This is a genomic window from Actinomyces sp. B33, assembly GCF_028437565.1.
GTDB lineage: Bacteria > Actinomycetota > Actinomycetes > Actinomycetales > Actinomycetaceae > Pauljensenia.
Window position 1 is genome coordinate 114,385 of sequence record NZ_JAMRYR010000005.1, and the last position, 115,212, is coordinate 229,596.

The 115,212-nt window shown below is 69.5% G+C and carries 96 protein-coding genes, 1 tRNA gene, 1 other RNA gene and 2 pseudogenes (1 of these 100 only partly in view); 72 read left to right on the forward strand and 28 right to left on the reverse strand.

Annotated features, from left to right (window positions below; genetic code table 11):
* The 7 genes from M3T53_RS08765 to M3T53_RS08795 form a co-directional block, all read left to right on the forward strand.
* Window positions 1-467, forward strand: partial view of a hypothetical protein gene (locus tag M3T53_RS08765; RefSeq protein ID WP_272434144.1) — the 3' portion only. It extends 13 nt beyond the left edge of the window; 467 of the gene's 480 nt are visible here — the last part of the coding sequence; its start codon lies beyond the left edge, outside the window; it ends in the stop codon at window positions 465-467.
* 131 nt (window positions 468-598) lie between these two features.
* The gene (gene gdhA, locus M3T53_RS08770; RefSeq protein ID WP_272434145.1) at window positions 599-1,960 is read left to right on the forward strand and encodes an NADP-specific glutamate dehydrogenase; all 1,362 of its coding nucleotides are present in this window, start codon (window positions 599-601) and stop codon (window positions 1,958-1,960) included.
* Between the two features lie 139 nt (window positions 1,961-2,099).
* The gene (locus M3T53_RS08775) at window positions 2,100-2,921 is read left to right on the forward strand and encodes a sensor histidine kinase (protein WP_272434146.1); all 822 of its coding nucleotides are present in this window, start codon (window positions 2,100-2,102) and stop codon (window positions 2,919-2,921) included.
* Window positions 2,918-3,628, forward strand: a complete 711-nt coding sequence (locus tag M3T53_RS08780; RefSeq protein WP_272434147.1) for a response regulator transcription factor — start codon at window positions 2,918-2,920, stop codon at window positions 3,626-3,628. Before M3T53_RS08775 ends, M3T53_RS08780 begins: the two co-directional genes overlap by 4 nt.
* A gap of 120 nt (window positions 3,629-3,748) precedes the next feature.
* A complete protein-coding gene (locus M3T53_RS08785) occupies window positions 3,749-4,804 on the forward strand; it encodes an ABC transporter substrate-binding protein (protein ID WP_272434148.1) in 1,056 nt (351 codons plus the stop codon).
* Window positions 4,805-4,919: 115 nt separating this feature from the next.
* A complete protein-coding gene (locus M3T53_RS08790; protein ID WP_272434149.1) occupies window positions 4,920-6,665 on the forward strand; it encodes an ABC transporter permease in 1,746 nt (581 codons plus the stop codon).
* 26 nt (window positions 6,666-6,691) lie between these two features.
* Complete coding sequence (locus M3T53_RS08795) at window positions 6,692-7,867, forward strand: ABC transporter ATP-binding protein (protein WP_272434150.1); 1,176 nt, start codon at window positions 6,692-6,694, stop codon at window positions 7,865-7,867.
* 59 nt (window positions 7,868-7,926) lie between these two features.
* On the opposite strand, the gene M3T53_RS08800 is transcribed toward M3T53_RS08795, so the two are convergent.
* The gene (locus tag M3T53_RS08800) at window positions 7,927-9,417 is read right to left on the reverse strand and encodes an endonuclease/exonuclease/phosphatase family protein (RefSeq protein WP_272434152.1); all 1,491 of its coding nucleotides are present in this window, start codon (window positions 9,415-9,417) and stop codon (window positions 7,927-7,929) included.
* A 272-nt stretch (window positions 9,418-9,689) separates the two neighbouring features.
* On the opposite strand from M3T53_RS08800, the gene prfB reads away from it, so the two are divergent.
* The 5 genes from prfB to smpB all read left to right on the forward strand — a co-directional run bounded on the left by prfB (window position 9,690) and on the right by smpB (window position 14,446).
* Window positions 9,690-10,814, forward strand: coding sequence for a peptide chain release factor 2 (gene prfB, locus M3T53_RS08805; protein ID WP_272434153.1), 1,125 nt, complete (start codon window positions 9,690-9,692; stop codon window positions 10,812-10,814).
* Window positions 10,815-10,931: 117 nt separating this feature from the next.
* Entirely contained in the window at window positions 10,932-11,621 is a 690-nt protein-coding gene (gene ftsE, locus M3T53_RS08810; protein WP_272434154.1) for a cell division ATP-binding protein FtsE, read from the forward strand.
* A gap of 4 nt (window positions 11,622-11,625) precedes the next feature.
* Window positions 11,626-12,540, forward strand: coding sequence for a permease-like cell division protein FtsX (gene ftsX, locus M3T53_RS08815; RefSeq protein WP_272434155.1), 915 nt, complete (start codon window positions 11,626-11,628; stop codon window positions 12,538-12,540).
* A gap of 13 nt (window positions 12,541-12,553) precedes the next feature.
* Entirely contained in the window at window positions 12,554-13,831 is a 1,278-nt protein-coding gene (locus M3T53_RS08820) for a M23 family metallopeptidase (RefSeq protein ID WP_272434156.1), read from the forward strand.
* 84 nt (window positions 13,832-13,915) lie between these two features.
* Window positions 13,916-14,446, forward strand: coding sequence for an SsrA-binding protein SmpB (smpB, locus tag M3T53_RS08825; protein ID WP_272434157.1), 531 nt, complete (start codon window positions 13,916-13,918; stop codon window positions 14,444-14,446).
* Between the two features lie 71 nt (window positions 14,447-14,517).
* Here smpB and M3T53_RS08830 read toward each other — a convergent pair whose 3' ends face one another.
* Complete coding sequence (locus M3T53_RS08830) at window positions 14,518-14,826, reverse strand: hypothetical protein (protein WP_272434158.1); 309 nt, start codon at window positions 14,824-14,826, stop codon at window positions 14,518-14,520.
* Window positions 14,827-14,998: 172 nt separating this feature from the next.
* Here M3T53_RS08830 and M3T53_RS08835 point away from each other — a divergent pair, with 172 nt between their 5' ends.
* The 6 genes and pseudogenes from M3T53_RS08835 to M3T53_RS08860 all read left to right on the forward strand — a co-directional run.
* Complete coding sequence (locus M3T53_RS08835) at window positions 14,999-16,795, forward strand: cytochrome c biogenesis protein CcdA (protein WP_272434159.1); 1,797 nt, start codon at window positions 14,999-15,001, stop codon at window positions 16,793-16,795.
* Window positions 16,796-16,910: 115 nt separating this feature from the next.
* Window positions 16,911-17,462 (forward strand): sigma-70 family RNA polymerase sigma factor, encoded by a 552-nt coding sequence (locus M3T53_RS08840; protein ID WP_272434160.1) that lies wholly within the window; start codon window positions 16,911-16,913, stop codon window positions 17,460-17,462.
* Window positions 17,463-17,476: 14 nt separating this feature from the next.
* Window positions 17,477-18,295, forward strand: coding sequence for an anti-sigma factor (locus M3T53_RS08845; RefSeq protein WP_272434161.1), 819 nt, complete (start codon window positions 17,477-17,479; stop codon window positions 18,293-18,295).
* A gap of 347 nt (window positions 18,296-18,642) precedes the next feature.
* Window positions 18,643-28,140: an immunoglobulin-like domain-containing protein gene (locus M3T53_RS08850; RefSeq protein WP_272434162.1), complete on the forward strand. Its 9,498-nt coding sequence runs from the start codon at window positions 18,643-18,645 to the stop codon at window positions 28,138-28,140.
* 177 nt (window positions 28,141-28,317) lie between these two features.
* Window positions 28,318-28,693: a transfer-messenger RNA gene (gene ssrA / locus M3T53_RS08855) on the forward strand.
* 853 nt (window positions 28,694-29,546) lie between these two features.
* Window positions 29,547-29,720 (forward strand): annotated as a pseudogene (locus M3T53_RS08860) (HNH endonuclease); the annotation flags it as partial.
* On the opposite strand, the gene M3T53_RS08865 reads toward M3T53_RS08860, so the two are convergent.
* The 3 genes from M3T53_RS08865 to M3T53_RS08875 all read right to left on the reverse strand — a co-directional run bounded on the left by M3T53_RS08865 (window position 29,717) and on the right by M3T53_RS08875 (window position 31,181).
* The gene (locus tag M3T53_RS08865; RefSeq protein ID WP_442866946.1) at window positions 29,717-29,977 is read right to left on the reverse strand and encodes a 50S ribosomal protein L7/L12; all 261 of its coding nucleotides are present in this window, start codon (window positions 29,975-29,977) and stop codon (window positions 29,717-29,719) included. The pseudogene M3T53_RS08860 and the gene M3T53_RS08865 sit on opposite strands and share 4 nt — an antisense overlap.
* 219 nt (window positions 29,978-30,196) lie before the next feature.
* A complete protein-coding gene (locus M3T53_RS08870) occupies window positions 30,197-30,529 on the reverse strand; it encodes a ClbS/DfsB family four-helix bundle protein (protein WP_334540619.1) in 333 nt (110 codons plus the stop codon).
* Window positions 30,530-30,764: 235 nt separating this feature from the next.
* The gene (locus M3T53_RS08875) at window positions 30,765-31,181 is read right to left on the reverse strand and encodes an SRPBCC family protein (protein WP_272434163.1); all 417 of its coding nucleotides are present in this window, start codon (window positions 31,179-31,181) and stop codon (window positions 30,765-30,767) included.
* 46 nt (window positions 31,182-31,227) lie between these two features.
* Between M3T53_RS08875 and M3T53_RS08880 the strand changes: the two genes are divergently transcribed.
* From M3T53_RS08880 to M3T53_RS08900, 5 genes and pseudogenes are all read left to right on the forward strand, one after another.
* Complete coding sequence (locus M3T53_RS08880; RefSeq protein ID WP_272434164.1) at window positions 31,228-31,800, forward strand: P27 family phage terminase small subunit; 573 nt, start codon at window positions 31,228-31,230, stop codon at window positions 31,798-31,800.
* Window positions 31,801-31,869: 69 nt separating this feature from the next.
* Window positions 31,870-32,415: pseudogene (locus M3T53_RS08885) on the forward strand (S-adenosylmethionine synthetase N-terminal domain-containing protein); the annotation flags it as partial.
* 35 nt (window positions 32,416-32,450) lie between these two features.
* Window positions 32,451-32,885, forward strand: a complete 435-nt coding sequence (locus M3T53_RS08890; protein WP_272434165.1) for an ACT domain-containing protein — start codon at window positions 32,451-32,453, stop codon at window positions 32,883-32,885.
* 37 nt (window positions 32,886-32,922) lie between these two features.
* Window positions 32,923-33,111 carry a hypothetical protein gene (locus tag M3T53_RS08895; RefSeq protein WP_272434166.1) on the forward strand — a complete coding sequence of 63 codons (189 nt, stop codon included), beginning with the start codon at window positions 32,923-32,925 and terminating at the stop codon, window positions 33,109-33,111.
* Window positions 33,112-33,166: 55 nt separating this feature from the next.
* A complete protein-coding gene (locus tag M3T53_RS08900; RefSeq protein ID WP_272434167.1) occupies window positions 33,167-33,289 on the forward strand; it encodes a hypothetical protein in 123 nt (40 codons plus the stop codon).
* A gap of 277 nt (window positions 33,290-33,566) precedes the next feature.
* Here M3T53_RS08900 and M3T53_RS08905 read toward each other — a convergent pair whose 3' ends face one another.
* Window positions 33,567-35,519: a solute carrier family 23 protein gene (locus tag M3T53_RS08905; protein ID WP_272434241.1), complete on the reverse strand. Its 1,953-nt coding sequence runs from the start codon at window positions 35,517-35,519 to the stop codon at window positions 33,567-33,569.
* A 274-nt stretch (window positions 35,520-35,793) separates the two neighbouring features.
* Between M3T53_RS08905 and M3T53_RS08910 the strand changes: the two genes are divergently transcribed.
* The 12 genes from M3T53_RS08910 (at window position 35,794) to M3T53_RS08965 (ending at window position 50,150) form a co-directional block, all read left to right on the forward strand.
* Window positions 35,794-36,801, forward strand: coding sequence for a LacI family DNA-binding transcriptional regulator (locus tag M3T53_RS08910; protein WP_272434168.1), 1,008 nt, complete (start codon window positions 35,794-35,796; stop codon window positions 36,799-36,801).
* A gap of 212 nt (window positions 36,802-37,013) precedes the next feature.
* A complete protein-coding gene (gene chvE / locus M3T53_RS08915) occupies window positions 37,014-38,198 on the forward strand; it encodes a multiple monosaccharide ABC transporter substrate-binding protein (protein WP_272434169.1) in 1,185 nt (394 codons plus the stop codon).
* Between the two features lie 79 nt (window positions 38,199-38,277).
* Entirely contained in the window at window positions 38,278-39,825 is a 1,548-nt protein-coding gene (locus M3T53_RS08920) for a sugar ABC transporter ATP-binding protein (RefSeq protein ID WP_272434170.1), read from the forward strand.
* Window positions 39,822-40,991 carry a multiple monosaccharide ABC transporter permease gene (gene mmsB, locus M3T53_RS08925; protein WP_272434171.1) on the forward strand — a complete coding sequence of 390 codons (1,170 nt, stop codon included), beginning with the start codon at window positions 39,822-39,824 and terminating at the stop codon, window positions 40,989-40,991. The genes M3T53_RS08920 and mmsB overlap by 4 nt, the downstream gene beginning before the upstream one ends.
* Before the next feature lie 160 nt (window positions 40,992-41,151).
* Window positions 41,152-42,180 carry a LacI family DNA-binding transcriptional regulator gene (locus M3T53_RS08930; RefSeq protein ID WP_272434172.1) on the forward strand — a complete coding sequence of 343 codons (1,029 nt, stop codon included), beginning with the start codon at window positions 41,152-41,154 and terminating at the stop codon, window positions 42,178-42,180.
* 194 nt (window positions 42,181-42,374) lie between these two features.
* Window positions 42,375-43,115 carry an L-ribulose-5-phosphate 4-epimerase gene (locus M3T53_RS08935; protein ID WP_272434173.1) on the forward strand — a complete coding sequence of 247 codons (741 nt, stop codon included), beginning with the start codon at window positions 42,375-42,377 and terminating at the stop codon, window positions 43,113-43,115.
* On the forward strand, window positions 43,112-44,620 hold the full coding sequence (gene araA, locus M3T53_RS08940; RefSeq protein ID WP_272434174.1) for an L-arabinose isomerase: 1,509 nt from the start codon (window positions 43,112-43,114) through the stop codon (window positions 44,618-44,620). Before M3T53_RS08935 ends, araA begins: the two co-directional genes overlap by 4 nt.
* 170 nt (window positions 44,621-44,790) lie before the next feature.
* Window positions 44,791-45,828 carry an ABC transporter substrate-binding protein gene (locus M3T53_RS08945; RefSeq protein ID WP_272434175.1) on the forward strand — a complete coding sequence of 346 codons (1,038 nt, stop codon included), beginning with the start codon at window positions 44,791-44,793 and terminating at the stop codon, window positions 45,826-45,828.
* Window positions 45,829-45,982: 154 nt separating this feature from the next.
* Window positions 45,983-47,524 carry a sugar ABC transporter ATP-binding protein gene (locus M3T53_RS08950; RefSeq protein WP_272434177.1) on the forward strand — a complete coding sequence of 514 codons (1,542 nt, stop codon included), beginning with the start codon at window positions 45,983-45,985 and terminating at the stop codon, window positions 47,522-47,524.
* A complete protein-coding gene (locus M3T53_RS08955) occupies window positions 47,521-48,591 on the forward strand; it encodes an ABC transporter permease (RefSeq protein WP_272434178.1) in 1,071 nt (356 codons plus the stop codon). Before M3T53_RS08950 ends, M3T53_RS08955 begins: the two co-directional genes overlap by 4 nt.
* Window positions 48,592-48,593: 2 nt before the next feature.
* A complete protein-coding gene (locus tag M3T53_RS08960; RefSeq protein WP_272434179.1) occupies window positions 48,594-49,679 on the forward strand; it encodes an ABC transporter permease in 1,086 nt (361 codons plus the stop codon).
* 189 nt (window positions 49,680-49,868) lie between these two features.
* Window positions 49,869-50,150: an HU family DNA-binding protein gene (locus M3T53_RS08965; RefSeq protein WP_272434180.1), complete on the forward strand. Its 282-nt coding sequence runs from the start codon at window positions 49,869-49,871 to the stop codon at window positions 50,148-50,150.
* Between the two features lie 53 nt (window positions 50,151-50,203).
* Here the strand turns inward: M3T53_RS08965 and M3T53_RS08970 are convergent, their stop codons facing one another.
* The gene (locus M3T53_RS08970; RefSeq protein WP_272434181.1) at window positions 50,204-51,343 is read right to left on the reverse strand and encodes an ROK family transcriptional regulator; all 1,140 of its coding nucleotides are present in this window, start codon (window positions 51,341-51,343) and stop codon (window positions 50,204-50,206) included.
* A 191-nt stretch (window positions 51,344-51,534) separates the two neighbouring features.
* On the opposite strand from M3T53_RS08970, the gene M3T53_RS08975 reads away from it, so the two are divergent.
* From M3T53_RS08975 to M3T53_RS09015, 9 genes are all read left to right on the forward strand, one after another.
* Window positions 51,535-52,839: an alpha-L-fucosidase gene (locus M3T53_RS08975; protein WP_272434182.1), complete on the forward strand. Its 1,305-nt coding sequence runs from the start codon at window positions 51,535-51,537 to the stop codon at window positions 52,837-52,839.
* A 50-nt stretch (window positions 52,840-52,889) separates the two neighbouring features.
* Window positions 52,890-54,173 carry an ABC transporter substrate-binding protein gene (locus M3T53_RS08980; RefSeq protein ID WP_272434183.1) on the forward strand — a complete coding sequence of 428 codons (1,284 nt, stop codon included), beginning with the start codon at window positions 52,890-52,892 and terminating at the stop codon, window positions 54,171-54,173.
* 25 nt (window positions 54,174-54,198) lie between these two features.
* On the forward strand, window positions 54,199-55,113 hold the full coding sequence (locus M3T53_RS08985) for a carbohydrate ABC transporter permease (RefSeq protein WP_272434184.1): 915 nt from the start codon (window positions 54,199-54,201) through the stop codon (window positions 55,111-55,113).
* Window positions 55,103-55,993, forward strand: a complete 891-nt coding sequence (locus M3T53_RS08990; protein WP_272434185.1) for a carbohydrate ABC transporter permease — start codon at window positions 55,103-55,105, stop codon at window positions 55,991-55,993. Before M3T53_RS08985 ends, M3T53_RS08990 begins: the two co-directional genes overlap by 11 nt.
* 89 nt (window positions 55,994-56,082) lie before the next feature.
* Complete coding sequence (locus M3T53_RS08995; RefSeq protein WP_442866947.1) at window positions 56,083-57,543, forward strand: M81 family metallopeptidase; 1,461 nt, start codon at window positions 56,083-56,085, stop codon at window positions 57,541-57,543.
* Window positions 57,540-58,460, forward strand: coding sequence for an ROK family protein (locus M3T53_RS09000; RefSeq protein ID WP_272434186.1), 921 nt, complete (start codon window positions 57,540-57,542; stop codon window positions 58,458-58,460). The genes M3T53_RS08995 and M3T53_RS09000 overlap by 4 nt, the downstream gene beginning before the upstream one ends.
* Window positions 58,457-59,182 (forward strand): copper homeostasis protein CutC, encoded by a 726-nt coding sequence (locus M3T53_RS09005; RefSeq protein WP_272434187.1) that lies wholly within the window; start codon window positions 58,457-58,459, stop codon window positions 59,180-59,182. Before M3T53_RS09000 ends, M3T53_RS09005 begins: the two co-directional genes overlap by 4 nt.
* Window positions 59,183-59,192: 10 nt before the next feature.
* On the forward strand, window positions 59,193-59,525 hold the full coding sequence (locus M3T53_RS09010; RefSeq protein ID WP_272434188.1) for a DUF3039 domain-containing protein: 333 nt from the start codon (window positions 59,193-59,195) through the stop codon (window positions 59,523-59,525).
* A 53-nt stretch (window positions 59,526-59,578) separates the two neighbouring features.
* On the forward strand, window positions 59,579-61,333 hold the full coding sequence (locus M3T53_RS09015) for a DEAD/DEAH box helicase (protein WP_272434243.1): 1,755 nt from the start codon (window positions 59,579-59,581) through the stop codon (window positions 61,331-61,333).
* A gap of 45 nt (window positions 61,334-61,378) precedes the next feature.
* On the opposite strand, the gene M3T53_RS09020 is transcribed toward M3T53_RS09015, so the two are convergent.
* Together M3T53_RS09020 and M3T53_RS09025 are read right to left on the reverse strand one after the other, a co-directional pair.
* Window positions 61,379-61,696 carry a DMT family transporter gene (locus tag M3T53_RS09020; RefSeq protein ID WP_272434189.1) on the reverse strand — a complete coding sequence of 106 codons (318 nt, stop codon included), beginning with the start codon at window positions 61,694-61,696 and terminating at the stop codon, window positions 61,379-61,381.
* Window positions 61,697-61,721: 25 nt separating this feature from the next.
* Window positions 61,722-63,065, reverse strand: coding sequence for a nicotinate phosphoribosyltransferase (locus M3T53_RS09025; RefSeq protein WP_272434190.1), 1,344 nt, complete (start codon window positions 63,063-63,065; stop codon window positions 61,722-61,724).
* Window positions 63,066-63,145: 80 nt separating this feature from the next.
* Between M3T53_RS09025 and clpS the strand changes: the two genes are divergently transcribed.
* The 4 genes from clpS to M3T53_RS09045 are packed head-to-tail and all read left to right on the forward strand — an operon-like array spanning window position 63,146 to window position 65,664.
* Window positions 63,146-63,442, forward strand: a complete 297-nt coding sequence (clpS, locus tag M3T53_RS09030; RefSeq protein WP_272434191.1) for an ATP-dependent Clp protease adapter ClpS — start codon at window positions 63,146-63,148, stop codon at window positions 63,440-63,442.
* Window positions 63,439-64,008, forward strand: coding sequence for a DUF2017 family protein (locus tag M3T53_RS09035; protein ID WP_334540628.1), 570 nt, complete (start codon window positions 63,439-63,441; stop codon window positions 64,006-64,008). The genes clpS and M3T53_RS09035 overlap by 4 nt, the downstream gene beginning before the upstream one ends.
* A gap of 10 nt (window positions 64,009-64,018) precedes the next feature.
* The gene (gene murI / locus M3T53_RS09040; protein ID WP_272434192.1) at window positions 64,019-64,855 is read left to right on the forward strand and encodes a glutamate racemase; all 837 of its coding nucleotides are present in this window, start codon (window positions 64,019-64,021) and stop codon (window positions 64,853-64,855) included.
* Window positions 64,852-65,664 (forward strand): MBL fold metallo-hydrolase, encoded by an 813-nt coding sequence (locus M3T53_RS09045; protein ID WP_272434193.1) that lies wholly within the window; start codon window positions 64,852-64,854, stop codon window positions 65,662-65,664. Before murI ends, M3T53_RS09045 begins: the two co-directional genes overlap by 4 nt.
* A 38-nt stretch (window positions 65,665-65,702) precedes the next feature.
* Here the strand turns inward: M3T53_RS09045 and M3T53_RS09050 are convergent, their stop codons facing one another.
* Window positions 65,703-66,623 carry a LysR family transcriptional regulator gene (locus M3T53_RS09050; RefSeq protein ID WP_272434194.1) on the reverse strand — a complete coding sequence of 307 codons (921 nt, stop codon included), beginning with the start codon at window positions 66,621-66,623 and terminating at the stop codon, window positions 65,703-65,705.
* Window positions 66,624-66,709: 86 nt separating this feature from the next.
* On the opposite strand from M3T53_RS09050, the gene M3T53_RS09055 reads away from it, so the two are divergent.
* Both M3T53_RS09055 and M3T53_RS09060 read left to right on the forward strand, forming a co-directional pair.
* Entirely contained in the window at window positions 66,710-67,036 is a 327-nt protein-coding gene (locus M3T53_RS09055; protein WP_272434195.1) for a CBU_0592 family membrane protein, read from the forward strand.
* A 91-nt stretch (window positions 67,037-67,127) separates the two neighbouring features.
* Window positions 67,128-67,262 (forward strand): hypothetical protein, encoded by a 135-nt coding sequence (locus tag M3T53_RS09060; RefSeq protein WP_272434196.1) that lies wholly within the window; start codon window positions 67,128-67,130, stop codon window positions 67,260-67,262.
* 101 nt (window positions 67,263-67,363) lie between these two features.
* On the opposite strand, the gene rdgB is transcribed toward M3T53_RS09060, so the two are convergent.
* Window positions 67,364-67,990 carry an RdgB/HAM1 family non-canonical purine NTP pyrophosphatase gene (rdgB, locus tag M3T53_RS09065; RefSeq protein ID WP_272434197.1) on the reverse strand — a complete coding sequence of 209 codons (627 nt, stop codon included), beginning with the start codon at window positions 67,988-67,990 and terminating at the stop codon, window positions 67,364-67,366.
* Complete coding sequence (rph, locus tag M3T53_RS09070) at window positions 67,990-68,760, reverse strand: ribonuclease PH (protein ID WP_272434198.1); 771 nt, start codon at window positions 68,758-68,760, stop codon at window positions 67,990-67,992. Before rph ends, rdgB begins: the two co-directional genes overlap by 1 nt.
* Window positions 68,761-68,796: 36 nt before the next feature.
* On the opposite strand from rph, the gene nudC reads away from it, so the two are divergent.
* Both nudC and M3T53_RS09080 read left to right on the forward strand, forming a co-directional pair.
* Window positions 68,797-69,780 (forward strand): NAD(+) diphosphatase, encoded by a 984-nt coding sequence (gene nudC / locus M3T53_RS09075; protein WP_272434199.1) that lies wholly within the window; start codon window positions 68,797-68,799, stop codon window positions 69,778-69,780.
* Window positions 69,781-69,829: 49 nt separating this feature from the next.
* Entirely contained in the window at window positions 69,830-71,866 is a 2,037-nt protein-coding gene (locus M3T53_RS09080) for an ATP-dependent DNA helicase UvrD2 (protein WP_272434200.1), read from the forward strand.
* Between the two features lie 77 nt (window positions 71,867-71,943).
* Here the strand turns inward: M3T53_RS09080 and M3T53_RS09085 are convergent, their stop codons facing one another.
* Window positions 71,944-72,873, reverse strand: a complete 930-nt coding sequence (locus M3T53_RS09085; protein WP_272434201.1) for a hypothetical protein — start codon at window positions 72,871-72,873, stop codon at window positions 71,944-71,946.
* 93 nt (window positions 72,874-72,966) lie between these two features.
* Window positions 72,967-74,493, reverse strand: coding sequence for a zinc-dependent metalloprotease (locus tag M3T53_RS09090; protein WP_272434202.1), 1,527 nt, complete (start codon window positions 74,491-74,493; stop codon window positions 72,967-72,969).
* Window positions 74,494-74,625: 132 nt separating this feature from the next.
* Between M3T53_RS09090 and M3T53_RS09095 the strand changes: the two genes are divergently transcribed.
* On the forward strand, window positions 74,626-75,843 hold the full coding sequence (locus M3T53_RS09095) for a YlbL family protein (protein WP_272434203.1): 1,218 nt from the start codon (window positions 74,626-74,628) through the stop codon (window positions 75,841-75,843).
* A 220-nt stretch (window positions 75,844-76,063) separates the two neighbouring features.
* Here the strand turns inward: M3T53_RS09095 and M3T53_RS09100 are convergent, their stop codons facing one another.
* Window positions 76,064-76,636: a PPA1309 family protein gene (locus tag M3T53_RS09100; protein ID WP_272434204.1), complete on the reverse strand. Its 573-nt coding sequence runs from the start codon at window positions 76,634-76,636 to the stop codon at window positions 76,064-76,066.
* A 241-nt stretch (window positions 76,637-76,877) separates the two neighbouring features.
* Between M3T53_RS09100 and M3T53_RS09105 the strand changes: the two genes are divergently transcribed.
* The 6 genes from M3T53_RS09105 (at window position 76,878) to M3T53_RS09130 (ending at window position 84,120) form a co-directional block, all read left to right on the forward strand.
* Window positions 76,878-79,880, forward strand: coding sequence for a UPF0182 family membrane protein (locus tag M3T53_RS09105; protein WP_272434205.1), 3,003 nt, complete (start codon window positions 76,878-76,880; stop codon window positions 79,878-79,880).
* Between the two features lie 124 nt (window positions 79,881-80,004).
* Window positions 80,005-80,078: transfer RNA gene (locus M3T53_RS09110), tRNA-Met, on the forward strand.
* A 444-nt stretch (window positions 80,079-80,522) separates the two neighbouring features.
* On the forward strand, window positions 80,523-81,392 hold the full coding sequence (locus tag M3T53_RS09115; protein ID WP_272434206.1) for a sulfite exporter TauE/SafE family protein: 870 nt from the start codon (window positions 80,523-80,525) through the stop codon (window positions 81,390-81,392).
* A 163-nt stretch (window positions 81,393-81,555) separates the two neighbouring features.
* A complete protein-coding gene (locus M3T53_RS09120; RefSeq protein WP_272434207.1) occupies window positions 81,556-81,735 on the forward strand; it encodes a hypothetical protein in 180 nt (59 codons plus the stop codon).
* A 92-nt stretch (window positions 81,736-81,827) separates the two neighbouring features.
* On the forward strand, window positions 81,828-83,417 hold the full coding sequence (locus M3T53_RS09125; RefSeq protein WP_272434245.1) for an MBL fold metallo-hydrolase: 1,590 nt from the start codon (window positions 81,828-81,830) through the stop codon (window positions 83,415-83,417).
* Between the two features lie 73 nt (window positions 83,418-83,490).
* On the forward strand, window positions 83,491-84,120 hold the full coding sequence (locus M3T53_RS09130; RefSeq protein WP_272434208.1) for a cation transporter: 630 nt from the start codon (window positions 83,491-83,493) through the stop codon (window positions 84,118-84,120).
* A gap of 132 nt (window positions 84,121-84,252) precedes the next feature.
* Here the strand turns inward: M3T53_RS09130 and M3T53_RS09135 are convergent, their stop codons facing one another.
* From M3T53_RS09135 to M3T53_RS09145, 3 genes are all read right to left on the reverse strand, one after another.
* Window positions 84,253-84,681 (reverse strand): rhodanese-like domain-containing protein, encoded by a 429-nt coding sequence (locus tag M3T53_RS09135; protein WP_272434209.1) that lies wholly within the window; start codon window positions 84,679-84,681, stop codon window positions 84,253-84,255.
* Window positions 84,682-85,217: 536 nt separating this feature from the next.
* A complete protein-coding gene (gene fumC / locus M3T53_RS09140) occupies window positions 85,218-86,624 on the reverse strand; it encodes a class II fumarate hydratase (RefSeq protein WP_272434210.1) in 1,407 nt (468 codons plus the stop codon).
* A 76-nt stretch (window positions 86,625-86,700) separates the two neighbouring features.
* Window positions 86,701-87,972, reverse strand: a complete 1,272-nt coding sequence (locus M3T53_RS09145; RefSeq protein ID WP_272434212.1) for an MFS transporter — start codon at window positions 87,970-87,972, stop codon at window positions 86,701-86,703.
* Between the two features lie 75 nt (window positions 87,973-88,047).
* Here M3T53_RS09145 and M3T53_RS09150 point away from each other — a divergent pair, with 75 nt between their 5' ends.
* The gene (locus M3T53_RS09150; RefSeq protein ID WP_272434213.1) at window positions 88,048-88,449 is read left to right on the forward strand and encodes an MmcQ/YjbR family DNA-binding protein; all 402 of its coding nucleotides are present in this window, start codon (window positions 88,048-88,050) and stop codon (window positions 88,447-88,449) included.
* 216 nt (window positions 88,450-88,665) lie between these two features.
* Window positions 88,666-89,196, forward strand: a complete 531-nt coding sequence (locus tag M3T53_RS09155; RefSeq protein ID WP_272434214.1) for a flavodoxin domain-containing protein — start codon at window positions 88,666-88,668, stop codon at window positions 89,194-89,196.
* 42 nt (window positions 89,197-89,238) lie between these two features.
* Here the strand turns inward: M3T53_RS09155 and M3T53_RS09160 are convergent, their stop codons facing one another.
* The 5 genes from M3T53_RS09160 to M3T53_RS09180 form a co-directional block, all read right to left on the reverse strand.
* Window positions 89,239-89,784: a dihydrofolate reductase gene (locus tag M3T53_RS09160; RefSeq protein ID WP_272434215.1), complete on the reverse strand. Its 546-nt coding sequence runs from the start codon at window positions 89,782-89,784 to the stop codon at window positions 89,239-89,241.
* Complete coding sequence (locus M3T53_RS09165) at window positions 89,781-90,587, reverse strand: thymidylate synthase (protein WP_272434216.1); 807 nt, start codon at window positions 90,585-90,587, stop codon at window positions 89,781-89,783. Before M3T53_RS09165 ends, M3T53_RS09160 begins: the two co-directional genes overlap by 4 nt.
* 77 nt (window positions 90,588-90,664) lie before the next feature.
* Window positions 90,665-91,420 (reverse strand): VPDSG-CTERM exosortase interaction domain protein, encoded by a 756-nt coding sequence (locus M3T53_RS09170; protein WP_272434217.1) that lies wholly within the window; start codon window positions 91,418-91,420, stop codon window positions 90,665-90,667.
* A 1-nt stretch (window position 91,421) separates the two neighbouring features.
* Window positions 91,422-91,862 (reverse strand): OsmC family protein, encoded by a 441-nt coding sequence (locus tag M3T53_RS09175; protein ID WP_272434218.1) that lies wholly within the window; start codon window positions 91,860-91,862, stop codon window positions 91,422-91,424.
* A 106-nt stretch (window positions 91,863-91,968) separates the two neighbouring features.
* A complete protein-coding gene (locus M3T53_RS09180) occupies window positions 91,969-92,445 on the reverse strand; it encodes a DUF2505 domain-containing protein (RefSeq protein WP_272434219.1) in 477 nt (158 codons plus the stop codon).
* Window positions 92,446-92,538: 93 nt separating this feature from the next.
* Here M3T53_RS09180 and M3T53_RS09185 point away from each other — a divergent pair, with 93 nt between their 5' ends.
* Entirely contained in the window at window positions 92,539-93,999 is a 1,461-nt protein-coding gene (locus M3T53_RS09185) for a sensor histidine kinase (RefSeq protein ID WP_272434220.1), read from the forward strand.
* Window positions 94,000-94,059: 60 nt separating this feature from the next.
* Here M3T53_RS09185 and M3T53_RS09190 read toward each other — a convergent pair whose 3' ends face one another.
* Entirely contained in the window at window positions 94,060-94,308 is a 249-nt protein-coding gene (locus M3T53_RS09190; RefSeq protein ID WP_272434221.1) for a WhiB family transcriptional regulator, read from the reverse strand.
* 246 nt (window positions 94,309-94,554) lie between these two features.
* Complete coding sequence (locus M3T53_RS09195) at window positions 94,555-97,680, reverse strand: FtsK/SpoIIIE domain-containing protein (protein ID WP_272434222.1); 3,126 nt, start codon at window positions 97,678-97,680, stop codon at window positions 94,555-94,557.
* A gap of 153 nt (window positions 97,681-97,833) precedes the next feature.
* On the opposite strand from M3T53_RS09195, the gene ligA reads away from it, so the two are divergent.
* Complete coding sequence (ligA, locus tag M3T53_RS09200; RefSeq protein WP_272434223.1) at window positions 97,834-100,218, forward strand: NAD-dependent DNA ligase LigA; 2,385 nt, start codon at window positions 97,834-97,836, stop codon at window positions 100,216-100,218.
* Window positions 100,219-100,316: 98 nt separating this feature from the next.
* Here ligA and M3T53_RS09205 read toward each other — a convergent pair whose 3' ends face one another.
* Window positions 100,317-101,582: a phospholipase D-like domain-containing protein gene (locus M3T53_RS09205; protein ID WP_272434224.1), complete on the reverse strand. Its 1,266-nt coding sequence runs from the start codon at window positions 101,580-101,582 to the stop codon at window positions 100,317-100,319.
* A gap of 103 nt (window positions 101,583-101,685) precedes the next feature.
* On the opposite strand from M3T53_RS09205, the gene gatC reads away from it, so the two are divergent.
* The 7 genes from gatC to M3T53_RS09240 all read left to right on the forward strand — a co-directional run bounded on the left by gatC (window position 101,686) and on the right by M3T53_RS09240 (window position 109,817).
* The gene (gene gatC / locus M3T53_RS09210; protein ID WP_272434225.1) at window positions 101,686-101,982 is read left to right on the forward strand and encodes an Asp-tRNA(Asn)/Glu-tRNA(Gln) amidotransferase subunit GatC; all 297 of its coding nucleotides are present in this window, start codon (window positions 101,686-101,688) and stop codon (window positions 101,980-101,982) included.
* Window positions 101,982-103,487, forward strand: a complete 1,506-nt coding sequence (gene gatA / locus M3T53_RS09215; RefSeq protein WP_272434226.1) for an Asp-tRNA(Asn)/Glu-tRNA(Gln) amidotransferase subunit GatA — start codon at window positions 101,982-101,984, stop codon at window positions 103,485-103,487. Before gatC ends, gatA begins: the two co-directional genes overlap by 1 nt.
* Complete coding sequence (gene gatB / locus M3T53_RS09220; protein ID WP_272434227.1) at window positions 103,487-104,983, forward strand: Asp-tRNA(Asn)/Glu-tRNA(Gln) amidotransferase subunit GatB; 1,497 nt, start codon at window positions 103,487-103,489, stop codon at window positions 104,981-104,983. Before gatA ends, gatB begins: the two co-directional genes overlap by 1 nt.
* Before the next feature lie 129 nt (window positions 104,984-105,112).
* Window positions 105,113-105,427: a hypothetical protein gene (locus M3T53_RS09225; RefSeq protein ID WP_272434228.1), complete on the forward strand. Its 315-nt coding sequence runs from the start codon at window positions 105,113-105,115 to the stop codon at window positions 105,425-105,427.
* A 291-nt stretch (window positions 105,428-105,718) separates the two neighbouring features.
* Window positions 105,719-107,269 (forward strand): sugar ABC transporter ATP-binding protein, encoded by a 1,551-nt coding sequence (locus tag M3T53_RS09230; protein ID WP_272434229.1) that lies wholly within the window; start codon window positions 105,719-105,721, stop codon window positions 107,267-107,269.
* A gap of 33 nt (window positions 107,270-107,302) precedes the next feature.
* Window positions 107,303-108,568, forward strand: coding sequence for an ABC transporter permease subunit (locus M3T53_RS09235; RefSeq protein ID WP_272434230.1), 1,266 nt, complete (start codon window positions 107,303-107,305; stop codon window positions 108,566-108,568).
* Window positions 108,569-108,692: 124 nt separating this feature from the next.
* A complete protein-coding gene (locus tag M3T53_RS09240; protein WP_272434231.1) occupies window positions 108,693-109,817 on the forward strand; it encodes a substrate-binding domain-containing protein in 1,125 nt (374 codons plus the stop codon).
* Between the two features lie 118 nt (window positions 109,818-109,935).
* Here the strand turns inward: M3T53_RS09240 and M3T53_RS09245 are convergent, their stop codons facing one another.
* Entirely contained in the window at window positions 109,936-110,688 is a 753-nt protein-coding gene (locus tag M3T53_RS09245; RefSeq protein WP_272434232.1) for an ATP-binding cassette domain-containing protein, read from the reverse strand.
* Window positions 110,689-110,696: 8 nt separating this feature from the next.
* A complete protein-coding gene (locus M3T53_RS09250; protein WP_272434233.1) occupies window positions 110,697-111,872 on the reverse strand; it encodes an ROK family transcriptional regulator in 1,176 nt (391 codons plus the stop codon).
* A gap of 136 nt (window positions 111,873-112,008) precedes the next feature.
* Here M3T53_RS09250 and M3T53_RS09255 point away from each other — a divergent pair, with 136 nt between their 5' ends.
* On the forward strand, window positions 112,009-113,205 hold the full coding sequence (locus tag M3T53_RS09255) for an ABC transporter permease subunit (RefSeq protein WP_272434234.1): 1,197 nt from the start codon (window positions 112,009-112,011) through the stop codon (window positions 113,203-113,205).
* 111 nt (window positions 113,206-113,316) lie between these two features.
* Window positions 113,317-114,744, forward strand: coding sequence for an NAD-dependent malic enzyme (locus tag M3T53_RS09260; protein WP_272434235.1), 1,428 nt, complete (start codon window positions 113,317-113,319; stop codon window positions 114,742-114,744).
* Window positions 114,745-115,212 lie beyond the last annotated feature (468 nt).

Genomic DNA, 115,212 nt, shown 5'->3' on the forward strand with positions numbered 1-115,212 from the left:
ATCGGGCGAGGCCGTCTCGTTCGCGGACCCGGGGCCCGGAGACGGGCGAGGAGGGCCGCATCGGGATGCTCCTGGTCGGCTGCGTCGGCGTCGTCGTGATGTTCGTCCTCGTGTCGGCGGCGATCACGTCGGTCGTCATCGACGATCGGCGCCTCGTCGCCTGCGCCGACCGGGTGGCGGCGGCAGCCGCCGGGTCCGTCGACGGCCGGGCCTTCTACGACGGCGACGACGAGGGGCTCGCCGTGTCGACGCGGAGCGCGCGCCGCAGGGCCGAGGACGCGCTCGACAAAATGTTGGATTCGACATGCTCGATCGGCGAGGGCGCGGCCCTGGTCGGAGTCGAGGTCGTCGGGGACGAGGTCGTCGTGTCGGTCGAGGCCCGACCGCTCCTGGCGCTCGTGCCTCGCCCGCTTTCGGGCGCCGTGACGCCGATTCTCGTCAGGAGCTCGTCGGCTGTCGTCCGGTGACCGGGGGATCGCGCGGATGAAGGGGCGACGCCGTGGGCCATCGTCCACCCGCGGGGGCCGGTGAGGAGGAGGGCGGTCAGAATGCGGGAAGAACTTTTGCCGAAAAGGCAAAGAATGGTAAAAAAATTGCCATGACAAATCTTGATGTGCATCGACTCTCCGATACGCTCCGCCCCGTGTACGAGGCGGTCGTCGCCCGCGATCCCGGGCAGGCCGAGTTCCACCAGGCGGTCTTCGAGGTCCTCCTGACCATCGCCCCCCTCGCCGAGCGCAAACCGGAGTACGCCGATCTCGAGATCTTCTCGAGGATCGTCGAGCCCGAACGGCAGATCATGTTCCGCGTCCCATGGGCCGACGACGCCGGCAGGGTGCGCGTCAACCGCGGGTACCGCGTCGAGTTCAACTCGGCCCTGGGCCCCTACAAGGGCGGGCTCCGCTTCCACCCGTCGGTCAACCTGTCGATCATCAAGTTCCTCGGATTCGAGCAGATCTTCAAGAACTCCCTGACGGGACTGCCCATCGGCGGCGGCAAGGGAGGCTCCGACTTCGACCCGAAGGGCAAGTCCGACGCCGAGGTCATGCGCTTCTGCCAGTCCTTCATGACCGAGCTCCAGCGCCACATCGGACCCGACACCGACGTCCCCGCGGGCGACATCGGCGTCGGCGGGCGCGAGATCGGCTACCTCTTCGGCCAGTACAAGCGCATCAAGAACCGCTACGACGCGGGAGTCCTCACCGGCAAGGGCCTGACGTGGGGGGGCTCCTACGCCCGCACCGAGGCCACCGGCTACGGCCTCGTCTACTTCGCCGAGGAGATGCTCAAGGCGAAGGGCCAGTCCTTCGACTCCTCCCGCGTCGTCGTCTCCGGCTCCGGGAACGTCGCGATCTACGCGACCGAGAAGGTCCAGCAGCTCGGGGGCACCGTCGTCGCCGTCTCGGACTCGTCCGGCTACGTCGTCGACGAGGCGGGCATCGACGTCGGCCTCCTCAAGGACGTCAAGGAGGTCCGGCGCGGCCGGGTGAGCGACTACGCCGACGAGCGCCCCTCGGCGCGGTTCATCGCCGGCGGGTCGATCTGGGACGTGCCCTGCGACGTCGCCCTGCCGTGCGCCACGCAGAACGAACTGCCCGTCGAGGCGGCCTCCACCCTCATCAAGAACGGCGTCCGCCTCGTCGCCGAGGGCGCGAACATGCCGACCACCCCCGAGGCCATCGAGGCCTTCCAAGCCGCGGGCGTCGCCTACGCTCCGGGCAAGGCGTCGAACGCCGGGGGCGTGGCGACATCGGCCCTCGAGATGCAGCAGAACTCGGGGCGCACCCAGTGGACCTTCGAGACGACGGACGCGAAGCTCCACCAGATCATGGTCGACATCCACGCGGCCTCGGTCGCCACCGCCGACGAGTACGGGGTGCCCGGGGACTACGTGGCCGGCGCGAACCTCGCGGGCTTCATCACGGTCGCCGACACGATGATCGCCATGGGCCTGATCTGATACTCGTCGGATCCCACGGCTCGGGGCCGGGAGGGGCAGCTGGACGCTGGACGCCTCCCGGCCCCGTCGTCCGCCGACGGCGCCGCTGCCGCCTGCGCTAGTGTGGCGCACGGACGGAGCCGGTGAAAGGAGCGACGACGTGGGGTGGGGGATCGCTGCTGCGGCGATTGCCGCCCTCCTGCTCTGCGGCGTCCTCGCATGGAGGCTCCGGACCGACCTGGCGCGAGCCCGCATCGAGCTCGAGCGCCTGAGGCGACTCCACGAGAAGCAGGCGAACCGGCCGGGAGTGCTCTCCCACGAGCTGCGCACCCCGCTGACCGTCATCCACGGCGCCGCGGAGTTCCTCCTCGACGAGACGGCGGGCCCCCTCAACCCCGTCCAGCGCAGATTCGCCAAGACGATCGCGGAGAACTCCCACCAAGTGGTCGAAATGGCCGACGACCTCCTCGCGGAGATCAGGATGGAGTCCGAGCTGTTCAAGCTCCGACTCGTCCGGGTCGACATCCGCGAACTGGTGCGCGATCACGTCGCGCAGATGAGGCGCGTCCACAGCACCCCGATCCGCTTGGAGAATCACGGGCCGCCCATCCGCCTCGATGCGGACCGCCGCCTCCTCGGCCAGGCGATCTCCAACCTCGTCAACAACGCCGCCCGGCACGCGGGCGAGGGCGCCTCCATCCTCGTCGCCGTCGCCGACTCCGAGAACGACGTGACGATCTCGGTATCCGACGACGGCGTGGGGATGACCCCCGACGAGCGGGCCCGCCTGTTCGTCCCGTTCGCGACCGGCGGATCCCTCCGAGCCGGTACCGGCATCGGCATGATGATCACCCAGAAGATCCTCGACCTGCACGGGGGCCGGGTGCTCGTCGACACGATCCAGGCCAAGGGCACGACTTTCTACCTCACGCTTCCGCGCGCGCAGCCCGGGGCCACCATGATGAGGAGCGAACAGGGATGACCGAAGAACCGCGCCGCGCCGCGCCGCCGAGGGCCTTGATCGTCGACGACGAGCCGCAGATCCTCATGATCATGCAGTTCGCCCTCGAGACGGCCGGATTCGCCATCGTCACCGCCAACGACGGCGCCCGCGCGTGGGAGCTGTTCTCCTGCGGCGACTTCGACGTCGTCGTCCTCGACCTCATGATCCCCTCTGTCGGGGGCCTGGCCCTCACGGAGAGGATCAGAGCGGTCTCGGACGTCCCGATCATGATGATCACAGCGCTGTCGGAAGAATCCGACAGGGTGCGCGGACTCCAGATCGGCGCGGACGACTACATGACGAAGCCCTTCAGCCCCCGCGAATTCGCCCTCCGGGCCCAGGCGCTCGTCCGACGGTGGAGGGGGCGACCCACGACGAGCATCGTCAACGGGGCGCTCACCGTCGACATCGTCAGGCACCGGGTGCTCCTCGACGGGCGCCTCATCGAGATGCCCGCCACGGAGACCCATTTCCTTGAGGCCCTCGCCCTCCACATGGGCCGATCCGTCAGCTACCGCGATCTGCTCAACCAGGTGTGGGCCACGCACGAGACCAACGGCGGCAAGGACATGATCAAGATGACCGCCTACCGGGTTCGCCAAGCCCTCGGGGACGAGGGGCGCACCTACGTCCGCTCCCTCAGGGGCGTCGGCTATACGATGCCCATTCTCCCGCAGGAACGGTAACCGAAGCGTTACCGGGCGTTACCGCCGACCGATGCGCGTCGCGGCTCGATCGGCGAGCCTGGATGGAAGCCGCGATCGATGAGGATCCGGCCCTGTTTCGCAGGCTCGAAGGAGAACCCCATGAAGAAACGACACCTACTGGCCCCCTCCGCGCTCCTCGCGTTCGCGATGGCGCTCACCGGATGCGTCGTCCCCGAGTCGCAAAGCGGGGCCTCCTCGGAGCCGGGGTCCGATTCCCTGACGATCGCCTGCGGCGCGATGGAGGACCTCTGCCAGAAATGGACCGAGGAATTCTCCGCGTCCACGGGCATACACGCCACGTACGTGCGCCTGTCGTCCGGGGAGACCGTCGCCCGCCTCGATTCGGCGAAGGACAATCCGGAGTTCGACGTGTGGCACGGGGGACCGGTCGACGGATACGGCGCCGCAGTGGAGAAGGGCCTCATCGAGGCCTATGACTCCCCCTCGGCTGCGGAGATCCCCGACAAGTACAAGGACCCCGGGCACCACTGGACGGGCGTCTACGTCGGCGTCCTCGGGTTCTGCTCGAACAGCGCCGTCCTCGACCAGCTCGGCGTCGACATCCCCGACTCCTGGGACGACTTGACCGATCCGGCCCTCAAGGGGCAGATCTCCACCGCTCATCCGTCGACCTCCGGCACCGCCTTCACGACCCTGTGGACCCAGGTGACGCTGCGCGGCGGCGAGGACGAGGGACTGGACTACATGAAGAAGATGCACAACAACGTGCTCCAGTACACGAAATCCGGCACCGCCCCCGGGCAGATCGCCGGGCGCGGAGAGGTCGGCGTCGGCCTCGTCTTCTCCCACGACTGCGTGAAGTACGCCGAAGAGGGCATGAAGGACCTCGTCGTCTCCTTCCCGCAGGAGGGGACCGGCTACGAGATCGGGGGCGTCGCCCTCATCAAGAACTCGAAGAACTCCGACGCCGCGAAGAAGTACATCGACTGGGCGATCTCCGCAGACGCCCAGAACATCGGGCAGACCGTCGGCTCCTACCAGCTCCTGACCAACCCGAACGCCAAGGCCAACGACAAGATGGTCGATCTCGACGCGGTCACCCTCCTCGACTACGACTTCGCCAAGGCCTCCGCCGCCAAACCGGCGCTGACCGCGCGCTTCGACGAGGAGATCGCCGCGAAGCCCCGGGAGTGACGCCCCTGCCCCTGCGGCCCCGGACCCTCGTTCGGGGCCGCAGGAACAGACCCCCATCCCCTGAATCCAGTCGCGGCGGGCCGCAGCCCCTGCCGTCGAAAGGAACGGCCTCCCCATGTCATCTGTCACGTCCACACCGCCCTCACGGCCCGAGCGGAAGCGGCCGCCGGTGAAACAGCGCACCAGGGTCCGCCAGGACCCCGTCACCCTCCTCATCGTCGCGGCGATCTCCCTGGTCCTGTTCCTCCTCGTCCTCCTGCCCCTCGTCACGATCCTGTCCAGGGCCTTCTCCTCCGACGGCGTCGAGGTCCTCTCCGGGATCGTCTCGACCACGACGAACCGGACGATCGTCGTCAACACCATCGTCCTGGGCTGCGTCGTCGGCCTCATCGGCACCCTCGTCGGGTTCTTCTTCGCCTTCGTCCAAGCACGGGTGGATCTGCCGGGCAAGAAGCTCCTCCACCTCATCTGCCTCATCCCGATCGTCTCCCCGCCCTTCGCGGTGGCGACCGCGTCCATCACTCTGTTCGGCCGCAACGGCATCATCTCGACCCAGCTCATCGGCCAGCAGTGGAACATCTACGGACTGCCGGGACTGACCCTGGTCCTGAGTCTCTCGTTCTTCCCCGTCGCCTACATGAACATGCTCGGCATGCTGCGCAACCTCGACCCGGCGATGGAGGAGGCGGCGGCCTCACTCGGCGCGTCGCGGTGGACGGTGTTCCGCACCGTCACCCTGCCGATGCTCGTCCCCGGGTTCGCGGCCTCGTTCCTCCTCCTCTTCGTCGAGGCGATCGCCGACCTCGCGAACCCCCTCGTCATCGGCGGCGACTACACGGTGCTCGCCTCGCGCGCCTACATCGCGGTCAACGGCGAGTACAACACGGCCGCGGGCAGCGCCTACTCCCTGATCCTCCTCGTGCCCGCCCTCCTCGTGTTCCTCCTCCAGCGCTACTGGGCGGGCCGTTCATCGGCGGTGACGGTCACCGGCAAGCCGACCGGCAGGATCACGACGATCTCCGGGAGCCTCGCGAGGATCCCCCTGGGTGCCGTGGCGGCCCTCCTGGGGTTGTTCATCGTCTCCATCTACGCGACGGTCATCATCGGCGCCTTCGTCAACATCCTCGGCGTCGACAACACCTTCACGCTGGGCAACTTCGAGTACGTGCTCTCCGGCATCGGCAACGACGCGATGATCGACACGACGATCCTCGCGCTCATCGCCACCCCGATCGCCGGCATCCTCGGCATGCTCGTCGCCTGGCTCGTCGTCGTGCGGTTGAGGGCCAGCGCCGGGCTCATGGACTTCCTCGGGATGCTCGGCCTGTCCGTTCCGGGGACGGTCCTGGGCATCGGGTACCTCATCACCTACAACAAGCCGTTGATCGTCGGACGCCTCCAGTTCCTCCCGGCCCTGGCCGGCGGCTCCGCGGTGTTCGGCGGGGCCCTGGCGATCATCCTCGTGTACGTCGCCCGCTCGATGCCCTCGGGCCAGCGATCGGGCATCGCGAGCCTCCAGCAGATCGACAAGAGCATCGACGAGGCCTCGACCTCACTGGGGGCCTCGGGCCTGCAGACCTTCGTCAGGGTGACCATGCCGCTGATCCGCCCGGCGTTCATCGCCGGCCTGACGTACGCGTTCGCCAGATCGATGACGACCCTGTCGCCGATCGTCTTCATCACGACGCCGCGCACGAAGATCATGACGTCGCAGATCCTCGCGGAGGTCGACGCGGGCCGATTCGGCAACGCCTTCGCGTTCTGCACGATCCTCATCGTCATCGTCATGACCGTCATCGGATTGACCAACCTGCTCGTGCGGGACACGTCAGTGACCGCCCAGAACCGTGCGGGCCTGTGAGCCCCGACCAGATCAAGGAGAATCGCATGTCCACTGCACGAAGCGCCGCCCACGGCCAGACCGAGCCCCTCGAGGCGGCGGGAGCGGAACCGGCCTCCGGGCGCCTGCGCCTCGTCGACCTGACGAAGACCTTCGGCGATGCGACCGCGCCCGTCACCGCCGTCGACCACATCGACCTCGACATCCTCCCGGGCGAGTTCATCACGCTGCTGGGACCGTCGGGCTGCGGGAAGACGACGACCCTGCGGATGATCGCCGGATTCGAGGACGCCACCTCGGGCCGGGTGCTGCTCGACGGGGAGAACATGGTGAGCATCCCGCCGAACAAGCGGCCCATGTCGATGGTCTTCCAGTCGTACGCGCTCTTCCCGCACTTGTCGGTGCGCGACAACGTCGCCTACGGCCTCAAGCTCCAGCGCATGGGAGAGCCCGAACTGACCGAGGCGGTCGACGTGGCGCTCGCGGCGATGAACCTCACCGCCATGGCGGACCGGGCCCCGTCGCAGCTGTCCGGCGGCCAGCAGCAGCGCGTCGCCCTCGCGCGCGCCATGGTCGTGCGCCCCAAGGTGCTCCTCTTCGACGAGCCCCTGTCGAATCTCGATGCGAAGCTGCGCGTGAGGATGCGCATCGAGATCCGCCGGATGCAAAAACGCCTGGGGATCTCCTCCGTGTACGTCACGCACGACCAGTCAGAGGCGATGGCGATGTCGGATCGGATCGTCGTCATGAACTCCGGGAGGATCGAGCAGGTGGCGACGCCCGCTGAGATCTACCTCCACCCGGCGTCGGTCTTCGTCGCCGACTTCGTGGGCCGCGCGAACTTCCTCACGGCGAGGGCCCTTGAGGAGGTCGAGCCCGGCAGATTCCTCGTCACCGCCTTGGGCCAGACGTTGACGGTGCGCGCCCAGGAGAAGGCGACTCGGGCCGTCGCCGATGGCGGCGAGGTCGTCCTCATGGTGCGACCCGAGTCGGTGCGGCTCGAGCCGGTCGCGGAGCGGCCGAAGGCGATCACCGGTTCGCTCGGGCAGGTCGTCACCAGCGTCTTCTACGGGGAGACCGTCGAATACGAGATCGAAACGGAGAGCAATTCGATCGTGTGCGTCCAGTCCGATCCGACGAGCGCCTCGCTGCTCGAGGAAGGGGATGTCGTCCGCGTGGCGATCGAGGAGGAGAAGGCCTGGCTCCTCGAATCGGGGGAGTGACGAAACGGCCGGGCCCGACGATACGAGAAGTCGTCGGGCCCGGCCGTTTGTTTCATCGTCTATCGGCGAGAACGGCGCGTCCGCGGCAGGAGGGCGCCTCCCGCGGCCAGGAGGGCTGCCCCTGCGAGGGCGGTGAGGGCGGAGGAGCCGGTAGCGGCCAGCGCCGACGGGTTCTTCCCGCGTGAGCCCTTGTGGGCGGTCTGGGGCGTGCGCCCCTGGGACGCGTCCGCGGGAGTGTCGGGGGAGGGCTGGGGCGAGGGGGCCTCGGGCTGGTCGGGCACGGGGGCGATCGGTTGGGAGCCGCCGGTCTGGGGGTCGTCAGCGGGTGCCGCGGCGGTGGGGAACCTCATCCGCGCCCACACGAGCCGGTGGTCGGACGTGGGGAAGGGGTGGACGCCGGTCAGGCGGAAGAGGGGGTCCTCGCGAGTGGGCCAGAAGACGCGCGCCTCGTTGACCTGGGTGCCGGCGTTGGGCAGGACGTAGTCGATGCGCAGATTCCCGGGACGCGGGTCGTCGCCGAAGTCACCGGTGTCGTATATCGGGTCGGTGAGGTGCTGGGCGTTCGCCCCGCCCTGGAGTCGGGCCTCGATAGGGCCGGCCTTGGAGACGGGCAGGGTGTCGACGACTCGGGGGCTGGTCAGCAGCTGGTCGATGGCACCCGGGTAGGAGTCGCCGTCGAGGGGGTCGGAGTTGTAGTCGCCGAGGATGACGAAGTTCGCGTCGACGGGCAGGCCGCCGACGACCCCGGCGTCGTCGTAGAGGTAGTCGGCGCGGTCGGCGATGTAGTCGGCCCACAGGCGGATCTCGTCGAAGTTGCGCTTCTTGTTGCGCTGCTCGGGGCCGTCGAAGGAGGGCGGGGTCGGGTGGGCGGCGAGGACGTGGACGGTGGTGCCGTCGACGTCGATCGGCAGGTCGGCGTGGGTCTTCGAGGACAGGGGGAAGGCGGCGAGGGCGTCGTCGCCGTACCAGCTGGTGCCGTCCTCCTTGGTCGGCAGGAGGGCGCCGGGCATGTCCTTCCAGAGGAAGTTCTGGAAGGTGCGGATCTCATCGGTCTTGATCGGGTACTTCGAGTAGACGACGAAGCCGTACTGGCCGGGGAAGGCGCCGAATCCCCAGCCGTCATCGGGCAGTGCGATCTTCCCGTCGCCGTTGAGGTCGAATCCGCTGAGGCTGCCGGTGTTGACTGGCCCGGCCCATGCGTAGGGGTAGACCACCGGGTCGGCGCCGTTATGGCCGACTTCGAGATAGTTCGTGCGGAAGAGATCGACGGCCCGGCCCTGGGGGTCGTAGTCGAACTCGTTGATGAGGATGATGTCGGGGGAGACTCGTTGGATCGTCTCGGCGGCGTTGGCGGCCTGCTCGTTGTCGGGGGCGGCGAGGTCGGCGAGGAGCTGTCCCTCGGCGGTGCGGTTGAGGCTGGCGTTGAAGGTGGCGATGGTCAGGGCGTCGGTCGTCGGCGGCGCGGCGGCGTGCGCGGGGGCGGGGGAGGCGGCGATGAGGCCGCAGGCCAGGGGCAGGCATGCGGCGGCCGCGAGCGGGTGCTTCATCATTGAATCTCCTCGGCTCTAGATGTCGGTGGTGGCACGGATGGTAGAGCATTGACACGAGGCCGAGTCAAGGCCGGGTGAGACCGGCCTGGGCGCCGGACGCTGATCTGGGGGCGGTCGGTTGGGCAGGCGAGGCGTTGGGCCGCTGCCGCCTCCCGGCGGCCCCGGTCGGACTTTGTGCACGGGGATGCTATTCGACGCAGTTTTGGGAGTCCGGAGGGCCACGAACGTCGTCGAATAGCATCCCCGTGCACACAAGCGGCTACGCTGACCCCGTGGCCACCGAATTCCCCGAAGAGATCCAGTCCCTGCGCACGACGATGGACAACGTCGTGGCGGTCGTCCAGCCCGACAGGCTCCGCGCCCAGATCGCCGAGCTCTCCGAGCGGGCAGCCGCCCCGGACCTGTGGGACGACCCCGCCCGTGCCCAGGAGGTCACCTCCGCCCTCAGCCACCGCCAGAGCGACCTCGACCGCGTGACCCGAATGGTCGAGCGCATCGACGACCTCGAGGCGATGGTCGAGATGGCCGGCGAGGACCCCGACGAGGCCGCCGAGATCCTCGCCGAGGCCGAGGTCGATCTCGCCGTCCTCAAGAAGGACATCTCCGACCTCGAGATCCGCACCCTCCTCGACGGGGAGTACGACGAGCGCAACGCCGTCGTCACCATCCGATCGGGCGCCGGCGGCGTCGACGCCGCGGACTTCGCCGAGATCCTCCTGCGCATGTACCTGCGCTGGGCCGAACGCCACGGCTACCCGACGAAGGTCATGGACACCTCCTACGCCGAGGAGGCGGGCCTGAAGTCCGCGACCTTCGAGGTCCAGGCCCCCTACGCCTACGGCACCCTGTCCGTCGAGGCCGGCACCCACCGGCTCGTGCGCATCAGCCCCTTCGACAACCAGGGGCGGCGCCAGACCTCCTTCGCGGCCGTCGAGGTCATCCCCCTCATCGAGTCGACCGACCACATCGAGATCCCCGAATCCGAGCTCAAAGTCGACGTGTTCCGCTCCTCGGGCCCCGGCGGCCAGTCCGTCAACACGACCGATTCCGCGGTGCGCATGACCCACATCCCCACCGGCATCGTCGTGTCGATGCAGGACGAGAAGTCCCAGATCCAGAACCGGGCCGCGGCCCTGCGCGTCCTCCAGTCGCGACTCCTCGTCCTGCGCCACGAGGAGGAGCAGGCGAAGAAGAAGGAGCTCGCCGGCGACGTCAAGGCCTCATGGGGCGATCAGATGCGCTCCTACGTCCTCCAGCCCTATCAGATGGTCAAGGACCTGCGCACCGAGTTCGAGTCCGGCAGCCCCCAGAACGTCTTCGACGGCGACATCGACGGCTTCATCAACGCCGGCATCCGCTGGCGCAAGAACGAGCAGAACGCCGCCGCCGACCGGTGAGCCCCGCGCCCGCGCCGAAGAGCCCCGACATGCGCGGGCCGGGCGTGTCACTGGGAGGCGCGGGGGAATCGCGCGCCTAGTCTGATCGGTGACCACGACCCCGATCTGGACGGCCCCATGATTCGATTCGACGACGTCACCATGGTGTACACACCGGGTGCCAGGCCCGCGCTCGACCACGTGTCCCTCGACATCGCGCGGGAGGAGTTCGTGTTCCTCGTCGGCAAATCCGGGTCCGGCAAGTCGACGTTCCTCCAGCTCGTCATGCGCGAGATCAAGACGACGTCCGGCCAGGTGTGGGTGCTCGGCCAGGACGTCTCCACACTGTCGAACTGGTCGGTGCCCAAGCTGCGCCGCCAGATCGGCACCGTCTTCCAGGATTTCCGCCTCCTGGGGTCCAAGACCGTCTACGAGAACGTCGCGCTCGCGATGCAGGTCATCGGCAAGCCCCGTCACGCGATCGAGACGGCCGTCCCCGACGCCCTCGACCTCGTCGGCCTGTCCGGCAAGGAGAAGCGCCTCCCCCACGAGTTGTCGGGCGGCGAGGAGCAGCGGGTGGCGATCGCCCGCGCGATGGTCAACCGCCCCGAGCTCCTGCTCGCCGACGAGCCGACCGGCAACCTCGACCCGGACACGTCGCTGGGCATCATGCGCCTCCTCGACCGGATCAACCGCACGGGGACCACCGTCGTCATGGCGACCCACGACGCCGACATCGTCAACCAGATGCGCAAGCGCGTCATCGAGCTGCACGACGGCCAGATCATCCGCGACCAGGATCGCGGCGTCTACGGATCGGCCAGGTGATCGCGTGAAGCTCCGATTCATCCTCTCCGAGGTCGGCAAGGGACTGTCGCGCAACCGCGCGATGTCGGTCGCGGTCGTCCTCGTGACCTTCGTGTCCCTCCTGTTCGTCGGCGTTGCGGGACTGTCCCAGATGCAGGTCTCGCGCATGAAGTCGCAGTGGTACGACAAGATCGAGGTGTCGATCTACATGTGCGCCATCGACGACGGGAACGCCTCGTGCAACGGCGACGAGGCGACGGACGAGCAGATCGCCGCGGTGAGGGCCAAGTTGGAGTCCCCCGAGATGAGCCAGTACATCGAGCGGGTGTACGAGGAGTCCAAGGAGGACGCCTACGCGAACTTCCTCGAACTGTACGGGGACTCGGCGATCGGCCAGTGGACGAGCGCCGACATGCTGCAGGTGTCCTTCCGCATCAAGCTCGTCGACCCCGAGCAGTACTCGATCATCAAGGAGGAGTTCTCCGGCGTCGCGGGCGTGTCCGAGGTGCGCGATCAGCGCGAGGTCGTCGAGCCCCTGTTCAACGTCATCGACTCGGCGCGGACCCTGGCCCTGGGCCTGGGGGCGGTGATGATCGTCGCGGCGATCCTGCTGATCTCGACGACGATCCGCCTGTCGGCGATGAGTCGCGAGACGGAGACGCAGATCATGCGCTACGTCGGGGCGTCCAACCTGTTCATCCAGGCGCCGTTCATGATCGAGGGGGCGCTCGCGGCGATCGTCGGCGCCCTGGCGGCCATCGGCTCGCTCTTCGCCGGCGTCCACTTCCTCATCCAGCAGTGGCTGGCGCCGGCGTTCGAGTGGACGAGCTTCATCGGCGTGCGCGAGGTGTGGATCATGACGCCGGTGCTGATCCTGGCCGCGGTGCTGCTGGCGCTGGTCGCGTCGGCCGTGTCCCTGGCGAAGTACACGAAGGCCTGATGAGGAGTCGATGATGAGGGTTCTTCCTGGTGCCGACCGGCGAGGGGGCCGACGCGGGCTTATCGCGTTGAGCGCCCTCGCCCTCGCGGCGGGGATCGTTCCCCTCGGGGCGGGGACCGCCGTCGGGGATGACGATCGGGACGCGGTCGAGCAGGAGAAGGACCGCGCCGCGGCGTCCATCTCGGCCCTCAAGGAGCAGGTGACGGATATCGACGCCGAGCTCGCGGGGATCTTCGTCGAGTTGGAGTCCCTCAATACGCAGATCCCGGTCGCGCAGGCGGCCTTGCAGGAGGCGCAGTCGAGGTTCGAGGCCGCCGACCGCGAGCACGAGGTCGCCCTGTCGCAGTTGGAGTCGGCCCAGGCCGAGAGGGGGGCCCTCGACGCGCAGGTGGCGCAGGCGCGGGCCTCCCAGGAGGAGGCGACGCAGGCGATCGCGGGGCTGGCCCGGCAGATGTACAAGGACGGGTCGGCTTCGGCGGTGGCCCTCGCTCTGACGGCGGAGGGATCCGCGTCGATCGATCAGCGGGCCGCGGCCGCGGACGCCTTGAGCCGGACCCAGGCGCAGGCCCTCCACGCGGCCCTGGACTCCCAGGCCTCCCAGCGCACCCGGGTGGCCCGTCAGGAGGCGATCACCGAGCGGATCGCGGCCCTGGAGGAGACGGCCCGCCGGGCCGCGCAGGAGGCGCAGGAGGCGCAGGACGAGGCCGCGGCTCACGTCGTCGAGTTGGACGGCCTCAAGGAGCGGGCCCAGGCCGCGCAGGCCCAGTGGGATTCGCGCAAGGAGGAGGCGGTCTCCCAACTCGCCCAGGCGGAGGCGGATTACCAGGCGAAGGCCGCCGAGCTGGCGGCGATCGACGAGCGCAACCGCGCCGAGCGGGCGTCGTACACGTCGGCGTCGGGGATGCGCAATCCGGTGGACAACATGACGGTGACCTCGCCCTTCGGGTGGCGGACGCATCCGGTTCTCGGGTACGCGAAGTTCCATCAGGGGGTGGATTTCGGGGCCGCGTGCGGCGACAAGGTGTACGCGGTAGCCGACGGAGTGGTGTCGGCGGTGTCGTCGAGCGTGTCGGCGGGCACCTATGTCGACGTCAATCACGGGATGATGGGCGGGGAGTCGACGCTCACCGAGTACCTTCATCTTCAGGCGGTCTACGTGTCGCCGGGGCAGTCGGTGAGCGCCGGAACGGTCCTGGGCGAGGTCGGGATGACGGGGTACGCGACCGGGTGCCATCTGCATTTCGGGGTGACGAAGTCCGGGGCGTACGTCGATCCGTTGATGTACCTGTGACCGCGCTACGATGGGTGGCCGCGCCCGTCGGGGGCGCGGGGTGCGGGCTCGGGGCCCGCCGGTGATTTGAGGAGGGGGTGCGACGTGCCCAAGGAGTGGAAGAAGCCGAAGCCGACCGAGGGGGAGCGCCGCAAGGCCGCCTCGGATGCGAAGAAGACGATCGCCCGCAATAAGAAGGCGCGTCACGACTACCTCATCGAGGATACGTGGGAGGCGGGCCTGGTCCTGTCGGGGACCGAGGTCAAGGCGCTGCGCATGGGGCGCGCGTCGCTCGTCGATTCCTGGGTCGAGGCCAAGGACGGCGAGGCCTGGTTGTACGGGGCGAACATCCCGATGTACGCCCAGGGGTCGTGGAACAATCACGCGCCGACCCGCAAGCGCAAGCTCCTGCTCCATAAGGCGGAGATCCAGCGGATGCAGCAGAAGGTCATGGCCAAGGGGTACACGATCGTCCCGTTGGAGCTGTACTTCATCGGCGGCAGGGCCAAGGTCGAGGTGGCCCTGGCCAAGGGCAAGCAGGAGTGGGATAAGCGCCAGGCGTTGCGCGAGGCCCAGGATCGGCGCGAGGCGCTGCGCGAGATGCGCCGGTACGCGAAGCGCCCTGCGGGACGCTGATCGTCGGGATCGCAGACGCGTGCGGCGGGTGACGATTGCGTCACCCGCCGCACGATCGTCCCGACCGGGGGTCAGTGGGAGTCGGAGGACTTCCCGTCGTGCATCTTGTCGTCGCTCATCTTCCCGTCGTCCATCTTGTCCTTGCCGTCGTGCATCTTGCCGTCCGACATCGCACCGTCGTGCATCTTCCCGTCGTCCATCTTGTCCTTGCCGTCGTGCATCTTGTCGTCGCTCATCTTGCTGTCCGACATCTGCGAGGAGTTCGAGGTCTTCCCGTCGTTCATCGAGTCGCCTCCGGCGCCCCCCGCGTTCGAGCAGGCGGCGAGGCCGACGGCGGCCGAGGCGAGGATCATGGCGGAGGCGGCGAGCTTACGGATCATGAGGATTCTTCTTTCGTCGTGGACGCCCTTCATCGGCGTCTTCGCAGATTGTTCGGAGCCGACGACTCGCCGGATTGGTCCTGTTCGAGTGATCTATGCCATAGCAGGATTCGCCGATCCATCCGGGCGAGGACTCCGAACCAGGGGTGACGACAACAGAAAGGTGTCACCCATGCTCAGCGTGGTCCTCATCGGCTTCCTCGGAGGCCTCATCACCGGGATCTCCCCATGCATCCTCCCGGTCCTCCCCGTGATCTTCCTGTCCGGCGGCGCCCAGGGCGCGCGCGCCCAGGACCAGTCGGCGGCCCCGAAGATCACCTTCGCCCCCGCCGGCATCGGCCTGGGGACATCGGGCGCCCCGGGGGCAGCGCCGATGGCCTCCTCGACGGGCGCCTCTCCCATGCCCCAGGTTTCGCGCTGGCGCCCCTATCTGGTGGTCCTCGGCCTGGTCATCAGCTTCACGGTGTTCACCCTCCTGGGGTCGGCGCTCTTGACCCTCCTGGGCCTGCCGCAGGACTTCATCCGATGGACCGGGGTGGTCCTGCTCGCGGCGATCGGCATCGGGATGCTCTTCCCGCAGGTCATGGAGTTCCTCGAGAAGCCTTTCGCCCGATTCGGGCGCTCCGGCGGCAAGAGGCCGTCGAACGGCTTCCTCCTCGGCCTCGTCCTGGGCGCGGCCTACGTCCCGTGCGCCGGCCCCGTCCTCGCCGCCGTCTCCGTCGCGGGGACGACCGGTCAGATCGGCGTCGAGACCGTGGCCCTGGCCTCCTCCTTCGCCATCGGCACCGCCGTCCCCCTCCTCTTCTTCGCCCTCGCCGGTCGCAAGCTCACCGAGCGCATCGCCGCATTCCGAACCCGCCAGCGCGCCATTCGCATCACCGCGGGCGTCGCGATGATCGCCCTGGCCGTCGGCATCGTCACCGACCTGCCCGCCACCATCCAGCGCGCCCTGCCCGATTACACGTCGGCGATTCAAAAGAGCACCGACGAGGCGCTCCACGGCCCCTCGGGGGCCGGCGCGTGCCAGCCCGGCTCCGAGTCCCTCGGCGATTGCGGCCCCCTGGCCCCGATCAGCGGCATCGTCTCCTGGTTCAACACGCCCGGCGACGCGCCGATCGCCGAGGCCGACCGCGCGGGCAGAGTCGTCCTCGTCGACTTCTGGGCCTACTCGTGCATCAACTGCCAGCGCGCGATCCCCGGGGTCGAGCGGATCTACGAGACCTACAAGGACTCCGGCCTGGAGGTCATCGGCGTCCACTCGCCCGAGTACGCGTTCGAGCGCGAGGTCGACAACGTCAAGGACGGCGCCGCCAGGCTCGGAGTCTCCTACCCGGTGGCCGTCGACTCCGACCTCGTCACCTGGCAGAACTTCGACAACCACTTCTGGCCCGCCCAGTACCTGTCCGACGCGAATGGGCGTCTGCGCTACTTCGCCTACGGCGAGGGCGGCGAGGAGACCCTCGAGCGCCACATCCGCTCGCTCCTGACCGAGGCGTCCCCCGGCGTCGCATTGCCGGCCGCGATCTTCGCCGACGGCGAGGAGGCTGACGAGGCCGCCCTCGGCGCGCGCACCCCGGAGACCTACCTCGGCTCGGCCCGGGCCGAGCGCTGCCAGTGCGACGAAGGGCGGGTCGCGCCGCTGAGGAACGGCGAGCACGGCTTCTCCTTCCCCACCGACCTCGACCTGCACCACTTCGCCCTCGACGGCCAGTGGAGCGTCTCGGACCAGTCGATCTCCCCGAACGGCGGGACCGCGGGACTGCGCCTCCACTACGAGGGCCGTCAGGTCAACCTCGTCGCCTCCGGGAAGGGGAAGATCCGGTACACGGTCGACGGCCAGACCCGCGAGCTGATGGTCGACGGGGTCCCCAACGGCATCGAGCTCGTCTCCACGGACGAGACGTCGCAGGGGATCCTCGATCTCGAGGTCGATGAGGGCCTGGAGCTCTACTCCTTCACCTTCGGGTGAGGGTATGCGCTGGGCGCGCGAGTCCCCAACGAGGACTCGCGCGCCCAGCGCGGCGCGGGGGCCGTTCCCCCGCCCGTATCAACGGATCGAGGATCGGCCCGTCTACTATGTGGGGGTGAATGACAGTGACATCGCAGACGAGGAGCTCGTGGGCCTGGTGGCGCGCGGCGATGAGCAGGCCTTCGCCGACTTCTACGACAGGTGGTCGGGCCGGCTCTTCGGCCTCATCCTCAGGATCCTCGTCGATCGGGCGCAGGCCGAGGAGGTCCTCCAGGAGGTATTCCTCGAGGCGTGGCGGTCGGCCGGCGGGTTCGATCCGTCCCGCGGGTCGGCTCGAGGGTGGATCGTCACGATGGCGCGGCGTCGGGCGATCGACAGGGTGCGGGCGAGCCAAGCCGCGCGGGACCGCGAGTCCCGGGCGAGTCTCGAGGGTATCCCCTTCGACGAGACCGCCGAGGCGGTGCACGCGTCCATCGCCGCCCGCGAAGTGCGCGAGGCCCTCGATGAGATCGGCGAGCCGCATCGATCGACGGTGATCCTCGCGTATTTCACGGGGTTGACGCATCAGGAGATCGCCGAGCGCAGCGGGGCGCCGCTGGGCACTGTCAAGACGAGGATCCGCGACGGGGTGATCCGCCTGCGGACGATACTGGGAGTCGAGGGATGAAGGAGGGAGCACCGATGAGTCGGATGAAAGGCGACGGGCGGGGCGTCGCCGGGGTCGGTGACGACTGTGAGGGCGTCGACCGCGAGGTGGCGGGGATCCTCGGGGCGTCCTTGACGCCGGTGGCCCCTCCCGAGCGGATCCGCGCGGCGCTGCTCGACGAGATCTCGCGCACGGCTCAGGACGATCCGATCGAGGCCCCGACGCCGCTGCGATCCGATCGGGTGCCCGGAGGGCGGGCTCCGGTCGAGGAGGCGGAGGGGGCGACGGTCGTCGAGTTCCGTCCGCGCCGCGTGACGCGGTGGCTGTCGCGGGCCGCGGCGGCCGCGGCGGTGGTCGTCGTCGGCCTGGGGGGCTACCAGTACGGTCGGATGTCGACGATGGAGACGATGTCGGATGCGACCTCGTACGCCAAGCTCAATCAGATGCAGGACGTCGAGCGGGCGTCCGACACGATGCCCGACGGGCACATCGCGACCCTGACGTGGTCGGAGTCGATGGATATGGCGGCCGTCGCCCTGCCGGCGGCGATGACCGAGGGGATGGATGGCGAGGACGGGCCGTTCCTCCACGTGTGGGTTCGCAGGAACGGGGTCGTCGAATCGGCCGGCGTGTACGAGCCGAGCAGGGGGATGGAGTTCTCCTTCATCCATCTGATGCCCGCGGAGGGCACTGACGTCCTCGTCACGCAGGAGCCGTCGAAGGGGGCGGATCGTCCGACGGGGGAGCCCCTTGTCGTCATCCACGTCGGCGCCCGGGGAGGCGCTCCGGAGGGTCTGGGATCCGGGTCCGGCTCGGCGGCGGGGTCGGCCGCCGCGGTGTCCGATCGCGCGTAGCGCGCGGGCCTGGGCGCCGGGGCCGGTGGGGGATGAGTCGCCGGACTGAGGCGTCGCGGTGCGACGGGGTCCTCGCGAGGCGGTAGGAATCGGCGCGCCGATGCAGGAGCGCTGCGATGAGCGTGCTCCGGGAGCCCGCGGCATCGGATTCCTCAGAGGCCGGAGTGCTCGAGAGGCGATGATCTCGAGTAAGTGTTGACGGAGCCCGTCGAATACGGTTAACGTTCACACATCTGTGGTCCGACGGTGGGCCCATGCCCGTCCGGCGAAGCGGCCGCGACGGCGCCACCTCGACGACGGACCTGAACACGCCCAGTCCCCTGGCCGATCAGCAGGAGCCGATACACATGAGACGTCACCACACGCCCCTGAGAACAGGGATCGTCGCCGCAGCACTGGCCGGACTCGTCGGCACGGGGCTGATCGCGGTCCCGGCCGCGCCGGCCACAGCCGCGACCACCGATCCCATCGCCGAATACCTCTTCACCAGCGCGCCGGCGGACTCCACGACCATCAAGAACACCGCCCCCGACGCGACCGTCGGCGACGCCCGTGTCCGCAACGGGGCGGCAAGGCACTGGACCGACTCCTCCCTGCTCCTGACCGGTGGCTCCAAGACCGGCTCGGGCACCTGGGTCGAACTGCCCGACGACCTCCTGAAGGGCTCCGAGCAGGCGACCGTCCAGATGGAGGTCAAGGCCGACGCCCCGATGCTCAACGCCTTCCACTTCCTGTGGAACATCGGCAACGACTCCTCCGACACCGAGTACTTCTTCTCCTCCCTCAACTGCGGCAACGGTCGTCGCCCCCTCGTCGGCATCAAGGCCTCCGGGCGCGAGGAACTCGTCCAAGCCGGCTCCTGCGGCGTCAGCGCGGACCAGTGGATCTCCGTGACCTCCGTCGTCGAGGACTCCACCGCGTCCCTGTACATCGACGGCGTGCGCGTCGCCTCCGGCCCCGTCAGCGCCACCCCCGCGAAAATCGCCGACCAATCCCTCAACGCCATCGGGCGATCCCCTTGGCCCGACCCCCTCTTCTCCGGCGCCGTCTCCTCGTTCCGCGTGTGGAACCGCGGCCTGAGCGCCGACGAGATCGCCGACCTGTCCGCGCGCGACGCCACACTCCACGAGACGGCGATCACCGCTCGCGCCCAAGCGATCCTCGACGGGCTGACGATGCCCTCCGGCAGCATCGACGCCGACTTCGTCACCCTGCCGACCGCCTCCGGCGCAGTCGCATGGACCTCGTCGGCCCCCGAGGTCATCGCCCCCACCGGGGCCGTCGTCCGGCCCTCCCTCGGAGCCGAGCCCGTCCAGGTCGACCTCACCGCGACGGCGACCGTTCGCGGCCTGAGCGCCACCCGCACGGTCCGCGTCACCGTCGAGCCCTCGACGCTCACCGACGCCGAGCGGCTCGACCAGACCGCCCAGGCCTACGCGATCCAGCCCGTCCTCCAATCCGGGACGACCCTGCCCGCCGGCCCCGCCGGCACCACGCTGACCCTCGCCGGCGACGCCTCCATCGGCGTCGACGAAGCCCGAACCGTCACCGTCGCCGGCGACCAGCCCGTCGAGGGCACCATCACGGCCACCATCGCCAAGGACGGGGCCACCGTCGTCAAGGCCTTCCCGGTCACCGTCCTGCCCCGCTCCGCCTCCACCCAGATCCTCTCCTACCACCGCACCGCCACCACCGAAGACCGCGCGAACAACGGCGATATCGCCTACTCGATGCACCTGGCCCTCGACGAGAACGGCACATGGACCCCCCTCAACGAGAACTACGGCGTCTTCTTCGCCCGCACCGCGACCTCGCCGGCCCAGAACGAAGACATCAACACCTCCCTGCACCGCTCCCTCAAGGACCCCTCGCTCTTCACCGCCGCCGACGGGACCTACGGCGTCGTCGCCGTGCGCACCGCCCGCGGAACCGCGCAGGCCGACGCGACCGGAGCCACCTCGATCCTCGTCGCCTCGTCGAAAGACCTGCTCTCCTACGAGGAGGCCGCCGACTCCGGCTCGATCATCGACGTCGGCGAGACCAACGGCGTCAACGCCCCCTACGTCGTCTGGGACTCCTCGCAGAAGCACTACCTCGTCGGCTGGACCGACGACGGCGGCATCGACAAGCACACGACCTTCGACTCCCTCGCCGACTCCACCGCCACCCACGGCCCCGTGCGCGTCGGCGCGGTCAGCGTCTCCGGCTCCGTCGACGACCCCGGCATCGAGGACTACGCCGCCGGACGATCGATCGCGATCCCCGCCAGCGTCGCCGACGCCCTGAAGGTCCGCCTCGGACGAGTCGTCAACACCGGCGCCTCGACGATCGCCGGCGTCTCCGTCGACGTCGACACCCCCGTCGCCGAACTCCCCCTGGCCTCGACCATCGACCTGTCCTACTCCGACGGCTCGACCGCGACCCTGCCCGTATCCTGGGACCTCTCCCTCGTCGACACCTCCAAACCCGGCTCCTACCAGGCCACCGGCACCGTCCTCCGGGACGAGTACCCCGTGCCCTTCGCCGAGGAGCGCGCCGACCCCTCCGTCTACAAGTGGCAGTGGAAGCGCGAGGACGGCGCCCAGACGAAGTACCTGATGATCGCCACCAACGACATCCGGGGCGACAACGTCTGGCAGAACGGCACCCCCCACATGCCGATCCGCATGGCCGACTCCATCACGGCGCTGGCCGACACCCCCGGGGACTCGACGGGGCTCATCGACTCTCGCGGCTACAACCCGAAGGAGTCGGTCCTCATGTCCAAGGGGCAGCGCAACTCCCAGGGCCAAGCCATCACCGGCTCCTTCTGGGCGCCCGAATTCCACGAGATCGACGGGAAACTGACGATCCTGTTCATGCCCAGCTACAACTCGCGCTGGACCGATGGCGCAGCCGCCTACACCCAGCTCAAGAAGGACGACAAGGGATTCGACCTCGACCCGACCGTCGCCGCGAACTGGACCGTTCCCACAACGGTGACCCGGGCCGATGGCAAGCCCCTGGCCACCACCGCCTCCGGCGGCGTCGGCATGTCCCTCGACATGACCTACTTCACGGATCAGGCCGGCCAGTCCTACTACGCCTGGCAGCAGCTCGGCGCCATCTACATCGCGACCATGGATCCCGCCGACCCGTCGAAGGTCACCTCGATCCCGCGCCGCATCGTCGCCCCCGAATACGCGTGGGACAACGCCATCGCCGAGGGCCCCAACGTCGTCGAGCGCGACGGCAAGCTCTACCTCATCTACTCCGGGTCCGCCGTCGGCAAGTCCTACACGACCGGACTGGCCGTCGCCGACGCCTCCGGGGCCTCCGACCTCACCGACCCGGCCTCCTGGGCCAAACTCAACTACCCGATCCAGAAGTCCGGGATCTTCAACGGCCAGTGGCAGCTCGGCACCGGGCACGGCATGTGGACGGAGGACGAGCACGGATCGATGCTCTACGTCTTCCACGCCTACGCCAACAACACGCCCGGGTACTCGAACTACTCCGGCCGCGACATGTTCGTGCGCCGCGTCCACTGGGCCTCCGACTCCATGCCGATCTTCGACATGGACCTCGACGAGGAGGTCGCGCCGCGCTTCGCCACGGTCACCGCGACCGTCACCGTCGGCGGGGGAGGGGTCGACGTGCCCGCACCCTCGGCCCACTACGACATGACCCGCTCGGCAGGAAAGCTCGTCGACGTCTCCGGCAACGGCCACGACGCCGCCCTGACCGGGATGGACGACGCCTCCTTCATCGACATCGACGGGCAATCCATCGCCGACTTCACCGGCACCGGCTACGCCACCCTCCCGTCGGGCCCGATCACCCGCGGCGACAACGACTTCACCGTCGAGATCACCGTCGCCGGGGCCGCCCTGCAGAACCAGTTCGGCTGGGTCATCGGCGACGGCATCGGCGACTGGAACACCACCCGGCTCGGCAACTACGTCTTCGTCAACCCGGCGTCGAGCGAACGCGCCGGAGGAATCCTCGCCGGGATCCGCGTCAAGAAGGGATCGAGCAACGGGGAGGTGCGCATGCCCGCCGGCGGCGCCATGTCCTCGACGTCCTTCACGACGGTGACGATGACCTCCAAGGACAACAATCTGTCCCTGTACGTCGACGGCAAGAAGGTCTCCACCGTCGACCACGAGTACTCTCTCTCCGACATCGTCCCCACCGGGGACGTCCTCGGGTACATCGGGCGCTCCCTGTACCGGCCCGACGGGCTCCTCAAGGCCAAGGTCTCCGACGTCAAGCTCTGGGATAAGGCCCTGACCCCCGCCGAGGTCGCCTCGTCGGCGCCCGGCGCCGCCGAGCGCACCAAGCTCTTCCAAGCGATCCTCGACCGCGACATCCTCGCCGCCATGCTCGGCGGCAACGCGTCGGCCGAGGAGATCACCCAGGACCTCACCCTGCCCGCCTCCGTCAACGGCATGGCCCTGACCTGGCAGTCCTCCGCGCCCCAGACGATCAGCGCCACCGGCGTCGTCTCGCGCACCAGCCAGGACGTCCCCGTGACGATGACCGCCACCGACACGACCGGCACCCCCCACTCCTTCGCGCTCGTCGTCAAGGCGATCAGCGAGAACGAGGTCGCCGCCCAGGTCGCAGCGGATCTCGACGCCATCGGCCTCGACGAGGTCGCCTACGAGAACCTGCCGCTCGTCGCCTCCGGGACGAAGTACGCCTCGGCGATCACGTGGACGTCCTCCGACCCCGCCCTCGTCACCGAGACGGATCCGGGCTATACGGCCGCGCCCGTCGGCGCCACCGACCCCTATGCGGGCGCAGGCATCGTCACGAGGCCGGCCTACGGCGCCGGCAACGCCGCCGTCACCCTGACCGCTACCGCCGTCAAGGGCGAGGCGCGCGAGAGCCGCACCTTCAACGTCACCATCGCCGAACTCGGGCGCAGCGCGCCCGACGCCGGATACGCGGCCGCCTACTTCACATCCGATAGCGACGAGAAGGTCTACGAGGCCTACACCACGGAGAACAACTTCTTCACCTTCACCCCGGCCAACGGATCGAAGCCGGTCCTCGCGCCGACGACCGACACCACCGGCCTGCGCGACCCCTACATCCTGCGCTCGGTCAACGGCGACAAGTACTACATGGTCGCCACCGACCTGTGCATCGGATGCGGGACCTCATGGGGCGACGCCCAGTCCAAGGGCTCGCTCAAGATCGAGGTGTGGGAGTCCACCGACCTCGTCACCTGGACGAGGACGAACGAGAACGAGGACACCGGCATCACCGTCAACCGGCCCGAGGCCGGCATGACGTGGGCGCCCGAGGTCGCCTGGGACGAGCACCTCCAGGCGTACGTCGTGTTCTTCGCCTCGCGCCTGTACGACGACGTCCAGCACACCTCGACCTCCACCGGGGGCCACGCCCGGATGTTCTACGTCATCACCCGCGACTTCGAGCACTTCACCTACCCGCCGCAGACGTGGCAGGACACGGGACGCGCGAGGATCGACTCGACCGTCACGAAGATCGGCGACTACTACTACCGGTTCACCAAGAACGAGGACAGCGGCGCCGCCGACGGACTCGAGCGCGGCAAGGACATCTTCCTCGAGCGCTCCACGGTCCTCACCGCGCCGACGGCCTCGTCGAACTGGGACGCCGACCCGACGACGACCTGGCAGCTCGTCGACACCGCGATGACGACGAAGATCACCGGCCAGGCCGGCGAGGGCCCGCAGATCGTCAAACTCAACGAGGGCGACCCGAATAACGCGGGCGACACCTACGCGTTCCTCGTCGACAACTACGGCAACGGCGGATACGTCCCGTTCCTCGCCGAGGGCAGCTCCATCGCCGCCTCGGCGAAGGGCTCGCGGCTGTCCGAACGGGCCGACTGGAAGGCCCACTCGACGAGCGGCCTGCCCGCCAGCCCGCGCCACGGCGCCTTCGTCAACGTGCCCCAGACGGTGCTCGACGCGATGGACTCGTGGACGGGGATCGCTCCGGTCGCCTCGACCACCAAGGTCACCGTCGCCGACTCCGTGGCGACCGCCGTCGTCACCGCCGCCGACCGCGGCGACGTCATCGGCACCGTCACCTTCTCCTCGGGGCAGTGGAGCCGGACCATCGACCTGACGGACCACCGGGCCAACGTCGAGGTGCCCGACACCGTCACCGGCGTCATCACCGCGTCCTACGACGGATTCCGCGACGGCCTCGTCAAGACGTCGACCGGAACGGTCAACGCCGACGGGACGCCGACCGGCGACGGCACGGACGACGAGCCGATCGACACCCAGGTGCCCGCCGCCGACGTCCACTACGCCTTCGACGAGGCGCCCGCGGACGGGCGCACCATCGACAACGTCGCCGGCGACGGCCTCGACGCCGCGCTCGAAGGCACGGGAGGCGTCTTCGCCAACGGCGCCCTCGCCCTGCCCGGCGGCGCCGCCGGCTCCGACGCGGCCCACGTGACGATCCCCGGACGGGCCTTCGACGGCCGCGACGTCGTCACCATCAACATCTGGATGGCCAACGCCACCGGCAACGGCAACTACGCCGGCGCCTACGTGGGCAACGCCTCCCAGAACAACGGGTACTGGCTGTTCAACCCGTCGAACCCGAACGGGCGCGTCAAATCCGTCATCACCACCGCGACCCCGTCCTCGCCGAGCACGTCCCCGTGGTCGACCGAGCGCGGGACCGCCGAGCGGGCCTCCACGTCGTCCATGGCGATGTACACGACCGTCATCGACGGCAAGAACGGCGTGATGTCGGTCTACCTCAACGGGCACAAGATCTCCGACACGGCGATCACCACGGACCTGACGAGCTTCGGCGACCTCGTCGCCTTCATCGGCAAGTCGCCCTACCCCGACGCGTTCTTCAAGGGCACGGTCGACGACTACTCGCTGCACTACTCGGCGCTGTCGCCCAGGCAGATCACCGCCCTGTACCGCTCGCAGGCCCTCGAACGCGCCAAGGCCCAGGTCGCGGCCGCGATCCCCGCGACCGCCACCGAGGACTTCGCCCTGCCGACGACGGCCGCCGGCGTCACGGTCCGCTGGGCCGTGGCCGACGGCGACGCGATCGGCATCGACGGAGCCCGCGCCCGAGTCTCCCGTCCCGCCGCCGAGGCCGGGGACGCGACGGTCCGTCTCGTCGCGACCTACGTCATGGACGGGACCAAGGTCTCGACCTCCGAGCGCGAGGTCCTCGTCCCGGCGGACCTGTCCGACCAGGACAAGGCGCAGGCCGACCTCGACGCGGTGTCAATCGTCAACGCCGAGGACATGCGGACGAACTTCTCCGTGCCGACTCAGGGCGCCCACGGGTCGACCATCGCCTGGAGCGTCGTCGACGACGGGGGAGCGCAGGCCGACATCGGCGAAGGCGTCAACTCGGCGTCCCGGACCGTGACGGTGCGCCGTCCCGCCGCGGGCAACGACCCGGTGACCCTCACCCTCAAGGCCGTGTCGACGAACGGCGGGGGGAGCGCGACGAAGCAGTTCACGGTCGTCGTCCAGCCGATGCCGTCCGATGAGGACGCGACCGAGGCCTACGTGTGGGCGTTCTTCACCGGTGAGGGCGACGGCGCCGAGAAGATCTCGATCGCGGCGTCGAAGGGCAACGACGCGCTGGCGTGGAACACGCTGAACAACGGCGTCCCCGTCATCGAGTCGACGGCCGGCACCGGCGGTCTGCGCGACCCGTTCATCCTGCGGTCCCACGAGGGCGACAAGTTCTACATGATCGCCACGGACCTCAAGGTCGCGGGCCTGGCGGGCGGCTTCACGACCGCCCAGCGCGAGGGCTCCCGGTACATCGAGATCTGGGAGTCGACGGACCTCGTCAACTGGTCGCAGCAGCGCCACGTCAAGGTGTCGAGCGATCTGGCGGGCAACACCTGGGCACCGGAGGCGTTCTACGACGAGGCGAGCGGCACGTACGTCGTGTACTGGGCGTCGAACCTCTACGACTCGCCGGACGCGTCGGCGCGCACCTCGCTGACCTACAACCGCATGGTGTACGTGACGACCGATGACTTCGTCAGCTTCTCCGAGCCGACGGTGTGGATCGACTCCCAGCGCGGCAACGGCCGCGACGGCAAGGGCGCGATCGACGTGACCGTCGGATACGAGGACGGCGTCTACTACCGCGTCTACAAGGACGAGCGGGACATGTCCCTGCGCGAGGAGAAGTCGACGAACCTCTTCGCCGAGCTCCACGGCGAGTTCGCCGACGCGCAGGGCCCGGCCGACGAGTGGACGCTCATCGGGGCCAAGCTCCTCGACGGCCTGGACAACGCCTGCGCCTCGTGCGGCGGGAAGTTCACCGCGGGCGAGGGGCCGACGCTGTTCCCCGCGAACGAGGGCGACGTCAACGGCGCCAAGTGGTTCCTCTTCGCCGACCAGCCGAACTATCACGGCGGGCCGAACCACTACATCGGTTTCGCGACCGACCGGTCCCTCGCCGAGACCGGGGCCGACGGGTGGTACTCGGTGGCTCAGAAGCTGTCGGCGAACATGCCGCAGAACGCCGATGGCGGCAAGCCGCGTCACGGCACGGTCATCCCGGTGACCCGAGACGTCTACCAGAAGGTCCTCGAGGAGCTCCAGCCCGATATCGCCGTGGCCTCGGTGGCGGCGATGGAGGTGTCGACGACCGTCGGCACGGTCCCGGTGCTGCCCGCGTCGGCTGAGCTGACGATGGCGGACGGGAGCTCGTCGACGGCGGAGGTCGTGTGGGAGGAGGTCGCCGCCGAGTCCTACGCGACGCCGGGGACGTTCACGGTGCGCGGAGTCGCGCAGAACGATTCGCGCGAGCCGGTCGAGGTCGTCGTGACGGTTTCGCCGGTGCCGTCCTCGGACGCGTCGCTCGCGTCGTTGACGATCGCGGGGGTGACGGTCGATCTGACCCGCGATCCGCTGGCCGTCGAGGTCGCCGACCCGCGGGCGCTGACCGCCGACGGGGTCGTCGCCGTTGCCTCGGACGAGGGGGCGAGGGCCGAGGTCGTTGTCGAGGGGACGACGGTGACGGTCACGGTGACCGCTGAGGACGGGACGACGGCGCGGTACTCCGTGTCGGTCGGCCGGGCTCCGGAGCCGACGCACGATCCCGCGGTGGTTCTCGACGACGATGAGGTCGTGCGCGGCCAGATACTGGCGATCACCGGCACCGGGTTCGTGCCGGGGGCGTCGGTTGAGGCGGTGTTCCATTCGACTCCGGTGGCGATCGGCGTTGAAGAGGCCGATGGCGACGGCGGCGTGGGGTTCACCTTCACGGTTCCCGCCGATGCCGAGTTCGGCGAGCACCGGGTGGTGCTGACGCAACCGAGCACCGGACTGGAGGCCGAGGCGGCGCTCGCGGTGTTCAGGGGGGAGAACCCGGACGAGCCGGTTGATCCGGATCAGCCGGTGGACCCGGTGGACCCGGATCAACCCGTGGACCCGGTGGACCCGGATAAGCCCGTGGACCCGGTGGACCCGGATAAGCCGGTGAACCCCGTGGACCCGGATAAGCCGGTGGACCCGGTGGACCCGGATCAGCCGGTGGACCCCGTGGACCCGGATCAGCCGGTGGACCCCGTGGACCCGGATAAGCCCGTGGACCCGGTCGATCCGGATAAGCCTGTGAATCCCGTGGACCCGGATAAGCCGGTGGACCCGGCTCAGCCGGACACCCCGGTGGCTCCGGATGATTCGAAGGGCGGTGACGGCGTCAAGCTCAAACCGTCCGTCGGGAAGAAGCCGGCGGCGACGCCCGGCCGCGCGCTGGCGGTGTCCGGATCGAATGCCCTGGTGGTGTCAGCGGGGGCTCTGTCCCTGCTCGGGATCGGCATCGGGGCGGTTAGGAGGAGTCGCAAGACTCGCTGAAATCGGTCCCGATGATCCGATGACGGGGCGGGCGGTGTCGCGCGGGAACGCGGTGCCGCCCGCCCCCTCTTATCGCATCGTCGGTTCGGATCGTGGGGAGTCGTTCGCCTTGTGAAGGGGGAGGCGACCAGATAGGCTGAGAGTCCGGCCGGTGGCCGGTGGGTGAAGAACTCAATAGGGGATGATCGGTTTCGACGGCGGTCGTCGATCGAGGGGAAGCGGGCCGAGAACGTGCGCTCAACTCGTTAACGCTGCGTGCAAACCAATAGGTGCCGAACAGAACCGCACCGACTACGTTCTCGCCGCCTGATATCGCCGCGTGAACCTTTAGTCCGTCAGCCCGGGTGGTGCTCTCAGCCCGGTGTCTGGCGTCGTTCAGAGAGCCACTGGGTGGGGGTCATGTTGGTGGGCCCTCTCCAACACTTCATCAACTGAGCCTACTGGCAGCAGGCCTGCATGACGTCAGGGGCTGAGAAATAATCAGCAGGATGCGCCCGGAGAAGACCTCGGGGCCGGCCGTCGGACGGGGGTTCGATTCCCCCCATCTCCACGCTAGGGACCCCGGGACCGCATGGTCCCGGGGTTTTCCCTTGCTCCTCTGCGGTTTTCTCCGCCTCCCATCCGATCCGCCATGCCACAGGATGGGGCAGGGCGGGGCATAGTTAGTGGCACGGGGGTGGCACAAGATGTGGCATGAGATGCCGTGCCAGATCCTTCAGAAGGAGAGCGTCATGGCGAAGAGGTCACGGGAGTTGAGCCCCTGACCTCAGCGACGAACCGGGTGTCGGCCGCGTGGCCGCTCTGGTGCATGCGTGTAGCCGCCGGGTCTTGCGGGGAATGCCCCCGCTGGGTGTTCACATTGCTTAGCTGGTCGGGCCCTCATGGTGAGCCAGGGTCGCGAATCCGTCCACCAGTGGTTGCAAGCGTTCTCGTTGGTCGGGATGCATGACGCACCAGTAGTCCGGGTTGGCTGCGGCGTCGGTGATGGGCACGTGGACGCGATTGCTGGTCTCGGCGTCGGCCGGGTACAGGTTCTGTGGTGAACACGGGGAGCGTGGATGCTTGTGTGATTTTGCGCCAGGGGTCAGCGTCCTGCACCAGGAAAGTCGCCCGGGGCATGCGATCGCGAACCAGGTCGTCCCAGAAACCGAGGTTCGGCTGGAGCAACATAGTCTCGCCGTCCAGATCGTGCAGCCGGATCGACCGGTAGACGGCGACCGGGTGCGCGGGCGGAACCGACACGTAGAGAGGTGTTCACTGCCGATCCGCACAGCGGGTGTGCCGGACTCGGGTCGTCGTGTTGTCACGGCCAGTTGGTATTCACTCGTGCGGATGGCCCGTTCGACCGCGCCGCCGCCGTCCTCCTCGCAACCTTCACCTGACTACGCGCATAAAGGAAACACACCCTAGCCGACGGCAGACACACCCCGGTCGCTGAAGTCCACCACATCCTCCCCCTCGAACACGGAGGCGCCCAAGACTTCGACAACCTCAGATCGCTGTGCAAACCCTGCCACTCGAGACAGTCCGCGCTCGATGGTGACCGGTGGAGGAACAAGTCGCAGGTCTACAGCTATTAGGAGACGGAGTCGATCGCGTTCTTAGCGGTGAGCAGGTCAGCGCCGGTTCGTACTCGGTACGCCTTGATCGCTTCGATCGAGCGTCCCTGCTCGACCAGCTTCTTCTCCTCGGCTGACACGCCGTAGATGTCCAGGTTGTCAGCGTCCTCGCCAAGCCTTGTCCTCAGCTCAGCAAGGAGCTTCAACAAGCGCTCGTTCTCACGACGTAAGCGCTCAATTTCTCGTGCCTGAACAAACCACTTAGCCATCTTCGTCACCTACCAGTTCAATTTTGTATGGCTTCTATTTTATCACAGGCGGGTAGGGGTCTTGGATCTCTAGGGCAGAGTCTGGGATCAACGGGCCTGCGGTCTCGCGCGCAAAGTCTTCGAACCAAACAGAGTATTGACCCGGCGTCCTGAGCTGGTGCGTTTTACCGCTTCTGTTTTGGGGCTTTCGGGTTTGATGTGTTGGCTTTCTGGTGGGCGCGCAGTTTCTTAATGGCTCAGTCGTAGTGGCTGGGTGCTGCTGACACTAGGTCGGACCCCAACGAGGTGATTCCTGTCCACGAGAAGTATTGTTTCTTTCGTGAACAGCTCCTCATCGGTGAAACTCTCGATGAGTTCGACTATCTGGAAATGACTCGTGGTCAGCATCTCCTGTATCTGACCCAAGGGCGCATTGTGGTAATGTTCCCAGATTTCCGTGTTCAAGACTGCGTAGTCTGCCATGTGTGAGGTGCAGGCAGAATGGTTGTGCTTGATCATCGAGGTTGGAATCAAGGAAGTTGAACAGCATTTTTTGACACGCGCATAGGTGGGCAAGGACATCGTGCAGATTCTTGTCTCTGGCCCAGCGGGTTCCAGTACGGTCGAAACCTACGCCGAAAACAGGCTGACGCTTTCTATCTCCGGCCGCATGGAGTCAATCAACGCCTGCAGCGCGTCCCACCGGAAAGTGGTCGCCTCCAACAGTTCCGTTTTTGTTTTCGCTCGAGCCATGCCTAATTGGAACACAGAACGCCGAGAAATTAGCAGAGGAGGCGCCTCGTGGCAAAAGGTGGATCTAGTGATAACGCGATTGCAGTTCAGCTTGTAGGTCGCGGAAATACCGGGCTTGATAGGCGGCTAGGAATCGTTTCGCTATCCAGTTCGGAACTAGCCTGTTCTGAAGGTGGACATCTTCGATGAATCTAACTCGGCAGCCACCATCTTCTTTTGGTTCGAAGGTGCCCTTCCATGTACCAGTTAGAGACGGCGAATCCATTTGAAATTCCCAACTGTGGAATGATTCGAGGCGGGTTGTGTGGAATCGTATGGGTTTGTCTCTTTTTGGAATTTCAATGAATCTGCGTTCATCGACGATTTGGCATTCGGATAGATCACTGCGCCATTGCCAGTTAGTTAGATCGGTAACCACCTGCCAGATTTGCTGGGGAGTATAGGGAAGGTCTTCTTCCCGAACAGCAACGATCTTTCCCATATCTACCTACCTTTGCTCGACAACCCTTCTACTGGAGAAATATGTCATGGCTCGTGATGGTACCAACCGAGGCGGTCGTCGGGTGCGTGCGGGTGCGAAGCCTGACCCGTTGAACGAGAAGCTCGCCGCTGGCCGACCGGCCACTCGGCTTGAGGATCCGCTGGCGACGCCGTTCGACTTCGAAGGCTCCGATATCGGCGATGGGGCGGTGTTGTCGGGGGAGACGATGCCCGAACCGTCGGAGTACTTGTCTGCGGTACAGAAGAACGGCAAACCACTCGGTGCTGACCTGGTGTATCGGGAGACATGGGAGTGGCTGAATGAGCGTGGCGGTTCCCAGTTCGTTTCCAAGCGCCTGATCGAGGCCTACGCCCAGGCGTTCGCACGTTATGTGCAGTGCGAGGAAGCGATCTCCAAGTTCGGCCTGCTGGGTAAACACCCAACCACCGGGACTGCAATCGCATCCCCATTCGTGGCGATGAGTCAGAGCTTCGGTAAGCAGGCCAACGTGTACTGGTACGAGATCTACGAGATCATCCGCGCGACCTGCACCACCGACTATTCGGGTGCTGCACCCGGTGATGAAGTGATGGAGCGCCTGCTGCAAGCCCGCTCCTAAAACCCTTTGAGTCTTTGCGCCTGCGCCGATCGGGTGGGTGCTTTTTCGTGCTGAGAAAGTGAGCCTTTGATGGTTGATGTGCGTACGTGTGAGTCGGTGTGTGTGGGGCATCCGGACAAGGTGTGCGATCAGATCGCAGACCAGATTCTTGATGACCTTCTGCGTACCGATCCGGTTGCGCGGGTGGCGGTGGAGGTGATGACAGCTGGGCGTCGGATCATCGTTACCGACGAGATCACCACGTCCGCCAGGCTTCGCATCCGTGAATCGGTGCGAGAGGCCCTATGCAGGATTGGATACAACCCGAACCGGTTCCTGGTCTATGTGTGGACGCGTAAGCAGTCGCCCGACATCGCCGCAGGCGGCTCGACTTCGCTGGAAGCCCCTGAAGGCAACACGAGTGCGTTCGCCCTGCAGGGCGCGGGGGATCAGGGCACCGTCTACGACTACGCCATCAACAAAGCATCTGAGCGTCTGCCGTTGCCGCTGGTTCTCTCGCACGAGATCTGCCGCCGTCTCGACACCGCCCGTGTGGAGGGCACGATCCACGGCCGGGCAGCGGAGGTCAGGTCGGGCGGTCTCGGCATGACGGTGGTCGGACGTCAGGGGATGGGCCCGACATTCCCGAGGGCTCTCCCTAGACTCATCCCATGGCTGCCCTCGAATCCCTGGAGGAGATTCTTTCATCCCTGACCGTGTCCGCCCGCGGAGTCTACGCCTACGTCGAGATCGGCGAATGGCCGGCCGGCGCCCATCCGCTCGCCGTCGTCGTCGAGGACGAGGGCGCCGCCGCGATCCTGCCGATTGACGAGGCCTTCGCGCTCGTCGACGGCCCGCTCGACCGTTTCGCGCTCCTGACGCTCGACGTCCATTCGTCGTTGACGAGCGTCGGCCTGACGGCTCTCGTGTCGACGGCGCTCGCCCGGCGCGGCATCTCCTGCAACGTCGTCGCCGGCTTGCGCCACGACCACCTCCTCGTCCCCGAGGATCGGGCCGACGAGGCGCTCGCCGTCGTGCGCGCACTCGCGTCGGGCGACGCGGATCCGACCGTGTGCCGGCACCTGGGGGACGACGGGCCCCGGTAGTCTCTCGGTCAGACGCAGATCGCAGGAGGAGTGAGTGATGAGCGACGATACGACGACCAGCATCCGCGGCGCCCGCGCCGGAGACGTCGTCGAGGTCGACGGCGTCCGTTACGAGAGGATCGACGCCATCGAGGGCGACAACTGGGCCGACGAATGGCGCGCGGTCGACTCCGGCGAGTCGATCGGCACCGCCGACCTCGAGCGCCTGTCCTCCGCCGAGGACTGAACCGCTGGGGACCCCCTCGTCCGTCGGGGCGTCCGCCCGACCGGATGAGGGCGCGGTGTCCAGCGGGACCGGGCTGCGAGGAGGCCGAAGCATCGTCGGCGAGCTCCGGGCCCCGGGCCCCTGCCAGGTCGGCGAGGCCGACGAGGCCCGGGAGCCGACCGGAGTCGGGAGGGCCTGACGGGCACCGGCGCGTCGAGGAATCCGGGCGCGAGAACCTCCCGGAAAGAATCCCAGGGAATCCGAAGGTTCGCTCGATCCTGCGTCCAGGTCCGGGCCCTACGCTCGGGGATACCACAAAGGAATACGGCCCGGGGCAGAGGCTGCCCCCATCGTTCGGGCCGACGACATTGTGCAAAAGGAGCGCTATCGGACGATTGTGACTGTGTTGATGGGATGCGTTGAGGGCCGGCCCCTGCGGGCCGGCCCTCAACGTCTGCGCGTCATCCGCCGTCGGGTCAGTCGAGCTGCTCGAAGCCCTCGGTCCATGCGGCGCGCACGGGGTTGGCGTCGGCGACGAGGGCGTCGAACCGTTCGTCGGCGATGTCGATGACCTCTCCGAGGGCGAAACGGGCCTCGCGCGCCGGGGACGACTCGACGCGGCGCCACCCCGATTCGATGATCCGGGCGCGGTCCGACAGGTTCGACACGCACATGACGAGCGGCCGGGAGAACCTCTCGCGGTAGGCGGCCCCCAGGGCCCTCAGCTCCCGCTCCTCCTGGTCGTCGAACTCCCCGAATGCCAGGGAGGTCGTGTCGACCTTCGACTGGTCGTCGCCCGAGTCGGTCAGCAGCAGGTCGACGATGTCCTCGTACCCCCCGATGAGCTCTTCCTGCTCCTCCTCGGTTGCCGCGAGGACCTCGTCCTCGAAGGCGCGGCGCAGGTCGGCCGTCGAGGCGAAGGGGCGGTGCTCCCAGGCCCGCTCGACGGGCCACGTCTGCCCGGTGAACATCTGGGAGAAGGCGGCGACGAACTGTTCGCGGCTCATCGCGTTGACCTCGTCGAGGGGGACCGGGCGCCCCTGGACGACGGCGACGCCCGGCCCGGAGGATCGGCCGACGTGGAAGAACAGCAGGTTGAGGACGATGGCGGCGAGGGCGCCGATGGTGACGCCCGATCCGAAGACGATCCGCAGCCAGGAGGGCAGGGCGGCGGCGATGTCGGGCTTGAGGGTGACGAGCATGGCGAGCCCCAGCGAGGTCGACACGATGACGGCGTTGCGGTTGTCGCGCATGTCGACGGCGCTGAGGGTCTGGATGCCGACGACGGCGACGCTGGCGAACATCGCGAGGGAGGCGCCGCCGATGACGGGCTGGGGGATGGAGGCGACGACGGCCCCGGCCTTGGGCAGCAGGCCGAGGAGGATCATGATGACGCCGGCGACGGTGACGACCCACCGGGACTTCACGCGGGTCAGCCGCACGAGCCCGACGTTCTGGGCGAAGCACGTGTAGGGGAAAGAGTTGAGGATCCCTCCCAGGACGGTCGACAGCCCGTCGGCGCGCAGCGCGTTCGCGATGTGCCGGGGGGTGATGCGCTTGCCGACGACCTCGCCGGTGGCGAAGACGTCGCCGGTGGTCTCGACGGCGGTGATCGCCATGACGATGAGCATCGACAGGATCGCGGTCGCTGAGAACTTCGGCAGTCCGAAGAAGAACGGGTAGGTGACGCCCGCCCACGAGGCGCCGGTGACGCCGGAGAAGTCGGCGTCGCCGAGGGCGAAGGCGACGAGGGTCATGACGACGAGGCCCAGGAGGACGGACAGGGTCGCGAGGAAGCCGGTGAAGAGGCGCTGGACGAGGACGATGATCGCGATGGTCGCCAGCGCGTAGCACAGGCCCCTGATCGTCGCGGCGGGGTCGGGGCCGTCGGGGGAGGAGGCGCCCCAGGCGACGATGTCGCCGGCGGACACGGCGATGAGGGTGACGCCCATGACGGTCAGGAGGGTGCCGGTGACGACCGGTGGGAAGAACTTCAGGAGCTTGGCGAAGTAGGGGGCGACGAAGAAGACGATGAGGCCGGCGGCGATGATCGACCCGTACATCGTCGCGAGCCCGGTCGTGGGGTCGGCTCCGGCCGGCGTCGCGGCCGCGCCGATGGCGATGAGGGGGGAGACGGCGGTGAAGGTGACGCCCTGGATCAGGGGCAGGCGCACGCCGATGCGCGTGCCGATGCCGGCCGATTGGATGATCGAGGCGATGCCGCAGGTGAACAGGTCGGCGTTGATGAGGTGGATCAGGGTCTGCTCGTCGAGGCCGAGCCCCGAGGCGATGACGAGGGGGACGACGACGGCCCCGGCGTAGAAGGCGAGGACGTGCTGGAATCCGAGGACGAGGAGCTTGCCGATGGGCGGCACCTGGTCGACGGGGTGGGCGGGGGGCTGCGGCGGTTGGGGCGCGGTGGATCTCATCATGGCGTCTCCTGACGGAGCGGTGTGCGGGGACGCGCTCATTCTTCTCCGGCGCGGGGGAGGCGGGGGAATCGGGTGGCGAAGATCGCATCCGCGCGGCGAAGGGAGGACGGCGTGGGGAGATTGGGGGGGCCGAGGCCGGTGCCGGCCTGGGCGCGCTCCGTGTTAGCGTGTCCTGACCGGAGATCGCACCGCTTCGGCCGGCCGTCCCGGTTACGGCGGTCTTCGCGTCTGAGGAGGAGTGTTCATGGGGTCCGCTAAGCGTCCGCCTGCGATGATGGATGTTGCGGCTCTGGCGGGGGTTTCGCACCAGACCGTGTCGCGGGTGCTCAACGGGACGGGCAAGGTCGCCCCCCAGACCCGTGAGCGCGTTCAGGCGGCGATCGATCAGCTCGGCTACCGGCGCAATTCGGTGGCGCGGGCCCTGGTGACGCGCAAGTCGGGGATCATCGGGATCGTGACGACGACATCGGTGCACTACGGGCCGACATCGATCCTCGTGGCGATCGAGTTGGCGTCGCGCCAGGCGGGGTACTTCACGGGCGTCACGGCGCTGGAGGACTTCTCGGTGGAGTCCTTGACGAGCGCTTTCGATCACTTCCTCGGCCTGGCGGTGGAGGCGATCGTCGTCATCGCGCCGGTGGTGGGGATCGCGGAGGCGGTCGAGGCCGTCCGCGTGCCGGTCCCGGTGGTGGCGGTGACGGCGGCGGATGTCGTGGGGGCGTCGGATATCCGGTCGGTGAGGGTCGATCAGCTGGGTGGCGCGCGCGAGGCGGTTCGTCATCTGGTGGATCTGGGGCACCGGGACATCGTTCACATCGCGGGCCCGGAGGATTGGTTCGAGGCGAGGATCCGCTTGGACGGGTGGCGCGTGGAGCTCGAGGCCGCCGGCGTGGGCGGCCGTGTGGCGCCGGTGCGCGGCTGGGAGGCGTCGGTCGGGTACGAGGCCGGCAGGGCGCTGGTCGACGAGGGCCTGCCGACGGCGGTCTTCACGGCGAACGATGCGATCGCGTTGGGGCTGATTCGCGCGCTGGACGAGGCGGGGGTGGACGTCCCGGGGGACGTGTCGATCGTCGGGTTCGACGACGAGCCGATGTCGAGGTACTTCCGTCCGGGCCTGACGACGGTCCGTCAGGACTTCTTCGATCTGGGCCAGCAGGTCCTGTCGGCGGTCAGCTCGGCGATCGAGGGGGAGGGGGAGTGCTTCCCGATCCTGCGGCCGACCGAGTTGATCGTCCGGGATTCGACGGCTGCTCCGCGCACGCTCGTCCCGTCCGTCTGACCCGCTCGCTCTTCAGCGCTTCCCACTAGCGCCTGGCCTCCCATCCCGAGTGGGGAGGTCGGCATGTGCACGTGCACATTGTTATGAAACATTTACTCCGTGATGTTGCGCACATCGCATGTGATCGTTAACGTGAAGCGAGTCGGCCACCCATCGAGGTTCGGCGACTCGCAGTGCTACACCATCTCAGTTGCTCGACGAGGAGTACACCAATGACAACCACTCGTTCATTCGGCCGTCGCGCCAGCGGTCTCGCGGCCCTCTTCGGCGCAGGAGCCCTCGTCCTGAGCGCATGCTCGGGCGGCGGGGCGGGTGCCCCAGCAGCCGGTGAATCCGGCGCCGCCCCCGCAGCCGAAGGCTCCATCAAGGTCGGCGTCGCCATGCCGACCCAGACCTCCGAACGGTGGATCGCCGACGGTAATGCCGTGAAGGAGGGCCTGGAGAAAGCCGGCTACACCGTCGACCTCCAATTCGCCAACGACGACATCCCCACCCAGACCCAGCAGATCGACCAGATGATTACCAATGGAGCGAAGATCCTGGTCATCGCCTCCATCGACGGCACCGCCCTGTCCAGCCAGCTCGACGCCGCCGGCGCCGCGAACATCCCGGTCGTCTCCTACGACCGCCTGATCCGCGACAACGAGAACGTCGATTTCTACGTCTCCTTCGACAACTACAAGGTCGGCGTAGCCCAGGCGAAGGCCCTCCTCACCGGCCTCGGCCTCACCGACAAGGACGGGGCCAAGGCGGCCGATGCCCCGGTCGGCCCCCTCAACATCGAGCTCTTCGCCGGTTCCGCCGACGACAACAACGCCGGATTCTTCTTCAATGGCGCGATGGACACCCTCAAGCCCTTCATCGACGAGGGGACCCTCGTCGTGAAGTCGGGCCAGACCTCCTTCGACCAGGCGGCGACGCTCCGCTGGTCGCAGGAGGCCGCTCAGAAGCGCATGGAGGACATCCTTACTTCGACCTACGGCGGTGGCACTGAGCCGCTCGCCGGCGTTCTCTCGCCCTTCGACGGAATCTCACGCGGCATCATCACCGCCCTCCAGGGCGCGGGTTACGGCCCCTCGATCGCCGACGGCCTTCCGATCGTCACCGGCCAGGACGCCGAGATCGCCTCCATCAAGCTCATCAACGACGGCGTCCAGCAGTCGACGATCTTCAAGGACACCCGTCTCCTCGCCGCCCAGGCCGTGAAGACGGTCGAGGCGATCGGCAAGGGGGAGACCCCCGAGGCGAACGACACCAAGACCTACGACAACGGCGTGAAGGTCGTCCCCTCCTACCTCCTCGAGGTTCAGACCATCTTCAAGGACAACATCGAATCCGACATCGTCGGCTCCGGCTACTACACGGCCGATGAAGTCGCTGCCGGCGTCACCAAGTGAGCCACCCGGTGGGCGGGCGGAGGATCTCCCACCCGCCCACCGGTCACTCATCCCCTCGACTCGCGAATGCGGAAGTGAAATGACGTCAAACATTTTGGAGATGCGAGACATCGACAAAGGATTCGCCGGGGTCCAGGTGCTCAAGCACGTGAACCTCGAAGTCCGGCGTGGTGAAGTGCATGCCCTGTGCGGTGAGAACGGCGCCGGAAAATCGACCCTCATGAAAGTCCTCTCGGGCGTGTACCCGCATGGCCACTACGACGGGACGATCGTCTGGGAGGGCGAGGAGGTGAAGTTCTCCTCCATCAAGGACTCCGAGAATCTCGGCATTGGAATCATCCATCAGGAGCTCGCTCTCGTCCCGTACCTGTCGGTCGCGGAGAACCTCTTCCTCGGAGTCGATAAGCCCCGCAAGAATGGTCTGATCGACTGGCATCAGGTCAACCATCTCGCTGAGGAGGTCTTGAAGAGGGTCGGTCTCGATGAGAACGTTACGACTCCCGTCGGTCAGCTCGGCGTCGGGAAACAACAGCTCATCGAAATCGGCAAGGCCCTCTCCAAGGATGTCAAACTCCTCATCCTCGATGAGCCCACGGCGGCTCTCAATGACAATGACTCGGCACAGCTGCTCGATCTGGTTCGCCAGCTCAAGGACTCCGGGGTGTCCATCGTCATCATCTCCCACAAGCTCAACGAGATCGCCGCGATCGCGGACCGCACGACGATCCTGCGCGACGGCATGTCCATCGAGACCCTGAACATGAAGGATCCTGCCTCGACCCAGAACAGGATCATCTCGCTCATGGTCGGCCGCGAGCTGTCCCAGCGCTATCCGGTGCGCGAGTCCACGATCGGCGAGGAGATCTTCCGCGTCGAGGACTGGACCGTTTACCACCCGACCCAGGAGGGGCGCGTCGTCATCAAGGACGCCTCCTTCAACGTCCGCCATGGAGAGGTCGTCGGGATCGCCGGCCTCATGGGAGCAGGGCGGACCGAGCTGGCCCGATCGATCTTCGGCCGATCCTACGGGCGCAATATCTCGGGCCGGATCTACAAGGATGGCAGGGAGATCCAGATCAAGACCGTGTCGGACGCGATCAAGAATGGTATCGCCTACGCGACCGAGGATCGCAAGCAATACGGCCTCAACTTGATCGACGACATCCGCCACAATATCGGTATCGCGGGCATCTTCAAGCTTGCCAAGCGCGGCATGGTCAACGGCAACGAAGAGCTCGCCGTCGCCGTCGACTACAAGGAGCGGATGAACATCCGCTCCCAGTCGGTCCTCCAGCTCGCTGGATCCCTCTCGGGAGGCAACCAGCAGAAGGTCGTCCTGTCGAAGTGGCTCTACACGGATGCGGACGTTCTCATCCTCGACGAGCCGACCCGCGGCATCGACGTCGGCGCGAAGTTCGAGATCTACACCCTCATCAACAAGATGGTCGAAGAGGGCAAGGCCGTCATCGTGATCTCCTCCGAGCTCGAAGAGATCCTCGGCATCTCCGACCGCGTCTACACCCTTGCCTACGGGCGCATCACCGGTGAGGTGCCGATTGCCCAGGCGAACCAAGAGAACCTCATGGAACTCATGACCATTGAACCCTCAAGGGAGAACGACAAGTGAGCACCACCAAGAGCCTGGGCGAGATGTTCAGGGGAAACATCCGCCAGAGCGGTATCTTCTTCGCCTTCCTGGCGATCGCCATCCTGTTCGCCGTGCTGAACCCGTCCTTCCTGAGTCCTGGGAACCTGACGAACATCGTCCTCCAGTACTCCTACATCCTGGTCCTCGCGATCGGTATGCTCTTCGTCATCATCCTCGCCCAGATCGACCTCTCGGTCGGCTCGGTCGTGGCCGTGACGGGCGCCTTGTCGGCGGTCCTCGTCATCAAGCAGGGGATGCCCTGGTGGGTCGGCGCCCTCGCCGCCATCGTCCTCGGCCTGGTCATCGGGGCATGGCAGGGTTTCTGGGTCGCATACGTCGGGATCCCCGGCTTCATCGTGACCCTCGCCGGCATGCTCCTCTTCAGGGGTCTGACCTTCCAGATTCTTGAGAACGTATCCCTCTCGCCGTTCCCGAAGCCCTACTACAACATCGCCAACGGCTTCTTCAACGGCCTGCTCGGCGGCAACGGATACGACGTCTTCACCCTCGTGGTCTTCGGTATCGGTGTCGCGGGCTTCGCCTACCAGCAGTTCCGTTCGCGCCAGGCCCGTATTGCCTACAATCAGGCGGTGGAGTCCATGGGGCTCTTCGTCGGGAAGATCCTCGTCATCGGCGCTTTCGTCATGTGGTTCGCCTACCAGATCGCCTCCTCGCGCGGCCTGCCCTTCGTCCTCGTGATTCTCGCCGTCCTTGTCCTCATCTACGGCACGCTCGCGAACTCGACGGTCTTCGGCCGCGACGTCTACGCGATCGGCGGCAACCAGGCCGCTGCCGCCCTGTCGGGCATCAACGTCAAGGCCGTGACCTTCTGGACCTATGTGAACATGGGCTTCCTCGCTGCGGTCGCCGGCATCGTCTACTCGGCCCGCATGAACGGCGCCCAGCCTTCCGCAGGCAATATGTTCGAACTTGACGCCATCGCCGCGTGCTTCATCGGCGGCGCGTCAACGACCGGCGGCATCGGCAAGCTGTCGGGCGCCCTCGTCGGCGGTCTCATCATGGCCGTCATGTCGAATGGTATGCAGCTCATGGGCGCCTCCACCTCGACCCAGCAGATGGTCAAGGGCCTCGTCCTTCTCCTCGCCGTCGCCTTCGACATCTGGAACAAGCGCCGCGCCGGCTGATGCGGGCCTCGTCTCCTGCTGGAAGTGGGAGGGGGAGCGGGGCGGCGTTCTAGACGCCGCCCCGCTCCGGGTTTCTTTCATTCGCAGCGGCTCCTCGCTCAATGGGCTTTCGCATAGCCTTGCCTTAGAGGCGAACGAGGATTTCGGAGGAACTTGTTTCATGGCGCGTCCCAAACGGCTCAATCGCCCGCCGTCGATCCTCGACGTTGCCGCGGCGGCGGGGGTCTCCCACCAGACTGTCTCCCGGGTCCTCAACAACTCGAAGAACGTCCTGCCGCAGACGCGCGAGCGCGTGCAGGCCGCGATCGACGAGCTCGGATACCGCAGGAATTCCGCCGCGAGGGCTCTCGCCCGGCACAAGTCGGAGATGATCGGCGTCATCACGACGACCTCCCTCGACTACGGGCCCTCCTCGATCCTCATGGAGGTCGAGCTCGCGGCCCGGGCCTCGGGGTACTACACGGCGGTCGCCCCGATCGAGGATTACGACGACTCCTCGATCGAGGAGGCCCTCGACCATCTCCTCGGCCTGCCGGTCGAGGGCCTTGTCGTCATCGCCCCGCTGCGCGATGTCGCGGCGGACATGTCGAAGAAGGACATCCCCGTTCCGGTGGTCGCGGTGACGACACAGGAGATGGGGGAGGTCGCGGGGGTGATCCCGGTGGCGATCGATCAGGTGAAGGGGGCGCGCCTCGCCCTCGAGCACCTGTACGGACTGGGGCATCGGGATATCGCGCACATCGCCGGTCAAGCGGAATTCTTTGAGGCGCGGCATCGGGAGGCGACGTGGCGCGCCTTCATGGGGGAACGCGCCCTGGCGATCCGTGAACCGGTGGCGAGGGGATGGGACTTCTCGATCGGCTACGAGGAAGGGCGGCGCCTCCTGGCGGAGGGGATGCCCAGTGCGGTCTTCTGCGCGAACGACCAGATCGCCCTGGGCCTGTACCGCGCCCTTGAGGAGGCCGGGAGGTCCGTGCCCTCGGATGTGTCGATCGTCGGGTTCGACGATATGCCGGCGGCGCGCTACTACTCCCCGGCGCTGACGACGATCAATCAGGATTTTGCCAGCCTGGGGCGCCTCGTCCTCTCGACCCTCCTCGAGGCGATCGACGCTCCCGAGGCGGCGGGAATCGCGCCGAAGAGTCTTGAACCAGTGCTCGTCGTCAGGGATTCCACGGCCCGCCCGTAGCGCCCTCCCCCTTGCCTTCGAGGGCTTAGCCCTTCTTGCGCGCATGTGGATCAAATTCTTTGAAAAACGTGGACATCACAGTAATGTGAACGCTAACCTATAGGTGTTGACATCCGTTTCGTCGCTCCTTCCCGCATGGCGCGGATCGCACGCAGTGGTGCGGGGGCTGACACCAAAATGAAAGGACTGCGAGCATGGATCACCGCGATCCGAGCACCTGGGACGAGGAATTCGCCGCCCGGGTGCGACAGACCCGAGAAGTCGTCGCACGGCTCCACGCGGAGCTGCCCCGCTGGGGCCTCATCGTCTGGACGGCCGGCAATGTCTCCCAGCGCGTCAAGGGCCCGGCCGAGGACGGGTCGCAGGACCTCCTCGTCATCAAGCCCTCCGGTGTCAGCTATGACGACCTGACCCCAGAGTCGATGGTCGTCTGCGACCTCGACGGCGCCCTCGTCGAGGGGGAGGGATCCCCCTCATCGGACACCGCGGCCCATGCCTATGTCTACGCGCACATGCCCGAGGTCGGCGGCGTCGTCCACACCCACTCGACCTACGCGACCGCCTGGGCCGCGCGCGGCGAGGAGATCCCCTGCGTCCTGACGATGATGGGGGACGAGTTCGGCGGCCCCGTGCCCGTCGGCCCCTTCGCCCTCATCGGCGACGACTCGATCGGGCGCGGCATCGTCGAGACCCTCTCGGAGTCCCGCAGCCCCGCCGTCCTCATGCGCAACCACGGGCCCTTCACCATCGGCTCGGACGCGCGCGCCGCCGTCAAGGCCGCCGCCATGGTCGAGGAGGTCGCGCGCACCGTCCACATCGCCAAGCAGCTCGGCGAGCCGATCGCCATCGAGCAGGACAAGATCGACAGCCTCTACACCCGATACCAGTTCGTCTACGGACAGCACGACGGCAACGACGAAGGAGAACAGCGATGACAAGCTTCTACGAGGGCCGAGAGGTCTGGTTCTACACGGGCAGCCAGGACCTCTACGGCGAGGAGACCCTCCGCCAGGTCGCCGACCAGTCCCAGGAGGTCGTCCGCCTCCTCAACGAGGCTGGCGTGATCCCCGCCCCCGTCGTGTGGAAGCCGGTCCTCAAGGACTCCGACGCGATCCGCAGGGCGATGCTCGAAGCCTCCGCCGACGACCGGGTCCTCGGCGTCATCTCCTGGATGCACACCTTCTCGCCCGCGAAGATGTGGATCCGCGGCCTGGAGGTCCTTTCCAAGCCCCTGCTCCACCTGGCCACCCAGGCGAACATCGAGATCCCGTGGGACTCGATCGACATGGACTTCATGAACCTCAACCAGGCCGCCCATGGCGACCGGGAGTACGCTTACATCCTCACGCGCCTGGGCGTGCCCCGTACGACCGTCGTCGGGCACGCCTCGAACGCGTCGACCGTCTCGCGCGTGGCCGACTGGGTCCGCGCCGCCGCCGGTTTCGCCGCGACCTCGGAACTGAAGGTCGTGCGCTTCGGCGACAACATGCGCAACGTCGCCGTCACCGAGGGCGACAAGACCGAGGCCGAGCGTCGCCTCGGGGTGTCCGTCAACACCTGGGCCGTCAACGATCTGGTCGCCGCCGTCGACGCGGTCGACGAGGCGGCGATCGACGACCTCGTCGCCCTCTACGAGGAGCGGTACGACGTCGCCGAGGAGCTTCGAGCCGGCGGGGAGCGGCACGAATCGCTGCGCTACGCGGCCCGCGAGGAGATCGCGATCCGCTCCTTCCTCGACGAGCGGGGGGCCAAGGCCTTCACGACGAACTTCGAGGACCTTGGCGCCCTTCGACAGCTGCCGGGCCTGGCCGTCCAGCGCCTGATGGCCGACGGCTACGGCTTCGGGGCCGAGGGCGACTGGAAGACGGCGGTCCTCGTGCGCGCGGCCAAGGTCATGGGCGAAGGCCTGGAGGGCGGGGCCTCCCTCATGGAGGACTACTGCTACAACTTCGTCGCGGGCCAGGAGATGATCCTGGGGGCGCACATGCTCGAGATCTGCCCGTCGCTGACCGAATCCACTCCTCGCATCGAGATCCACCCCCTGGGGATCGGCGACCGCGAGGACCCGGTGCGGATGGTCTTCAACGCCGACGCGCGTCCCGGGGTCGTCGTCGCCATGTCGGACATGCGCGACCGCTTCCGTCTGACGGCCAACGTCGTCGAGGTCGTCGAGCCGCCCCATGACATGCCCAAGCTGCCCGTCGCTCGTGCGATGTGGGTCCCCGAGCCCGATTTCTACACCTCCGTCGAGGCGTGGCTGACGGCCGGGGCGGCGCATCACACGTGCATGTCGACTCAGGTCGGCATCGACGTGTGGGAGATGTTCGCGCGCATCGCGAAGATGGAGCTTCTCGTCATCGACGAGTCCACGACGCGGCGAGACTTCTCCTCGTCGACGCGGTGGAACCAGGCGTACCACCGTCTCGCCGAGGGGCTGTGATCCTCCGGCCGGGCACCCCCGTGCCCGGCCGGACCACCGATTCGTCGCCGAATCGTGACGAGCGGGTGGATCCATGCAGTATGTGTTAGCGTTAACCTTGTGAGTGGGGCATACGGCATGCAGCCGCCTATCCCTCCCTCTCCATGCATCAGTTTGTTCGAGGAGGAACAATGACCATCAACACGCGCTTCCGCAGCCTCGCCGCCGCCACCGCGGCCGGCCTCGCCATCGTCTCCCTGACCGCCTGCGGCGGCGGCCAGACGACCGACTCCGCCGATTCGGCGGCCTCCGGCTCGTCCACAGCCGACTCGACCTCGTCGACCAGCGCCTCCGATATCACCGTCGGATTCGTCGCCGTCGGCCCCGAGGGCGGCTTCCGCACCGCCAACGAGAACGACATCCAGCAGGCCTTCAAGGACGCCGGCATCACCCTGAAGTACTCGCCGACGACCAACAACGACCAGCAGAAGCAGCTCGAGGCCTTCGCCTCCTTCGTCAACGAAGAGGTCGACGCGATCCTCCTGTCGGCCACCGAGGCCACCGGCTGGGAGGAGTCCCTCAAGACCGCCCAGGAAGCAGAGATCCCCGTGATCCTCCTGGACCGCGGCATCGAGCCCAACGACGAGTCCCTCTACTCGACCCACATCGGCCCCTCGAACCTCGAAGCCGGCAAGGCCGCCGCCCAGTGGGCGATCGACAACAACCCGGACGGCGCCAAGGCCGTCGTCCTCGAAGGCCCCGCCGGCCTGTCGGTCGTCAACGAGCGCAACGAGGGCTGGGAGTCCCTCATCTCCGGATCGAACATCGAGGTCCTCGAGAACCAGTCGGCCAACTGGTCGACCGAAGAGGGCAAGACCGTCACCGAGGGCCTGCTCGACAAGTACAACAACGACATCAAGGTGATCTTCGCCCAGAACGACGAGATGGGACTGGGAGCGGCCCAGGCCGTTGAGGCCAAGGGCCTGACGACCGGCAAGGACGGCGTCCAGATCATCACCATCGACGGCACCCGCCCGGCGCTCGAGGGCCTCCTGGCCGGCAAGCTCTCCTACGTCATCGAGTACAACCCGATCTTCGGCAAGGACGCCGTCGACGCGGTCCGCTCGCTCGTCGAGGGCAAGACCGTCGAGAAGAGCATCGTCGTCGACTCGGCCTCCTTCGACCAGGACTCCATCACCCAGGAGATCATCGACGGCCGTCCGTACTGATCGGATATCGTCGATCACCGACACGCGCGCCCCCGGCGCCGTCTGACTCGTCGACACGCGGGGGCGGGAGGAGATCCCTCCCGCCCCCGCGCTGCGGTCGCCGCCGCACCGCCCGCCCCGGCGGGCGCCTGCCTCGAACAAGGACGTGAGAGAAGTGGATCAACAAGAACACGGGGGCGCCCCCGCCCCCATCGCCCAGATGACGGGCATCTCCATCGAATTCCCCGGAGTCAAGGCCCTCGACGGCGTCGACTTCAGGCTCTTCCCCGGCGAAGTCCACGCGATCATGGGGGAGAACGGGGCCGGAAAATCGACCCTCATCAAGGCCCTGACCGGGGTCTACCAGATCGACTCGGGCACGATCCTCGTCGAAGGCAAGCCCCAGCGGTTCAACGGAACGGCCCAGGCTGAGGCCGCCGGGATCTCGACCGTGTACCAGGAAGTCAACCTGTGCACGAACCTGTCCATCGGGGAGAACCTCATGCTCGGCCACGAGGTCCGATCCCCCCTCGGGATCAACTGGAAGGCCACCCACCGCCAGGCCAGCGAGGCCCTCGGCCAGGTCGGCCTCGACCACCTCGATACCCGCGCGCCGCTGGCTTCCGTGTCCATCGCCGTCCAGCAGCTCGTCGCCATCGCCCGCGCCACCGTCGTCAACGCCCGCGTTCTCATCCTCGACGAGCCCACCTCCTCTCTCGACGTCAGCGAGGTCGCCCAGCTCTTCGCCATCATCCGACGGCTGCGCGACCAAGGCGTTGCCATCCTCTTCGTCTCCCACTTCCTCGACCAGGTCTACGAGATCTCCGATCGCATCACCGTCCTGCGCAACGGCCGCCTCATCGGCGAGGACCTGACGGTCAACCTCCCGCGCAACGTCATGGTCTCCATGATGATCGGCCAGGACCTCAGCAACCTCGACGCCATCCAATCCAAGAGGCCCGAAGTCGCCGACGACGCCCCCGTCCAGCTCGTCGCCGAGGAACTGTCGAGGATCGGCTCGGTCGACGCCGGCTCCTTCGACGTGCGCCAGGGCGAGGTCCTCGGCTTCGCCGGCCTCCTCGGATCCGGGCGCACCGAGGCCGTGCGCCTCGTCTTCGGCGCCGACCGCCCAGACTCCGGGACCCTCACCCTCAACGGGGAGACGATCCACGCGGTCGGTCCGCTGCGCTCCCTCGCGAAGGGCATCGCCTACTCCACCGAGAACCGGCGCGACGAGGGCATCATCGCCGCCCTGTCGGTGCGCGACAACATCATGATCTCCCTCCAGGCCATGCGCGGATGGGCCAGGCGCATCCCCCAGGCCGAGCAGGAGGAGGTCTGCCAGCGCTACATCACCGGCCTGGGCATCAAGACCCCGTCGGGCGACACCCCCGTCGGCTCACTGTCCGGCGGCAACCAGCAGAAGGTCCTCCTGGCCCGGTGGCTCGCCACCAGTCCCAAAGTCCTCATGCTCGACGAGCCCACCCGCGGCATCGACGTCTCCGCGAAGTCCGAGATCATGAAACTCGTCTTCGACCTCGCCCAGGACGGGATGTCGATCGTCTTCGTCTCGTCGGAGATGGACGAGGTGCTGCGCATCTCGAACCGGATCGTCGTCATGCGCGACCGCCACCAGGCCGCCCTCATCGACAATGACGGGACCCTGACCCAGAAGGACATCGTGGGCATCATCGCCGAAGGAGGAGAGCAGGCGTGAGTACTCGAACAGGATCGGCCCCGCGCCGAAACCCCCTGGCCGGCATCGACACCCGGATCATCTGGACCCTCGTCGCCATCATCCTGCTCATCGCCATCTGCGCGATCAAGGACCCGACGTTCTTGCGGATCGGCTTCACCGGCGGGAGTCTCAACGGCCCCCTCATTGACGTCCTGCGCAACTCCGCGCCCTACCTGATGATCGCCGTCGGCATGACCTTCGTCGTCTCGACGGCGGGGATCGACCTGTCCGTCGGAGCGGTCATGGCCGTCTCGGGCGCCATCGCCATGACCCTCCTGCAGGGGGCCTCGGGCACCAGCGGGGCGATCGTCGCCCTCGCCGGCGCCCTGGGGGCCTGCGCCCTCATCGGCGCGTGGAACGGGGCGCTCGTCGCCTACATCGGACTCCAGCCCTTCGTCACCACGCTCATCATGATGCTCGCCGGGCGCGGCATCGCCAAGGTCATCACCGACGGCGAGAACCTCGCCGCCACGAACGACTCCTTCAAGGCCCTGGCTACCGGCCACCTCCTCGGGCTGCCCCTGGCGTGGGTCCTCGCGACCCTCATCGTCGTCGCCGTCGCGCTGCTCATGCGGCGCACCGCCCTGGGCCTGGAGATCGAGGCCGTCGGCCTCAACCCCGTCGCCTCGCGCATGGCCGGCATCGAGCCGCGTCGTATCCTCTTCACCGTCTACATCATCTCCGCCGTCCTGGCCGCGATGGCCGGCGTCTTCTCCGTCGGCAACGTCATGCGCGTCGAGCCGGCCAACACCGGCATGGGCTACGAGATGGACGCGATCCTCGCCGTCGTCATCGGCGGGACCTCCCTGCTGGGCGGGCGCTTCTCCCTCCTGGGGACTTACCTGGGCGCTCTGATGATCCCGATGCTCGAGAAGACGATCGTCTGGCTGGGCATCCCCAACGCCGCGACGCCCGCCTTCAAGGCGATCATCGTCATCGCGGTGTGCGTCCTGCAGTCCGGGCTCGTCGCCAAGCTGACGACCCGCAAAGCCAAGCCCCCGCTCCCGCACGAGACCGAGCCCGCCGTGGCCAAGGAGGTGGCGTGACCATGAGCACGCAATCCGCAGGCAAGAGCCGCTTCAACGCGTGGCTGACCCGGGACCTCAACAAGATCCCGACCTACGTCGCCGTCGCCGTTCTCCTCGCCCTCTTCATCGTCGGACAGCTCGCCTACGGCAAGTTCTTCCGGCTCAACACGGTCTCGTCGCTCTTCAACGACAACGCCTACCTCATCATCCTCGCCATCGCGATGACCCTGCCGATCCTCATCGGCGGCATCGACCTGTCCGTGGGCGCCGTCATCGCCCTGAGCTCGGTCGTCGGGTGCACCATGGCGAACGCGGGCGTCCCCTGGCCGGTCGTGGCCGTCGTGATGATCCTCATCGGGACGACGATGGGCGCGCTGTCGGGTGTCCTCGTGCGGTTCTTCGACATGCAGCCGTTCATCGCGACGCTGGCGACGATGTACCTGGGCCAGGGCATCGCCGCGATGATCTCGAGCAAGCCGATCGTCCTCGACGAGGGCAACGGGCTGCGCCTCCTGGGGACGAAGCTCACCCTCGTCGACGGTCCGAAGGTCAACGACCTGACGGTCTCCGTGGGCGTCATCATCGCCGCGCTCGTCGTCCTCATCGCCTACTTCGTCATGCACCGCACCCGCACGGGGCGGACCATCTACGCGATGGGCGCTCCCGCGAAGGACTCGGCGCGCCTGATGGGCCTGCCCACGGGGCGCTCCCTGTCGTCGATCTTCCTGCTGTCGGGGACGTTCTCGGGCATCGCCTCGGTCGTCTACGTCGCCGGGGTCGGCAAGGGGCAGAACATCCTCGGCCAGGGGTGGGAGCTCAACGCCGTGGCCGCCGCCGTCATCGGCGGGACGATCATCACCGGCGGCGCCGGGTACGTCCTCGGTTCGATCGTCGGAGCTCTCGTCTTCGCGACGACGAGCCTGATCATCACCCGCGATGGGCGCATCCCCCCGGCCGCGACGACGATCATCACCGGATTGATGCTCCTCCTGTTCGTCGTCGTCCAAAGGCTCATCATCTTCTTCGCCGAACGGCAACGGGCCAAGGGCGGGCGGATGATGAGCGCCGCTCCCGAGGGTTCTCAGTCGGTACCCGAACGGGTCTGAGACCCGTTCGCCGCCCGTCGCGTCGCCCCTTCCCGCCCCGGGAGGGGGCGACGCGCGTCCATCAGGTGGGAATCCGTCACGAAATCGGCGAAAACACGCGCCAGAACTGACAATTCGCCTCCGTATTCCGTAATGTTTCCCCGTGACCATCTTCGTGGTCCCCGACAACGACAGGAATGAGGTTCCTACATGTCCGTGAATCGCACCGAGCTCGTCGCTCAGATCGCCGAGCGCGCCAACCTGACCAAGGTCCAGGCGGATGCCGCTCTGGGCGCCTTCCAGGACGTTCTCGTCGAGTCCCTGGCCAAGGGCGAGTCCGTCAAGGTCACCGGCCTGCTGTCGGTCGAGCGCGTCGAGCGCGCCGCTCGCACGGGCCGCAACCCCCGTACGGGCGAGGAGATCCAGATCCCCGCGGGCTACGGCGTCAAGCTGTCGGCGGGCTCGACCCTGAAGAAGGCCGTCGCCAAGTGATCGCGGCCTGAACGACGACGCGGAGGGCGGTGCCGATCGGCACCGCCCTCCCGTCATGCGCGGGGCTTGATCTCGCGGGCCCGGGCGATGGCCCCGAGGACGCCCCCGTTCTCGCCCGTCGAGGCCGCCTCGATGATGAGGCGGCGGGTGATCAGCGGGTGGCACCCGGTGTACAGGGCCGCCCGCACCGAGGCGAGGAACACCTCGACGGTCGACAGCCGTCCCCCGATGAAGACGGCGTCGGGGTTGAAGAAGCCGGCGACGAGGCACAGGGCCTCGCCCAGTCGGGTCCCCGCGGTGCGCAGGAGGCGGACCGCGAGGGCGTCCCCGTCGATGGCGCTGGCGATGAGGTCGTCGGTGCCCGCGGCGCCGCCGGTCAGGCGGTTCCATTGGCGGCCCAGGGCGCGTCCGGACACGACGGTGTCGAGGCACCCGGTCTTGCCGCAGGAGCAGGGCTCGTCGCCGGTCCCGGTGATGCGCACGTGGGAGATGTCGCCGGCCGACCCGGTCGCGCCCCGGTGGATGCGCGAGCCGATGACGACCCCGACGCCCAGGGCGCTGCCGGCCTTGACGCTGAGGGAGCTGCGGATGCCCGTGTGGGCGAGGTGCTCGCCGAGGGCGAGGAGGTCGGCGTCGTTCTCGACGGCGACGGGCGCGCGGTACCTGTCGGCGAAGAACTGCTCGACGGGGAAGCCGTGCCAGCCGGGCAGTCGCGCCCCCGAGTCGACGGATCCGCGGTCGGGGTCGATCGGTCCGGGCAGGCCGATGCACACGGAGCCGGGCGAGGCGCGTCCGTGGTCGGTGAGCATCGCGTCGAACCGGTCGGCGAGGGAGGGGAGCAGGACCTCGGGTCCGGACGAGGTGTCGATGTCGAGGTCGACGAGGTCGAGGATCGTCCCGTCGTCCTCGGCCAGGGCGAGGCGGGCGTGGCGGGTGCCGAGGTCGGCCGCGAGGACGGGGGAGAGGGCCGAGGCGAGGCGCAGGGTGCGCGAGGGGCGCCCCCCGGTCGAGGGGGCGGATCCCGACTCGACGACGAGGCCGGCCGCGATGAGCTCGTGGATGCGCAGGGAGACGATCGAGGTGGACACGCCGAGGTCGCGGGCGAGGGCGGGGCGGGTCGAGGAGGGGCGGCGCTCGAGGGCGTCGAGCAGGCGCCGGTGGATGTCCAGGAGCGCTGGATCGTCGATGCTCATGGATCCTGTGCCTCCTCTTCGTCCAAATCGTTGAGTGAAGTGTAGGCCGATCTTCGGTGATCGGCGGAGCGAACAACCGTTATGCATTTGTGAACTACGAGGGTTATGCGTTCTTTCGGGGAATGCGCTATTGTCCGATTGGTGTAGGACAAAGTAGTTCTGTTCATCCGATTCATTGGAGGAAGTTGCTGATGCCGCGACCCGTCACCCCGGAGCAGGCCGCCGCCCACGCATGGTTCGACCACGACCGGTTCGGCCTGTTCGTGCACTACGGCATCTACTCCGTCGCCGCCCGCCACGAATGGGTGATGACCCGCGAGCGGCGCACCGTCGAGGACTACGAGAAGTACGCCGAGTTCTTCGACCCCGACCTCTTCGACGCCCGCGAGATCGCCCGAGCCGCCAAGAGCGCCGGAATGGGATACGCCGTCCTGACGACCAAGCACCACGACGGCTTCTGCCTGTGGGACTCGGCCCTGACCGACTACACCTCCCAGGCCCACCAGGGCCGCGACCTCGTGCGCGAATGGGTCGACGCCCTGCGCGCCGAAGGACTGCGCGTCGGCCTCTACCACTCGCTCATCGACTGGCACCACCCCGACTTCCCCTACGACTTCCACCACCCCCGCCGCGACGACCCCGACGCCCACGACCCCCACCCCGAGCGGACCATGGAGGAGTACCGCCGCTACCTCCACGGCCAGGTCCGAGAACTCCTCACCGGCTACGGGACGATCGACTACCTCTTCTTCGACTTCTCCTACCCCTGGAAGCTCGAGGGATTCACCGGCAAGGGACACGACGACTGGGGATCGGTCGAGCTCCTCGACATGTGCACCCGCCTCCAACCCGGCATCCTCGTCAACGACCGCCTCGACATCCCCGGCGACCTCGTCACCCCCGAGCAGTACCAGCCCAGCGCCCCGATGACCCTCGCGGGCCGGCGCGTGCGATGGGAGGCCTGTCAGACCCTCAACGGCTCCTGGGGCTACGACCGGGACAACACGGACTACAAGAGCCACGACATGCTCGTGCGCATGCTCGTCGACACCGTCTCCAAGGACGGCAACCTCATCCTCAACATCGGCCCCGACGCCCGCGGCGCCATCACCGCCGCCGATCGGGACGCCCTCGACGCCATCGGCGAATGGATGCGACTGCACCGCGCCTCGATCATCGGCGCCGGCGCCGCCGACGGCTTCACCGCCCCCGCCGGCACGGTCCTCACCCGCCGCGCCGACCGCCTCTACGTCCACCTCCTCCACTGGCCCTTCGGCCACCTCCACCTGCCCGACCTGGCCGGCCGGGTCCGCTTCGCGCGCCTCCTCAACGACGGCTCCGAACTGCCGATGAGCGTCCTGCCGCCCGACAAGGAGGCCCTATCCACCGACCTGGGAGGGCAACCCGAGGGGACCCTCACCCTCACGCTCCCAGTGCGCCGACCCGACGCACTGGTCCCCGTCATCGAGCTCTACCTCGACGACGCAGACGAATGACACCGACGAGAACCCAACGACCGCGCACCGACCTCAAAGGAGAGAACACCATGAAGATGCGCTACACCGCCCTCGCCGTCGCCACGGCGATGACCGCCTCCCTCGGGCTGGCCGCCTGCTCGGGCGGCTCCGGCTCCGGGACGACCGCGACCGCCGACGGCACGATCGCCCTGACCTGGGACATGTGGGGCAGCTCCGACACCGACCTCAAATGGATCGAGGACACCGCCAACGTCGTCCGCGAGCAGAACCCCGACATCGAGCTCACGACGAACGTCGCCTCATGGGGCGACTACTTCACCAAGCTCACCTCGAACATGTCCTCCGGGCAGCTGTCGTGCCTGACCTCGATGAACGGCCAGAAGCTCTCGGTCTTCCACCCCGCCCTCTCGCCCCTGACCGACGAGGACCTCGCAACCGCCGGCATCGACCCAGCCGACTTCACCGACGGAGCCCTCGACATCCTCACCTATGACGGCACCCTCTACGGCATCCCCTACGACGTCGCTGCCATGCTCGTCTACTACAACAAGGACATGCTCGCCGAGACCGGGACCCCCGAGCCCGTCAACGGCTGGACCTTCGACGATTTCGTCGCCACCGCCAAGGGGGCGACGACCGATGCTCACAAGGGCTTCGGCATGGGCATGGGCGAGTTCCAATGGCTCGCCCTGCCGATCGCCAAATCCGGCGTTCAGCCCGTCGCCGCCGACGGCACGCTCCAACTGACCGACCCGAAGTTCGTCGAGGCCGCCGAGTGGTACGCCTCCCTGGCCACCGCCGAGGGCGTCGCCGACCCCGTCCCCTCGGCCTCCGAGGCCGGCTGGGGCGAGGACCAGTACTCCTCGGCCAACACCGCCATGGCCGTCGACGGCACGTGGAACGCCCAGGGCTACTTCACCAACGAGAAGGGCTTCGCCGCGGGCGCCGTCACCCTGCCGAAGAACGCCGACGGCTCCTCCGTTGGCCTCGTCCTCGGCTCCGGATTCGGCATCGCCGCCACCTGCCAGGGCCCCGAGCGCGAGGCCGCGCTCAAAGTCCTCGGATCCCTCGTCTCCAAGGAGGCCCAGGACCTGATCTCGTCGTCCGGGCGCTCCTACCCGTCGCGCGTCGAATCCCAGCCGCTGTACTTCGACTCCCTCGACGAGGCCTACCGCGAGGACGTCCGCACCGTCTTCGAGGCCGCGTTCTCCGGACTCCAGGGCCAGCACGTCAACGAGAAGTGGGCTCAGGTCTCGGAGTACTTCACCCCGAACCTCGTCTCCGTGTACACCGGCGACTCGACGATGGCCGACATGCTGGGCAACGCCCAGAAGCAGTTCGGCCAGAACTGACCCGACCAGAGGAACCACCGACGCCATGACCACCACACCTGTGTCCCGCCCCCGGCGGAGCAGGCTGCGCAGGGCGGAGTCCCTCCAGGCGCTGGGCTTCGCCAGCCCGGCCCTGGTGGGGCTCTGCCTCTTCACAGTCGTCCCCGTCGTCCTGTCCATCGTCATGAGCCTGTACGACTGGCCGGCCTTCGGGCAGAGGCGATTCGTCGGCCTGGACAACTACGCCTGGCTGATGACCCAGAGCCCCGACTTCTGGCCCGCCCTGCGCAACTCGGTGGTCTTCACCGTCCTGTACGTCCCGGCGAACATCATCGTGTCACTGGGGCTCGCCCTCCTCATCGGGCCGAGGATCCGCGGGCGCAACGCCTTCCGCGTCCTCTTCTTCATCCCCGTCGTCACCCCCATGGTCGCCAACGTCCTCGTGTGGCGCATGCTCCTGCAGCCCCAGGGCCTGTTCAACGGCATCTCCCAGTCGTGGTTCGGCTACGAACTGCCCGTGTTCCTCTCCGACCCGCACTGGGCGATGGCGATGATCGTCATCATGTCGGTGTGGCAGGGGCAGGGGTACAACATGCTGATCTTCTCCGCCGCCCTCGAGGAACTGCCCGATTCGGTGATGGAGGCCGCCCGCATCGACGGGGCCAGCGGGGCGACGATGCTCTTCAAAGTCGTCCTGCCGATGATCTCCCCGTCGATCTTCTTCGCCGCCGTCATGACCGTCATCTCCTCCCTCCAGGTCTTCGTCCAGCCGCAGCTGCTCACCGGCGGCGGTCCCGGCAACTCGACCCTGCCCCTCGTGATGTTCATCTACAACACGGGCTTCAAGTTCCACCAGCTCGGCGTCGCCGCGGCCGCCGCGTGGATCCTCTTCGCCCTGGTCATCCTCGTGACCGCCTTCCAATTCGCCGCCCAGAGGAGGTGGGTCCACTATGAAGCGTGACGCCCGAGAGCCCGAGCGCGCGAAGAACACCCGCGTGGGACTCCTGGGCGGGGAGCCCACGCCGTTCAAGGACGCGATCCAGCACCTCGCCGTCTGGGCCTCGGCCCTGATCTTCGCCTCGCCCCTCGTCTACGCGTTCTTCTCCTCCCTCAAGGCCAAGGAGGAGGTCTTCTCGATGCCGCCGACCCTCTTCGGGGCCAGGCTGCGATGGGAGAACTACATCGAGGTCTTCACCTACGGGCCGTTCCTGCGCTACATCGGCAACTCGTTCCTCGTCGCGATCCTCGGGACCCTCGTCGTCCTCGTCGTCTCGACGACCGCCGGATACGCCTTCGCCAGGCTCAGGTGGAAGGGGCGCGAGGGCGCGTTCGTCCTGTTCCTCGCGACGATGATGATTCCCGCCGAGGTCCTCGTCATCCCGATGTTCATCCTCATGCAGAAGTTCGGATGGGTGAACACCTATCAGGCGCTCATCCTCCCCTTCGCCTTCGGCGCCTTCGGGACCTTCCTCATCCGCCAGTTCATGCGGTCCATCCCCTACGAGATCGAGGAGGCGGCGCGCGTCGACGGAGCCGGCCCCGTGCGGACCTTCCTGCAGATCATCCTGCCGCTGACGAAGTCGGCCATCGCGGTCCTGTCGGTGTTCACCTTCATGAGCTTCTGGAACTCCTACCTGTGGCCCCTGATCGTCACCGTCGACTACCAGACCCTGGGCACCCTGCCCGTCGGCCTGACCTCCTTCTCCAGTCAGCACGGGACGCGCTACGAGCTCCAGATCGCCGCCTCGATGATCTCCATGGTCCCCACGACCCTGCTCGTCATCGTCCTGCAGAAGCACCTCATCAAGGGCATCTCCATGTCCGGCATGGGCGGGCGCTGACGCCCTCCCGAACCCCTCCCCTCCGACCGTCCCCGGCCGTGGCGCTCGCGCACCAGGCGCGCCGGCCACCCCTCTACTAGGAGAACATCGTGGTCGTCCGACCCCGCATCGCCGTCTGCGGCATCCACATCGAAAGCTCGACCTTCACCCCCTACACCTCGACAGCCGACGACTTCGCCGTCACCCGCGGCCCGGACCTCATGGCCCGCTACGAGTGGCGGGGCGCCGACTGGGCCCTCGCCGTCGACTGGGTGCCGATCCTCCACGCCCGCGCCCTGCCCGGCGGCGTCGTCGAGCGCGGCGCCTACGACGCCTGGCTCGCCGAGATCCTCGACGGCCTGAGCGCCGCCGGCCGCCTCGACGGGGTCTTCTTCGACATCCACGGGGCGATGAGCGTCGACGGCCTCGACGATGCCGAGGGCCACATGATCGGTGCGATCCGCTCGGTCATCGGGCCCGAACCGATGGTCTCGGCCTCCATGGACCTGCACGGCAACGTGTCCGACGCCCTCTTCGAGGGCTGCGACCTGCTCACCTGCTATCGCATGGCCCCCCACGAGGACGCCTGGGAGTCGCGCGAGCGCGCCGCCCGCAACCTCGTCGACCGGCTCCGCCAGGGCCTGCCCAAACCGGCCAAGGCCCTCGTGCACGTCCCCGTCCTCCTGCCTGGGGAGAAGACCTCGACGCGCATCGAGCCGGCGAAATCCCTGTACGCGATGATCGAGCCCGTCGAAGCCATGGACGGGATCCTCGACGCCGGGATCTGGATCGGCTTCGCGTGGGCCGACCAGCCGCGCTGCACCGGCGCCGTCGTTGTCACCGGCGACGACCCCGAGCTCGTCGCTGAGCAGGCGCGGATCATCGGCCAGGAGTTCTGGGACAGGCGCCGCGACTTCGAGTTCGTCGCCCCCGTCGCCACCATCGACGAGTGCCTCGACTTCGGCCTGAGAGCCCGGCGCCCCTATTTCATCTCCGACTCCGGCGACAACCCGGGGGCCGGCGGCGCCGACGACGTCACCGTCGCCCTCGCCAGCCTTCTCGCCTGGCCTCCCGTCGTCGACGGGTCCCTCGACGTCGTCCACGCCTCCATCGTCGACCCGGATGCTGCGGGCGCCTGCTGGCGGGCCGGGGTCGGTCAGAGCGTCGACATCGAGGTCGGAGGCCGCATCGACACCCGGCCCCCTGGGCCCCAGCGGGTGCGCGGGACCGTCCGGGCCCTCGCCGACGACCCGCTCGGCGGGCCCACGGCCGCGATCCGCACCGGGGGCCTCACCCTCATCGTCACGACGAACCGCGCCCAGTACACGACGTTCGAGCAGTTCGAGCGCCTCGGCATCGACATCGCCGCCGCCGACGTCGTCGTCGTCAAGATCGGCTACCTCGAGCCCGACCTGTATGAGACCCAGGCCGACTGGCTCATGGCCCTGACCCCCGGGGGCGTCGACCAGGACCTCCTGCGCCTGGGCCATACGAGGATCTCGCGCCCGATGTTCCCCTTCGACCCCGACATGGACCCCGGGGCGATGGCGGCGCGGGTCGTGATCCCGTGACAGCCTCCCTGTACGCGGGGATCGACGTCGGCGGCACCGCGATCAAATGGATGATCGTCGACGCCGCCGGGCGGATCGAGGCGCAGGGGCGGGCCCCCACGCTCCGCCGGGGAGTAGCCGCGCAAAGCACGGCCATCGCCCGCCGCCTGTCCGACGAGCACCCGGGGATCGCCGGGATCGGGGTGATCTGCCCGGGGATCGTCGATGAGGCCGCCGGTCGTGTCGTCTACGCGTCGAACCTCGATCTCGACGGGGCGGCGCTCGCCGAGGACATCGGCGGGGCCACGGGTATCCCCGCGCGCCTCGGGCACGACGGAAGGGCCGCCGGCATCGCCGAGGGCCTCATGGGGGCGGGACGAGGGGCCTCCTCCTTCCTCATGATGCCCATCGGCACGGGCATCTCCATGGCCGTGATGCTCGGCGGACGGGCGTGGGCCGGCGCCTCCTACTGCGCGGGCGAGATCGGGCACGCCCCCGTCTTCCCCGACGGGGAGACCTGCGGGTGCGGCCAGCGCGGCTGCCTGGAGGTCTACGCCTCCGCCACCGGCCTGGCCCGCCGCTACCGGGACGCCGCCGGCGTCGACGTCGGGGCGAGGGGCGTCGAGGAGCGCCTGGGGTCAGACCCGATCGCCGACCGCGTGTGGGGCACCGGTGTTCACGCGCTGGCCGTATCCCTCACGCAGATGACGCTCGCCCTCGACCCCGAGCGCATCGTCGTCGGCGGCGGCCTGTCCCATGCGGGCCCCCGCCTCCTCGACCCCCTGCGCGCCGAGCTCGCCGATATGCTCCGCTGGCGGCGGCCGCCCGGCCTCGTCGCCGCCGAGCTCGGGGACGCCGCCGGCCGCTGGGGGGCCGCCGTCCTGGGGGCGCGGGCCGCCGGGGCGTCGTGCTACGAGGCGTGGGAGCCGCTCCGATGACCGCCGTGGAGATCTGCGTCGACGACCTCGCGGGGGTCTCGGCCGCCCGCGCCGGCGGAGCCGACCGCGTCGAGGTGTGCGCCGACCTGGCGTGCGGGGGGCTGACACCCTCCTTCGGCCTCGTCGAGGACGCCGTGGACGCGGCCCCCGTCGGCGGCCTCCAGGTGCTCGTCAGGCCCCGGCCCGGCGACTTCCTCCACACGAGCGACGAGGTGTCGCGCATCGCCTCCGACATCCGGGCACTGCGCCGCCTCGGGGAGGCGACGCGCACACGCCTGGGGTTCGTCGTCGGCGTCCTCGCCCCCGGAGCCGTCATCGACGAGGCCGCCGCCCGGCTCCTGCGCGACGAGGCGGAGGAGGCGCCGCTGACCTTCCATCGGGCCTTCGACCTCGTCGCCGACCAGGACCGCGAACTCGACCGCCTGATCTCCTGGGGCTACGACCGGGTCCTGACGACCGGCGGGGATCCGGTCACGGCCCGGCCCGAACGGCTCAAGAGGCTGGCGCAGCGCGCCGGCGACGACCTCGTCGTCCTCGTCTCCGGGGGGCTGCGCTCCCACAACGTCGCCGACATCGCCCGCCGATCCGCCGCCCGCGAAGTCCACATGAGGGCCCCCGGGGCGTCCGGCGGCACCGATCCGCACGAGGTCCGGCGCATCGTCGAGGCGCTCGCGGGCCCCGGGAGCGCGGCCCGGGCCGACATCGCGGCGCGGCGGACATAGAATGAGGCCCATGCGCGACGCACTCGACGAACCCACCGGCCCCGGCGCCCCCTCGGGCCCGGCGACCCAATCCTCCACGGGCCTCCTGGAGCGCACCGAGGTCGAGCAGGAGAAATCCCCCGGGGACGGCGATCGATTCGCGCACTTCGTCCGCAAGGACAAGGCCTCCTCCGCGATGATCACCGGCCAGCCCGTCGTCGCCCTGTGCGGCAAGGTGTGGATCCCCACCCGTGACGCCTCGAAGTTCCCCGTGTGCCCCACGTGCAAGGACGTGCGCGACTCCATGGGCTCCAACGGGCGCAACTGGCCCTTCTCCGACGGCTCGGGCGGCACCGGCCAGTGACCCCCGCGGAACGACACCACCCGTCCCGCGCCTCCGCCTCCGCCGCCCGCTCGATGCCCCCGGCCTTCCCGGACCGGGCGCCCCGCGGCGCCGCCGGGTCGCTGCGCGCCTGGCAGGCCCGGGCCCTGAGCCAGTACCTCGAGGCCGCCCCCCGGGACTTCCTCGCCGTCGCCACCCCCGGCGCCGGCAAGACCACGTTCGCGCTGCGCATCGCCGTCGAGCTCATCGGCCAGGGCGCCGTCGACAAGGTCTGCGTCGTCTGCCCCACCGAGCACCTCAAGACCCAGTGGGCCGATGCCTCCGCCCGGGTCGGCATCCACATCGACCCGGCGTTCACGAACTCCCAGGGCCGGGCCGGTTCGCACTTCGACGGCGTGGCCGTCACCTACGCCCAGGTCGCCGCCAACCCGTCCGTTCACGCGGCCCGCACCCGCGCCCACCGCACCCTCGTCATCCTCGACGAGATCCACCACGCGGGCGACGCCCTGTCCTGGGGCGACGGCGTGCGCGAGGCCTTCGAGGACGCGACCCGGCGCCTGGCGCTGACCGGGACCCCGTTCAGGTCCGACACCGCGCCGATCCCCTTCGTCCGCTACGAGGAGGACTCGCAGGGCATTCGGCGCTCGCGGGCGGACTACACGTACGGCTACGCCGACGCCCTGCGCGACCTCGTCGTGCGCCCCGTCCTGTTCATGTCCTACTCCGGGCAGATGGCGTGGCGCACGAGCGCCGGGGACGAGGTGAGCGCCCGCCTGGGCGAGCCGCTGACGAAGGACATGATGAAGCAGGCGTGGCGCACGGCCCTGGACCCGACGGGCGAGTGGATCCCCGCGGTCCTGCGGGCCGCCGACCAGCGGCTCGAGGAGGTCCGCCGCCAGGTGCCCGACGCCGGCGGCCTCGTCATCGCCTCCGATCAGACGCAGGCGCGCGCCTACGCCCGCCATCTGCGGATGATCACCGGCCGGGCGGCCACGGTCGTCCTGTCCGACGACGCGGACGCCTCCGAGCGCATCGACGCCTTCCGCGAGTCGGACGACAAGTGGATGGTCGCCGTGCGCATGGTCTCCGAGGGCGTGGACGTGCCGCGCCTGTCCGTCGGCGTCTACGCGACGAACACGTCGACGTCGCTCTTCTTCGCCCAGGCCGTCGGGCGCTTCGTCCGGGCCCGGCGGCGCGGGGAGACGGCCACCGTGTTCATCCCCTCGGTTCTGCCCCTGCTCACGCTCGCCGGGGAGATGGAGGTCGAGCGCGACCACGCCCTCGACCGGCCCGCCGCGGCCGGGGCCGACGAGGACTCGATGTGGAGCCCGGAGGACGCCCTCGTCGCCCGGGCGAACAGGCAGGAGCGGGCGTCCTCGGACCTTCTCGGCCAATTCGAGGTCCTCGGCGCGGACGCGGAGTTCGACGGGGTTCTCTTCGACGGGGCCGCGTGGGGGGCGGGCGCCGAGGTCGGCTCCCAGGAGGAGCAGGAGTACCTGGGGATCCCCGGCCTGCTCGACGCCGATCAGGTGACGACGCTCCTGAGGGCACGTCAGGCCGAGCAGATCGCCTCTCAGCGCAAGACGCGGGCGGCGGCGCGCCTGCGCGAGGAGAACGCGGGAGTATCCGAGCATCGGCTGCGCGCCTCCAAGCGCAAGGAGCTGTCGCGCCTGGTCTCCTCGTGGTCGCGCCGCTCGGGGGACACGCACGCGGTGATCCACGCCCAGTTGCGCCAGCGCTGCGGGGGGCCCGAGGTCGCCCGGGCGACGACCGACCAGATCGAGGCGCGCATCGCCCTGCTGCGCGAGTGGTTCGTCGGGCGGGGCTGAGCGCCGGGGCGCACGACCACGTTTTCGCATCGATGGGGGTGAGTCTCACTCCCCGATGAGGTGCAGGCCCGCGATGCAGCCGATGAGGACGGCGACGAGCACGATCCGCAGGACGGAGGCGGACTCGGCTCCCGACAGGATCGAGTAGCCGACGGTCGCCACCGCGCCCGTGCCCGCCCACGCCGCGTAGGCGGTGCCCACGGGGATGTCGCGCATGGCGACCATCAGCCCGCCCATCGAGATCGTGCAGGCGAGGAGGAACACGAGGAGCGTCCCGACGCGGAACTCCTCGCCCAGGCGGGCCAGGGCCGAGGCCCAGACGGCCTCGAACAGTCCGGAACCGATGAGGACCACCCACGCCATCGGCGTCTCCTTCCCGGATCGCCGGTCAGGCGATCGACTCGTAGCGGGTGGGGATGGCGACCTCGCCCTCGGACAGGCGCCACGCCTGGTAGGGCAGTTCGTTGCGCGAGCGCACGTGGCGCTCCTGCGCGGCCTCGAGGGCGCGCGGCCCCCACAGCCCGGAGTCGATGGCGCCGCCGGTGACGAGGGGGACCTGCAGGGGCCTGGCGCCCGCCGCCTCGAGGGCGGACGCCGCCTCCTGCGGCGAACCGCCGACGACGAGGAGCTCCTCGGCGGCGTAGCCGTCCTCGTCGAGGACCCGGCCGGCCGTCTTGCGCCCCCCGACGGTGCCCTTCGACTCCGACTTCTTCGCGACGGGGATCTTCTCCCCGTCCTCGCCGACGCGCTCGACGAGCTTGTACACGAGGGACGAGGTCGGCACGCCCGATCCGGTGACGAGCTTCGTGCCCACCCCGTAGGAGTCGATGGGCGCCGCCCCCAGGGCCGCGATCGCGTACTCGTCGAGGTCGTTCGTCACGGTGATCCTCGTCGTCGTCGCGCCGAGCGCGTCGAGCTGCCCGCGGACCTTGAAGGCCTGGGCGACGAGGTCGCCGGAGTCGAGGCGCACCGCGCCGAGCTCGCCGCCGGCCGCGCGCGCCGCCTCGACGGCGTTGACGACGCCCTGCTCGACGTCGTACGTGTCGACGAGCAGCGTCGTCGAGGGGCCGAGGAGGGCGATCTGGGCGGCGAAGGCCTCCGGCTCGCTGTCGTGCAGGAGGGTGAACGAGTGGGCGGCGGTGCCGATGGCCCGGATGCCGTAGCGCTTGGCGGCCTCCAGGTCGGAGGTGCCGGCGAAGCCCCCGATGACGGCGGCCCGGGCCGCCGACACGGCGGCCCTCTCGTGTCCGCGCCGTGCCCCCATGTCCATGCAGGGGCGCCCGTGGGCGGCGATCGTCATGCGCGACGCCGCCGAGGCGATCGCGCAGTCGTGGTTGAGGATCGACAGCAGGAGGGTCTCGAGCAGCGTGCACTCGGCGAAGGTCCCCTCGACGGTCAGCACGGGGGAGCCGGGGAAGTAGCACTCGCCCTCGGCGTAGCCGCGGATGTCTCCGCAGAAGCGGAACCCCCGGAGGTAGTCGAGGGCGTCGTCGGAGACGATCCCCTGGGCGTGGAGCCAGTCGATCTGATCGGGCTCGAACTCGAAGCGCTCGAGGGCCTCGAGGATCCTGCCGATCCCGGCGACGACGCCGAAGCGGCGGGTCGCGGGCAGCCGGCGCCCGAAGACCTCGAAGGTCGAGGGGCGAAGGGCCGTCCCCGCCTTGAGGGCGGCGTCGACCATGGTCAGCTCGTACATGTCCGTGAGCAGGGACGTGGATGCGGATGCGGGCATGCGTCCAACCTAGTCGGTTCCGGCCCGCGCAGACGACCCAAAGCCGCGCGACGAGACCCGCGGGCGCCTAGTCTGGCCGTATGACGACAACCGCGATCCGACCGGCCGCCGGGGCCGCGCCGACGCGGGCGGGCCTGCCCGTCTGGCGCACCGTCGTCCTCGACGACCCCGTCAATCTCATGGACTACGTGACGAGCGTCTTCCGTCGGCACTTCGGCTACCCCCTGGCCCGATGCGAGGCCCTGATGATGCGGGTCCACACCGAGGGGCGCGCCGAGGTCTCGCGCGGGCAGCGCGAGCGCATGGAGGCCGACGTCGTCGCCCTGCACGGGTACGGCCTGCACGCGACGCTCGAACCCGTGGGGGCAGACGAGTGATCGACGCGTTCGAGCGGATCGACGACGGCTACGCCGCCAGGATCGACACCGACGACGCCCTCGTCCTCCAGCGGCTCGTCGACGAGATCCTCGTCGTCCTCGACGACCCCGGGGACCTCTCCCTCCTCGTGGGCGCCGCCACCGATCTCGAAACGGACCGGGAGGCCCCCCGCGAAGGGGCCCTGGGTAGGCTCCTGCCGTCGATGAGCCCCGACCCGGACCGCGCCTCGAAGCTGCGGGCGCTGACCGAGGACGCCCTGCGCTCGCAGAAGTCGGGTCGGCTGCGGCGGATGTCCGCCCGACTGGACGAGGCGCGCGCGGATCGCAGGGCCGTCGTCTCCGAGGAGGACGCGTGGGAGTGGCTCGCGGCCCTCAACGACCTGCGCCTGGGGCTGGCCGGCGAGCTCGGACTGTCGGACGACGCCGACGCCGAGCGGATCGCCGACCTGGCGGCCCGCCCTCCGACCGGGTGCAGATCCCAGGCGGCGGCCGTCGCCTACATGGTCGTCACCTGGTGGCAGGACTCACTCCTGTCCGCCATGAACTCCCCGGCCCTCGACCACTAATGTCCACGGTATGGACAACGCGCCGATCGGCATCTTCGACTCGGGCCTCGGCGGCCTGACGGTCGCGCGGGCGATCATCGACAAGCTCCCCGATGAGCAGATCCTCTACCTCGGGGACACCGAACGCACCCCCTACGGCCCCCGCCCGATCGCGCAGGTCCGCCAGTACACCCTCGCCTGCCTCGACGAACTCGCCTCCCGCGGGGTCAAGGCCCTCGTCATCGCCTGCAACACGGCGACCGCCGCCGCGCTGTCGGACGCACGCGAGCGCTACTGGATCGACGCCGGCATCCCCGTCATCGAGGTGATCTCCCCGGCGGCGCGCCAGGCCGTGGCGACGACCCGCAACAGGCGCATCGGCGTCATCGCGACCGAGGCGACCGTCCAGTCCGAGGCCTACCTCAACGCCCTGGCGGCCGTCCCCGGGCTGACCGTCGTCCAGCGGGCGTGCCCGCGCTTCGCCGAGTTCGTCGAGGCCGGGACCACCACGGGCGAGGAGCTGGAGTCGGTCGCCCGCGACTACCTCGCCCCCCTCGGCCAGGCCGGGATCGACACCCTGATCCTCGGGTGCACCCACTACCCGCTCCTGACCGGGGTCATCGGGCGCGTCATGGGGGACGGCGTCTCCCTCGTCACCTCCTCGGAGGCGACGGCCAACGTCGCGTACAACGAGCTCACCGACCGCGGGCTCCTCCACGGGCCGTGGCGGGGGGCCGATGGGCCCGAGCACCGATTCCTCACGACCGGCAGGTCGACGACGTTCCCGCGCCTGGCGCGCCGCTTCCTCGGGCCGGAGGTGTCGCGGGTCGACGAGGTGGACCTGAGTCCGGGGGAGGGACGGTCGTGAGGCTGACGATCATCGGGTGCACGGGTTCGATGTCGGGGCCCGCCTCGCCGGCCTCGTGCTACCTCGTCCAGGCGACAGGCGTCGATCCGGCGACCGGGGCCCGGCGCGTGTACTCGGTGGCCCTCGACCTGGGGCCCGGCTCTTTCGGGGCCCTGTGGCGGCATCTGGATCCGCGCGATCTCGACGCGGTCCACGTGTCCCACGGGCACGCCGATCACATCGGCGACATCATCTCCCTTCAGGTGCATCGGCGCTGGGGGCCGGGCCGGGGGGCGGCGCCGGTGCTCGTCGCGGGCCCCGCGGGCACGGCCGAGCGGGTCCGCCAGATCGACGGGACGACGGAGCCGGACGGGTACGAGGACGAGTTCTCCTTCCTGACGCTCGTCGATTCGACGGTGTACGAGGTCGGTCCGATGCGGCTGACGGCCGCGGCCGGTCGGCATTCGGTGGAGTCCTACGGGGTCCGTATCGAGGGGCCGGACGAGGCGGATCCGTCGCGGACGGTGTCGATGTTCTACACGGGGGACACGGACGAGGCCGAGTCGATCGTGCGGGGGGCGCGCGGCGTCGACCTGTTGCTGAGCGAGGTGGGGTTCACCTGCGCGGACGCGGCGGAGGGGATCCATATGAACGGCGTGCGCGCCGGCTCCCTGGCGGCGCGCGCCGGGGCGGGGCGCCTGGTGGCCACTCACATCCAGCCGTGGACGGATCGGGCGGTCGTCGAGGCGGAGCTGCGTTCGGCGTGGTCGGGCCCGTTGGACTTCGCCCAGTCCGGGCAGGTGTACGAGGTCGGGGCGGGGCGGCGCTGAGGCGGCGGGCCCGGCCTCCCGGTGGGGACGGGCCGCGCCTAGTCGATGGCGGGGGTGCGCCCGCGGTGCTCGGCGACCCAGTGGAAGAGCTGCTGGCAGACCTGGGCCTCGGCGCTGGCCTCGTTCCATCCGGCGTTGCGCCGGCGCAGGAGGATCCGCCTGACTCCGAGGGCCGGCAGCGGGGTGATCCTCATCCCCTCGGTGCTCAGCCCCTCGACGGCCATCGAGGGCAGGACGCTCGATCCCTTCCCGGCGCGGATCATCGCGCGGGCCGCGTCGTAGTTCGTGTAGGAGAAGGGGACCCAGCGGATCTGGGGGAGGGTCGAGGTCAGGCGCTCCATGACGTGGGCGCCGACGGTCCCGGGGGCGACGCGCAGCCAGTCGATGTCGGCGAGCCCGCGTTCGGAGCCGACGGCGCCGACGGCCTCGGGGCTGACGAGGACCCAGGGCTCGTCGATGAAGGGGGTGTCGGTGCACCCCCGGGGGGCGGCCCCGCCGATGTCGGAGTCGCGCTCGACGACGAGGAGGTCGTAGCGGCCCGAGCGCAGGGCGGTCATCCCGGGGGCCTCCTCGGTCTCGGCGATGTGGAGTTCGACACCCGGGAGGGAGGTGCGCAGGAAGTCGAGGAAGGGCAGGAGGACGGAGCGGATCACGGTCTGGAAGGCGCCGATGGTGACGATGCCGGTGACCTGCCCGGCTATGGGCCGCAGGGATTGGAGGGTCTCCTCGAGCTCGATCTGGATGCGCTCGGCGCTCGCGGCGATGATCCTGCCGGCGGGGGTGAGGACGGCTCCCGCGGGCGTGCGCTCGATGAGCTCGAGGCCGACCTCGTCCTCGAGTTTTTGGATCTGCTGGGAGACGGCGGAGGGGGAGACCATGAGGATGTCGGCCGCGGCGACGATGCCGCCTTCGCGCTGGACGGCGAGGAGGGCGGGGAGCCGTTTCGGATCGATGTGCACTGGGTCTCCTCTATTAAGCCGAACTTAACGCTGAATGAAGAGTGCTTCTATTGTACTTGAGTCGAGGCCTTGGCATCATCGGTTCCATGCAGATGACGGTGCAGGACATCGCGATGGTCCTCGGATGGTTCGGGGCGGCCGGCTCCATGGGCGCGTACTACCTCGTGTCCAGCGGTCGATTCGCCTCCGACTCCCTGCGTTACCACGGCCTCAACATGGCCGCCTGCGCCCTCCTGGTCGTCGCCTGCTGCGCGACGGGCTCATGGCCGTCGATGGTGACGAATCTCCTGTTCATCCTCATCGGCGTGCGGATGTCGTGGCGGGTCCGCGACCGCCTCGTCGCCAGGATCGCGTCGCTCGTCCGGCCGGGCGCCGCGCGTCGGGCCGCATTAGAGGCGCTTAAGGCCAGCTGAAGCCAATATCGATTGATTCCATGGTCTGTGAGGAGGATCATAGGAACATCCTCAGACAACGGGGTCTGACGGATCAGCAGTGAGGATGACCATGAAAGCGCCACCCAGCACATTGATCGCCCGACTGCGCGCCCTCCTGATGCCGACCATCCGTTGGCGTCAGCAGCGCGATGAACTCCAGTTCGTCATGGATCGCCCGATCTACGGCAATCTCGTGGCGCGGTGAGCGCCGACGACCTGGACGCACGAGGAAACCGCCCCGGCTGATGCCGGGGCGGTTCGCGTTCGCCCTCGCCGCTCCGGCGATCCGTCGACCGGGGGAGGGGCTCACCCGGCCTCGGCGCCCAGGGCCTCGACGAGGCGCGGGGCCAGCGCCCTGAAGGCGATGCCCCGATGACTGATCGCGTTCTTCTCCTCCGGGCTCATCTCAGCCGTCGTCAGCGCGAAGCCGTCGGGGACGAAGACCGGGTCGTAGCCGAAGCCCCCCGAACCGCGGCGCTCGCGGAGCAGGCGACCGCGCACCTCGCCCCGCTCGGTGAACTCGCGCCCGTCGGGCAGGACGAGGGCGGCGGCCGACACGAACGCCGCCGCCCGGTGCTCGTCGCGCACGTCGGCGAGCTGAGCCAGGAGCAGGTCGAGATTCGCCGCGTCGTCGCCGTGGCGCCCCGACCAGCGCGCCGAGAAGATCCCCGGGGCGCCGCCGAGGACGTCGACGCAGATCCCCGAGTCGTCGGCGACCGCCGCCAGCCCCGTCGCCCGGCACAGCGCCCGCGCCTTGATGAGCGAGTTCTCCTCGAACGAGGCGCCGTCCTCGACGGGCTCGGGCGCGTCGAAATCCGACATGCGCGCGATGGCCCCCGGCTCGAAACCCTCCCATGCGGCGGCGAGAATCGCCTCGAGCTCGCTGATCTTGTGGGCGTTGCCCGTGGCGAAGACCAGGCGAGGCGCTCCCATCAGGCGACCTCGACGCGCTCGCCGACGCCGGCCTCCAGGCACAGGCGCTGGGCGCGGGCCAGTCGGGAGTTGCCCGCCGTCGCCAGGTCGAGGAGCGCCCCCAGCTCGGCGCGGTCGAAGGGCGCGTGCTCGGCGGTGCCCTGCACCTCGACGAACGCGCCCGACCCCGTCTGGACGACGTTCATGTCGGTCTGGGCCCGGACGTCCTCGACGTACGGCAGGTCGAGCATCGGCACGCCGTCGACGATGCCGACCGAGATCGCCGACACGGAGTCGGTCAGGACCGGGGCGCCGGCCCGCGGCGCGACGATCCCCCGCTCCGTCGCCCACCGAACGGCTTCGGCCAGCGCGATGTAGGCGCCCGTCACCGAGGCGGTGCGGGTCCCCCCGTCGGCGCGCAGGACGTCGCAGTCCAGGACGATCGTGTTCTCCCCGAGGGCGGACACGTCGACGACCGCCCGCAGGGACCGCCCGATGAGGCGGGAGATCTCATGGGTGCGCCCGCCGATCTTGCCCTTGACGGATTCCCGGGAGGAGCGCTCCGAGGTCGCCCGCGGCAGCATCGCGTACTCGGCGGTCACCCACCCCTCGCCCGAGCCCTTGCGCCAGCGGGGGACGCCCTCCGTCAGGGAGGCGACGCACAGGACCCGGGTGGCGCCGAACTCGACGAGGACGGATCCCTCTCCCGTCCCCGACCATCCGCGGGTCAGGGCGACGGGCCGGAGCTGATCGGTGGCGCGCCCGTCGGCGCGCAGATGAGTCGTCGTCATGACGCCCACCCTACCCGAGGGGGTTAGCGTGGAGTCATGCGCTGCGACCTGCCCCTGGCCCGCGGCGGGGTCGACCCCCTCGTCCCCGTGCGCGAATCCGTCGACCCCGTCCGACTCGTGCGCGAGGGGCCATCGGCCCTGACGGGGGCGGCCGGGCGGATCGGCGCCGTGCGGGTCCTGCCCGTGACCGCGCGCGGATGGGTCGGGGTCGAAAGGGGAGGGGAGGGCCCGCGCCTCGCCTCGATCCCCCTGGCCGAGGCCGAGCGGCTGATCGGCGTGGGCCGGCCCGTCCTGTTCCTCGGGGCGACCGGGGACGCCGCCCGCCTCGCGCTCGTCCTCGACGCCGACGACGAGCCGCGATCGGGCCCCTGGCGGTGGGCGGCCCTGCGCTGGTGCGGCCACCTCCTGGGCGACGACGACGCGGCCCTGGCCGCCGCGGCCGCCGCCCTGGCCGCCTGGCACGACTCCTTCCGGTACTGCCCGCGCTGCGCCGCCCCCGTCGAGCCCCGGGCCGGCGGGTGGTCGACGGCGTGCACCGGCTGCGGGGCCGTCGAGTTCCCCCGCCACGACCCGGCGATCATCGTCCTCGTCGTCGACGGGCGCGACCGCGCCCTCCTCGCCCACAACACGGCGTGGAGCGGGTCCTTCGCCTCGGCCATCGCCGGATTCGTCGAGGCGGGGGAGTCCCCCGACCGCGCGGTCGCCCGCGAGGTCCGCGAGGAGGTCGGCCTCGAGGTGCGCGACGTCGAGTACCTCGGCTCCCAGCCCTGGCCGTTCCCCCGCTCGCAGATGCTCGGCTACCGGGCCCGCACCGTCGGGGCCGAGGCCGTCCCCGTCCCCGATGGGCAGGAGATCGAATGGGCCCGCTTCTACAGCCGGGAGGACCTCGCCGAGGAGATCCGCGGGGGGCGGCTCGAACCGCCCGGCCGCGCCTCGATCGCCTCGGCGATGCTGCGCGACTGGTACGGCGGTGAACTCCCCGAGCCCCCCGGCGCCCCCGACCCGCTGAGACGGCCCTGACGCGCCGCCCGAGGCCCCACGTGCCGGCGACCCGTGGGATGATCCGACCATGACCACGACGCCCGATGAGATCCTCGACGCCCTCGACCCGGATCAGCGGGCCGTCGCCACCCGCGTCGCCGGGCCGCTGGCGGTCCTGGCGGGCGCGGGGACGGGCAAGACCCGGGCGATCACGTATCGCATCGCCTACGGGGCGGCGGTCGGCGCCTACGACCCCTCGAACGTCCTGGCCGTGACCTTCACCAAGCGCGCCGCCTACGAGATGCGCCACCGCCTCGCCGCCCTGGGGGTGCCCAGGGCGCAGGCCCACACTTTCCACGCCGCGGCCCTGCGGCAGCTGCGCTACTTCTGGCCGACCTACATCGGGGGCCCGGTCCCCGACATCGTCCCCCACAAGGCGTCGCTCGTCTACGCGGCCGGCGCGCGCCTGGGCATCGGCGTTGACAAGGCCCTGGTGCGCGACCTCGCGGCTGAGATCGAATGGTCGAAGGTCAGTCTCGTCGACGCCGCCCACTACCCGGAACGCGCCCGGTCGCTCGGGCGGCAGGCCCCCGCCGGGGTGTCCGAGCAGGACATGGCGCGCCTCCTCGACGTCTACGAGGAGGTCAAGGCCGAGCGCGGCGTCATCGACTTCGAGGACGTCCTCACCCACATGTGCGGCCTCCTCCAGGAGCGCCCCGAGGTGGCCTCCGCCGTCAGGGCGCAGTACCGCCACTTCGTCGTCGACGAGTTCCAGGACGTCAACCTCCTCCAGCACCGGCTCCTCGACCTGTGGCTCGGGGGGCGCCACGACGTGTGCGTCGTCGGCGACGTCGCCCAGACGATCTACTCCTTCACCGGCGCCACCCCCGAGTTCCTCACCGGGTTCGCCCGGCGCCACCCCGGCGCCGCCGTCCTCGAACTCGTCCGCGATTACCGGTCGACCCCGCAGATCGTGTCCGTCGCGAACTCCCTCATGGCGCTGTCGAGGCGCGCCAGCGGAACGGTGCGCCTCGTCTCCCAGAACGACTCCGGGCCCGCCGTCGCGTTCCGCGCCCACGGCGACGACCGCGCCGAGGCCGAGGCCGTCGCCTCCCGGATCCGCGAACTCCTCGCCGAGGGCGTCGAGGCCAGTCGGATCGCGGTCCTCATTCGGATGAACAGCCAGTCCCAGATCCTCGAGGAGGTCCTGTCCTCCCGGCAGATCCCCGTCGCGATGACGAACTCCACCCCCTTCTTCCGCAGGGAGGACGTGCGCTCGGCGGTGGCGGCCCTGCGCGCCGCCTCGATCGCCCCCGACGAGGCCGCCTCCCCTCTCGACCAGGCAGTCGTCGACGTCCTCTCCCCGATGGGGTGGTCCCCCGAGATGCCGGTCGGCGGAGCGGCTCAGGAGCGATGGGCCGACCTCAACGCGATCATCCAGTGGGCCCAGGACTCCAACGCCGACGACCTCGCCGGGTTCGTCGCCGAGCTCTCCGACCGCGCCCAGTACCAGGTCGAGCCGGACCAGTTCGGGGTCGAGCTGACGACGATCCACGCCGCCAAGGGGCTCGAATGGGACGCGGTGTTCGTCATCGGAGCCGCCGAGGGGCTGCTGCCGATCTCCTACGCGAAGACCCCCGAGGCCCGCGAGGAGGAGCGCCGTCTCCTCTACGTGGCGATCACCCGCGCGCGCCGGGTCCTGGAGATCTCGTGGGCGCGCGCTCGCTCGGAGGGCGGGCGGGGCTCGCGCCGGCGCTCGCGGCTCCTCGACGGCATCTGGCCGGAGGAGGCCCCGTCCCCCGCAGCCCCTCCGGCGCATGCGCGGAAGACGACGACGCGCGCCGCCAACCGGGAATTCGAGGAGACCCAGTCCGCCCAGACCATCGATCTCTTCGCCCGCTTGAGGGCCTGGCGCCTGGCCGAGTCGAAGGCCAGGTCCGTTCCCCCGTACGCGGTGTTCTCCGACCGGACGCTGCGCGACATCGCCATCGTCGCGCCCAAGACCCTCACGCAGATGCGGGTGATCTCCGGAGTCGGGCAGGTGAAGATCGACCGGCACGGGCCCGCCGTCCTGGCGATCGTCCGGGGCGAGGAGGTCGTCGTCGACGAGGACGAACCGGCCTGACGGACGGCGCCCGAACGATCGGGCCCTTCCCGCGCGCGGCCGCCGGCGGCCGCGTCGAGCAGGAGCGGCCCGGACGATCAAGCCGCCCGCTCCAGACCCGGAGGGCATCCCGCCGCCCCGCAGGCGCATCCCGGCTCGGGCGGCACGGCCGTGCGCGACAGGACTCCCCGCGAGTCGACGCGGACGAGCTGCTGGCACTCCTCGGGCGTCGCACGACCCCGGATCGCCGCCTCGACGAGGTCGGCGATGACGAGGGAGGCCGCGCAGGAGGCGCGCGCCGGGGTCGGGGGCAACGGCCACGTCGGCAGGTCCCGCAGGTGGATCAGGCGGGCCGGGTCGTCCCCGATCCGCCGGGCCTCGACGCACTGATGGCAGGTCGTCGCCCCCGGCATGACCAGAGGGCCGATCTCGTACCCCGATTCGAGGCGGGTGACGACCAGGTGGGGGATCTCCTCGCGGACCCACCGCAGCGTCGCCTCAGGATCGGCCCGTCGTTCGGCGGACACGAGGACGAGGCCCGGGCTCCCCGAGAACGACGACCGGGCGCTCGGCACGAGGCGCGCGAGATGCTCGCGCGCCGAGAAGGCCCGGTCCTGACCGAGCCGGTCCTCGCCGACGACCCGGGCGAGATCGCGCTCGACGACTCCCGGCGAGCTGATCGTCACGGCCACGTCGACGGACTCGGCGATGACCCCGATGGAGGATAGGCAGGCGGCGCAGAGCCCGTCGAGGTGCAGACGGGCCGCCGTCCGGGGCTCGGGACGGTCGACGAGTCCGGCGGCCTCCAGGGCGGCCTCGATCCTTCCGGCGCCCGGGGGCGGGGGAGGGCAGGGGCGCCGCGACAGCGGGTGGTCGAGGCGGTGGGAGGCGATGCGGGCGCAGGCGTGGACCCAGGCCTGCTCCTCGGGCGTCAGCGCGTCGAGGACGACCCCGGAGGCGGGGTCCCCGCCGATGCGCAGGGAATCGGCGCCGTTCCACAAGACGGCGGTGCCCGGACGCAGTAACATGTCGGATCCTCTCAGTTCGTCTCGTATGAGACGATTCTTCACGATCCGCGCGGGACGGGCCAGAGCGGGCCCTCCCCTGTGGACGGCCCGCGCTCAGGCGGACGGGGCACTCCCCTCGTCGGAGGGGCCGTCGTCGTCCGAGGACCCCCGATCGGGCCCCGACCCGGAATCGCCGCCCTCATCCGCCGCACCGGCCCGTCGCAGAGCCTCCGACTCCGGGTCGTCCTGCGGGGACAGGCCCTGGGCCCAGCCCATCGTCCCGTCCAGCAGGGACTCCAATGCGGCGTCGATCTGCGCGTCCTGCTCGTGGGCGGCCCGCCGCAGGACGAGGAAGGACTCCGGTGAGTCCAATTCCCCGGTCGTCGGGACCATATCCGGATGGCTCCACAGGGCCTCGCGGCCCTCGGATCCCGAATCGTCCGCGACCAGCGAGAAGATCTCGGCGGCGCCCCTCGCGCGCCGGGGCCTCATCGACAACCCGATGAGCCGGCCGAGGACCTGCTCGGCAGCCCCGCCCGACGCCCGACGCCGCCGCATCATCTCGCGGAGCTGATCGGCGTGCGGAAGGTAGGGGGCGACGGCGAGGGCGGTGACGACCTCGACCCACCCCTCGACGAGGGCCAGGAGCGTTTCCAGGCGCTCGAGGGCCGACCGCTGCTCGGCCGTGGGGGACGTCGAGAAGACCCCTCCCGACATCGCCCCCTCGATCGAGGCCGGATCCGACAGGTCGACGCCGCGCGCCGCCTCGGAGATCGCCTCCATATCGATCGCGATGTTCGCCGAGTACCGCTCGACCGCGCGGATCAGATCCCCGGTCAGCCAGGGGACCGAGGCGAACAGGCGGCGGTGGGCCGCCTCGCGCACGGCGACGAACTGCTGGACCTCCTCGTAGGGGATCTCCAGGCCGTCGGCGAACTCGCCGACGTTGCGCACGACGAGGGCGCAGGTCCGCTCGGGTGCCAACGGCAGGCCGACGTCGAAGGACCCCATCGCCTCCTGCGACAGGGCCGCCAGGGCGTTGCCGATCTGCGCGGCGAACATCATCGACGACAGCTTCGGGAGCATCTCCCGGGTCTTGCCGATCATCGCCGCCATCGGGCCGGGGAGGGACTCGGCCTCCCCCAGGGGGCCGGCCCCCGACGCCAGGGCATCGCCCATCGCCCGTGAGACGTTCGCGGCCACCGGTTCGCAGACCCTCTTCCACATGTCGAGCGTCGCCTCGACCCACTGGACGCGGCTCCACACCTGACGGTCCGGCGGATCCGCGATGAAATCGGTGACGGCGTCCAGCCACAGGTCGGCGACCGTCATCGCCTGGCGCGCCCGCTCCGCCTCGGCCGCCGACGGCAGGGGATCGCCGGAATTGAAGGCCCGCTGCTTCGCCCCGTCCTCGACCATCGACCAGTTGACCGGGCCCGCCGTCGTGTTCAAGAGGAACTGGAACTGGGAGGCCGCCTGCGCCATGCGGGCCGGATCGGACAGCTCCGGGGGCAGGCTCTGCGGGTCGAGCCCCTGGGCGCGCATCGCGCGCGCCGCCTCCTCGCCCGCCTCCTCGCCGAGCATCCGCCGCAGGAACTCGTCGAAGGGCGTCGAATCGGATGAACCGTGATCCTCAGTCATATCCAGACCCTACCCACCCCCGCCCCGGCGACGCTCGGGGGCGGATGGGAGTGCGCTGAAAGCTGAATGCGAAAACCCCGTCCTCGCAGGAGCCGGCTCGCGTCGCGCGGCCGGGCGACCGACAATGAGCCGGTGGACCACGACGAGCAGAGCACGACCTCCCCCCGGCCCCCGACCGGCGCCCCCGGCGGCGGCGAGGCGCCCGCGCCCGCGAAAGGGCGACGGGCGGGCAGGACCCGGGCCCTGCGCCTGACCGGATGGGCGCTCATCGCCCTCGCGGCCGTCGTCGTCTTCGTCCTGCCCGTGCCCTACGTCGTCGACAAGCCGGGCCCCACCTTCAACGTCCTGGGATCGCGCGACGGCACCGCGGTCATCGAGGTCTCCGGGACCGACCCGGCCACCGGCTCCCCCCTCGTCCCCGACGCCACCGACGAGGCCGGCGACGCCGCGGCCCCCGCCGACGGACGGCTGCTCATGGTCACCGTCTCCGAATCCGGCGGCCCCGGGAACCGGATGACCCTCGCCGCCCTGGCGGTGTCCGCCCTCGACCCGCGCAACACCGTCGTCGCCTACAGCGACGTCTACCCCGACGACGTCACCGCCGAGCAGATCGAGCAGGCCGCCCAGGCCCAGATGTCCTCCTCCCAGTCGACCGCCGAGGTCGCCGCCCTCGAGCACCTCGGATGGTCGGTGCCCGCGACCGTGACGGTCGCCGGGGCCGTTCCCGGGTCCCACGCCGAGGGGGTCGTCGAGGCCGGCGACGTCCTCGTGTCCATCACCGACCCGCAGGGCGTCGTCCACCCCGTCGACTCCGCCTCCGTCCCCTTCTCCCTCATGCGCCGCCAGCCCGTCGGCTCGGTCATGACGCTGACCGTCGAACGCGACGGGCGGAGCCTCGACCTCCCCGTCGAATCCGTCGCCGGCGGGGAGCAAGAAGAGGGGTCCAAGCTCGGCGTCTACCTGACGGCCGACGTGTCCTTGCCGATCGACATCGCCGTCAACCTCGACAAGGTCGGCGGCCCCTCGGCCGGCATGGTCTTCGCCCTGGGGATCATCGATCGCCTGACCCCCGGCGACCTCACCGGCGGCCAGTCCATCGCCGGGACCGGCACCATCAGCTACGACGGCGCCGTCGGCCCCATCGGGGGCGTGCGGCAGAAGATGTGGGGCGCCAGGGCCGACGGGGCCCAGTGGTTCCTCGCCCCGGCGGGCAACTGCTCGGAGATCGCGGGCCACGCGCCCGAGGGGCTGACCGTCGTTCCCGTCGCCACCCTCGACGAGGCGCTGGCCGCGGTCGACGCCATCCGGCTGGGCCGACCGGACTCGCTGGCCGCCTGCCCGGCCGGGTGACCGCCCCGCAACGGACCGCCGCGGGCGCAGACGGGCGCGTCAACGGCGGTTCAGCGCCGGGCGCGGGGGCGAGACCGGCATCGTGGCGACCGCCGGGCCGCCATTCGCCCGGCCTGCCGGGGCAATCCGACGCGAGCCCGGCGTCGGCGCGCGCGGGGGTTGCCATCCTCCACCGCCCCCGGCCCGTCAGGGCCGTTCGCGCCCGCCGCGGACCGGGGGATCAGCCCCGAGCGGCCGAGCCATCCGGCTCCAGGGATGCCAGGAGCGCCTCGACGAGCCCGGGCACCAGGGACGACCCCTGCCCGACCTTGTCGTCGGAGTCGAAGGCGCGCGTGCGCAGGGCGCACCACGTCTCGCCCGAGCGCAGCGCCCCCACGGCCAGGCGCACATCGGTGCGCGACGGATGGTTCGAGATGAAGCGGAGCGCCTCCTCGGGGTCCTCGGGGGCCTCCTCCTCGACCTGCGGGGGGACGACGATCCTCTCGACCGTCAGGGCCGCCCCGGCGACGTTCTCGGGCCAGGCGAGATGGCCGAGGACCTCCTCGAGGTCGTCCTCGGCCAGATCGTCCTGGACGACCGCGGACAAATGGTCTCGCGACCCGTCCCAGCCGGCGCTCAGTCGCTCGGCGAGGTCGGCGGGCAATCCGGGCTGGGCGACGAGGTCGGCCGTCGGGACGAGGGCGTAGAGCGAGGGCGCGTGATCCCACCCGGCGCGCGACGCGGCGCGCTCGATGTCGACGACGACCGCGGCGAGGGCGATCTGGCGGGAGGTGGGCATCTGGGAATCCGTCATGGCGTCATGATCTCACGCCTCCGACGCCGACCCGGGCCGATCCCGCGCCTGCGGACCCGAAGCCGGGGCCCGCTCGGGCGGCGCGGCCGCGGACGGGTAGAATTCGCGGAGAACCCGTGAATGCGAGTACCTGAGAGTGGGTGACGCCGTGAGCGCCTTCCCGATGTTCGAATCCGATCGAGGGCCCCGTCCCAGACCGCCCCGACCGACGCCGAGAGGCCGGGGAAGGGGCATCAGCCCGATGTCCCTGACCCTCCTCGTCCTCGTCGGCCTCGGCGCCCTGATCTACGCGGCCTCGATCGTGTGGACGGAGATCCTGTGGTTCCGCCAGATGAGCGCCACGCGGATCATCCTCACCCAGTGGGGCGCGCACATCGGGCTGTTCCTCATCGGTTTCGCCGTCGTCTTCGCGATCACCTTCTCGTCCATGAGGATCGCCTACCGGCACCGGGCCGCCTCGACCCGCGGCGAGGCGTCGGCGAGCCTGCGCGAATACCAGGCGGCCTTCGAGCCCCTGCGCAGCCTCGCCTTCTGGGGCGTCTCCCTGTTCTTCGCGTTCACCAGCGGCGCGAGCCTGGCCGGTCAGTGGCAGACCCTCCTCCAGTTCATCAACCGGACCGAGTTCGGCACCGTCGACCCGCAATTCGGCCTCGACGCGTCCTTCTTCGTCTTCACGCTGCCTGCCCTGCGCGTCCTCGTGTCCTTCCTCCTCAAAGCGGTGACGATCGCCCTCATCGCCGGCATCGTCGTCCACTACCTCTACGGGACGATCCGACTGTCCCCGCGCCCCCACGCCTCGCGCCCGGCGCGCATCCAGTTGTCGATCCTCGCCGCCGCCGCCTCGCTCCTCATCGGCGCGAACTACTGGCTCGACCGCTACTCGCTGCTGACCAAGCGCGGGTCGACGGTCGATGGCGCGACCTACACCGACATCGCCGCCTCCCTGCCGGCGCACTCGATCCTCGCGGTGATCTCCCTGCTCGTCGCCGGGCTCTTCGTCTTCACCGCGTTCAAAGGCTCATGGAGGCTGCCGGCCATCGGTGTGGGCGTCACCGTCATCGCCGCCGTCGTCCTGGCGATGGCCTACCCGGCGCTCATCCAGCAGTTCCGGGTCACCCCCAACGAGCGCGCCCTCGAATCGGAGTACATCCAGCGCAACATCGACGCGACCCTGACCGCCTACGGCCTCGACGACCTCGAGTACACGAACTACGACGCGGAGACGACCGCCCAGGCCGGGCAGTTGCGCGAGGACTCCGAGTCGACCTCGCAGATCCGCCTCCTCGACCCGCAGGTCATCACCAAGACCGTCCAGCAGCTCCAGCAGTCCCGCCCCTACTACGGCTTCGACTCGGGCATGAAGGTCGATCGCTACACCGTCGACGGGGAGCAGCGCGACACCGTCATCGCCGTGCGCGAGATCAACCTCGACGGACTGTCCGCCGAACAGCGCACCTGGGTCAATATGCACACCGTCTACACGCACGGCTACGGGGTCGTCGCCGCCTACGGCAACACCCTCACCGGGGACGGGCTCCCCTCTTACTGGGAGCAGTCCGTCCCATCGGTCGGCGAGATGGGCGACTACGAGGAGCGCGTCTACTTCTCCCCGGGCGCCCCCCGCTACTCGATCGTCGGGGCCCCCGAGGGCGCCGACCCCCAAGAGCTCGACTACCCCGATGACAACGCCCCCGGCGGGCAGGTCTCGACGACCTTCTCCGGCGACGGCGGGCCGAGCGTCGGCAACCTGTGGAACAAGCTCCTGTACTCGATCAAGTTCGCGTCGACCGACATCTTCTTCTCCAGTCAGACGAACTCCGAATCGCAGATCCTCTACGACCGGGACCCGCTCCTGCGCGTGTCCAAGGTCGCCCCCTACCTCACCCTCGAGCAGGAGGCGTACCCGGCGGTCGTCGACATGGACGACGACCCGGCGACCCCCAAGCGCCTCGTGTGGGTCGTCGACGCCTACACGACGACCGACCAGTACCCGTACTCGCAGCACGAGTCCCTGGAGGAGACCACGGTCGACTCCCAGTCCTCCCAGATCGGCGAGTACGTCCAGGCCGAGACCATCAACTACATGAGGAACTCCGTCAAGGCCGTCGTCGACGCCTACGACGGCTCGGTCCGCCTGTTCCGCTGGGACGACCAGGACCCGATCCTGTCGACGTGGATGAAGATCTACCCGCAGACCGTCGAGCCGATCGACGCGATCTCCGGCGACCTGATGAGCCACCTGCGCTACCCCGAGGACATGTTCAAGGTCCAGCGCGAGCTCCTGACCAGCTACCACGTGACGAACGCGTCGGACTTCTACGCCGGCGGCGACCGGTGGCGCCTGGCGGAGGAGACGTCGACCGCGGTCCCCGGGGCCCAGCAGACCACCGTCGACGAGAACGGCAACACGGTCTCCACGCGGGTCGCGACGGCTCAGCCGCCGTACTACCTGACGATGCAGATGCCGACTCAGGAATCCGCGGAGTTCTCGTTGACCAGCGTCTTCGTGCCCGGTGGCGAGTCCAGGCGCGAGGCGATGGCCGGGTTCCTCGCGGTCGACTCCGAGACGGGCAGCAAGGCCGGGAAGGTGCGCGACGGCTACGGGAAGATGCGCCTCCTGGCGCTCCCGTCGTCGACGACCGCCCCGGGTCCCGGCCAGGTGCAGAACGCCTACGACTCGAACGAGCGGATCGCCACCCAGCTCAACCTTCTCAATCAGGCCGACTCGACGGTGATCCGGGGCAACCTCCTCACCTTGCCGGTCGGCGGGGGCCTGCTGTACGTCCAGCCGGTCTACGTCCAGGGCACGGGGTCGGCCTCCTACCCGGTGCTGCGCTCGGTGCTCACGGCCTTCGGCAACCAGGTCGGCTTCGCCTCGACGCTGGAGGAGTCGCTCAATCAGACCTTCGGCGGTGACGCCGCGGCGACGGTGGCCGGCGAGCAGCCGGAGTCCGAGGGCGATGACGGTGGCGGGGAAACCGGGGCCGTGGCGACGGCTCAGGAGCGCCTGACGGCGGCTCTTGCACGCGCGTCGGAGGCGCTGACCGAGTCGAGCGAGGCGCTGGCCGCCGGCGATTGGACCGCTTACGGGGCTGCCCAGAAGAAGCTCGACGCGGCGATCGCCGAGGCCGTCGCGGCCCAGACCGAGGCGGGACAGCCCGTCCCCGGGGCCGGTGCCGACGCTGAGGGACCGGACCGGGCCCAGTCGGGCGCGGCACCGGACGCGCCTCAGTCGAACGGCTGACGAGCAGGCAGGCCGGGCGTCGCAATGCGGCGAATCGGGGGGGGCGGTGACCGTCGTGGAGACGAAGGTCACCGCCCCCCGATTGGCGTTCGGCGTGGGCCCGGACTAACGTGGGTGTCACCGACGCGGGGTGGAGCAGTTCGGTAGCTCGCCGGGCTCATAACCCGGAGGTCGCAGGTTCAAATCCTGTCCCCGCTACGAGACCAGAGGCCTCGGACGCGAAAGCGCCCGAGGCTTTCTGCTTGCCTGGGACATGCTGGGCGGGCCCCGGGTCGGAGTCCCGCGTGCACTCATGGCCTGAGAGGTCACGAGGTCGGTGACCGTGATGCCGATGCGGTGATCGGTGCCGAGTACGACCGGCCCCGCCCCCACCTCCGCCGTTTCCCCCGAAAACGAACATTTCCCACCCGATCAGGTGGGAAATGTTCGTTTTCGGGGGAGGAGAGGGAGGGGAGAAAGCTAGTGGGTAGAGAGTGAGCGAGGTGGCGGCGGGGATGCGTCCATGACTTCGGTGTCGTCGGGGGCGCCCTGCCCGGCCTTTTTCGGAGGCAGGCGCGTCTCTTGCGGGTCGACGGCAGCGTCGCGACGCCGGCCGCGGGTCCCGCCGACGCCGACAGCCGAATGGGAGTACGGTCGGAGCCCGTGACCGACACGCATCACCCCCCAGCCGAACGACCGGATGCCGATCCCCCCGCCCGCCCGGACACTCCCGACCGCACGAGAGGACGACATCCGGCCCGGCCCGGAGCTCCCAGGGCCGTTGCGCTGACCGCCCTGACGGGAGTCGTCGCCGGACTGCTGTCCGGCCTCTTCGGTGTTGGCGGAGGGCTCGTCATCATCCCCGCGCTCGTCGCGATTCTCGGTATGGAGCAGCGCCGGGCCTCGGCGACCTCCCTGGCCGCCACCGTCCTCACCGCGACAGCCGGGTCGACGACGTACGCCGCGCACGGCCAGGTCTCCCTCGTCGCGACCCTCGTCGTCGCCCTCGGCTCCCTCGTCGGAGCCCAGATCGGCGTGCGACTCCTGAGGCGACTGCCCAACAAAGTCCTGTCTATCGTGTTCGTCGCGTTCGTCGGATTCGTCATCGTCTCCATGCAACTCCAAGTCCCCGTGCGCGACGCCCCGATGACGATCACCCCGTGGGCCTGCCTGGGGATGGTCGTCGTCGGACTCGTCGCCGGGATCTTCGCCGGACTCGTCGGCGTCGGCGGAGGATCGATCATCGTCCCCGGCCTCGAACTCGTCGTCGGAGCCGGCGACCTCCTCGCCCGCGGCACCTCGCTCCTCGTGATGATCCCCACCGGAGTCACCGGGACGATCAGCAACGCCCGCCACCGCCTCGTCGACCTGCGGACCGCCCTCATCGTCGGCGGATGCGCGGCCGCCCTGACGCCCGTCGGGCGCCTCATCGCCGCGCAGGTCAGCCCCCGCGTCGGCTCCCTTCTGTTCAGCGGGTTCCTCCTGATCGTCGTCTTCACCACCCTGCGCACGATCGCGCGCGCCCACCGGTGAGGATCCCCCGGACCCGCCCCCGACCCGTACTGGGGCGCCGTCGTCAAGCTCGGCGTCGAGTCGAGACCGTCGACCCAGGTCGTCGGCCTCGTCGAGGAAGACGGCAGGATCACCGCCGCCAGGGGAGGAATCCTCGGAGCCGGGGCTTCGACCACAACAAGGAATGCGCCTGAGGGACCACGGCCATCAGGGATACCTCGGGGGCGGAGTCGAACCCCGGCAGATCCACCAGAGCGCCCAAGCCCGCTGCTCCGCCCTCGTCCTGATGAACGACGCCGGGCGCCGCCAGCACGACCGCAGAGCGGAGGCTCCCCGCATCGACAGAATCGACGCGGGGGAGTGAAACACGTTTGTATCCATATGGGTTAAGGTGATCGGGCGCCGCCGAAGCGGTGCAACAATCCCCATCATCCATACGGATAGCGAGTGTCAACGATGCGAATCCTGTCTCATCGTCTTCCTGCGGCCGTCGTCACGGCCTCCGTCCTGGTCGGCGCCGGTGCGCTGACGATCCTCCCGAGCGGACCGGCTCATGCCGCGGACGGGCAGGAACGGATCCACATCATGGGGTACAACTTCTCCGACGCGATCATCCTCGAATCCGATGGGCGCTTCGCGATCATCGACTCGGGGGAGGACAACGACTACCCCGACGGCAGCGATCCCCGCTATCCGCTGCGCCCCGGGGTCACGAGGGATAATCCCCTCGAGGCCCGCACGCTCGCCTACCTCGACCGACTCGGCGTCACCGCCGACAACCTCGAGTTCTTCCTCGGGACCCACGCCCACTCCGACCACATCGGACTGGCGGACGCCGTCATCAGGAAATACAAGCCGAAGCGGGTGTACTCCCCGGAGTACTCCGATGAGTGGATCTCCAACCCGGACCGCCTCTGGGACAACCAGTACATCTACGACCAGATGATCGAGGCGGCCCAGGAGATCGGGGTCCCGATCATCCAGCACCTGTCCGCGGACGGACCGGTCCTCCCGACCGACGACGCGCCCCACTCGGCCGCAGACTCCTTCGACTTCGGGGACATGCGGATCCAGATCGTCAACCACCAGGAGGACTACAAGACGCCGGGGGCGATCCAGGACGCCAACCTGACCGCGTGGGGCGTCAAGGTCACCGCGCACGGGCACAGCGCGTTCCTCGCGGCCGATATCGAGAACACCGACGGCGACGAGGACCGGATCGCCCCGATCATCGGGGACGTCGACGTCCTCAAACTCGGCCACCACGGGGCCGCGACATCCAACAGCCGCGACTACCTCGCCGCCCTCCACCCCGAGATCGCCTTCCAGACGGGCAGCTTCGACATCCTCCCGACGCAGACCATGGAGCAGCTCTTCACGATGGGCACGCGCCTCTACACCGCCGACGACGTGACGGACGCCGGACTCGAGGCGTTCGTCGTCACCTTGACGGACCAGTCGGTGACGACCTCCGACCTCGATAAGGGAGTGCACGTCAGGAGCCACTCGTGGTACTCCCCCAGGGCCGTGGCCCTTCGCGACGGCAGGCCCGAGGCGCTGACCGGGTGGAAGGCAGACAACGGGTCCTGGTATCACTTCGATGGATCCGCCTATCCCGAGGAGAATCGCTGGTTCAACGATGGGGGGACCTGGTACCACCTCGGCGGCAACGCGCGGATGTCCACCGGCTGGCTGAACGACGGGGGCACGTGGTACTACCTCGCGCCGTCGGGGGCGATGGTGACCGGGTGGGTCAACAACGGGGGCACGTGGTACTACCTCAGGCCGTCCGGGGCGATGGCCACCGGCTGGATCAACGATCGCGGCACCTGGTACCACCTCGCCTCATCCGGGGCCATGTCCACCGGGTGGGTCAACGACGGGGGCACGTGGTACTACCTCAGGGGGTCGGGGGCGATGGCCACCGGCTGGATCAAGGACCGCGGCGCCTGGTACTACCTCGCGCCGTCGGGGGCGATGATGACCGGCTGGATCAACGATCGCGGCACCTGGTACCTCCTCGGCCCGTCGGGCGCCCTCGTCTGAGCGCGCTCCACAACGAATCCGTCACGGGGGACGCCGGCGTAGAGCCGGCGTCCCCCGTGGGACAATTCCACCCATGTGCACGAACGACCCGATGCCGTCGAATCCGCTGCCGAGGAGCAGCCGACGGATCATCTTGATCGTCGCCCTCCTCAACCTCGCCGGCATGGTCATGGAGGTCGTCGTCGCCGCCCTCATCGGATCCGCCTCGCTCTTCGCCGACGCCGCGGACTTCCTCGAGGACCTCCTCATCAACGGCCTCGTCCTCCTGGCGGCCGGATGGCCCCTCGACTCCCGGCGCCGCGCCTCCATGTGGCTCGCGGGACTGATCCTCATCCCCGCGGTCGCGGCTTTCGTCACGGCGGCCTGGAAGGTCGTCACCGGCCAGCCTCCCCAGGCCCTCACGCTGTCGGGGACCGCCGTCGCAGCGATGACCATCAACCTCATCTGCGCCCTCCTGCTGGTCTCGATCCGCAACGGCGGAGGGGCCCTCGTGCGCGGGGCGTGGCTCGCGGCCCGCAACGACGTCCTCGCCAATGCCCTGATCCTCATCGCCGGGCTCATCACCCTCGTATGGGCGTCAGTCTGGCCCGACGTTGTGGTCGGCGTCGTCGTCGGCGTCATCAACATCGGCGCGGCCAAGGAGGTCCTCGAAGCCGCCAGGGCCGAGACGCCCGAACTCGAACTCGCCGAGGACGAGGACTGACGGGACCGCCGGAGGATGAACGAGCCGGCTGATCGACGGCTCGGACCCGACGGATCGAGCATCCCGGGCCGTCGAGGGAGAGGCCGGGCTCCTAGTGGATTCGCCTCCCAGTCATCCCCGTTTTCATATTGGTCAGTTCTTCACGATCTCCGTATCGAGGGCTTTTGCGGCCTCCTCGAGGCCGCCGGCGTTCGTGACCTTCGTGAATCCTGCGGCCTTCATCATGTCGAGGGCCTCGCCCGCGCGGCGGCCCGAACGGCAGTAGAGGGTGTACTCGGCGTTCTTGTCGAGCTCGCCGATCTTCTCCGCGAAGTCGGGGGCGCTGAAGTCGATGTTCCTCGCCTCCTTGAGGTGCCCCTCGGCGAACTCCTCAGGGGTGCGCACGTCGATGAGGGTTCCGACGTGCGTGCTCCCCTCCTGCGAGGACGCGGCGGTCGAGGACGCGTCAGACGCGGCGGGCTGAGCGTTCTTCGCCGAGTCCGAGCAGGCGCTCAGCGCGGGTGCGAGGGCGAATGCTCCGATCGCGGCGGACGCGAGGAGGACGTGGCGGCGAGCGGTCATGAGGCTCCGATCTTCGACGAGGCGTGGTGCTGGCCACCAGTGTGTCAGAGGCCGCTGATAGTTCCCTGGGCCCCGCTTCGGGGCGGGTGTACACCGATGACGGCGCGCTTTTCCTGCTTCCCGCTTCGGTGGGGGCGGGTGTACACCGACGACGAGCGCGACGACGGCGTGCATGTCCTACCCCCCCCGTTTCGGGGGCGTGTGGCGCGGGTGTCCGAGGTCGGACGGGCGCGGGGGCGAGGGGGCCTCGACCCCATTCTTTGCGAAGACGCTGACGAAAGCAGGCGCGAAAGGCCCCCTGCGGCGGGTCCTGCGGGTGGTCGGCCCCGTCGCCGGCGCCCGCTCGAGGGACTCAGGGAGCGGCCAACGCCGCCCTGGGCGCATGATCGGCTCGCCCCTGCAGGTGGCTTGCGTGTCCTCCTCGTCCAGACGGCGTAGCCGGGACAGTCCCTCGGGAGGCGGAGACGACGGCGCCGGCCGGAGACTCTTGTCCTCCGGCCGGCGCCGAGCCCCGCATCGGGGTCAGTTCGGGCGACTCACTGGGCGGCGCTGGGGTGCGTCATGTCGGCGGGGACGACCCACGCCGCGAACTCCTCCTCGGTGACGAATCCGAGTTCGAGCGCCGACTCCTTGAGGGACAGGCCCTTGTGGTGGGCGTTCTTCGCGATCTTCGACGCCTTGTCGTAGCCGATGTGGCGGTTGAGAGCCGTCACCTGCATGAGGTTGGTGTCGAGGTTGGCCTGGATCTTCTCCCGGTTCGGCTCGATGCCGTAGGCGCAGTTCGTGTCGAAGGACACGCAGGCGTCGCCGAGCAGGCGGATCGACTCCAGGACGTTCCACGCCATGACGGGCTTGAAGACGTTGAGCTGGAAGTTGCCCTGGGAACCGGCGAAGCCCACTGCGGCGTCGTTGCCGAACACCTGGACGGCGACCATCGTCATGGCCTCGCACTGGGTCGGGTTGACCTTGCCGGGCATGATCGACGAGCCGGGCTCGTTCTCGGGGATGATGAGCTCGCCGATGCCGTTGCGGGGCCCGGAGGCGTACCAGCGCACGTCGTTGGCGATCTTCATCAGGGCGTCTGCCAGGACGCGCAGCGCGCCGGAGACGAGGACGAGGGCGTCGTGGGCGCCGAGGGCGGCGAAGAGGTTGTCCGCCTGGGTGAACTCGATGCCGGTCTCCTCGGAGATCTTCCGGGCGCACAGGGCGCCGAACTCCGGATGGGCGTTGAGGCCGGTGCCGACCGCGGTCCCGCCGATGGCGAGTTCGCGAGCGCGCGAGTCCGCGTAGCGGATGCCGTCGAGGGCGAAGTCGATCTGGGCGACCCAGCCCGAGAACACCTGGCCGAGGGTGATGGGCGTGGCGTCCTGCAGGTGGGTGCGGCCGACCATGACGACGTCGGCGTACTCCCGGGCCTTGGCGTCGAGGGTGTCGCGCAGCTGCATGACCCGCGGGTACATGTCCTGGAGCTCCGAGACGACGGCGATGTGCATCGCGGTGGGGAAGGTGTCGTTCGACGACTGGCCGCGGTTGACGTGGTCGTTGGGGTGGACCGGGGTCTTCGAGCCCATCTCGCCGCCGGCGAGCTCGATCGCCCGGTTCGAGATCACCTCGTTGGAGTTCATGTTCGACTGGGTGCCGGAGCCCGTCTGGAAGACGACGAGGGGGAAGTGGTCGTCGAGCTCGCCGCGGATCACCTCGTCGCCGGCGCGGGCGATGAGGTCGGCGATGTCCTGGGGGAGCTCGCCGAGCTGGGCGTTGGCCAGGGCCGCGGACTTCTTGAGGACGCCGAGGGCGCGGACCATCGGCCGGCCCCAGACGAAGGTGTTGCGGCCGATGTCGAAGTTGTGCAGGGAGCGCTCGGTCTGAGCGCCCCAATAGCGGTCCGAGGCGACCTCGACGGTGCCCATGGAGTCGGATTCGATGCGGGTGTTGTCTGCCACTGAAGGCTCCTTCGGTTACGGAGGTGAGCCCCTCCAGCCTACCGGCCGGCCTTCCCGGGCGTCGGGGCCAGTCGTCCTATCGACGGGCTGAGGCCAGGCGCGGATGCAGCCATGCGCTCGCGCAGGACAGGGCGAGGAGGACGAGGGCGAGGACGAAGGGGGACAGGGGGCGCCAGCCGTACAGGGCGGTCGCGCACACGGGGGCGAAGATCCAGGTGACGGCTCCCGTCGCGTTGACGATGCCGGCGACGCCCCCCTGCTCGTCCGCGGTGACCGACAACGAGGCCCCGGCGGAGAACCCGGGGCTCGCCAAGCCCTGGGCGACGCCGGCGAAGAACGCGGCCAGGGCGATGAGAACGGGGGACGAGGCGACGGCGAGCGCGCTGAGGGAGATGAGGCCGGTGGTCATCCCCACGCGCAGGAGGAGCAGCGGAGGCCAGCGCAGGCGCGGGACGGCCACGAGCTGCATGAGCATCCCGCCGGTGGCGCTGGCCAGGAGCATGAGGCCCGTCGTCGACACCGCTTCGCGGGGGTCGAGGCCGAGTCGGTCCTGCACGAGGAACCCCATGGTGATCTGGACGACGCCCGCGGCGAAGAACATGCCGAAGACGCCGGCGATCCACGGCAGGATCCTCGGGTCGTGCCAGGAGACGCGCGGCGGCAGCAGGGCCGACGCGGCGGCAGCCCCCTCGTCGCGCTCAGCGCGGGGCGAGGGCGCGGGGGAGGCGGTCGCGGTGCCCTGGGAGTCTCGTGGGATCCAGATCCACGCGATGACGAGGGCGACGACGATGAACCAGGGGGTCGCGTGGACCGGTGCGTAGATCCACCACGATCCCAGAGCCGAGGAGATCAGCGAGCCGATCATGATCGACAGGCTGATGGCCCCGGAGAACGCTGACAGTCCGCGCACGCGCGACTCCTGGTCGGGGGTCGTCTCGGCGACGAGGGCCTGACCGGTCGGGGGGATCGCGGCGACCGCCGATCCGAAGAACGGGCCCCGGGCCATCATGATCGCCCCGGCGGCCGCCCCGGCCCCCAGGAGCCCCGCGGACCGCATCCACACGGCCGCGGAGAACAGGGATCCGGCGACGAGGGCGAGGAACAGCGCCCAGAGGAGGACTCGTCGGCGCCCCCAGGCGATCGACCGGCGCCCCCAGAATTGGCTGAGGAGGGCGACCGCGACGGCGGCCAGCGAGACGGCGGCGCCGACGATCCATTCGGGCAGGCCCAATGCCCGCGCCAGTGGGGCGATCGACACGTTGAGCATGTTCTGCGCGGTGTAGGTGAACAGGGCGATCGCCAGCAGGGCGCGGAGCGTCGGATCGGTCGGGGCGGAGGAGGAGCGCACCGGGTTAGTCTAGGTCGTGCGGGCCGTCCGCGACGAGGGCGCCGGGCGCCGTCGTATGGTCGGATCGGGGGTGCGATGGATAACGAGGAGCTGCGGGAGCTGGCCATGGGCGCGGCCGAGGAACTGCCGGCCTCGACGCTGACCTGGCCCTTCGGTCCCGAACACGATGTGTTCAAGGTCTGCGGCAAGGTCTTCATGCTCCTGCACCTGCGCCACGGCCGGCTCATGGTCACCGTCAAGGCGGATCCCCGCGAGGCCCGGGCCCTCATCGACGAGTACGAGCAGGTCATCCCCGGGTATCACATGAACAAGCGGCACTGGGTGACGATCCTGCCCGGCGACTCCCTGGCCGCCGACGACATTTGCGACATCATCGCCTCGTCTTATCTGCTCGTCGTCGAGTCCCTCCCCCGGGCGCGCCGCCCCGTCGACCCCGAGGCCTACACGAATGCCCTGATGTCCAGGCGCGGCCGTTGACGGATGTGCGCACGGGGACGGTGGACCCCGGAAAACCGGGGGAAAACGACCGGAGAACACCCCCGCCCCCTCGCGACGGGAGATGACGCCGCGACAGGTCGAGGCCTGGCCGCCCGAATGTGACAGGGCGTCGCAACAACTCTGGTCGGACGGGGCTAGCGTGCGGACCGACACCTCACACGCCGACAGACAGGGAGCCCCATGAGGATCCTGGCCGTGCACTCCAGCCGATTCGGACACACCGCGAACATCGTTGCCTCGACGGCCCACCGCCTGCGCGAACACGGGCACGACGTCGACGTGCGCCCCATCGGCGCGATCCGCGCATGGGACGACACCGCCCAGGCCGTCCTCGTCGCCGCCTCCGTCCGCTACGGCGTCTACTCCCCGCGCATCGTTTCCTTCACCCGGCGCAACGCCGAGCGCCTGGCCCGCGTGCCCTCGGCGTTCATCGGCGTCAACCTCTCGGCCATCGACGCCGACAAGGCCACGCCGCAGACCAACCGGTACACGAAACGATTCCTCGCCTCCACCCCCTGGAGGCCCGACCTCGTCCAGCTCTTCGGCGGAGAACTCAACTTCCCCCTCTACAACCCGCTCGACACGGCCCTGCTCAAGCCGATCCTCGCGACCACCGGGCGCCCCTGGGGACCGGATGTGCGCGTCGACTACACGGACTGGGAAGAGGTCGACGCCTTTGCCGACAGGTTCGCGGACTACGCGGCCTCCCGGCGCGCCGAGGACTGACCCCCCGCCGCGCCGGTCCCCGATCGTGAGCCGATCGGCCCCTCAGCGGCGCACCCAGGTCGTCACGCGCCACCGCGCATCCCCCGACACCGGCCGCCACTCCTCGTCCGACCGGCCGGCGTCGACGCGCCACACGGCCTCATCGATCACGGGGGCCCGCACAACCGGTCCGTCGCCTGCAACCGACAGATCGAGGTCGGTGATGACGAGCTCGTCGACGATGCCCATCGTCTGCTCGTACACCGTCGCCCCGCCGGCGATCCAGATCCTCCCCGGCGCCTCCGAGCCCACCCCCGATCGGGCATCGACGAACCCCCGGGCCCGGCCCATCGCCTCGTCGATCGAGCCGACGACGACCCCGCCCGGGGCCTCGTACCCCGGAGTGCGCGTGACGACGATGTTGAGGCGGCCCGGCAGGGCCCCGCCCAGCGCCTCCCACGACGCCCGCCCCATGACCAGCGGGCACCCCATCGTCGACTCCTTGAAATGGGCGAAATCGGCCGGCACCCGCCACAGCATCCCCGTTCCCGAGCCGAGGACGCGCGCCCGATCCTGCGCCCAGATCGACGCGACGACCGGCCCGTTCATACGGCCACCGGAGCCGGGATCGTCGGATGGTGCTCGTAGCCGTCGACGACGACGTCGTCGAAGTCGTAGTCGAACATCGACGCGGCCTTGCGCAGCCGCAGGACGGGGAACGGGTACGGATCGCGCGACAGCTGCTCGGCCACCTGGTCGACGTGGGTGGAGTACACGTGGCAGTCGCCGCCCGTCCAGATGAACTCCCCGACGTCCAGGCCCGCCTGCTGGGCGAACATGTGCGTCAGGAGCGAGTAGGAGGCGATGTTGAACGGCACCCCCAGGAACATGTCGGCGCTGCGCTGGTAGAGCTGGAGGCTCAGGCGCCCGTCGGCGACGTAGAGCTGGAAGAACGCGTGGCACGGTTCGAGCGCCATCTGTTCGAGCTCGCCGACGTTCCACGCGGACACGATCATCCGGCGCGACTGCGGGTTCGTCCTCAGGGTGTCGAGAACCCGGCTGATCTGGTCAACCCGGCGCCCGTCGGCCGTCCGCCACTTGCGCCATTGGACGCCGTAGACGGGGCCGAGCTCGCCGTCCTCGTCGGCCCACTCGTTCCAGATACGGATCTTGCGCTCCTGGAGCCACCGGACGTTCGAATCGCCGTTGAGGAACCACAGCAGCTCCCCGACGACCGACCTGAGGTGGACGCGCTTCGTCGTGATGAGGGGGAAGCCCCGGGACAGGTCGTAGCGCAGGTGGGCGCCGAAGACGGAGCGCGTACCCGTGCCCGTGCGGTCGTCCTTGACGGCTCCCTCGCGCATGATCCGCGCGAGGAGGTCCTCGTACTGACGGTCCGGGGTGATGCTCATGGGGCTCCTGTCATCGGTGGCGCGTCGCGGCCGCGCGGTCGGGGAGTGCGCGGCGGCGGTACGGGGCCGCGCCGACGTTAGGGGAAGTGTGGCAGATCCGCGTCCTCGTCGGCCAGATCGATCCGTTCATAGAGCTGGGAGCGGCCGGTGTCGTCGACGAGGCGGACGTCGACGACGGTGGGGGCCTGGGCGAAGGACTCGGGCGCGGGCCCTAGCGCGAGGGACAGTCCCTCGATGGTGTTCTTCGCCAGACCCGAGCCGATTCCCCATCCGACGACGGCGCCGATCCCGAAGGGGATCAGCCGTCCGACGGTCGACATCGCCGCGGATTTGAGGGCGCGGCGCCGGACCCAGCGGATCATCATCTTGTTGAAGCGCTCCGCCGACACGGTGCGGATGTTGAGGAAGGAGCTGCGGAACCACGAGAGCGCTTGGATCCCGACCTGCATCGAGATCAGCTCCGCGCCCTCCTCGCCGGTCAGGGCGGCGACGACCAGGGCGGTGCGCTTGGCAGGATCCCTGAGGTCCATCCCGTGCAGGTGGGCGACGACCATCGAGTGGTAGGCGGCCTCGGAGACGAAGGCCAGGAGTTGGGCGCCCGAAGCTCCGGCGGAGACGGCGGTGCCGATCCCCGGCCATGCGGCGACGCCCCCGACGGCGGCCGACTCCCAGGAGACCCGCGTGGTGAAGCGACGGTTCTCCATGGCGATGAGCTCGGCGGGGGTCGCGTCCGGGTGGCGCTCGCGCAGCCTGCGCGCGGCGTCGAGGGATCGCGAGTAGGGGACGTCGAGCGCTCGGCGCCAGGCGCCCGTCACCATGTCCGTCGTCGCCATCTCAGTCCTCCGAGATCTTCTCTGAGGTGAAGGAGCGGGTGTAGGGGACGGGGTGGGCGAGGGTGTGCCCGATGGTGCAGTTGCGGTCGATGGCGCCGCCGGCGCGGCGCAGGAGGTCGGAGATCTCGGACTCGGACAGCCCGGAGAGGTCCTGGACGAGTTCGATCTCGAAAGAGGTGAAACGGTCGTCGGCTTCGTCGTAGGCGCCTGAAACGCCGATGTACTGCTCGAAGTCGTCGCCGAGCCGGTCGGCGAGGCGCTTGTCGGAGGACATCGCGTTGCAGCCGGCGATCGCCAGCTTGATGAGGTCCCCGGGGGTGAAGTGTCCGGGGCCGTCGCCGACGAGGACTTCGGCCCCCTTGGCGTTGCGCGCGATGTACTGCCGGGTGGCCGTGCGCTCGAGGTAGAGGGCGGGGACGGGGGTCTGCTCGGTGTTGCTCATGGCGCCATTGTCCACCGGGTCGGTGGTTCGCGCCGGATGAACCCCGATTGCGGGCGTCACTGGCGCCGGCGCCGGGCCTGCCACGCGAGCCCCGGGAGAGCGGCGGTCAGGGCCGTCGGGCGTCGAGCCATCTGGCGGCCGCGGCCAGTTCGGCGTCGACGACGAGGTTGAACCGGGCGAGCGCCTCCTGCTCGATGCGCCGGCCGAACAGGGGGACGGACACGGTGAGGTCGCCGCCGACGACCCGTTCGGCGCCGGCGGGGGAGTCGGTCAGCGTCGAGTCGAAGGAGAGAGCGACGGGGGCGCCCCGAACGCTCAGGCTCGTATGGGCGCGGGCGCCCTCCCACGTCTCGGTGAAGGTCATGTCGAGGTCGCCGGGGACGAGGGCGCGCGCCTGAGCGGGCAGGAGCTCCGGGTCGAGGCCCCCGGTGACGGTGGCGGTCGCGGTGGCCGCGTCGATGCGGATCTCGGGGGCGCGGCGGCACAGGCGGGCGAAGCGCTCGGCGAGGAAGCCGGCGTCCAGGGACATATCGAGGACGGTCTCGACGTCGGCGGGGTAGACGAGTTTTCGCGTGAATTCCACGGGGCTCCTCATTGCTGGTCGCTCGGATGTCGCTCGGGCGGGTCGGCGGGGGCGGGCGCCCCTCGGCCTGCTCAGCCACCGTACAGTAGTGCCATGAGAAGCCTGACCCAGCTCGCGGAGGAAGCCTCGACCACTCCGCTGTCGGATAAGGACATCGAGTGGCTCCACCTGCTCCTCGCGGACTGGCAGGTGCTCGCCGATCTCGCGGCGGCCGACCTCGTCCTGTGGCTACCGACCGACGACAACCGCTTCATCGCGGCGGCGCACTGCCGGCCGGCGACGTCGACGACGGTCCACGCCGACGACATCATCGGCCTGCATCTGCCGGCGGCCCGGGAGATCGAGTTGCGCCGGGCGATCGCCACGGGCAACGTCATCAAGGCATCGACGGCCCACTGGGCGGGCACCTATTCGATGATGGAGACCTGCGTGCCCGTCAATCACGAGGGGAACATCATCGCGGTCGTCACACGGGAGGCGAACCTGTCCTCGCCGCGCCTGTCCCTGGGATTCGAGGGGTGGACGGTGGCCGCGGCCGACACCCTGTGCCAGATGATCTCGCGCGGCGAATACCCGTACGAGTCCACGCCGGCGGTGTCGGCGCACGGGGTCCCGCGGGTCCTCGACGGGGCGGTCCTCATCGACGCCGACGGGCGCATCCAGGAGACGACGCCGAACGCGGTGTCGTGCCTGCGCCGCCTGGGCATCCGCTCCCATGTCAAGGGGAAGATCCTCGCCCAGGAGATCACCGACGTCGTCGGGGACTCCTCGATGATCGAGGAGTCGATGGCGGTCGTCGTCATGGGGCGGGCGTCGTGGCGCGTCGAGATCACCGCGCACGCGTCGACGATCACGATGCGCGCCCTGCCCCTCCTCGACGGGCGGCGCCGTCTGGGCGCGGTCCTGCTGACCCGCGACGTGTCGGAGGTCCATCGCCACGAGCAGGAGCTGATGACGAAGGACGCGACGATCCGCGAGATCCACCACCGGGTGAAGAATAATCTCCAGACCGTTTCGGCGCTGCTGCGCCTCCAGTCCCGCCGGTCGGCGGAGGATGCGGTCAAGCAGGCGCTGGCCGAGGCCGAGCGGCGGGTCCAGGCGATCGCGACCGTGCACGCGGCGCTGTCGCAGAACGTCGACGAGACGGTCGACTTCGACGAGGTGGCGCGCACGGTCTTGCGGATGTCGGGGGCGGTGGCGTCGACCGAGCACCAGGTCGAGGTCGTGACGACCGGGAGTTTCGGGGTGATCCAGGCGGATCAGGCGCAGGCTCTGGCCACGGTCCTCAACGAGCTCGTCGCCAATTCGGTCGAGCACGGGCTGGCGGGCCGCGACGGCAGGATCGAGGTGACGGCCGAGCGCGATGCGGAATCCATGAGGGTGACGGTCGCCGATGACGGGGTGGGTTTCGAGCCGGGGGCTCCGATGAGCGGTTTGGGGACCCAGATCGTCCGTCAGATGGTGCGCGGGGATCTGCGCGGCTCGATCGAGTGGTCGGAGCGCCCGGGAGGCGGGACGGTCGTCACGCTCGACATGGATCTGGAGCCCGTGTGAGAGGAGTCGACGAGGAGGGGCGGCCGCATCAGCCCGCCCCTCCTGCTCGTGGGTTCCGTGTCAGGACGCCCGGCGGGCCCTGGCGGCGCGCCGTTTGAGGGAGCGGCGCTCCTCTTCGCTCATGCCGCCCCAGACGCCGGAGTCCTGGTTGTTCTCGATCGCCCATTGGAGGCACACGGATTCGACGGAGCACGTGTGGCACACGGCCTTGGCCTCCGCGGCCTGAGCGATGGCCGGCCCGGTGTTCCCGATGGGGAAGAACAGCTCGGGGTCAACACTCAGACAGGCGGCCTTGCTGCGCCAATCCATTTTCGGCTCCTTACGAAGGCATCTCGACATATGCGTGAACGGGAAACGAATGATCCCTGGCAACTTGACAAGTTTGGGGCATCATCGACCGTCCGGCAAGGCTTTTCGCGTCACTGTGTCGTATCCGGCATCGGCGTCGGCCGATGGAGCGCCCTTTGGGCGCGCTGACGGAGCAATGGGGAGCGTGAGTTCGCGCGGTTGCGCCCACGGAAACTCCGCGTCCTGACGGGGATGGGGAGCCCGTCGTCATGGCGGGAGGGACAGGGCGATCCGGTCGGGCCGGCCGCGGTCGAGGAGGATCCCCGATCCGCGCGCCCACCCCCGGCACGCAACCGAGGCGGGGAGGGGAGTGGCGGCGGCCAGGGCGCGCACGACGTCGGCAGAGGGGTCGAGGGCGATGAGGATCGCATCGGCGCGCGCCTCCAGACGCGGCCACGCCGACGAGGGGAGCACGGTGGCGCGCTCCGCGGCCTCGTCGAGGGTCAGATCGCCGGAGCGGGCGAGAGCGCGCAGAACGGGCTCGGGGTCGTCGGAGACGACGACCCAGGGGACGAGGGGGTCGGGCCGGTAGGGCGTCCAGTCGGCGCCGACGAGGAGAGGACCGACGCCGAGGGGGCCCGAGAGGGCCTCGGCGCGCACGGCCGCCCGCGCCTCCTCGAGGCCGCGGACCCGCCACGCGGCTCGATCCCCGGGAGGAAGACCCCCGGAGTCCCCGGGGATCGCCGGATTCGGCGGCTCCATCGGAACGGAGACGACGACCCCCGGGTCGTCCCCGGCTCGGACGAGGAGGGCCTGGCCGTCGGGCAGTGCGGGCGCCCGGCCCGGGCCCAGTCCCGCCCGCCATGCGGACTCATCGGAGTCGACCCGGACCAGACGGGTCGGGAACGCCCCCGGTCGGGCGATTCCGCCGCCGAGGCGGCCGGGCGTCCCCGCGACGAGGACGGCGCCGGAGCGCCGGGCGCTCTCGCACAGCCTGTCCCATTCCTCGTCGGCCCTGAACTGGCCGATCGCCGATGCCGCCCTCCCCAGGAGCGCCCCCAGGTCGTCGACGGCGAGGACCGACGGGCCGCGATCGCGGGCCTCCTCGAAGAGGCGCAGCGCGTCGGAGACGTCATCAGGATTCAGACGACTGGCCGCGCTCGCCAGGGGCTCGCACGAGCAGTGGTGGAGGGAGAGCCCGGTGGCGGCGCGGATCCGCTCGGCGATGCCGGCGACCCACGTTCGGGACAGCTCGGCCTCGTGGTCGCCGACCTCGACGCGGACCCACCCCGACGTCCACCGCCAGGGGGAGTGGGTCCCGGCGTCGATGCCGTCGACGAGCCCGAGCGCGATGCCCGAGCCGTCATCCGGATCGGTCGAGTCCGGGTGCGAACGGATCCACGCATCGAGGTCATCCCACGACCACGACGCGGGAACCTCCCGGGGCCACAGGGGCTCTAGATGCGGGGCCTGACGGGCGGAGACCGCCTCGATCTCGTCGAGGCACCGGTCGCGGTCCGCGATCCGCGAGAAGTGGACCGTCCGGATCCCCTCCGGGCCCGTGATGAGGGCCCGTCCGGGCGCCCGGGGCAGGCGAGCGGCTGCGTCGTCGCCGAGGACGTCGACGGAGTCGGCGGCCGACACCATGCGCAGGCCGATCCGCAACTCCATGTTGGCCCTCATCGAGGCGGATACGGCGCCCGAGGGGCGCTGGGTCGCGGCGATGAGGTGGAGTCCGAGGGACCTGCCCTGGGCGGCGAGGCGCATGAGATCGTCCATCGCCTCCGGGTGGGTATCGCAGAGCACCCGGAATTCGTCGACGACGACGAGGATCCTCGGCGGAGGGGCCGGCACCGCGGCTCCCGCCGACCCGGGAGCGCGGGATCGGCGCCACGCCGCCGACCACGCGACGACGTCGACGAAGCCGAGGTCGCGCAGGAGGCGCTCGCGGGAGCGCAGGAGCGAGGCGATGCCGCGAAGGGCCCGGCCCGTCGCAGCGGGGTCGAGATCGGTGAGGACGCACTCGGTGTGGGGCAGGCGCGCGAAGGCGGAGAACGTGGCGCCCCCCTTGTAGTCGATGAGGACGAGACGCAGGCGCTCGGGCCCGTACGACCGGCACATCGCCAGGACCCAGGTCTCCACGGCCACCGATTTGCCCGACCCCGTGCATCCGGCGACGAGGGCGTGGGGCCCCTCGACGACGAGATCGAGGACGACGGGGGACATCTCCCCGGAGGAGTCGCAGCAGACGGCGACGGGGACCGCCAGCCCGTCATCCGGGTCCCCGCGCGGCGGGGGGAGCATCGACGAGAGGGCCTCCCACGGGACGTCGCGGGGGAGGGGCGCGGACACGGGAGAGCGGACGGCCACCTGCCACCACCACAGCGGCGAGACCGGCGCGTCGGGGCAGTGGACGAGGCGATCGCACCAGGCCGGGGCCGCCGCGGCGCTCACGGCCGTGCCCACGTGCAGGGTCTGCGCGCCATCGGCCGACGACGCGCATCCGAGGCAGTCGTCGGACCCGCTGATGTGAATGGGATCGCCGCCCCCGGCGACGTCCCATCGGCTCGCGTCCTCGAGGACGATGCTCGCCCCACCCCGGGCGACGGCGATCTGAGCGGCGGCCCATCGGGCGCTCAGGGAGGCTCCGGGCCCGACGAACCCCGGGCTCGTCGAGGCGCCCTCGGGACCCCTCCCCGGGGTCGCCACCGTCAGCGAGTCGCGCGGGCGCCGCGACGGGCGGATCCACACGGGGACCGCCTCGGGTGAGGCGGCGCCTCCCGTGCGGGCCTGCGACGCGGCGACGACGAGGGCGAGACGGGCCCCGTCGGGCAGGGGGCGTCGAAGCCGGGCGGCGACGAGGAGGAGGACGGTTCCCGCGCCGATGGAGGCGACCGCGCCCAGGCCGAGGAGGGGCGAGTCGGCGACGGGAGCCAGACGCCACACGAGCAGCGGCCCCATGACGACGAGGGGGACGGCCCCCAGCCACCGGCGCGCTGCGATCCTCTTGGGAGGGCGCGCCCACGCCACCTCCTCGGGGCGGCGGCGCACGACGAACTCGTCCTCCCCCAGGCGCAGCCGATCGCCGGCTCGGAGTCGTCGACTGCGGCCCCGCCCGACTCCTCTCCACGGTCCGCGCCGGCGCCAGAAGGTCCCCGCGGTCGAGCCCAGGTCGGTGACGACGAGCTCATCGGGACGATCCCCCGGGATCAGGCGGGCGTGACGGCGGGAGACGCCGGGCGCGGTCAATGGCACCGGCCCGGAGCGCCCGATGTCCTCGCCCGGGGGGATGACGACCCCGATGTCGGGGCCCCGGACGCACGCGGCGTGCCAGTGGCTCGTCAACGCCGAGGCCGCGCGGGCCCTCGAGGGGGCTCTCGTCGTTCCTGTCATGGAAGAGATCCTCGGGCGTCTTCCGGGGCGCCCGCCATCACCGGCGAGGGGCCTGTGGAGGGGCGCGCCTCGGCGACGCCTGTGGAGGGGCCGGCCGCGGGGCGGGGGAGCGGGAGGGACCGAGAAGCGCGAGGGCGATGCGACAATGTCCCCATGACCCAGGCCCCCGATCTGCGCGACGTGCCCCCCCTGCCCGGGGACTCCGCGCGCGCCCGCCACGACGAGCTCGTCTCCCTCATCGAGAGCGCCCGTACCGCCTACTACGTCGACGACGCGCCCGTCCTCGCCGATGAGGAGTACGACCGGGCCTACCGGGAACTCGAGGAGCTCGAACGCGCCCACCCCGGCCTCGCCGGGCTCGACTCACCGACCGCGTCCGTCGGCGGGGCCCCCTCCTCGGCCTTCGCCCCCGTGCGCCACCTCCAGCAGATGACCAGCCTCGACGACGTGTTCTCCCTCGAGGAGCTCGCCGAATGGGCCGCCCGGGTCCGCACCGATCTGGGGATCGAGGACCTGCCGATGACGACGGAGGTCAAGGTCGACGGCCTGGCCGTCAACCTCCTCTACATCGACGGCGACCTCGTCCGCGCCGCCACCCGGGGGGATGGACGCGTCGGCGAGGACGTCACCGCGAACGTCCTCACCGTCACCGGGATCCCGCACCGCCTCGACGCCGCCGTCCCTCCTCGGCGCATCGAGATCAGGGGGGAGGTCTACTTCCCCGTCGCCGACTTCGCCGCCCTCAACGAGGCCCGGGTCGCCGCCGGCGAGAGGGCCTTCGTCAACCCCCGCAACGCGGCGGCGGGGTCCCTGCGCCAGAAGGACCCCGCGGTCACCGCGGCCAGGCCGCTGCGGATGATCGCCCACGGCGTTGGATTCGTCGAGCCGTCGAACGCCGCCCCGCCGTTGCCGATCACCCAGCACGAGTGGTACGCCCTCCTGGGCGACTGGGGGCTGCCGGTCTCGCCCCACACGCGGCTCCTCGTCGGAGCGGGCGCCATCGAGGAGCGGATCGCCGAGATCGGCCGGCGCCGCCACGACCTCGACCACGAGATCGACGGCGTCGTCGTCAAGATCGACGACCTCGCCCTCCAGCGCAGCCTCGGCACGACCTCGCGAGCCCCCAGGTGGGCGTGCGCCTACAAGTTCGCGCCGGAGGAAGTCCACACGCGCCTCCTCGACATCCGCGTCCAGGTCGGGCGCACCGGACGCGTCACCCCCTTCGGGGTCATGGAGTCCGTCCTCGTCGCCGGGTCGAACGTCAGCCGGGCGACCCTCCACAACGCCCAGGAGGTCGCCCGCAAAGGGGTCCTCATCGGCGACCTCGTCGTCCTGCGCAAGGCCGGCGACGTCATCCCCGAGATCGTCGCCCCCGTCGAGGCGGCGCGCAACGGGACCGAACGGGCTTTCGTCATGCCCACCGACTGCCCCTCGTGCGGCACCCCGATCGTCGCCGAGAAGGACGGCGACGTCGATCTGCGGTGCCCGAACAAGGCCGGCTGCCCCGCCCAGATCACCGAGCGGCTCGCCTTCATCGGGTCCCGTCAGGCCCTCGACATCGAGGGGCTCGGCGACGAGTCCGCACTGGCGTTGACCCAGCCGGAGGCCTCCCGCGACGAGGTCGTCGCCGCCCTGGCCTCCGGGGCGCCCGTCCAGATGGCCGACGGCTCCCTCCTGACGATCCCCGAGGACGACCGGCGCGGGGAGGACCACGCCGATCTCTTCGCCCGCATCGACGCGGTCCTGCCTGCCCGCCAGTCCCCGGTGCTCACCTCCGAGGCGGACCTGTTCGATCTGAGCGCCGAGGCCGTCCGCGACCTGCACGTGTGGCAGTGGGGGCCGCTGCTCCAGTCGAACCAGGCCGCGACGGGGCGCGTCGAGGGGTGGAAGCGCACGCGGGTCTTCTGGTCGTCGGGCGCGCGCAAGAAGGACGGGACGTTCCGCAAGGGCCAGGAGGAGCGCCCCTCGAAGGTCCTCGACTCGATGCTCGACCAGATCGAGGCAGCCAAGTCCCGCCCCCTATGGCGGATCCTCAACGCCCTGTCCATCCGCCACGTCGGGCCGACGAGCGCTCAGGCGCTGGCCGGGGCGTTCGGGTCGATGGACGCCCTGCGCGGGGCCGACATCGAGGCGCTCGCCGACGTCGACGGCGTCGGCGAGACGATCGCGCGCTCCCTCCTCGACTGGTTCGAGGCCGACTGGCACGTCGAGATCCTCCGGCGGTGGGAGGCCGCGGGGGTGCGGATGCGCGACGAGGAGCGCCGCGCGGTCTCGGACGTCCTCGCGGGGCTGACCGTCGTCGTGTCCGGCGCGATGCCCGGGTACGACCGCGAGGGCGCCAAGGAGGCCATCGCCGCCCGGGGCGGGCGGGCCTCGGGGTCGGTGTCGAAGAAGACCTCGCTCGTCGTCGCCGGTCCCGGGGCGGGGTCGAAGGCCGCCAGGGCCGAGGCGCTCGGCGTCCCCGTCATCGACGAGACGCTCTTCGACGCGCTCCTGGAGGGCGGGCCCTCCGCGGTCGGCGTCGACATCGCCGGCTGAGGGGCGCAGATCGCCGGCTGAGGGCGCCGCGGTGGCGACCCCGGGCGTCGGGCGGCGTCGTGTCGTAGGACCGGGGCCCGGGTTCTCGGCGGCCCCGGTCAGACGATGAATTCGAAGGGGTGCAGGAGGTGTTCGCCGATCCGGGTGAGCAGCGTCCGGCTCTCCCACTCGGCGAAGGTGTACCGCCGGGAGGTCGTCAGGTCGTTGTCGAAGATCTCCTCCATCCGCTCGGCCAGGCGGCGGGAGTGGAATTGCATGTTGACCTCGTAGTTGCCCCGCATCGAGAGCCGATCGATGTTCGCCGTCCCGATCGTCGACCACACGCCGTCGACCGTCATCGTCTTGGAGTGGACCATCGCGTGCTGGTAGAGCCAGATCTCGATCCCCTCGCGCAGGAGCTCCCCGTAATAGGGGCGGGCCACCCAGTCGGCCATGATGTGGTTGGAGTACTCGGGGATGAGGACCCGGATGCGCACCCCGCGCCGGGCCGCGGCCTTGAGGGCGTTGAGGATCTCCCGGTCGGGGATGAAGTAGGCGGTGGTGATGAGGATGCGGTCGGTGGCCCGCTCCATCGCGTCGATGTACATGCCGCGGATCGGGTAGAGCATCCGCTCGGGCAGGTTGAACGCGGCGGTCACCGCCGCGTTCCATTTGCGGGCCCCCCGGTCGGGCAGGACGGGCGCGCCCCTGGGGCGGAAGTGGTTCCAGAAGTCGACGAAGCCGTTCTCCAGCTCCCACACGGCGTCCCCGGTGACCCGCACGTGGGTGTCGCGCCACTCGTCGGCGAAGGGGTTGCCGATGTTGTAGCCGCCGATGAATCCGACGTCCCCGTCGACGACGAGGATCTTGCGGTGGTCCTGGCCGGTCTTGCGGATGTTGAAGGTGAACAGGCCCGAGCGCAGGGCGGGGAAGCGGCGCAGGTGGAGGTGGGGGAGGTCGGGGAAGCGGTAGAAGCGCGGGTCCTGGTTGAGGACGCCGAAGCCGTCCCACACGCAGAAGACGTCGACTCCCCGGCGGGCGGCGGCGATGAGGGCGTCCTTGAAGCGCGTCCCCCACTCGTCCGAGCGCCAGATGAAGGTCTCGAAGAACACGTGGTGCTCGGCGCCCTCGATGGCGGCGAGCATGTCGGAGTAGAGGGAGTGACCCTCGGTGTAGGTGCGCGCGTCCATCGACCCGATGGGGGTGTCGGCGGGGGGCAGCGCCGGGAACCCGTGGACGCCGCCGGGCACGCGCTGCTTGCGCATCCGGTCGACGGCGTGGACGGCGATGATGGCGCCGGCCTGGGCGATCCCGACTCCCAGGGCGATCCTCTTGAGGACGGTCCACGTCGAACGGGGCCGGGGAAGTCGCCATGAGATCGCCATGGGGGACAGGGTAGTGGGTGCGCGGACGGGCGCGCACCGCAGCGGAGGGGCGCGCACCTCGGCGGGTGGGACCGGGCCGGTGGGCGCGGGTAGGATGCGGGTCATGCCACGTATTAGCACTGACGAGGTCGCCCGCGTCGCGGGCCTGGCCCATATCGCCCTGACCCCGGAGGAGATCGAGCGCTTCGCCGGCGAGCTCGACGTCATCGCCGACTCGGTCGCCAAGGTCGCCGAGGTCGCCACCGACGAGATCCCGGCGACCTCCCACCCGATCCCGTTGACGAACGTCCTGCGCGACGACGTCGTCGCCCAGACCCTCGATCGCGACGAGGTCCTGTCCCAGGCCCCGGCGGCCCAGGACGGGATGTTCCTCGTCCCTCAGATCCTCGGGGAGGAATGATGAACGACCTGCTCGCCAAGTCCGCCCTCGAACTGGCCGATCTGCTGGCCTCCGGCGAGATCACCTCCGTCGAGCTGACGGGCGCGTGCCTCGACCGGATCGACGCGCTCAACCCTCGGATCAACGCGTTCCTCCATGTCGACCGCGAGGGCGCGCTCGCCGCCGCGGCCGACGTCGACGCCCGACGCGCCGCGGGGGAGGAGCTCCACCGCCTCGCGGGGGTCCCCATCGCGCTGAAGGACAACATGGTCGCGCGCGGGATGCCGACGACGTGCGCCTCGAAGATCCTCGGGGATTGGCGCCCACCCTACGACGCGACCGTCGTCACCCGCATCCGCGAGGCGGGGATGCCGATCGTCGGCAAGACGAACATGGACGAGTTCGCCATGGGGTCGTCGACCGAGCACTCGGCGTTCGGGCCGACCCTCAACCCGTGGGATGTCGAGCGCATCCCCGGCGGCTCCGGGGGAGGTTCGGCGGCGGCGGTCGCCGCGTTCATGGTGCCGCTGGCGCTGGGCTCGGACACGGGCGGGTCGATCCGCCAGCCCGGGTCGGTCACGGGGACGGTCGGCGCCAAGCCGACCTACGGGGCGGTGTCGCGCTACGGCCTCATCGCCATGGCCTCCTCCCTCGATCAGATCGGCCCGGTGACCCGCACGGTGGCGGACGCGGCCGCGCTGACCGAGGTCATCGGCGGGCACGACCCCCTCGACTCGACCTCCCTGGACGAGCCGGTGGGGGCCCTGGTCGACGCCGTGTCCGCGGTGTCGGCCGCGGGGCGCGTCGAGGGGCTGCGCGTCGGCGTCGTCAAGGAGCTGTCCGGGGAGGGGTACCAGGACGAGGTCCTCGCCGCGTTCACCTCGACCGTCGAGGGGCTGCGCGCCGCGGGCGCCGAGATCGTCGAGGTCTCGTGCCCGAGCTTCGACTACGCGCTGGCCGCCTACTACCTCATCATGCCCGCCGAGGTGTCCTCGAACCTCGCGCGCTTCGACGGGATGCGCTACGGCATCCGGGTCGAGCCGACGGACGTCCCGGTGACGGCGGCGTCGGTGATGGCGGCGACGCGGGAGGCCGGTTTCGGCGACGAGGTCAAGCGGCGGATCATCCTGGGCACGCATGTGCTGTCGGCCGGCTATTTCGACGCCTACTACGGGTCGGCGCAGAAGGTGCGCACGCTGATCCAGCGCGATTTCGCGCGGGTGTTCGACGAGGTCGACGTCCTCGTGTCCCCGACGGCGCCGACCACCGCGTTCAGGTTCGGGGAGAAGACCGACGACCCGATGGCGATGTACCTCAACGACATCGCGACGATCCCGGCGAATCTGGCGGGCGTGCCCGCGATGAGCGTGCCGAACGCGGTGAGCGCCGAGGGGCTGCCGATCGGCTTCCAGATCATCGCGCCGGCGCACGCGGATCTGAGGATGTACGAGGTCGCCCAGCTCGTCGAGACACTGAGCGGCGACGTGGCGGGCGCGTGCCCGGCGGCGCAGTGGGAGGAGAAGTGATGAGCGAGCTCATGGACTACGACGAGGTCGTCGCCGGATTCGACCCGGTTCTGGGGATCGAGGTCCACGTCGAGCTGGGGACGGCGACGAAGATGTTCGACGCGGCGCCCAACGCCTTCGGCGGGGACCCGAACACGTACGTCACCCCGGTGTCCCTGGGGCTGCCCGGGTCGCTGCCGGTCGTCAACCGGACGGCGGTGGAGTACGCGATCCGCATCGGGCTGGCCCTCAACTGCCGGATCGCCGAGCACTGCCGTTTCGCGCGCAAGAACTACTTCTACCCGGATCTGACGAAGGCGTTCCAGACGTCCCAGTCGGACGAGCCGATCGCCTACGACGGCCATGTCGACGTCGAGCTGGAGGACGGGACGGTGTTCCGCGTCGAGATCGAACGGGCGCACATGGAGGAGGACGCGGGCAAGAACACGCACATCGGCGGCGCCGACGGGCGCATTCAGGGCGCCGATCACTCCTTGGTGGACTACAACCGGGCGGGCGTTCCCCTCGTTGAGATCGTCACCCGTCCGATCCTGGGGGCGGGGTCCCGCGCCCCGGAGGTGGCGGCCGCCTACGTTCAGACCCTGCGCGACATCTTCCGAGCGCTGGGGGTCTCCGAGGCGCGCATGGAGCGCGGCAACGTCCGCGCCGACGTCAACGTGTCGCTGCGCCCGGGCCCGGACGCCCCGTTGGGGACGCGCACGGAGACGAAGAACGTCAATTCGTTCCGCGGGATTGCGGCGGCGGTGCGCTACGAGATGCAGCGCCAGGGCCGGATCCTCGCCGACGGCGGGTCCGTCGTCCAGGAGACCCGTCACTTCCACGAGGAGGACGGGTCGACGTCGGCGGGCCGGGAGAAGTCGGACGCGGAGGACTACCGCTACTTCCCGGAGCCGGATCTGGTGCCGGTCGCGCCTTCCCGCGAGTGGGTCGAGGAGATCCGCGCGTCCCTGCCGGAGCTGCCGGTGGCCAAGCGCCGCCGTCTGCGCCAGGAGTGGGGTTTCGCGGACATGGAGATGCGCGACGTCGTCAACGCCGGTGCCGTGGAGCTCATCGAGGCGACGGTGGCGGCGGGGGCGTCTGCGGCCGCGGCCCGCAAGTGGTGGATGGGCGAGCTGTCTCGGCGCGCGAAGGAGCGCGAGACGGCGCTGGAGGAGATGCCGGTGACGCCCGCGCAGGTCGCCGAGCTTCAGGGGCTCGTGGATTCGGGCCGGATCAACGACAAGCTGGCCCGTCAGGTCCTCGAGGGCGTGCTCGCGGGCGAGGGGTCTGCGACGGATGTTGTCGAGGCCCGTGGGCTCGAGGTGGTCTCGGACGACGGGGCGCTGTCGGCGGCCGTTCGCGAGGCGCTGGAGGCGAATCCGGATGTCGTGGAGAAGATCAGGGGCGGCAAGGTCGCGGCGGCGGGGGCGCTCGTCGGCGCGGTGATGAAGGCGACGCGCGGCCAGGCGGATGCGGCGCGCGTGCGCGAGCTCATCATGGAGATGATCGGCGCCTGATCGTCGCGTCGCGGGGCCCCGCCGGGAGGATCGGCGGGGCCCCGCCGTTTGCTCACCGGGGGGCGGGGGATCTGCGAGGATGGGGGGAGTTCGTCGTGCCGATCGGTCCTGATGCGAAAGGGTGTGGTGATGGTGGGAGTCCTTCGTCTGTCGGTTGGGATGTGGAGTCTGGTCTTCGGCATCGCGGCACTGGTGCTGCGGCACATCCCCACCCTGATCCTCCGTCCCGTCGTCGAATCGGGCGGGATGAGCCCGGTGAGTCGGCCGGTCCTCCTTCTCACCGATGCGTTGAGCATGGCCTCCCAGTTGTGCCTCGTCGTGTGCGGGGCGCTCGTCGCCGTGATGATCGCGCGGGCGTCGGGTCGTCGTGCCGACGGATCGTCGGGGCCGGCGGCGCCGGTCGGTCCGGTCCTCGACGAGGAGGAGTCCGGCCTCGACGGGTGAGGAGACGGGTGAGTCCGCGGCGGTCGGCCCATGGGGGCGGGCCGCCGCTTCGTCTGCGGGGCCGTGGTTCGACACCCGCTGCGCGCGTGGGATCTCGGCGGCGCAGCGTCGTGCGGGCCTTTCTCCATGAGTTCAAGTTATGAAGTCAAGATTACAGATAGATTACATTCCGTGAAAATAAGGGGTGGGCGCCCCCGGGAGGACGCACACTATCCGCTGAAGGGGAACCGGAGTCGAGAACACGACGCCGCCCCATCGACGCCACCCGGTCCACAGTTCAGCGGAGAGCTCATGACTGAATCACCACGCGAACGCATCATCTTGGAGATGCGCTCCATCACGAAGGTCTTCCCGGGGGTCATCGCCCTCGACGACGTCAACCTCCAGGTGCGCCACGCGCAGATCCACGCGATCTGCGGGGAGAACGGAGCCGGCAAATCCACCCTGATGAAAGTGCTCTCGGGCGTCCACCCCCACGGGAGCTACTCCGGGCAGATCCTCTACGACGGCCAGGAGATGCGCTTCGCCAGCATCCGCGACTCCGAGCGCGCCGGCATCGTCATCATCCACCAGGAACTCGCCCTCATCCCCCAGCTCTCCGTCGCCGAGAACATGTTCATGGGCAACGAGGTCAAGAAGAACGGCGTCATCGACTGGAACGCCACCCGCTCCCTCGCCCGCAAGTACATGGCCGAAGTCGGCCTCGACGAGCACCCCGACACCCTCATCAAGGACATCGGCGTCGGCAAGCAGCAGCTCGTCGAAATCGCCAAGGCCCTCGCCAAGGACGTCCGGCTCCTCATCCTCGACGAGCCAACCTCGGCCCTCAACGAAGAGGAATCCGCCCACCTCCTCGACCTCATGCGCAAGCAGCGCGAACGCGGCGTCGCCATGATCATGATCTCCCACAAGCTCGACGAGGTCGCCGCCGTCTCCGACGCCATCACCGTCATCCGCGACGGCAAGACCGTCGGCTGGATCGACGCCGCCGACGACGGGGGCATCGACCAGGACCGGATCATCAGCCTGATGGTCGGCCGCTCCCTCGACAACAGGTACCCCGACCACGAACCGCACATCGGCCCCGTCAAATTCGAGATCCGCGACTGGTGGGTCCGCCACCCCCTCAACGCCGAGCGCTTCGTCTGCAAGGGGTCCTCCCTCGACGCCCGCGCCGGAGAAGTCGTCGGCATCGCCGGACTCATGGGCGCCGGGCGCACCGAGCTCGCCCGATCCGTCTTCGGCCGCTCCTACGGCGTCTACGAATCCGGCCAGATCCTCATCGACGGACAGCCCGTGCGCGCCGCCTCCGTCCCCGAGGCCATCGACGCCGGGATCGCCTACCTGCCCGAGGACCGCAAGATGCTCGGCCTCAACCTCCTCGAACTCATCCACGAATCCGTCGTGTCCGCCAAGCCCTCGAAGATCCTGCGCCGCGGCGCCCTCGACATCGAGGCCGGCAAGGCCCACGCCGAGCAGTACCGCAAGGACCTGCGCATCAAGGCGCCGTCGGTGACCACCGGGGTCTCCACCCTGTCGGGGGGCAACCAGCAGAAGGTCGTCCTCGCCAAGTGGATGTTCACCGACCCCGAGGTCCTCATCCTCGACGAGCCCACCCGCGGCATCGACGTCGGCGCCAAGTACGAGATCTACACCTTCATCCACGCCCTCGCCGCGCAGGGCAAGGCGGTCATCGTCATCTCCTCCGAACTCCCCGAGCTCCTGGGGATCACCGACCGGATCTACACGATCTTCGAAGGAGAGGTCACCGGGTGCGTGCCCACCGCGCAGGCCACCCAGGAGAGCCTCATGCACTTGATGACCAGCCACACCGCCCACTGACCCCGTCATACGACCATCAAAGGACCCACTTCGATGAAGAAGGACTTCACAGCACTCTTCGGCGGCGACTTCCGCCAGATCGGCATGATCGCCGCGCTCGCGGCCATCGCGCTGTTCTTCCAGTTCCAAACGGGGGGCAAGGTCTTCCAGGCCCAGAACCTGATGAACCTCGTCATGGGCAACACCTACGTCCTCGTCCTGGCCATCGGCATGGTGCTCGTCATCATCGCCGGGCACATCGACCTGTCGGTCGGCTCGGTCGCCGCCACCGTCGGCATCGTCGTCGCCGTGGCCATGCGCGACTGGAGCCTCAACCCCTGGCTCGCCATCGCCCTGGGCATCGGCGTGGGCCTCGTCATCGGGGCCTGGCAGGGCTTCTGGGTCGCCACCTGGGGGATCCCCGCGTTCATCGTCACCCTCGGCGGCATGCTCCTCTTCCGCGGCGTCAACCAGCTCATCGGCAAGTCGCTGACCGTTCCCGTCCCCGAGCTCTTCCAAACCCTCGGCGCCGGGTACCTGCCCGACATCGCCCCCGACGTCATCCCCTTCAACCTGCCGACGATGATCCTCGCCGTCCTGGCCGCCGCCGCGATCGCCTGGGCCGAGTGGAACGGCCACCGCAACCGCCGCCAGTTCGAGGCCGATCCCACACCCGTGTGGGTCCCCGTCGTGCGCGCCCTCGTCATCGGCGGCATCATCATCGCCTTCGGATGGATCTTCGCCACCGGGCGCCCCGGCACCTCCTTCCCCATCCCCGGCGTCATCGTCGTCGTCCTCGCCGTCGTCTACTCCTTCATCGCCGATCGCACCGTCCTGGGACGCTCGATCTACGCGATCGGCGGCAACAAGGCCGCCGCCGAGCTCACCGGCGTCAAGGTCGTCAAGACGAACTTCTTCGTCATCTGCAACTCGGCGTTCCTCGCCGCCCTCGCCGGAATGCTCTTCATCGGCCGATCGACCGCCTCGGGCCCCGCCGACGGCAACGCCTGGGAGCTCGACGCGATCGCCGCGGTCTTCATCGGCGGAGCCGCCGTGTCCGGCGGCGTCGGCACGATCATGGGAACCATGGTCGGCGCCCTCGTCATGGCCTTCCTCAACAACGGCCTCCAGCTCCTGGGCGTCGGCTCCGATCTCACGCAGATCATCAAGGGCCTCGTCCTCCTCCTGGCGGTCGCGGTCGACGTCTACTCCAAGCGGCAGGGCAAGCGCTCGATCATCGGGATGTTCCAGAACGCCGCCGAGCAGCGCAAACAGCTCCGCAGCCCCGCGGAGCCCACGCCTTCCGGTTCCTCCGACTGAAGGGACCGAGGGCGCCCGCCCGGGCGCCCGAGCACCGGGGGAACCCGGACCGCGCCGGTCGATCGGCCGATGCGGCAGTCATCGAAACACTGATCCGTCAATCACGACATGTGGAGTGGAGACAATGAAGACTCTCAAGACCGCGGCAGCGGTGCTCGCCATCGCCGCGACCACCATGACCATGAGCGCGTGCGGAGCGCGCGACACGTCCGCCCCCGCCTCGGGCGGCGAATCGGCCCCCGCCGAGGGCGCGATCTCCGTGGGCATCGCCATGCCCCAGAAGACCTCGCAGAACTGGGTCGAGGCCGAGGACATGTTCAAGGAGAACTGCGCCGAGCAGGGGATCGACTGCACGATCCAGTTCGCCAACGGCGGCGTCGCCGAGCAGCAGAACCAGGTGTCCGCCATGATCGAGAACGGCGTGCAGGTCCTCGTCATCGGCGCCATCGACGGCTCCCAGCTCGGCACCCAGCTCAAGGCCGCCAAGGATGCCGGCATCACAGTCGTCGCCTACGACCGCCTCCTGACCAACACCACCGACCTCGACTACTACATCGCCTACGACAACTTCGGCGTCGGTCAGCTCCAGGGCCAGGCCCTCCTCGAGGGCCTGGAGGCCAAGGCCGGCGAGGGCCCGTGGGACATCGAACTGTTCGGCGGGTCCCCCGACGACTCGAACTCCCTGAAGTTCTTCGGCGGCGCCATGGACGTCCTCCAGCCCAAGATCGACGACGGCACCGTCGTCGTCAAGTCCGGGCAGGCGGAGTTCACCCAGGTCGCCACCCAGGGCTGGCTGCCCAAGAACGCCCAGGACCGGATGGCGGCCCTGCTGACCTCGACCTACCAGGGCGACGAGGTCCCCGACGGCGTCCTGTCGCCCAACGACACCCTCGGGCGCGCGATCATCACCGCCGTCGAGCAGGCCGGCAAGCCCGTCCCGGTCGTCACCGGCCAGGACTCCGAGGACGAGTCCGTCACCCTCGTCACCCAGGGCAAGCAGTACTCGACGATCTTCAAGGACACCCGTCCGCTGGTGAAGTCCACGATCGCGCTGGCCATCGAACTGGCCAAGGGCGCGGCCGAGCCCAAGGTCGACGGCGCAACCCTCGACTCCGAGCAGTACGAGTCGATGGCCGGCAACCCCGTCAAGTCCTTCCTCCTGACTCCCCAGATCGTCACCGCCGACAACGCGGCCGACGTCTACAAGGACGACGCCCACCGCATGGAGCTCGTCAACGCGGCCAAGTGAGGCCCGGCGTTCCCGGCGGGCCGACCGCCCGCCGGGAACGCCGACCCCGAACATCCGATGGCCCTCCCTCCGCCCGCGCGGAGGGAGGGCCATCGGCCGTGAAAGGTCCCATTATCGGTTACCGGCGCAACGGGATCCTCGATGCCCCGGTGATCGCGGCGATGACCTCCTCCGTCGTCGACTCGTAGGCGTCGAAGGACCCGTTGTTGCGTCCGTGGCGCAGGACCTCGATCCGGTCGGCGACGGCGTGGACGTCGACGAGGTTGTGGGAGATGTAGACGACGCCCAGACCCATGTCCCGCAGGCGCTCGATATGCACGAGCACCTCCGCGGTCTGCGAGATCGACATCGACGCCGTCGGCTCGTCGAGGATCACGAGCCTCGGCTCGGTGACGAGGGTGCGGGCCACGGCCACGCACTGGCGCTGGCCCGCGGTCAGGCGGTGCAAGGGGACGCGGACGTCGGGGATCCTCGACCCGAGGCGGTCGAGGTAGTCGCGGGCGAGGAACTCCATCTCGTCCTCGTCGAGGAGGCCGCCGGTGAAGCGCTCTCGCCCGAGGAAGATGTTCGAGGCGACGTCCAGGTTCTCGCACAGCGCCGTCTCCTGGAACACCGTGGCGATCCCCAGCCGCAGCGCCTGCTGGGCTGACGACAGGACGACGGGCTCCCCCTCGAAGAGGATCCGCCCCGCGTCGGGCGAGACGACGCCCGACAGGACCCGGGCCAGCGTCGACTTGCCCGCCGCGTTGTCGCCGACGAGGGCGACGACCTCGTGGCCCCCCACGGCGAAGTCGACGTCGATGAGGGCCTCAACCCCGCCGAACCGCTTGGTCAGGCCGTGGACCTCGAGAAGAGGGGAGGGGCGTTCCATGGGTCCTCCTAACTGGTCAGTGCGTACGTCGGGATGAATTCGTCGGCGGCCAACGACAGCGCGCCCAGGGGCTCGGCGTCGGCGCCGAGAGCGGAGGCGACGACCTCGACGCCCGCCGCCCGCGCGAAGGGCCGGGCCGTCAGGGCCTCGCGGATCGGCGCGAGCAGCAGCTCCCCGGCCTCCATCAGCTCCCCGCCGACGGCGACCCGCTCGACCCCGGTGACGATGACGGCGTCCGCCAGGACCGCCCCGATCGACGTCCCCGCGTCGACGAGGACCTGTCGGCACCCCGGATCGCCGTTGATCGCCCCCGACAGGAGGTCCTGAAGGGTCATCGGGCCGCGCGACAGGCGCAGGAGGTCGACGAGCGCATCGGCCCCGACGACGGTGTTGAGGCAGCCGCGCGATCCGCACGCGCAGATCGGGCCGGTCGGGCTGACGACGACGTGCCCGATCTCCCCGGCGATGCCACCGGGGCCGGCGTGAAGCCGCCCGTCGAGGAGGATGCCCGCGCCGGTGTGGTACGAGGCGCGCACGTAGACGCACGAGGAGGTCCCCCGCAGGGCGCCGAGCCGGTTCTCGGCGATGACCGCCGCGTTCGCGTCGTTCTCGATGATCACGCCCTTGCCCAGACGAGCGGACAGGACCTCGGGGATGTCGACGTCCTCCCACCCGCGCATGATCCCCGGCAGCGAGATCCTGCGGGTCGCCGGATCGACCGGGGCGGGGACCGTGACGCCCACGCCCGCGAGATCATCCGGGCCGGCCGCGGAGGACTCCAGGAGGTCCATGATTAGCAGGGCCGCGCGGTCGAGGGTCGCGTCGATCCGATGATCGGCGGGCAGGGGCATCGTCTGACGCAGGTCGACGCTGCCCGACGAGTCCGCCAGGCACAGGCGCAAGGAGCGGCGGCCGATCGCCAATCCGGCCACCAGGGTCGAGGAGCGGGCGAGGGTGACGAGCTGAGCGCGCCTGCCCGAGCGGATCGTACTCTGCAGGTCGACAGCCCCCTGGGAGGCAAGCTGCTTGACGATGTTCGAGATCGTCGCGGGCGCCAGCCCCGTGGCGGCCGATAACTCGACCTGGGTGATCCTCCCGTAGCGCTTGACGGCCTCGAGAACGCGCGCGGCATTCGCCTCCCTCAGGGAGGACTGCGACCCCGCGGGGGCGTTCTTCGTCGGCACCTCATCAGGATAGCGAGTGGCCGGCGGCGCGCGGGGACGTCGTCGCGGCAGGGCAGAGCGTGTGACTGCGGGCGGCCGAACTCCTAGACTGACGGGACCGTATCCGCGACGAGGCGTTGACACAGGAGACGACTTCATGTTCCATCGGCTGGCACTGAGGGCCTCCCAGACCCACACGGTCGGGATCCTCGTGATCGTCACAGCGCTCTTCTTCCACGCGGTCACGGGCGGGCACATGCTCGTCGCATCGAATCTGCAGAACATCGTCACGGCCAACGCCCATATCGTCGTCCTGACGATCGGCATGGTCCTCGTCGTGACGATCAACCAGCTCGACGTGTCGGTCGGATCGGTCGCGGCCTTCGCGTCGATGTCGGCCGCCGTGGCGATCGCATCCTGGGGGGTGCCGTGGTGGGGCGGGATGATTCTCGGCCTGTGCGTCGGAGCCGGCGTCGGCGCGATACAGGGGCTGTTCGTCTCGCGACTGCGGATCCCGGCCCTCATCGTGACGATCGTCGGGATGCTCGTCTTACGCGGGGCGGTCCAGTGGGCCTCCCAATCCCTGTCCCTGCCCGTCCCCCGCGAGTTCACGGTCCTCGGCGCCGGTTATCTGCCCGACTGGGGGAGGGTCGTGGGCGTCGACGCCGCGACCCTCGTCTTCGGGGCCGTTGTCGCCGCCGTCGTCGTGGCCTGGCGCCTCGTCTCGCATGCGCGGCGCTCCCGCAGACTGGGGATCGAGGCGGGCGCGCGCGGCGTCAGGATCGAGTGCGCGGCCGTCGTCGTCGCCGCGGGGGTCCTCGTGTGGCTCTTCGGCACGGGGCGGGAGGGGACGTCCTTCCCGGTGCCCGGCGTGGTCATCGTCGTCCTCGTCCTCGTCTACGAGGTGGTGTCCAAGCGCACGGCGTTCGGTCGGCACGTCAGGGCGGTCGGCGGGAACCTGCGGGCGGCCGAGCTGTCGGGCGTCGACGTCACGAGGGTCCAGATGCTCGTCATGGTCAACATGGGGGCGCTCGCGGCGCTCGCGGGACTGATGTTCGCGGGGCGCTCGACCGCGGCGGGCCCGCAGGACGGGATGGGGTGGGAGCTCGACGCCATCGTCGCCGTGTTCATCGGGGGCGCGGCGATCTCCGGCGGGCGGGGCTCGATCATGGGCGCGGTCATGGGCGCGGCTCTCATGGGGGTCCTCGTCAACGGCCTTCTGCTGGTGGGGGTCGGTTCGGATCGCGCGCAGGTCGTCAAGGGACTGGTGCTCCTCGTCGCGGTGACGCTGGACGCCGTGCGGCGCCGGGGCGCCGAGGACGAGCCCAGGACGAGGCCGCTGCTGACCACGTGAGCCGAGCGCGGAGCGGGGCCGGGTGATGGACTTGGCATTCAGAGCGCGGATGCGGATGCCTACGATGGGGGGCGGTATGCGTTCGCGCCTCGGCAGTGAAGGAATCCTCAGATGCGTAATTCCCCCTCGTACACGGCCTCCTACCGCTTGACGGTTGAGGAGTCTCGGACCTCGATCGCCGGCGTCGTCGACGCGGTCGCCGCCACGGGGGCCGAGGTCAAGGGCTTCGACGTCGCGGACTCGGATCGCGGGCGCCTCGTCATCGACTTGACCTGCGACATGCGCAACTCCGAGCACCGTCGCGAGGTGCGCGCCGCCCTCGCGGCCCTGCCCGGCGTGTCCGTCTCGTCGGTGGCCGACCAGACCTTCATGTCCCATATCGGCGGCAAGATCGAGATCTCCTCGAAGGTCCCGCTGCGCAACCGCGACGACCTGTCGCGCGCCTACACCCCCGGGGTCGCTCGCGTGTGCACGGCGATCCACGACATGCCGCAGAAGGCCCACCTGCTGACGATGAAGGCAAACACCGTGGCGGTCGTCTCCGACGGGACTGCGGTGCTCGGCCTGGGCGACATCGGGCCAGAGGCCGCGCTGCCGGTAATGGAGGGCAAGGCGGTCCTCTTCAAGGAGTTCGGCGGAGTCGACGCCTGGCCGGTGGTCCTCGACACGAAGGACACCGAGGAGATCATCTCGATCGTCAAGGCGATCGCCCCGGCCTATGGCGGCATCAACCTGGAGGATATCTCCGCGCCCCGGTGCTTCGAGATCGAGGAGCGCCTGCGCGCCGAGCTCGACATCCCCGTCTTCCACGACGATCAGCACGGCACCGCCATCGTCGTCCTCGCCGCCCTGATCAACGCCCTCAAGCTCGTCGGCAAGAGGATCGAGGACGTGCGGATTGTCGTCTCGGGCGTGGGGGCCGCGGGCAATGCGATCATCCGGCTCCTGCTGGCCCAGGGCGCGCGGGACATCGTCGGGTACGGACGGACGGGCGCGCTGGCCGCGGACGACACCGAGGGGATGCACCCGTCGCGCAAGGCGCTGGCGGAGGCGACGAACCCGCGCCTGGTGCACGGCGGCCTGCGCGAGGGGCTCGTCGACGCGGACGTGTTCATCGGGGTGTCGCAGGGCGACATCCTCACCGGCGACGACATCGCGACGATGGCGCAGGACGCGATCGTCTTCGCGTTGGCGAATCCGACCCCCGAGGTCGATCCGATCGCTGCGGCCGAGCACGCCGCGATCGTGGCGACGGGTCGGTCGGACTTCGCCAATCAGATCAACAACGTGCTGGCGTTCCCCGGCCTGTTCCGGGGGTTGTTGGATGCGAAGGTCAAGGAGATCACGACGGAGCTGCTGCGCGTGGCCGCGGTGGCGATCGCCGAGGTGATCTCCTCCGACGAGTTGAGCGCGAACTACATCATCCCGGGCGTTTTCGACGAGCGGGTGGCTCCCGCGGTTTCGCGGGAGGTTCGTCGGGCGGTTCGTGATCTGCCGACGGTCGATATCCCGGTTCAGGAGGATCTGCGAGTGGAGTGAGCGCGCGGCTCGTCGCGTTCTGGCTGGCGGCGGCCTTGTTCCCGTGGTGGGAGCGGGCCGCCGTCGGCATGTGCGGGAGCCGTTGTTTGGGGGAGATCCGACATCCCATTCCGTATCTGATCCCGTGCGCTTGCGTCCCATCCCATTGGTTGCGTCTCATCCCATCCGCTGCGTCCCATCCCATCCGCTTCCCATTCGTTGCGTCCTATCCCATCCGCTTCCCATTCGTTGCGTCCTATCCCATCGGCTGCGTCCCATCCCATCCGCCTGTGGGGGATGGTTTTCGTTGGCTTGGAGGCCCCGTCGGTCGCATGCCCCATGCGCCAGCGCTTGGGCTAACAGCAACTGCACAATCCCGAGCAAGGAGTGGTGTCTTTCAGCCTCCGTGATCCCCTCTGCGTGCGGGTGGGTGGGGTGTTTTTTGGCTGGTGCTTTCTTTCGTGTGGGTGGGTGCGTTGTGTGTTGTGG

Coding starts and splice junctions, on each gene's coding strand:
- gdhA (WP_272434145.1), top strand. CDS start 599: ATGACAAATCTTGATGTGCATCGACTCTCCGATACGCTCCGCCCCGTG.
- M3T53_RS08780 (WP_272434147.1), top strand. CDS start 2,918: ATGACCGAAGAACCGCGCCGCGCCGCGCCGCCGAGGGCCTTGATCGTC.
- M3T53_RS08785 (WP_272434148.1), top strand. CDS start 3,749: ATGAAGAAACGACACCTACTGGCCCCCTCCGCGCTCCTCGCGTTCGCG.
- M3T53_RS08790 (WP_272434149.1), top strand. CDS start 4,920: ATGTCATCTGTCACGTCCACACCGCCCTCACGGCCCGAGCGGAAGCGG.
- M3T53_RS08795 (WP_272434150.1), top strand. CDS start 6,692: ATGTCCACTGCACGAAGCGCCGCCCACGGCCAGACCGAGCCCCTCGAG.
- M3T53_RS08800 (WP_272434152.1), bottom strand. CDS start 9,417: ATGATGAAGCACCCGCTCGCGGCCGCCGCATGCCTGCCCCTGGCCTGC.
- ftsE (WP_272434154.1), top strand. CDS start 10,932: ATGATTCGATTCGACGACGTCACCATGGTGTACACACCGGGTGCCAGG.
- M3T53_RS08820 (WP_272434156.1), top strand. CDS start 12,554: ATGAGGGTTCTTCCTGGTGCCGACCGGCGAGGGGGCCGACGCGGGCTT.
- M3T53_RS08830 (WP_272434158.1), bottom strand. CDS start 14,826: ATGATCCGTAAGCTCGCCGCCTCCGCCATGATCCTCGCCTCGGCCGCC.
- M3T53_RS08835 (WP_272434159.1), top strand. CDS start 14,999: ATGCTCAGCGTGGTCCTCATCGGCTTCCTCGGAGGCCTCATCACCGGG.
- M3T53_RS08845 (WP_272434161.1), top strand. CDS start 17,477: ATGAGTCGGATGAAAGGCGACGGGCGGGGCGTCGCCGGGGTCGGTGAC.
- M3T53_RS08850 (WP_272434162.1), top strand. CDS start 18,643: ATGAGACGTCACCACACGCCCCTGAGAACAGGGATCGTCGCCGCAGCA.
- M3T53_RS08870 (WP_334540619.1), bottom strand. CDS start 30,529: ATGTCCTTGCCCACCTATGCGCGTGTCAAAAAATGCTGTTCAACTTCC.
- M3T53_RS08875 (WP_272434163.1), bottom strand. CDS start 31,181: ATGGGAAAGATCGTTGCTGTTCGGGAAGAAGACCTTCCCTATACTCCC.
- M3T53_RS08880 (WP_272434164.1), top strand. CDS start 31,228: ATGGCTCGTGATGGTACCAACCGAGGCGGTCGTCGGGTGCGTGCGGGT.
- M3T53_RS08890 (WP_272434165.1), top strand. CDS start 32,451: ATGGCTGCCCTCGAATCCCTGGAGGAGATTCTTTCATCCCTGACCGTG.
- M3T53_RS08895 (WP_272434166.1), top strand. CDS start 32,923: ATGAGCGACGATACGACGACCAGCATCCGCGGCGCCCGCGCCGGAGAC.
- M3T53_RS08905 (WP_272434241.1), bottom strand. CDS start 35,519: ATGAGATCCACCGCGCCCCAACCGCCGCAGCCCCCCGCCCACCCCGTC.
- M3T53_RS08910 (WP_272434168.1), top strand. CDS start 35,794: ATGATGGATGTTGCGGCTCTGGCGGGGGTTTCGCACCAGACCGTGTCG.
- chvE (WP_272434169.1), top strand. CDS start 37,014: ATGACAACCACTCGTTCATTCGGCCGTCGCGCCAGCGGTCTCGCGGCC.
- M3T53_RS08920 (WP_272434170.1), top strand. CDS start 38,278: ATGACGTCAAACATTTTGGAGATGCGAGACATCGACAAAGGATTCGCC.
- M3T53_RS08930 (WP_272434172.1), top strand. CDS start 41,152: ATGGCGCGTCCCAAACGGCTCAATCGCCCGCCGTCGATCCTCGACGTT.
- M3T53_RS08935 (WP_272434173.1), top strand. CDS start 42,375: ATGGATCACCGCGATCCGAGCACCTGGGACGAGGAATTCGCCGCCCGG.
- araA (WP_272434174.1), top strand. CDS start 43,112: ATGACAAGCTTCTACGAGGGCCGAGAGGTCTGGTTCTACACGGGCAGC.
- M3T53_RS08945 (WP_272434175.1), top strand. CDS start 44,791: ATGACCATCAACACGCGCTTCCGCAGCCTCGCCGCCGCCACCGCGGCC.
- M3T53_RS08960 (WP_272434179.1), top strand. CDS start 48,594: ATGAGCACGCAATCCGCAGGCAAGAGCCGCTTCAACGCGTGGCTGACC.
- M3T53_RS08965 (WP_272434180.1), top strand. CDS start 49,869: ATGTCCGTGAATCGCACCGAGCTCGTCGCTCAGATCGCCGAGCGCGCC.
- M3T53_RS08970 (WP_272434181.1), bottom strand. CDS start 51,343: ATGAGCATCGACGATCCAGCGCTCCTGGACATCCACCGGCGCCTGCTC.
- M3T53_RS08975 (WP_272434182.1), top strand. CDS start 51,535: ATGCCGCGACCCGTCACCCCGGAGCAGGCCGCCGCCCACGCATGGTTC.
- M3T53_RS08980 (WP_272434183.1), top strand. CDS start 52,890: ATGAAGATGCGCTACACCGCCCTCGCCGTCGCCACGGCGATGACCGCC.
- M3T53_RS08985 (WP_272434184.1), top strand. CDS start 54,199: ATGACCACCACACCTGTGTCCCGCCCCCGGCGGAGCAGGCTGCGCAGG.
- M3T53_RS08990 (WP_272434185.1), top strand. CDS start 55,103: ATGAAGCGTGACGCCCGAGAGCCCGAGCGCGCGAAGAACACCCGCGTG.
- M3T53_RS09005 (WP_272434187.1), top strand. CDS start 58,457: ATGACCGCCGTGGAGATCTGCGTCGACGACCTCGCGGGGGTCTCGGCC.
- M3T53_RS09010 (WP_272434188.1), top strand. CDS start 59,193: ATGCGCGACGCACTCGACGAACCCACCGGCCCCGGCGCCCCCTCGGGC.
- M3T53_RS09015 (WP_272434243.1), top strand. CDS start 59,579: ATGCCCCCGGCCTTCCCGGACCGGGCGCCCCGCGGCGCCGCCGGGTCG.
- M3T53_RS09020 (WP_272434189.1), bottom strand. CDS start 61,696: ATGGCGTGGGTGGTCCTCATCGGTTCCGGACTGTTCGAGGCCGTCTGG.
- M3T53_RS09025 (WP_272434190.1), bottom strand. CDS start 63,065: ATGCCCGCATCCGCATCCACGTCCCTGCTCACGGACATGTACGAGCTG.
- clpS (WP_272434191.1), top strand. CDS start 63,146: ATGACGACAACCGCGATCCGACCGGCCGCCGGGGCCGCGCCGACGCGG.
- murI (WP_272434192.1), top strand. CDS start 64,019: ATGGACAACGCGCCGATCGGCATCTTCGACTCGGGCCTCGGCGGCCTG.
- M3T53_RS09055 (WP_272434195.1), top strand. CDS start 66,710: ATGCAGATGACGGTGCAGGACATCGCGATGGTCCTCGGATGGTTCGGG.
- M3T53_RS09060 (WP_272434196.1), top strand. CDS start 67,128: ATGAAAGCGCCACCCAGCACATTGATCGCCCGACTGCGCGCCCTCCTG.
- rdgB (WP_272434197.1), bottom strand. CDS start 67,990: ATGGGAGCGCCTCGCCTGGTCTTCGCCACGGGCAACGCCCACAAGATC.
- rph (WP_272434198.1), bottom strand. CDS start 68,760: ATGACGACGACTCATCTGCGCGCCGACGGGCGCGCCACCGATCAGCTC.
- nudC (WP_272434199.1), top strand. CDS start 68,797: ATGCGCTGCGACCTGCCCCTGGCCCGCGGCGGGGTCGACCCCCTCGTC.
- M3T53_RS09080 (WP_272434200.1), top strand. CDS start 69,830: ATGACCACGACGCCCGATGAGATCCTCGACGCCCTCGACCCGGATCAG.
- M3T53_RS09085 (WP_272434201.1), bottom strand. CDS start 72,873: ATGTTACTGCGTCCGGGCACCGCCGTCTTGTGGAACGGCGCCGATTCC.
- M3T53_RS09090 (WP_272434202.1), bottom strand. CDS start 74,493: ATGACTGAGGATCACGGTTCATCCGATTCGACGCCCTTCGACGAGTTC.
- M3T53_RS09100 (WP_272434204.1), bottom strand. CDS start 76,636: ATGACGGATTCCCAGATGCCCACCTCCCGCCAGATCGCCCTCGCCGCG.
- M3T53_RS09105 (WP_272434205.1), top strand. CDS start 76,878: ATGTCCCTGACCCTCCTCGTCCTCGTCGGCCTCGGCGCCCTGATCTAC.
- M3T53_RS09120 (WP_272434207.1), top strand. CDS start 81,556: ATGCGCCTGAGGGACCACGGCCATCAGGGATACCTCGGGGGCGGAGTC.
- M3T53_RS09125 (WP_272434245.1), top strand. CDS start 81,828: ATGCGAATCCTGTCTCATCGTCTTCCTGCGGCCGTCGTCACGGCCTCC.
- M3T53_RS09130 (WP_272434208.1), top strand. CDS start 83,491: ATGTGCACGAACGACCCGATGCCGTCGAATCCGCTGCCGAGGAGCAGC.
- M3T53_RS09135 (WP_272434209.1), bottom strand. CDS start 84,681: ATGACCGCTCGCCGCCACGTCCTCCTCGCGTCCGCCGCGATCGGAGCA.
- M3T53_RS09150 (WP_272434213.1), top strand. CDS start 88,048: ATGGATAACGAGGAGCTGCGGGAGCTGGCCATGGGCGCGGCCGAGGAA.
- M3T53_RS09160 (WP_272434215.1), bottom strand. CDS start 89,784: ATGAACGGGCCGGTCGTCGCGTCGATCTGGGCGCAGGATCGGGCGCGC.
- M3T53_RS09165 (WP_272434216.1), bottom strand. CDS start 90,587: ATGAGCATCACCCCGGACCGTCAGTACGAGGACCTCCTCGCGCGGATC.
- M3T53_RS09170 (WP_272434217.1), bottom strand. CDS start 91,420: ATGGCGACGACGGACATGGTGACGGGCGCCTGGCGCCGAGCGCTCGAC.
- M3T53_RS09175 (WP_272434218.1), bottom strand. CDS start 91,862: ATGAGCAACACCGAGCAGACCCCCGTCCCCGCCCTCTACCTCGAGCGC.
- M3T53_RS09185 (WP_272434220.1), top strand. CDS start 92,539: ATGAGAAGCCTGACCCAGCTCGCGGAGGAAGCCTCGACCACTCCGCTG.
- M3T53_RS09190 (WP_272434221.1), bottom strand. CDS start 94,308: ATGGATTGGCGCAGCAAGGCCGCCTGTCTGAGTGTTGACCCCGAGCTG.
- M3T53_RS09195 (WP_272434222.1), bottom strand. CDS start 97,680: ATGACAGGAACGACGAGAGCCCCCTCGAGGGCCCGCGCGGCCTCGGCG.
- ligA (WP_272434223.1), top strand. CDS start 97,834: ATGACCCAGGCCCCCGATCTGCGCGACGTGCCCCCCCTGCCCGGGGAC.
- M3T53_RS09205 (WP_272434224.1), bottom strand. CDS start 101,582: ATGGCGATCTCATGGCGACTTCCCCGGCCCCGTTCGACGTGGACCGTC.
- gatC (WP_272434225.1), top strand. CDS start 101,686: ATGCCACGTATTAGCACTGACGAGGTCGCCCGCGTCGCGGGCCTGGCC.
- gatA (WP_272434226.1), top strand. CDS start 101,982: ATGAACGACCTGCTCGCCAAGTCCGCCCTCGAACTGGCCGATCTGCTG.
- gatB (WP_272434227.1), top strand. CDS start 103,487: ATGAGCGAGCTCATGGACTACGACGAGGTCGTCGCCGGATTCGACCCG.
- M3T53_RS09225 (WP_272434228.1), top strand. CDS start 105,113: ATGGTGGGAGTCCTTCGTCTGTCGGTTGGGATGTGGAGTCTGGTCTTC.
- M3T53_RS09230 (WP_272434229.1), top strand. CDS start 105,719: ATGACTGAATCACCACGCGAACGCATCATCTTGGAGATGCGCTCCATC.
- M3T53_RS09235 (WP_272434230.1), top strand. CDS start 107,303: ATGAAGAAGGACTTCACAGCACTCTTCGGCGGCGACTTCCGCCAGATC.
- M3T53_RS09240 (WP_272434231.1), top strand. CDS start 108,693: ATGAAGACTCTCAAGACCGCGGCAGCGGTGCTCGCCATCGCCGCGACC.
- M3T53_RS09245 (WP_272434232.1), bottom strand. CDS start 110,688: ATGGAACGCCCCTCCCCTCTTCTCGAGGTCCACGGCCTGACCAAGCGG.
- M3T53_RS09255 (WP_272434234.1), top strand. CDS start 112,009: ATGTTCCATCGGCTGGCACTGAGGGCCTCCCAGACCCACACGGTCGGG.
- M3T53_RS09260 (WP_272434235.1), top strand. CDS start 113,317: ATGCGTAATTCCCCCTCGTACACGGCCTCCTACCGCTTGACGGTTGAG.